103 protein-coding genes, 4 tRNA genes, 2 pseudogenes and 1 riboswitch are annotated in these 112059 nt (G+C 34.9%); of the genes and pseudogenes, 75 read left to right on the top strand and 34 right to left on the bottom strand.

Annotated elements, in window-relative coordinates:
* Positions 1-565: 565 nt before the first annotated feature.
* From rpmH to spo0J, 10 genes are all read left to right on the top strand, one after another.
* Complete coding sequence (gene rpmH, locus NST14_RS27925; RefSeq protein ID WP_000831901.1) at positions 566-700, top strand: 50S ribosomal protein L34; 135 nt, start codon at positions 566-568, stop codon at positions 698-700.
* 76 nt (positions 701-776) lie between these two features.
* Complete coding sequence (rnpA, locus tag NST14_RS27920; protein WP_000726630.1) at positions 777-1124, top strand: ribonuclease P protein component; 348 nt, start codon at positions 777-779, stop codon at positions 1122-1124.
* Between the two features lie 52 nt (positions 1125-1176).
* Positions 1177-1944, top strand: a complete 768-nt coding sequence (gene spoIIIJ, locus NST14_RS27915; protein WP_000727751.1) for a YidC family membrane integrase SpoIIIJ — start codon at positions 1177-1179, stop codon at positions 1942-1944.
* Positions 1941-2558 (top strand): RNA-binding cell elongation regulator Jag/EloR, encoded by a 618-nt coding sequence (gene jag, locus NST14_RS27910; protein WP_000022804.1) that lies wholly within the window; start codon positions 1941-1943, stop codon positions 2556-2558. Before spoIIIJ ends, jag begins: the two co-directional genes overlap by 4 nt.
* Before the next feature lie 226 nt (positions 2559-2784).
* A complete protein-coding gene (mnmE, locus tag NST14_RS27905; protein ID WP_229143714.1) occupies positions 2785-4161 on the top strand; it encodes a tRNA uridine-5-carboxymethylaminomethyl(34) synthesis GTPase MnmE in 1377 nt (458 codons plus the stop codon).
* Positions 4162-4207: 46 nt separating this feature from the next.
* Positions 4208-6097: a tRNA uridine-5-carboxymethylaminomethyl(34) synthesis enzyme MnmG gene (gene mnmG / locus NST14_RS27900; protein WP_000541033.1), complete on the top strand. Its 1890-nt coding sequence runs from the start codon at positions 4208-4210 to the stop codon at positions 6095-6097.
* Positions 6098-6118: 21 nt separating this feature from the next.
* Positions 6119-6838 carry a 16S rRNA (guanine(527)-N(7))-methyltransferase RsmG gene (rsmG, locus tag NST14_RS27895; protein ID WP_001019621.1) on the top strand — a complete coding sequence of 240 codons (720 nt, stop codon included), beginning with the start codon at positions 6119-6121 and terminating at the stop codon, positions 6836-6838.
* A 104-nt stretch (positions 6839-6942) separates the two neighbouring features.
* Positions 6943-7815: a nucleoid occlusion protein gene (gene noc / locus NST14_RS27890; RefSeq protein ID WP_000799029.1), complete on the top strand. Its 873-nt coding sequence runs from the start codon at positions 6943-6945 to the stop codon at positions 7813-7815.
* Positions 7816-8004: 189 nt separating this feature from the next.
* Positions 8005-8766, top strand: a complete 762-nt coding sequence (gene soj, locus NST14_RS27885) for a sporulation initiation inhibitor protein Soj (RefSeq protein WP_000516114.1) — start codon at positions 8005-8007, stop codon at positions 8764-8766.
* The gene (gene spo0J / locus NST14_RS27880) at positions 8759-9610 is read left to right on the top strand and encodes a stage 0 sporulation protein Spo0J (RefSeq protein WP_001051838.1); all 852 of its coding nucleotides are present in this window, start codon (positions 8759-8761) and stop codon (positions 9608-9610) included. The genes soj and spo0J overlap by 8 nt, the downstream gene beginning before the upstream one ends.
* A gap of 20 nt (positions 9611-9630) precedes the next feature.
* Here spo0J and yyaC read toward each other — a convergent pair whose 3' ends face one another.
* Positions 9631-10227: a spore protease YyaC gene (gene yyaC / locus NST14_RS27875; protein WP_001020729.1), complete on the bottom strand. Its 597-nt coding sequence runs from the start codon at positions 10225-10227 to the stop codon at positions 9631-9633.
* A 259-nt stretch (positions 10228-10486) separates the two neighbouring features.
* On the opposite strand from yyaC, the gene NST14_RS27870 reads away from it, so the two are divergent.
* The 24 genes from NST14_RS27870 to NST14_RS27755 all read left to right on the top strand — a co-directional run bounded on the left by NST14_RS27870 (position 10487) and on the right by NST14_RS27755 (position 29922).
* Positions 10487-11368: a mechanosensitive ion channel family protein gene (locus tag NST14_RS27870; RefSeq protein WP_000382911.1), complete on the top strand. Its 882-nt coding sequence runs from the start codon at positions 10487-10489 to the stop codon at positions 11366-11368.
* Between the two features lie 20 nt (positions 11369-11388).
* Entirely contained in the window at positions 11389-11586 is a 198-nt protein-coding gene (locus tag NST14_RS27865) for a DUF951 domain-containing protein (RefSeq protein WP_000436051.1), read from the top strand.
* A 115-nt stretch (positions 11587-11701) separates the two neighbouring features.
* A complete protein-coding gene (gene ychF, locus NST14_RS27860; RefSeq protein ID WP_000524669.1) occupies positions 11702-12802 on the top strand; it encodes a redox-regulated ATPase YchF in 1101 nt (366 codons plus the stop codon).
* A gap of 191 nt (positions 12803-12993) precedes the next feature.
* On the top strand, positions 12994-13284 hold the full coding sequence (rpsF, locus tag NST14_RS27855; RefSeq protein WP_001233779.1) for a 30S ribosomal protein S6: 291 nt from the start codon (positions 12994-12996) through the stop codon (positions 13282-13284).
* A 26-nt stretch (positions 13285-13310) separates the two neighbouring features.
* On the top strand, positions 13311-13823 hold the full coding sequence (gene ssb, locus NST14_RS27850) for a single-stranded DNA-binding protein (RefSeq protein ID WP_033682562.1): 513 nt from the start codon (positions 13311-13313) through the stop codon (positions 13821-13823).
* Positions 13824-13868: 45 nt separating this feature from the next.
* Positions 13869-14102, top strand: coding sequence for a 30S ribosomal protein S18 (gene rpsR, locus NST14_RS27845; RefSeq protein ID WP_000918873.1), 234 nt, complete (start codon positions 13869-13871; stop codon positions 14100-14102).
* An 80-nt stretch (positions 14103-14182) separates the two neighbouring features.
* Complete coding sequence (locus tag NST14_RS27840; protein ID WP_229143715.1) at positions 14183-15118, top strand: YybS family protein; 936 nt, start codon at positions 14183-14185, stop codon at positions 15116-15118.
* Between the two features lie 78 nt (positions 15119-15196).
* Positions 15197-17170, top strand: coding sequence for a DHH family phosphoesterase (locus tag NST14_RS27835; protein WP_001113897.1), 1974 nt, complete (start codon positions 15197-15199; stop codon positions 17168-17170).
* On the top strand, positions 17167-17613 hold the full coding sequence (gene rplI / locus NST14_RS27830) for a 50S ribosomal protein L9 (protein WP_000864231.1): 447 nt from the start codon (positions 17167-17169) through the stop codon (positions 17611-17613). Before NST14_RS27835 ends, rplI begins: the two co-directional genes overlap by 4 nt.
* Positions 17614-17640: 27 nt before the next feature.
* Positions 17641-19002 (top strand): replicative DNA helicase, encoded by a 1362-nt coding sequence (dnaB, locus tag NST14_RS27825; protein WP_001286244.1) that lies wholly within the window; start codon positions 17641-17643, stop codon positions 19000-19002.
* Positions 19003-19217: 215 nt separating this feature from the next.
* On the top strand, positions 19218-20507 hold the full coding sequence (locus tag NST14_RS27820) for an adenylosuccinate synthase (RefSeq protein ID WP_000100224.1): 1290 nt from the start codon (positions 19218-19220) through the stop codon (positions 20505-20507).
* Positions 20508-20647: 140 nt separating this feature from the next.
* A tRNA-Lys gene (locus NST14_RS27815) sits at positions 20648-20723 on the top strand.
* Positions 20724-20736: 13 nt separating this feature from the next.
* Positions 20737-20808, top strand: a tRNA-Glu gene (locus tag NST14_RS27810).
* 21 nt (positions 20809-20829) lie between these two features.
* A tRNA-Asp gene (locus tag NST14_RS27805) sits at positions 20830-20905 on the top strand.
* Between the two features lie 41 nt (positions 20906-20946).
* A tRNA-Phe gene (locus tag NST14_RS27800) sits at positions 20947-21019 on the top strand.
* Between the two features lie 404 nt (positions 21020-21423).
* Positions 21424-22131, top strand: a complete 708-nt coding sequence (gene walR / locus NST14_RS27795) for a cell wall metabolism DNA-binding response regulator WalR (protein ID WP_000971872.1) — start codon at positions 21424-21426, stop codon at positions 22129-22131.
* 3 nt (positions 22132-22134) lie between these two features.
* Positions 22135-23976 (top strand): cell wall metabolism sensor histidine kinase WalK, encoded by a 1842-nt coding sequence (gene walK, locus NST14_RS27790; RefSeq protein ID WP_000755380.1) that lies wholly within the window; start codon positions 22135-22137, stop codon positions 23974-23976.
* A complete protein-coding gene (locus NST14_RS27785; RefSeq protein WP_000061586.1) occupies positions 23973-25289 on the top strand; it encodes a YycH family regulatory protein in 1317 nt (438 codons plus the stop codon). Before walK ends, NST14_RS27785 begins: the two co-directional genes overlap by 4 nt.
* The gene (locus tag NST14_RS27780) at positions 25270-26112 is read left to right on the top strand and encodes a two-component system regulatory protein YycI (protein WP_000383723.1); all 843 of its coding nucleotides are present in this window, start codon (positions 25270-25272) and stop codon (positions 26110-26112) included. The genes NST14_RS27785 and NST14_RS27780 overlap by 20 nt, the downstream gene beginning before the upstream one ends.
* Positions 26096-26890 (top strand): MBL fold metallo-hydrolase, encoded by a 795-nt coding sequence (locus tag NST14_RS27775; protein WP_000522836.1) that lies wholly within the window; start codon positions 26096-26098, stop codon positions 26888-26890. The genes NST14_RS27780 and NST14_RS27775 overlap by 17 nt, the downstream gene beginning before the upstream one ends.
* 63 nt (positions 26891-26953) lie before the next feature.
* The gene (locus tag NST14_RS27770; RefSeq protein ID WP_000008039.1) at positions 26954-28129 is read left to right on the top strand and encodes a S1C family serine protease; all 1176 of its coding nucleotides are present in this window, start codon (positions 26954-26956) and stop codon (positions 28127-28129) included.
* 53 nt (positions 28130-28182) lie between these two features.
* Positions 28183-28368, top strand: coding sequence for a CxxH/CxxC protein (locus tag NST14_RS27765; protein ID WP_001052827.1), 186 nt, complete (start codon positions 28183-28185; stop codon positions 28366-28368).
* Between the two features lie 59 nt (positions 28369-28427).
* Positions 28428-28907: a 23S rRNA (pseudouridine(1915)-N(3))-methyltransferase RlmH gene (rlmH, locus tag NST14_RS27760; RefSeq protein WP_001027003.1), complete on the top strand. Its 480-nt coding sequence runs from the start codon at positions 28428-28430 to the stop codon at positions 28905-28907.
* A gap of 136 nt (positions 28908-29043) precedes the next feature.
* Entirely contained in the window at positions 29044-29922 is an 879-nt protein-coding gene (locus tag NST14_RS27755) for a radical SAM/SPASM domain-containing protein (RefSeq protein WP_000713636.1), read from the top strand.
* Between the two features lie 186 nt (positions 29923-30108).
* On the opposite strand, the gene pepF is transcribed toward NST14_RS27755, so the two are convergent.
* On the bottom strand, positions 30109-31926 hold the full coding sequence (gene pepF, locus NST14_RS27750; protein ID WP_000655850.1) for an oligoendopeptidase F: 1818 nt from the start codon (positions 31924-31926) through the stop codon (positions 30109-30111).
* Positions 31927-32060: 134 nt separating this feature from the next.
* Entirely contained in the window at positions 32061-33044 is a 984-nt protein-coding gene (guaC, locus tag NST14_RS27745) for a GMP reductase (protein WP_000432434.1), read from the bottom strand.
* Positions 33045-33520: 476 nt separating this feature from the next.
* On the opposite strand from guaC, the gene NST14_RS27740 reads away from it, so the two are divergent.
* Entirely contained in the window at positions 33521-34966 is a 1446-nt protein-coding gene (locus tag NST14_RS27740) for a DEAD/DEAH box helicase (protein WP_001290603.1), read from the top strand.
* Positions 34967-35004: 38 nt separating this feature from the next.
* Here the strand turns inward: NST14_RS27740 and NST14_RS27735 are convergent, their stop codons facing one another.
* Entirely contained in the window at positions 35005-35565 is a 561-nt protein-coding gene (locus tag NST14_RS27735; protein WP_000427879.1) for a DUF1836 domain-containing protein, read from the bottom strand.
* Positions 35566-35729: 164 nt separating this feature from the next.
* On the opposite strand from NST14_RS27735, the gene trhA reads away from it, so the two are divergent.
* Together trhA and galE are read left to right on the top strand one after the other, a co-directional pair.
* Positions 35730-36377, top strand: a complete 648-nt coding sequence (gene trhA / locus NST14_RS27730; protein WP_101169006.1) for a PAQR family membrane homeostasis protein TrhA — start codon at positions 35730-35732, stop codon at positions 36375-36377.
* Between the two features lie 186 nt (positions 36378-36563).
* Positions 36564-37580, top strand: coding sequence for a UDP-glucose 4-epimerase GalE (gene galE, locus NST14_RS27725; RefSeq protein ID WP_000996533.1), 1017 nt, complete (start codon positions 36564-36566; stop codon positions 37578-37580).
* Between the two features lie 50 nt (positions 37581-37630).
* On the opposite strand, the gene pelG is transcribed toward galE, so the two are convergent.
* The 5 genes from pelG to NST14_RS27700 are packed head-to-tail and all read right to left on the bottom strand — an operon-like array spanning position 37631 to position 44457.
* Positions 37631-39085, bottom strand: coding sequence for an exopolysaccharide Pel transporter PelG (pelG, locus tag NST14_RS27720; RefSeq protein ID WP_229143339.1), 1455 nt, complete (start codon positions 39083-39085; stop codon positions 37631-37633).
* The gene (pelF, locus tag NST14_RS27715; RefSeq protein ID WP_001219502.1) at positions 39073-40494 is read right to left on the bottom strand and encodes a GT4 family glycosyltransferase PelF; all 1422 of its coding nucleotides are present in this window, start codon (positions 40492-40494) and stop codon (positions 39073-39075) included. The genes pelG and pelF overlap by 13 nt, the downstream gene beginning before the upstream one ends.
* Positions 40495-40497: 3 nt before the next feature.
* Positions 40498-42330, bottom strand: coding sequence for a DUF2194 domain-containing protein (locus NST14_RS27710; protein WP_000715314.1), 1833 nt, complete (start codon positions 42328-42330; stop codon positions 40498-40500).
* Positions 42314-43234: a tetratricopeptide repeat protein gene (locus NST14_RS27705; protein WP_000601986.1), complete on the bottom strand. Its 921-nt coding sequence runs from the start codon at positions 43232-43234 to the stop codon at positions 42314-42316. The genes NST14_RS27710 and NST14_RS27705 overlap by 17 nt, the downstream gene beginning before the upstream one ends.
* Positions 43234-44457 carry a hypothetical protein gene (locus NST14_RS27700; RefSeq protein ID WP_000559346.1) on the bottom strand — a complete coding sequence of 408 codons (1224 nt, stop codon included), beginning with the start codon at positions 44455-44457 and terminating at the stop codon, positions 43234-43236. Before NST14_RS27700 ends, NST14_RS27705 begins: the two co-directional genes overlap by 1 nt.
* A gap of 290 nt (positions 44458-44747) precedes the next feature.
* Between NST14_RS27700 and NST14_RS27695 the strand changes: the two genes are divergently transcribed.
* From NST14_RS27695 to NST14_RS27685, 3 genes are all read left to right on the top strand, one after another.
* Positions 44748-45566: an endo alpha-1,4 polygalactosaminidase gene (locus NST14_RS27695; RefSeq protein WP_000454997.1), complete on the top strand. Its 819-nt coding sequence runs from the start codon at positions 44748-44750 to the stop codon at positions 45564-45566.
* Positions 45567-46001: 435 nt separating this feature from the next.
* Positions 46002-46592, top strand: a complete 591-nt coding sequence (locus tag NST14_RS27690) for an AmiS/UreI family transporter (protein ID WP_000542569.1) — start codon at positions 46002-46004, stop codon at positions 46590-46592.
* Between the two features lie 105 nt (positions 46593-46697).
* Complete coding sequence (locus NST14_RS27685) at positions 46698-47579, top strand: NAD-dependent epimerase/dehydratase family protein (protein WP_061535970.1); 882 nt, start codon at positions 46698-46700, stop codon at positions 47577-47579.
* A gap of 88 nt (positions 47580-47667) precedes the next feature.
* On the opposite strand, the gene sodA is transcribed toward NST14_RS27685, so the two are convergent.
* On the bottom strand, positions 47668-48294 hold the full coding sequence (gene sodA / locus NST14_RS27680) for a superoxide dismutase [Mn] (RefSeq protein WP_000094046.1): 627 nt from the start codon (positions 48292-48294) through the stop codon (positions 47668-47670).
* Positions 48295-48509: 215 nt separating this feature from the next.
* Here sodA and NST14_RS27675 point away from each other — a divergent pair, with 215 nt between their 5' ends.
* The gene (locus NST14_RS27675; protein ID WP_000047608.1) at positions 48510-49580 is read left to right on the top strand and encodes a nitric oxide synthase oxygenase; all 1071 of its coding nucleotides are present in this window, start codon (positions 48510-48512) and stop codon (positions 49578-49580) included.
* A 363-nt stretch (positions 49581-49943) separates the two neighbouring features.
* A pseudogene (locus NST14_RS27670) lies at positions 49944-51512 on the top strand (BCCT family transporter).
* Positions 51513-51624: 112 nt separating this feature from the next.
* Here NST14_RS27670 and NST14_RS27665 read toward each other — a convergent pair.
* Entirely contained in the window at positions 51625-52923 is a 1299-nt protein-coding gene (locus tag NST14_RS27665) for an MFS transporter (protein ID WP_001103440.1), read from the bottom strand.
* A gap of 328 nt (positions 52924-53251) precedes the next feature.
* Here NST14_RS27665 and lytS point away from each other — a divergent pair, with 328 nt between their 5' ends.
* The 5 genes from lytS (at position 53252) to NST14_RS27640 (ending at position 58390) form a co-directional block, all read left to right on the top strand.
* Complete coding sequence (gene lytS, locus NST14_RS27660) at positions 53252-55021, top strand: two-component system sensor histidine kinase LytS (RefSeq protein ID WP_109631237.1); 1770 nt, start codon at positions 53252-53254, stop codon at positions 55019-55021.
* Complete coding sequence (locus NST14_RS27655) at positions 54999-55739, top strand: LytR/AlgR family response regulator transcription factor (RefSeq protein WP_000921833.1); 741 nt, start codon at positions 54999-55001, stop codon at positions 55737-55739. The genes lytS and NST14_RS27655 overlap by 23 nt, the downstream gene beginning before the upstream one ends.
* 132 nt (positions 55740-55871) lie before the next feature.
* Positions 55872-56303, top strand: coding sequence for an antiholin-like murein hydrolase modulator LrgA (lrgA, locus tag NST14_RS27650; protein ID WP_000104902.1), 432 nt, complete (start codon positions 55872-55874; stop codon positions 56301-56303).
* 34 nt (positions 56304-56337) lie between these two features.
* Positions 56338-57030 (top strand): antiholin-like protein LrgB, encoded by a 693-nt coding sequence (lrgB, locus tag NST14_RS27645; RefSeq protein WP_000168869.1) that lies wholly within the window; start codon positions 56338-56340, stop codon positions 57028-57030.
* A gap of 325 nt (positions 57031-57355) precedes the next feature.
* Positions 57356-58390 carry an AI-2E family transporter gene (locus tag NST14_RS27640; protein WP_001166015.1) on the top strand — a complete coding sequence of 345 codons (1035 nt, stop codon included), beginning with the start codon at positions 57356-57358 and terminating at the stop codon, positions 58388-58390.
* Between the two features lie 278 nt (positions 58391-58668).
* On the opposite strand, the gene NST14_RS27635 is transcribed toward NST14_RS27640, so the two are convergent.
* Positions 58669-59142: a hypothetical protein gene (locus NST14_RS27635; protein ID WP_229143341.1), complete on the bottom strand. Its 474-nt coding sequence runs from the start codon at positions 59140-59142 to the stop codon at positions 58669-58671.
* A gap of 318 nt (positions 59143-59460) precedes the next feature.
* Here NST14_RS27635 and msrB point away from each other — a divergent pair, with 318 nt between their 5' ends.
* Positions 59461-60426, top strand: coding sequence for a peptide-methionine (R)-S-oxide reductase MsrB (gene msrB, locus NST14_RS27630; protein WP_229143345.1), 966 nt, complete (start codon positions 59461-59463; stop codon positions 60424-60426).
* Between the two features lie 28 nt (positions 60427-60454).
* On the opposite strand, the gene NST14_RS27625 is transcribed toward msrB, so the two are convergent.
* Positions 60455-63574, bottom strand: a complete 3120-nt coding sequence (locus NST14_RS27625; protein WP_061535964.1) for an efflux RND transporter permease subunit — start codon at positions 63572-63574, stop codon at positions 60455-60457.
* A 142-nt stretch (positions 63575-63716) separates the two neighbouring features.
* Here NST14_RS27625 and NST14_RS27620 point away from each other — a divergent pair, with 142 nt between their 5' ends.
* The gene (locus NST14_RS27620) at positions 63717-64589 is read left to right on the top strand and encodes a TetR/AcrR family transcriptional regulator (protein WP_229143346.1); all 873 of its coding nucleotides are present in this window, start codon (positions 63717-63719) and stop codon (positions 64587-64589) included.
* Between the two features lie 29 nt (positions 64590-64618).
* Here NST14_RS27620 and NST14_RS27615 read toward each other — a convergent pair whose 3' ends face one another.
* The 3 genes from NST14_RS27615 to NST14_RS27605 form a co-directional block, all read right to left on the bottom strand.
* Positions 64619-65689: a hypothetical protein gene (locus tag NST14_RS27615; protein ID WP_000278073.1), complete on the bottom strand. Its 1071-nt coding sequence runs from the start codon at positions 65687-65689 to the stop codon at positions 64619-64621.
* 18 nt (positions 65690-65707) lie between these two features.
* The gene (locus tag NST14_RS27610; protein ID WP_000898525.1) at positions 65708-67192 is read right to left on the bottom strand and encodes an MBOAT family O-acyltransferase; all 1485 of its coding nucleotides are present in this window, start codon (positions 67190-67192) and stop codon (positions 65708-65710) included.
* Between the two features lie 115 nt (positions 67193-67307).
* Positions 67308-68861, bottom strand: coding sequence for an ABC-F family ATP-binding cassette domain-containing protein (locus NST14_RS27605; protein ID WP_000055411.1), 1554 nt, complete (start codon positions 68859-68861; stop codon positions 67308-67310).
* 452 nt (positions 68862-69313) lie between these two features.
* Between NST14_RS27605 and NST14_RS27600 the strand changes: the two genes are divergently transcribed.
* On the top strand, positions 69314-70279 hold the full coding sequence (locus tag NST14_RS27600) for a glycosyltransferase family 2 protein (protein WP_001124449.1): 966 nt from the start codon (positions 69314-69316) through the stop codon (positions 70277-70279).
* 114 nt (positions 70280-70393) lie between these two features.
* Here the strand turns inward: NST14_RS27600 and NST14_RS27595 are convergent, their stop codons facing one another.
* The 5 genes from NST14_RS27595 to NST14_RS27575 all read right to left on the bottom strand — a co-directional run bounded on the left by NST14_RS27595 (position 70394) and on the right by NST14_RS27575 (position 74116).
* Positions 70394-71848, bottom strand: coding sequence for an oligosaccharide flippase family protein (locus tag NST14_RS27595; RefSeq protein WP_001172390.1), 1455 nt, complete (start codon positions 71846-71848; stop codon positions 70394-70396).
* Between the two features lie 228 nt (positions 71849-72076).
* Positions 72077-72202: a hypothetical protein gene (locus NST14_RS27590; protein WP_000046732.1), complete on the bottom strand. Its 126-nt coding sequence runs from the start codon at positions 72200-72202 to the stop codon at positions 72077-72079.
* A gap of 103 nt (positions 72203-72305) precedes the next feature.
* The gene (locus NST14_RS27585; protein WP_001121772.1) at positions 72306-72656 is read right to left on the bottom strand and encodes a DUF2304 domain-containing protein; all 351 of its coding nucleotides are present in this window, start codon (positions 72654-72656) and stop codon (positions 72306-72308) included.
* Positions 72657-72662: 6 nt separating this feature from the next.
* Positions 72663-73391, bottom strand: a complete 729-nt coding sequence (locus tag NST14_RS27580) for a glycosyltransferase family 2 protein (protein ID WP_061131912.1) — start codon at positions 73389-73391, stop codon at positions 72663-72665.
* Between the two features lie 212 nt (positions 73392-73603).
* The gene (locus NST14_RS27575; protein WP_000412121.1) at positions 73604-74116 is read right to left on the bottom strand and encodes an acyl-CoA thioesterase; all 513 of its coding nucleotides are present in this window, start codon (positions 74114-74116) and stop codon (positions 73604-73606) included.
* A gap of 298 nt (positions 74117-74414) precedes the next feature.
* On the opposite strand from NST14_RS27575, the gene NST14_RS27570 reads away from it, so the two are divergent.
* Positions 74415-75728 (top strand): ArnT family glycosyltransferase, encoded by a 1314-nt coding sequence (locus NST14_RS27570; RefSeq protein ID WP_001015645.1) that lies wholly within the window; start codon positions 74415-74417, stop codon positions 75726-75728.
* Between the two features lie 92 nt (positions 75729-75820).
* Here the strand turns inward: NST14_RS27570 and NST14_RS31060 are convergent, their stop codons facing one another.
* From NST14_RS31060 to NST14_RS27560, 3 genes and pseudogenes are all read right to left on the bottom strand, one after another.
* The gene (locus tag NST14_RS31060; RefSeq protein WP_369805093.1) at positions 75821-76627 is read right to left on the bottom strand and encodes a methyl-accepting chemotaxis protein; all 807 of its coding nucleotides are present in this window, start codon (positions 76625-76627) and stop codon (positions 75821-75823) included.
* Positions 76625-77002: pseudogene (locus NST14_RS31055) on the bottom strand (protoglobin family protein); the annotation flags it as partial. The gene NST14_RS31060 and the pseudogene NST14_RS31055, both read right to left, overlap by 3 nt.
* 249 nt (positions 77003-77251) lie before the next feature.
* A complete protein-coding gene (locus NST14_RS27560) occupies positions 77252-77884 on the bottom strand; it encodes a trimeric intracellular cation channel family protein (RefSeq protein WP_000924376.1) in 633 nt (210 codons plus the stop codon).
* Between the two features lie 493 nt (positions 77885-78377).
* Between NST14_RS27560 and NST14_RS27555 the strand changes: the two genes are divergently transcribed.
* The 8 genes from NST14_RS27555 (at position 78378) to NST14_RS27520 (ending at position 87885) form a co-directional block, all read left to right on the top strand.
* Positions 78378-79850, top strand: a complete 1473-nt coding sequence (locus NST14_RS27555) for an O-antigen ligase family protein (protein WP_000880772.1) — start codon at positions 78378-78380, stop codon at positions 79848-79850.
* 95 nt (positions 79851-79945) lie between these two features.
* On the top strand, positions 79946-81055 hold the full coding sequence (locus NST14_RS27550) for a glycosyltransferase family 4 protein (RefSeq protein WP_001221233.1): 1110 nt from the start codon (positions 79946-79948) through the stop codon (positions 81053-81055).
* Between the two features lie 21 nt (positions 81056-81076).
* Entirely contained in the window at positions 81077-81817 is a 741-nt protein-coding gene (locus NST14_RS27545) for a WecB/TagA/CpsF family glycosyltransferase (protein ID WP_000290741.1), read from the top strand.
* A 292-nt stretch (positions 81818-82109) separates the two neighbouring features.
* Positions 82110-83309: an MFS transporter gene (locus tag NST14_RS27540; protein ID WP_000521096.1), complete on the top strand. Its 1200-nt coding sequence runs from the start codon at positions 82110-82112 to the stop codon at positions 83307-83309.
* A 265-nt stretch (positions 83310-83574) separates the two neighbouring features.
* Entirely contained in the window at positions 83575-84291 is a 717-nt protein-coding gene (locus NST14_RS27535) for a LytR/AlgR family response regulator transcription factor (protein ID WP_000698252.1), read from the top strand.
* A 121-nt stretch (positions 84292-84412) separates the two neighbouring features.
* Positions 84413-86488, top strand: a complete 2076-nt coding sequence (gene cstA / locus NST14_RS27530; RefSeq protein WP_001259567.1) for a carbon starvation protein CstA — start codon at positions 84413-84415, stop codon at positions 86486-86488.
* Positions 86481-86684, top strand: coding sequence for a YbdD/YjiX family protein (locus tag NST14_RS27525; RefSeq protein WP_000919826.1), 204 nt, complete (start codon positions 86481-86483; stop codon positions 86682-86684). Before cstA ends, NST14_RS27525 begins: the two co-directional genes overlap by 8 nt.
* Positions 86685-86829: 145 nt before the next feature.
* On the top strand, positions 86830-87885 hold the full coding sequence (locus NST14_RS27520) for a GGDEF domain-containing protein (protein WP_000942885.1): 1056 nt from the start codon (positions 86830-86832) through the stop codon (positions 87883-87885).
* An 84-nt stretch (positions 87886-87969) separates the two neighbouring features.
* Here NST14_RS27520 and pdxK read toward each other — a convergent pair whose 3' ends face one another.
* The gene (gene pdxK, locus NST14_RS27515; RefSeq protein ID WP_000174249.1) at positions 87970-88794 is read right to left on the bottom strand and encodes a pyridoxine/pyridoxal/pyridoxamine kinase; all 825 of its coding nucleotides are present in this window, start codon (positions 88792-88794) and stop codon (positions 87970-87972) included.
* Positions 88795-88929: 135 nt separating this feature from the next.
* Between pdxK and NST14_RS27510 the strand changes: the two genes are divergently transcribed.
* From NST14_RS27510 to NST14_RS27500, 3 genes are all read left to right on the top strand, one after another.
* Entirely contained in the window at positions 88930-90501 is a 1572-nt protein-coding gene (locus tag NST14_RS27510) for a GAF domain-containing sensor histidine kinase (RefSeq protein ID WP_000485091.1), read from the top strand.
* A gap of 20 nt (positions 90502-90521) precedes the next feature.
* Positions 90522-91169, top strand: a complete 648-nt coding sequence (locus NST14_RS27505; protein WP_000695784.1) for a response regulator — start codon at positions 90522-90524, stop codon at positions 91167-91169.
* A gap of 191 nt (positions 91170-91360) precedes the next feature.
* The gene (locus NST14_RS27500; RefSeq protein ID WP_000170050.1) at positions 91361-91987 is read left to right on the top strand and encodes an FMN-dependent NADH-azoreductase; all 627 of its coding nucleotides are present in this window, start codon (positions 91361-91363) and stop codon (positions 91985-91987) included.
* Between the two features lie 61 nt (positions 91988-92048).
* Here NST14_RS27500 and NST14_RS27495 read toward each other — a convergent pair whose 3' ends face one another.
* Entirely contained in the window at positions 92049-92720 is a 672-nt protein-coding gene (locus NST14_RS27495; protein WP_000868836.1) for a transcriptional regulator YeiL, read from the bottom strand.
* Positions 92721-92826: 106 nt separating this feature from the next.
* Between NST14_RS27495 and NST14_RS27490 the strand changes: the two genes are divergently transcribed.
* From NST14_RS27490 to NST14_RS27475, 4 genes are all read left to right on the top strand, one after another.
* Positions 92827-93522 (top strand): YjjG family noncanonical pyrimidine nucleotidase, encoded by a 696-nt coding sequence (locus tag NST14_RS27490; RefSeq protein ID WP_000760172.1) that lies wholly within the window; start codon positions 92827-92829, stop codon positions 93520-93522.
* Positions 93523-93794: 272 nt separating this feature from the next.
* A riboswitch (SAM riboswitch) is annotated at positions 93795-93899 on the top strand.
* A 92-nt stretch (positions 93900-93991) separates the two neighbouring features.
* Entirely contained in the window at positions 93992-95290 is a 1299-nt protein-coding gene (locus tag NST14_RS27485; RefSeq protein WP_061535961.1) for a bifunctional O-acetylhomoserine aminocarboxypropyltransferase/cysteine synthase, read from the top strand.
* The gene (gene metA, locus NST14_RS27480) at positions 95274-96179 is read left to right on the top strand and encodes a homoserine O-acetyltransferase MetA (protein ID WP_001121520.1); all 906 of its coding nucleotides are present in this window, start codon (positions 95274-95276) and stop codon (positions 96177-96179) included. Before NST14_RS27485 ends, metA begins: the two co-directional genes overlap by 17 nt.
* Positions 96180-96320: 141 nt before the next feature.
* A complete protein-coding gene (locus NST14_RS27475) occupies positions 96321-97616 on the top strand; it encodes a homoserine dehydrogenase (protein WP_229143354.1) in 1296 nt (431 codons plus the stop codon).
* A gap of 23 nt (positions 97617-97639) precedes the next feature.
* Here NST14_RS27475 and NST14_RS27470 read toward each other — a convergent pair whose 3' ends face one another.
* A complete protein-coding gene (locus tag NST14_RS27470) occupies positions 97640-98266 on the bottom strand; it encodes a YczE/YyaS/YitT family protein (RefSeq protein ID WP_000943413.1) in 627 nt (208 codons plus the stop codon).
* Between the two features lie 98 nt (positions 98267-98364).
* Between NST14_RS27470 and NST14_RS27465 the strand changes: the two genes are divergently transcribed.
* The 5 genes from NST14_RS27465 to NST14_RS27445 are packed head-to-tail and all read left to right on the top strand — an operon-like array spanning position 98365 to position 102830.
* Entirely contained in the window at positions 98365-99342 is a 978-nt protein-coding gene (locus NST14_RS27465; RefSeq protein ID WP_000181965.1) for a LacI family DNA-binding transcriptional regulator, read from the top strand.
* Positions 99343-99352: 10 nt separating this feature from the next.
* On the top strand, positions 99353-100234 hold the full coding sequence (locus NST14_RS27460; RefSeq protein WP_139120452.1) for an SGNH/GDSL hydrolase family protein: 882 nt from the start codon (positions 99353-99355) through the stop codon (positions 100232-100234).
* The gene (locus NST14_RS27455; protein WP_000207715.1) at positions 100231-101148 is read left to right on the top strand and encodes an ABC transporter ATP-binding protein; all 918 of its coding nucleotides are present in this window, start codon (positions 100231-100233) and stop codon (positions 101146-101148) included. The genes NST14_RS27460 and NST14_RS27455 overlap by 4 nt, the downstream gene beginning before the upstream one ends.
* Positions 101141-102133: an ABC transporter permease subunit gene (locus NST14_RS27450; RefSeq protein ID WP_001206493.1), complete on the top strand. Its 993-nt coding sequence runs from the start codon at positions 101141-101143 to the stop codon at positions 102131-102133. The genes NST14_RS27455 and NST14_RS27450 overlap by 8 nt, the downstream gene beginning before the upstream one ends.
* 19 nt (positions 102134-102152) lie before the next feature.
* On the top strand, positions 102153-102830 hold the full coding sequence (locus NST14_RS27445; RefSeq protein ID WP_000432522.1) for a uracil-DNA glycosylase: 678 nt from the start codon (positions 102153-102155) through the stop codon (positions 102828-102830).
* Between the two features lie 38 nt (positions 102831-102868).
* Here the strand turns inward: NST14_RS27445 and NST14_RS27440 are convergent, their stop codons facing one another.
* The 3 genes from NST14_RS27440 to NST14_RS27430 form a co-directional block, all read right to left on the bottom strand.
* Positions 102869-103162: a DUF3817 domain-containing protein gene (locus NST14_RS27440; protein ID WP_000953390.1), complete on the bottom strand. Its 294-nt coding sequence runs from the start codon at positions 103160-103162 to the stop codon at positions 102869-102871.
* Between the two features lie 211 nt (positions 103163-103373).
* Positions 103374-104195: a Cof-type HAD-IIB family hydrolase gene (locus NST14_RS27435; RefSeq protein ID WP_000221376.1), complete on the bottom strand. Its 822-nt coding sequence runs from the start codon at positions 104193-104195 to the stop codon at positions 103374-103376.
* Positions 104196-104420: 225 nt separating this feature from the next.
* Complete coding sequence (locus tag NST14_RS27430; protein WP_000847023.1) at positions 104421-105704, bottom strand: purine/pyrimidine permease; 1284 nt, start codon at positions 105702-105704, stop codon at positions 104421-104423.
* A 95-nt stretch (positions 105705-105799) separates the two neighbouring features.
* On the opposite strand from NST14_RS27430, the gene NST14_RS27425 reads away from it, so the two are divergent.
* The 3 genes from NST14_RS27425 to NST14_RS27415 all read left to right on the top strand — a co-directional run bounded on the left by NST14_RS27425 (position 105800) and on the right by NST14_RS27415 (position 107516).
* A complete protein-coding gene (locus NST14_RS27425) occupies positions 105800-106792 on the top strand; it encodes a potassium channel family protein (RefSeq protein ID WP_000993997.1) in 993 nt (330 codons plus the stop codon).
* 6 nt (positions 106793-106798) lie between these two features.
* Positions 106799-107083 (top strand): YwdI family protein, encoded by a 285-nt coding sequence (locus NST14_RS27420; RefSeq protein ID WP_001167357.1) that lies wholly within the window; start codon positions 106799-106801, stop codon positions 107081-107083.
* A 64-nt stretch (positions 107084-107147) separates the two neighbouring features.
* The gene (locus NST14_RS27415) at positions 107148-107516 is read left to right on the top strand and encodes a DUF423 domain-containing protein (protein WP_000688322.1); all 369 of its coding nucleotides are present in this window, start codon (positions 107148-107150) and stop codon (positions 107514-107516) included.
* 30 nt (positions 107517-107546) lie between these two features.
* On the opposite strand, the gene gerQ is transcribed toward NST14_RS27415, so the two are convergent.
* From gerQ to hemQ, 4 genes are all read right to left on the bottom strand, one after another.
* A complete protein-coding gene (gene gerQ / locus NST14_RS27410) occupies positions 107547-107981 on the bottom strand; it encodes a spore coat protein GerQ (RefSeq protein ID WP_061535958.1) in 435 nt (144 codons plus the stop codon).
* A 27-nt stretch (positions 107982-108008) separates the two neighbouring features.
* Positions 108009-108431: a cell wall hydrolase CwlJ gene (gene cwlJ, locus NST14_RS27405; RefSeq protein ID WP_000538165.1), complete on the bottom strand. Its 423-nt coding sequence runs from the start codon at positions 108429-108431 to the stop codon at positions 108009-108011.
* Between the two features lie 173 nt (positions 108432-108604).
* Positions 108605-109882 (bottom strand): serine hydrolase, encoded by a 1278-nt coding sequence (locus NST14_RS27400; protein WP_229143356.1) that lies wholly within the window; start codon positions 109880-109882, stop codon positions 108605-108607.
* 195 nt (positions 109883-110077) lie between these two features.
* Positions 110078-110821 carry a hydrogen peroxide-dependent heme synthase gene (gene hemQ, locus NST14_RS27395; protein WP_001287585.1) on the bottom strand — a complete coding sequence of 248 codons (744 nt, stop codon included), beginning with the start codon at positions 110819-110821 and terminating at the stop codon, positions 110078-110080.
* A 254-nt stretch (positions 110822-111075) separates the two neighbouring features.
* Between hemQ and pta the strand changes: the two genes are divergently transcribed.
* A complete protein-coding gene (pta, locus tag NST14_RS27390; RefSeq protein ID WP_000067214.1) occupies positions 111076-112047 on the top strand; it encodes a phosphate acetyltransferase in 972 nt (323 codons plus the stop codon).
* Positions 112048-112059: the final 12 nt, after the last annotated feature.

Below are 112059 nucleotides of genomic sequence, written 5' to 3'. Positions count from 1 at the left end.
AGGTGTCCCTCCTTTACTAAGATGGTAAAAGAATAAGGTTGCGCAACAAATGTACAACCTAAATAAATATAAAATGTATATTTATACGAAACGTATTTTAAAACCTAAAAACGTCGTTTGTATATGAGATAGGGTTTTCGACAAAAAAAGCAAATGTGGATAATCATTTACCCACATGTGATTAAAACTGTCCACATGTTATACACAAATTGTGGATAAGATAATGATGTGGAAAACTTATTCAAAGTGAAAACACAACTATAATATCAAAAAAAAGTAGCTATAGCAATGAAATTAAGAAAGTTATCCACAAAATCAATACCTTGTGGAATAAACTTGTCCACAACACGATATACTGTGTAAAAGTACGAAAAGAGTTTGTGGATATAAAAAACAGAAAAAAACATTTATCCACAAGGAAATATAGCGTCTGTGAAAAAGTATGTGAATAGGTTCAAAATGAATATTTGATGAAAATTTCTAGAACCATTGACATTTTCCTAGTTGATTAACTATAATTTATAAGACTGTCTTTAACAGATATTCCTCAGGGAGGTGTCATATAATGAAAAGAACTTACCAACCAAATAAACGTAAGCGCAGCAAAGTACATGGTTTCCGCAGCCGTATGAGCACAGCGAACGGACGTAAAGTGCTAGCAGCTCGTCGTCGTAAAGGAAGAAAAGTATTATCTGCGTAGACCACTGATCGTTCAGTGGTCTTTTTTTCTAATAATAGTGAATTTCCGCTGATGAACTACAGGAGTGTCAATTGATATGAAGAAAAAACATCGTATAAAAAAGAATGATGAATTCCAGACGGTTTTTCAAAAAGGAAAATCGACTGCGAATCGTCAATTTGTTGTGTATCAACTAGATAAAGAAGAGCAGCCAAACTTTCGTATTGGCCTTTCTGTCAGCAAGAAAATAGGAAATGCAGTAGTGCGTAACCGAATTAAACGTATGATTCGCCAGTCGATCACAGAATTAAAAGATGAGATAGATTCTGGAAAAGATTTTGTTATAATAGCAAGGAAGCCTTGTGCAGAGATGACATATGAAGAAGTAAAGAAAAGCTTAATTCATGTCTTTAAACGCTCTGGTATGAAAAGAATAAAAAAGTAGCGTAAGGAAATGAATTACACTATATACATACCGATACAAGGAGGAGTAGGCTTTGAAAAAGAAATTAGGTTTACTAGCCATGGTTGTTGTATTAATGGCGATTACTGCTGGCTGTAGTGAAGTAAATCAGCCAATTACACCAAAAAGCACTGGAATTTGGAATGAATACTTCGTATACCCGCTTTCTCAGTTAATTACGTATTTTGCCAACTTATTTGGTAGTAATTACGGTTTAGCGATTGTTGTTACAACTCTTATCATTCGTTTTGCATTATTACCATTAATGATTAAACAAACGAAGAGTACGAAAGCAATGCAAGCGTTACAACCAGAAATGGTGAAGTTAAAAGAGAAATATAGCTCTAAAGATCAAGCAACGCAGCAAAAACTACAACAAGAAATGATGCAGTTGTATCAAAAAAATGGTGTAAATCCATTAGCAGGATGTTTACCAATCTTTGTTCAGATGCCTATTTTATTCGCGTTTTACCATGCGATTATGAGAACATCAGAAATTAGTAAGCATACATTCTTATGGTTCGACTTAGGACAAGCAGATCCGTTCTATATCTTACCGGTTGTTGCGGCAATTACGACATTTATTCAGCAAAAACTTGCAATGGCAGGAACTGCTGGTCAAAATCCGCAAATGGCAATGATGATTTGGTTAATGCCAATCATGATTTTAATCTTTGCAATTAACTTCCCAGCTGCATTATCACTTTACTGGGTTGTTGGTAATATCTTTGGTATCGCTCAAATGTACTTGATCAAAGGGCCGGAAATTAAGGCTAGTAAGGCAGGAGGATCAAGCAAGTGAGTATAATTACTGCTAAAGGACAAACAGTCGAGCTGGCAGTACAGGATGCTTTAAGACAATTAAATGTTTCAAAAGACCGAGTAGATATAAATATTATCGATGAGGGTAAGAGAGGGTTCTTAGGTTTATTTGGGAACCGACCTGCAGTAGTAGAAGTTGTATTGAAGAAAGATCCAATTCAAGAATGTGAAGAATATTTAAAAAATGTTATTCACGATATGGGTGTGGAAGCTGAGATTAGTAAAATTGTAAAAGGACGCGAAGTTGAATTTACAATTTACGGCGAAAATGTGGGTGTTTTGATTGGAAAAAGAGGGAATACCTTGAATTCTTTACAGTATTTAACAAAACTTGTGGCGAATCGTAATACGAAGCAGTACATTGGTATCACATTAGATGCTGAAAATTATCGTAGTAAAAGAAAAGCTACGCTAGAAGCACTTTCTTATCGATTAGCCAAACAAGTAGTAAGTACGAAAAAAAGAGTTGTATTGGAGCCTATGCCATCTTTTGAACGAAAGATTATCCACCAAGCATTATCTAATCATCAAAATATCATTACAACTTCTGAAGGAAAAGAACCACATCGACATGTTGTAATATCTTCCAAGTGACCGGTTACTCAATTGAGTGCCGGTTTTTTTGAGGGAAAAATAGGTGTGGATAACTAAAAAACACTAAACTTATCCACTGTGAATAAGTTTAGTGTTTTTTACATGAGGACATAATAAAATGAGTTATTATTCTTTTGTAGATAGGTTCGTTATGGTATTCTAATAATTTAGTGAAGAAAATAATCATGTTGAAATAGAGATAAATAAGCAAGTGAGGTGAAAGGACATGGAATTTGATACAATTGCCGCGATTTCCACAGCGCTTGGAGAGGGTGCAATTGCCATTGTTCGAGTAAGTGGGGATGATGCGGTTGAAAAGGTTAATCGTATTTTTAAAGGGAAGGATTTAACAGGGGTTCCTTCTCACACAATTCATTATGGTCATATTGTTGATTTAGATACAAATCAGGTTATTGAAGAAGTAATGGTGTCTATTATGCGTGCACCGAGGACTTTTACACGTGAAAATATAGTAGAAATTAACTGTCACGGTGGGCTTGTTTCGGTAAATAAAGTATTGCAGCTTATTTTAGCGCAAGGAGTACGATTAGCGGAGCCTGGTGAATTTACAAAACGTGCTTTTTTAAATGGTCGTATTGATTTATCACAAGCAGAAGCTGTTATGGACTTAATCCGTGCAAAAACAGATCGAGCAATGAACGTAGCGATTAATCAAATGGAAGGACGATTATCTAAATTAATCGGCCGTCTGCGTCAGGATATATTAGAAACGTTAGCTCATGTTGAGGTAAACATAGATTACCCGGAATATGATGATGTGGAAGAAATGACACATAATATTTTAATTGAGAAAGCTACACATGTTCGTGCTGAAATTGCAAAAATATTAGAAACATCAAAGCAAGGAAAGATTTTACGTGAAGGTATTGCTACTGCAATCATTGGTAGACCTAATGTTGGGAAATCATCGCTATTAAATAGTCTCGTTCAGGAGAAAAAGGCAATTGTAACTGATATTGCAGGAACAACTCGTGATGTTATTGAAGAGTACGTTAATGTGCGTGGTGTACCACTTAAACTTATAGATACGGCCGGAATTCGTGAAACAGAAGATGTTGTTGAACGAATTGGTGTAGAGCGTTCAAAAGAAATGATGAGTCAAGCTGATTTAGTGTTAGTTGTCGTTAATTATAGCGAAGCTTTAACGAATGAGGATGAAGATCTATTCCGTGCCGTACAAGGAAAAGATTTCATTGTTATTGTAAATAAGACAGATTTACCGCAAGCAATTGATATGGAACGTGTTATAGAATTAGCAGCGGGGAATCGTGTTATTACAACGTCGTTAATTGAGGAACAGGGAATAGATGAGCTTGAAACGGCAATCGCTGATTTATTCTTTGAAGGAACAATTGATTCTGCAGATGTAACATATGTTTCTAACGCGAGACATATTGGATTATTAACACAAGCAGGAAAAACAATTGGAGATGCAATTGAGGCGATAGAAAATGGTGTTCCAATTGATATGGTGCAGATTGATTTAACAAGAACGTGGGAAATACTTGGTGAAATTACTGGTGACACCGTTCATGAGAGCTTAATTGACCAGTTGTTCTCTCAATTTTGTTTAGGAAAATAATATAGTGATGTTTCAGAAAGATAGAGATTATTAGGAGGAATAAACAATGGGATACAATGCCGGTTCATACGATGTCATAGTAATCGGTGCAGGTCATGCAGGATGTGAAGCTGGTCTTGCGGCAGCACGAATGGGCTCCAAAACATTAATGTTAACAATTAACTTAGATATGGTAGCGTTTATGCCATGTAACCCTTCTGTTGGTGGACCAGCAAAAGGGATTGTTGTTCGTGAAATTGATGCATTAGGCGGAGAAATGGGACGCAACATTGATAAAACGCATATTCAAATGCGTATGTTAAATACAGGTAAAGGGCCAGCTGTACGTGCACTTCGAGCACAAGCAGATAAGTTCTCTTACCAGCATGAATTAAAGAAAACAATTGAAGAAACACCAAACTTAACGTTGTTCCAAGGAATGGTAGAGCGTTTGATCGTTGAAGATGGCGAATGTAAAGGGGTAATTACGCAAGCTGGTGCTGAATATACAGCAAAAACAGTCGTAATTACGACTGGTACGTTTTTACGTGGTGAGATTATTATGGGAGATTTAAAATATTCGAGTGGTCCAAATAATCAACAACCATCTATTACTTTATCGGAACATTTAGAGGAGCTTGGATTTGATCTTGTTAGATTTAAAACAGGTACACCTCCGCGCGTAAATAGTAATACGATTGATTACAGTAAAACAGAAATTCAGCCAGGTGACGATAAGCCACGCGCTTTCTCTTTTGAAACGACAAAGTTTATTATGGATCAAATTCCATGTTGGTTAACGTATACAAGTACGGAAACACATCGTTTAATAGATGAAAACCTACATCGCTCAGCTATGTATTCTGGTATGATTAAGGGAACAGGTCCTAGATATTGTCCTTCAATTGAAGACAAAGTAGTAAGGTTTAATGATAAACCACGTCATCAAATTTTCTTAGAGCCAGAGGGACGTAACACACAAGAAGTGTACGTACAAGGTTTATCCACAAGCTTACCAGAAGACGTACAGCGTGATATGCTTAGAACAATCCCTGGTCTAGAAAATGTTGAAATGATGCGTACAGGTTATGCAATTGAATATGATGCAATTGTGCCAACGCAACTATGGCCAACACTTGAAACGAAAAAAATTAAAAATTTATATACAGCAGGACAAATTAACGGAACCTCTGGTTACGAAGAGGCAGCAGGACAAGGGCTTATGGCCGGAATTAATGCAGCATGTCGTTCTTTAGGTAAAAAAGAAGTTATTTTAGGTCGTGAGGATGCTTATATTGGTGTCTTAATTGATGATCTTGTAACGAAAGGGACGAATGAACCATATCGTTTATTAACGTCTCGTGCAGAGTATCGTCTATTATTACGCCATGATAATGCGGATCTTCGTTTAACTGAAATTGGTCATGAAATTGGATTAATTAAAGAAGAACGCTATGAGCGATTTACAAATAAAAAATTACAAATTGAACAGGAAAAGGAACGTTTAAGTAGCATTATTATTAAACCACGTCCTGAAGTTCAAGAATTAATTCGCAATATTGGTGGAAGTGAATTGAAAGATGGAATACGTGCAAGTGACTTATTACGTCGTCCAGAGATGACATATGAGCATATCCATCTTTTAGTACCAAGTGAAGTAGAATTAAGTGATGAAGTTACAGAACAAGTTGAAATTCAGATTAAGTACGAAGGATATATCGAAAAATCTTTACAGCAAGTAGAGCGTATGAAGAAGATGGAAAGTAAAAAAATTCCTGTCGATATTGATTATGATGCGATTTCTAGCCTTGCATCAGAAGCTAGACAGAAATTGAAAGATGTTCGTCCACTTTCAGTGGGGCAGGCTTCACGTATATCGGGCGTAAATCCAGCAGACATTTCCATTTTACTTGTGTATATTGAACAAGGAAAAATTGCGCGAGTATCGAACCAATAAATAGTAAGGAGATATTGTTAGATGAACATAGAACAATTTCAATCTATGCTAGAAGAGAAGGGTATCACCCTCTCTTCTAGACAGTTAGAGCAGTTCGAAATCTACTTCGAAACATTAGTAGAATGGAATGAAAAAATGAATTTAACGGCTATTACGGAAAAAGAGGAAGTATATTTAAAACACTTTTTTGATTCCATTACAGCTGCTTTTTATTACGATTTTTCTAAACCATTCTCAATTTGTGATGTTGGCGCGGGAGCTGGATTCCCAAGTATTCCTTTAAAAATCTGTTTCCCGCATTTAAAAGTGACGATTGTAGACTCATTACAAAAACGTATTAATTTCTTAAATCATTTAGCACAAAAGTTGGAATTGAGTGACGTCGCGTTTTGTCATGATCGTGCTGAAACATTTGGAAAAAAAGAAGGTGTACGTGAAGCGTACGACATTGTAATGGCACGTGCAGTCGCACGTCTTTCAGTATTAAGTGAGCTGTGTTTACCACTTGTAAAAGTTGGGGGAACATTCATTGCAATGAAAGGTGCTGCAGCAAACGAAGAAATTGAAAATGGCAAGTATGCTTTAGAGGTGCTAGGCGGGGATTTAAAAGAAATGTCTACGTTCCAATTACCGTTTGAAGAAAGTGAACGTAATATTTTATTAATCGAGAAAAAGCGCAAGACACCAAAGAAATATCCACGCAAACCGGGAACACCCAATAAATTACCTATTGAAAAATAAATCTTATTAGACGTAAGATTAAATTATATAAATGAAAACGTAAATGTTTCATAGGAAACATTTTATGGAGAATAGTCAATAGGCCTAAAGGTGGTGGAATATGTATGAAAAATACGTTTTCTCGTTTATTTGGCTTTGGAGATAAAGAGAGCGAATTCGAATTACAAGACGAAAGCCATGAAGAAATAGATAAAAAGGTATATGAAGAAATACAAGAAATTCCGATAGTAAATATTACCCCTAACCGTTATCAACCACGAACAGTTTTTGATGACGCGCGTATTGAGGAACTAGCATTAACGATTCGTACACACGGACTTATTCAGCCAATTGTTGTGAGGCAATATGAGGATGAGAAGTACGAGATTATTGCTGGAGAAAGGCGTTTCCGTGCAGCAACAAAGTTAGGGTGGGAAAAGGTTCCTGCAATTATAAAAAACTTAAATGATACAGAAACAGCTTCTGTGGCTTTAATTGAAAACTTGCAACGTGAGGAACTAACAGCAATCGAGGAAGCTGTGGCATATCAAAAGCTAATTGAGTTACATAATTTAACGCAAGAAGCATTGGCACAAAGACTCGGAAAAGGACAATCCACAATCGCAAATAAGTTGCGATTGTTAAAGTTGCCTGAAGAAATAAAAAATGCGTTATTAGAAAAAAGTATTACAGAACGCCATGCCCGTGCGCTCATCCCTTTAAAGAATGAGGAATTACAACTGAAGGTTTTACAGGAAATTGTGGAGAAACAACTGAATGTAAAGCAAACAGAGGAACGAATTGCGAAATTACTAGAGGAAGCAAAACCGAAGCGTAAGGCAAAGCAAAAAGCAGTAAGTCGAGATACGAGAATTGCCATGAATACAATTAGGCAGTCATTACAAATGGTTGCTGACAGTGGTTTAAATGTTAATTCTGAGGAAGAAGAGTTTGACGAGTACTATCAAATTACAATTCAAATTCCGAAGAAAAAATAATAATGGTGTGTTAGAGACCTGATCCTATTGGATAGGTCTCTTTTACTATATTTTCTTGTTAGATGAAGAAGGAGTTTACAAATAAATTTTGAAGTTTAATAAGGACGTAAAAGAAAAACTTTTATTTCATGTTACAATAAACGTAATTGTTACTAGAATAAGATAGAAAGGTTGAAAGTAGGTGACATCATGGGAAAAATCATTGCTATAGCCAATCAAAAGGGTGGCGTTGGAAAAACAACAACATCTGTTAATTTAGGGGCTGGATTGGCACAAGTAGGTAAAAAGGTCCTTCTTGTAGATATTGATGCTCAAGGAAATGCAACGACGGGTGTGGGAATTGAAAAATCCGAATTAGATCAATGTATTTACAATGTTCTTGTGGAAGATGCAGATGTTCAAGGGGTTATACAGAAAACCGCAACTGAAAACTTAGATGTTCTACCCGCTACAATTCAATTAGCAGGTGCTGAAATTGAATTGGTACCGACTATTTCCCGGGAAGTACGTTTGCAAAGGGCATTACAGCCAGTTCGAGATGAATATGATTATATTATTATCGACTGTCCCCCGTCCTTAGGGTTATTAACGATTAATGCATTAACTGCAGCAGATTCTGTTATTATTCCTGTTCAATGCGAATATTACGCACTAGAAGGGTTAAGTCAGCTATTAAATACAGTTCGACTTGTGCAAAAGCACTTAAATAAAAATCTAGCAATTCAAGGCGTATTGCTAACAATGTTAGATGCCCGTACAAATTTAGGGATTCAGGTTATAGATGAAGTGAAAAAATACTTTAGAGATAAAGTATACCGTTCGATTATCCCTCGTAATGTTCGTTTGAGTGAAGCACCAAGTCATGGGAAACCAATTATGCAGTATGACGCTAAATCAAGAGGGGCAGAAGTATATATAGATTTAGCAGAGGAAGTGATTGCAGGTGGCTAAAGGATTAGGAAGAGGAATCAATGTGTTTTTTCCTGATTTAGATGTGAAAGAAGAAGAGACAATTCAGGAGATTACGATAACTGAATTAAGACCGAATCCATATCAACCACGTAAACACTTTAATAAAGAGGCGATTCAGGAATTATCGGCCTCTATTAAAGAGCACGGCATATTACAACCATTAATTGCTAGAAAGAGTATTAAAGGATATGAAATTGTTGCAGGTGAAAGAAGATATCGTGCTGCTAAAGAAGCGGGACTCGAAAAAGTACCTGCCGTTGTAAGACAATTAAATGAGCAGCAAATGATGGAGTTTGCATTGCTTGAAAACTTACAACGAGAAGATTTAAATCCAATGGAAGAAGCAATGGCATATCAAATGTTAATGAATGAGCTAAATGTGACGCAAGAACAATTAGCAAAACGTCTTGGTAAGAGTAGACCTTACATTGCAAACTATACGCGATTATTAAGCCTCCCTTCTTTTGTGCAAGATATGATTGCAAACGGTCAACTTTCAATGGCTCATGGGAGAACTTTACTTACGATAAAAGATGAAGAGCAGTTGAAATCTTTACTGAAACGAATTGAAAAAGAAGGATTAAATGTTCGTCAATTAGAGAAAATTGTTCAGGAGATTAATCAACGCGTTTCACGTGAAACAAAACAAGTAAAAAAAGAGAGAAACATATTTTTCGTAGAACGCGAAACGTTCTTAAGGGAAAAGTTTGGCACAGAGGTAAAAATTAAAGAAACAAAAAAGGAAAAAGGTAAAATCGAAATTGAATTTTTCAATAAAGAAGATTTAAATCGTATTTTAGAATTATTAGCGCAGCAAAACTAAAAAGCAAACCATCTTATTATTTATAGATGGTTTGCTTTTTTTAATACAGATAATTTTTGGTCTGTTTCTTTTATGCTTTGTGCAATTACATCAGCCATTTTCATAACTAAACTTAATCTTGTATTTTGCAGGACGAAAAACTCCATAAAACCATTTAGATTTACGATGCCATGAATATGTAAATCACCAACTGCTGGTAATTTCTTGTTCATCGCAGCTCCGGGTTTACTAGGCCCCATTCCGGTAGTGATGGAACCGATACTTTGAGATTTTCCTAAACAAGCATCAACCGCAATGATAAATGAAGTAGGATTATCTTTCTGTATATTCTGAATTTTTTCTTCTAAATTTAGCGCATGTACTGGTTCATCTAGTGTGCCGAAAACTTGGAAGTTTGTAATTCCTACTTGTTCTAGTTTCGTACCGACTAACGGACCGAGTGCATCTCCTGTGGAACGATCTGTTCCGATACAAACGAGAATGATTGGTATATGAGTTTTAATAGGGATATGGGAAAGTAAGAAGTTACTAATTGTCTCGGAGGCTTCTAAATCTTGGTGCATAACATTTTGAGTTTCTTTTTCGAAAAAAGGTAAGCGAAAACTTCCAATATTCATGAAGCACCCATCCTTTTAATAAATTTTCAAAATATGTTATATGGTGAGTAAAATGGAAAACTATAAGTGCGTACTTGCTGTAAAACTTAAGTGAGAACGGAAATAATAGTACTAGTATATATATATTCGTTCCATTTTATACCTGCATGGCGGTTAACAAATGGAATTAAAGACATAAAATTTTTTCAGCAATTAGGAGACTTCTGATACAATAAGAAGGATAACTAAAAAGAAATTTTGGCTGGAGAGGTAGAGGTACATGGATGTATTAACGAAGTGGTTTAATGCTACGAAACAGTATTTATTAGATGCTGATCGTTGGGCTCATATTGGAATTGCGACATTAAAAATATGTATCATTTTAACAATTGGTGCAATTGTAGTGCGAATTGCAAGAGCGGTTGTACGAAATGCGTTTCGTATGGGAAGTCGTTCTCCAATTCAAATTTCAGAACGTCGTACAGTTACAGTAGCGAAGTTACTTGAAAATATTGTGGCATACGTTGTTATGTTCATTATGTTAATTGCGATTTTAGGTGTGTTTAATATTAATGCATCAGGTTTATTAGCCGGTGCTGGGGTAATTGGTTTAGCAGTCGGATTTGGTGCTCAAAGTTTAGTGAAAGATGTTATTACAGGGTTATTTATCTTGTTAGAAGATCAATTTTCAGTTGGTGACTATGTGAAAATTGGTCAGTTTGAAGGTGTCGTTTTAGAAATTGGACTTCGTACAACGAAAGTGAAAAGTTGGACAGGTGAAATTCATACTTTACCAAACGGAAGTATTGTTCAGGTTACCAACTATTCAGTTAGTAATAGTGTAGCATTTGTTGACGTATCTATTTCGTATGAGGCTGATATAGCAAAAGCAGAGCAAGTCATTGAAGAATTATTAGAAGAATTACCTGCACAATATGAGCAAATGGTAACAACGCCTCAGTTATTAGGCGTGCAAACATTAGCTGCATCAGAAGTTATATTACGTGTTATTGCAGAAGTAGAGCCGATGCAACATGCAGTTATTGCAAGGGCACTTCGTAAAGAAATTAAAAATCGTCTAGATTTACATGGTATTGAAATTCCATATCCACGTATGGTTTTATATAATCGTGAAGAGTTAGTGAGTGGAAAAGCAATTTAATATGGAGAGGGGTTTGGAGAATGGAGCAAAAGCAGTATAACTTGTACGATGTTGTGGAAATGAAGAAAGCCCACCCATGTGGGGAGAATCGTTGGAAGATTATTCGTATGGGAATGGATATCCGCATTAAGTGCGAGGGATGTGACCATTCAGTAATGATTCCTCGAAGAGAGTTTGATCGTAAGGTGAAAAAAATACTTGTGAAGCACGAAGAATAGAGAGAAAGTAACAGTTACAGTGGGTAGCTGTTACTTTTTTTCGTTTGGAGGAAACTTGTCATTTTTTTCGTTACTATCTATAATGATGAAAGATTGAGACATAGGAGTGAAAAATATGGGATTAACGGCTGGGATTGTTGGATTACCTAACGTAGGAAAGTCCACTTTATTTAATGCAATTACACAAGCAGGAGCAGAATCTGCAAACTATCCATTCTGTACAATTGATCCAAACGTAGGAATTGTAGAAGTACCAGATGAGCGTTTAAATAAATTAACGGAATTAGTAGAACCGAAAAAAACTGTTCCGACTGTATTTGAGTTTACTGATATTGCAGGTATCGTAAAAGGTGCGAGTAAAGGTGAAGGTTTAGGAAATAAATTCTTATCTCACATTCGCCAAGTAGATGCAATTTGCCAAGTTGTTCGTTGTTTTGAAGACGAAAATATTACGCATGTTTCAGGTAAAGTAGACCCAATTGATGATATTGAAACAATCAACTTAGAGCTAATCTTAGCAGACTTAGAATCTGTTGATAAACGTATCGAACGTGTTGCGAAATTAGCAAGACAAAAGGATAAAGAAGCAGTATATGAGCATGAAATTTTAGTACGTTTAAAAGAAGCTTTTGAAGAGGGTAAACCAGCTCGTACTGTTGAATTTACAGAAGAGCAAATGAAGATTGTTAAAGGTCTTCATTTACTGACAACGAAAGAAATGTTATACGTAGCAAACGTAAGCGAGGACGATGTTATCGATCCTTCTGAAAACAAATACGTACAAATGGTAAAAGAATTTGCTGCAAATGAAAATTCTCAAGTAATCGTTGTATGTGCAAAAATCGAATCAGAAATTGCTGAGCTAGACGAGGAAGAGAAAAAAGTCTTCCTTGAAGAACTGGGCATTGAGGAATCTGGTTTAGATCAATTAATTCGTGCTGCATATGATTTATTAGGACTTGCTACTTACTTCACAGCAGGTGTGCAAGAAGTACGTGCATGGACGTTCAAACAAGGTATGAAAGCACCACAATGTGCCGGCGTAATTCATACAGACTTTGAGCGTGGATTTATTCGTGCAGAAACAGTTTCTTACGAAGACTTAATGACAAACGGTTCTATGACAGCTGCAAAAGAAGCTGGTAAAGTTCGTTTAGAAGGAAAAGAGTATATCGTAAAAGACGGAGACGTTATGCATTTCCGTTTCAACGTTTAATTTAATATTTCCTAGGAAAAATAAAGATATGAACTTGGCAAATATATTATGTGTTTGCCAAGTTTTTTATGTATGGGTGAGTTGATTCATCTAACTTACTATGATATAATCTAAACTCGTGAGTAATTACTATAAATTAATTGCTCCTTGCCCATTACGGGCCGTTTAGACCAAAAGGAGGTGAAAGTGTAATGAGAAAGTACGAAATTATGTACATCATTCGTCCTGGCGTTGAAGAAGAAGCTCAAAAAGCTTTAGTTGAACGTTTTGCAGGTGTTTTAACAAACAATGGTGCAGAAATCATTAACACGAAAGAGTGGGGTAAGCGTCGTTTAGCTTACGAAATCAACGACTTACGTGAAGGTTTCTACATGATCTTAAACGTAAATGCTAACGCAGAAGCGATTAACGAATTCGATCGTTTAGCTAAGATCAACGAAGATATCCTTCGTCATATCGTTGTTAAAGAAGAAGAAAAATAATTGATATATAAGGGAGAGTGGTTCGATTGATGAATCGTGTTATCCTCGTTGGTCGTTTAACTAAGGACCCTGACTTACGTTACACGCCCAATGGTGTTGCAGTAGCTACTTTTACGTTAGCTGTGAATCGCGCATTTGCGAATCAACAAGGTGAGCGTGAAGCTGACTTTATTAATTGTGTAATATGGCGTAAACAAGCAGAAAACGTAGCAAATTATTTGAAAAAAGGTAGCTTAGCAGGCGTAGATGGGCGTCTTCAAACTCGTAATTACGAGGGACAAGATGGTAAACGTGTATATGTAACAGAAGTTCTTGCGGAAAGCGTACAATTTTTAGAGCCGCGTAATGGCGGTGGGGAGCAACGTGGTTCATTTAATCAGCAACCATCAGGAGCTGGTTTCGGTAACCAAAGCTCTAACCCATTTGGTCAATCTAGTAATTCAGGTAACCAAGGAAACTCTGGATTTACGAAGAATGACGATCCATTTTCAAATGTAGGTCAACCGATCGACATTTCCGACGACGATTTACCGTTCTAATACAGTAAATTTGTTAGTTTTAACAAAGAATGGAGGGAAATAGACATGGCAGGACGCAAAGGTGGACGTGCGAAACGTCGTAAGGTGTGTTTCTTCACAGCTAACGGCATCACTCGCATCGATTATAAAGATGTTGATTTATTAAAACGTTTCGTTTCTGAGCGTGGTAAAATTTTACCTCGTCGTGTAACAGGAACAAGCGCAAAATACCAACGCAAACTTACAGTTGCAATTAAACGTGCTCGTCAAATGGCACTTTTACCATATGTTGGTGAATAATAGCGTATGAAATGCACAGTAGAGTCGGACTCTACTGTGCATTTTGCTATGCTTTTCTTTTTTGAAAGAGAGGTTAGATGATGAGGAATACGAAATTTATTACTGAAGGTGCGGCGTTGTTAGCAATATATGCAATGTTATTGCTTATATCTATGTATGTTCCAATTTTAGGCACATTTGTAACGTTTGCGTTGCCGTTGCCATTTATATTGCTAACGATAAGATATAAAATATCTAATGCTTTTGTAATTTTTACGGCAGCGCTTTTTATTACTGTTATTGTTAGTCAACCGATGAACCTAGTAAAGACAACTATGTTTGGATTAATAGGTATCGTTTTAGGACATATGTATAAAAAACAAAAGAAGCCAGTAGAAATTTTGATGGCAGGGACGCTTGCTTACTTAATTGGTATTATGCTCATTTATGTTGCGAGTATAAAGTTTTTTAACATAGATTTAATGAAGCAAATGCAAAATATGTTTAATGAAAGTATGGCGCAAAGCGAAAAGATAGTTACAGCTGCGGGCATGCCTATTAGTAAAGAGCAAAAAGAGCTATTTGCACAATTTAATGATGTGTTACAAACGTTATTCCCAAGTTTACTTGTCATGGTCTCAGTATGTTTTTCTTGGATTACAGTTATGATATCAGGTAGTGTTTTGAGAAAGTTAAAACACGATGTCATACCTTGGCCTAAATTTAAGGATATACAATTACCAAAGAGTATTGTTTGGTATTACGTTGTATTTATTTTGCTATCAACTTTTATAAAAGTAGAACCGACATCATATTTACATATGGTATTTTCTAACCTATATGTCATATTTGCTTTACTACTCGTGCTGCAAGGTTTGACGTTTATCGCTTTTCTGGCGCATAGCAAAGGTTTTACGAAAGGGGTTCCTATTATTAGTTTTATCGCCTGCATGTTTATCCCGATGCTGTTTCCTCTTGTGACAATCTTAGGTATAATTGATTTAGGGATTTCATTGCGTTCTAAAATAGGAGGATAAAATAATATTCCTTATACTATTTTAATCTGTATTACTAACTGGAAGATAAGTTAGTTTTACTTTATAGGAGTTGTATACATGCCTGAATTTTATAAGAAACAGTGGTTTTTATATCCTGTTTACGTATTGGCATTTTTTGTGTTTGTGCTCATTTCAATCCTCTGTTATTTTCATTTACTAATGGGGATAGTCTCCTTCTTTATTTTTTGTATCGTCCTTTTTGTTGTTGTACGATTTGAACTTACTTTCCAAAAGAATTTTGAAAAACATACGACAGATATGATTACAAGGGTAAAGAAAGTGAGTAATGAGGCATTTAACCAGATGCCGATTGGTATTTTGTTATACAATAAGGATTATGGGATTGATTGGGCAAATCCTTATTTATCTTCATGTCTGGGGCAGCATGCATTAGCTGGATGGCACCTTTATGATGTATCAGAAACGTTACTTCTTTTTATTAAGGGAGAAACATCCGATGATATAGTCTCTTTAAATAATCGAAAGTTTCGTGTCTTTGTAAGGAAAGAAGAAAAGTTAATTTATTTCTTTGATGTAACAGAACAAACAGAGATTGAAAAGATGTACGAGGATCAACGTACTGTTTTAGCTGTCATTTATTTAGATAATTATGATGAAGTTACACAAGGATTAGATGATCAATTACGTACGAATATAACAAGTCTTGTGACATCCCGTCTAAATGAATGGGCCGTTAAGTATGGGGCATATTTAAAACGTGCATCTTCGGAAAGATTCTTCGTTGTACTAAATGAAAGTATTTTAGCGCAGATGGAGAAAGGGAAATTTAGTATTCTAGACCAAGTACGTGAAGAAACATCCAAAAGGAATATACCACTTACATTAAGTGTAGGTGTTGGATCAGGTGATTTACCTTTATCCGAGCTTGGGGCGATGGCTCAATCAGGTCTAGACCTTGCGCTTGGGCGTGGTGGAGATCAAGTAGCTATTAAACAAGCGACAGGTAAAGTTAAGTTTTATGGTGGTAAGACAAATCCGGTGGAAAAACGTACTCGTGTACGTGCCAGAGTGATTTCGCATGCATTAAAGGATTTAGTATTAGAAAGTAGCAATGTCATTATAATGGGGCATAGGGCTCCTGATATGGACGCAATTGGTGCTGCGATTGGTATTTTAAAGGTAGCGCAATTAAATGAGCGCAAAGGATATATTGTGCTCGATGAAAATGATTCTGATAAGGGAATTAAGCGTTTAATGGATAAAGTGAAACAAAATGAAGAGTTATGGTCTCACTTTATTACACCAGAACAAGCGATGGAATTTGCAAATGATGATTCATTACTTGTTGTTGTTGATACGCATAAGCCTTCAATGGTGATGGAAGAAAAGCTGTTACGCAAAATTGAAAATGTAGTTGTTATTGACCATCATCGCCGAGGAGAAGATTTTATTGAAGATCCATTGCTTGTTTACATGGAGCCATACGCTTCTTCCACGGCGGAACTTGTTACGGAATTACTTGAATACCAACCGAAAAATTTAAAAATGACAATGTTAGAAGCAACAGCATTATTAGCAGGTATTATTGTTGATACGAAAAGCTTTACATTCCGGACAGGTGCTCGTACGTTTGATGCTGCTTCTTATTTACGCTCACACGGTGCAGATACTGTACTTGTACAAGAGCTTTTAAAAGAAGATATGGATCAGTATTTACGGGTTGCAAAAGCTATTAAAAATGCGTACATTTATAAAAATGGAATTGCGATTGCAAAAGTTGATAGCGATGATTACTACGATCAAGTGCTTATTGCGCAATCAGCGGACACATTATTAACAATGACAGGAATTATTGCATCATTTGTTATTGCAAAACGTGGCGAGAATTTCATTGGAATTAGCGGCAGGTCTTTAGGTGAAGTGAATGTGCAGCTAATTATGGAAAACTTAGGTGGTGGCGGGCATTTAACGAATGCAGCCACACAAATGAAAAATGTTACAGTAGATGAAGCTGAGGAGAAGCTTCGATTTGTTATTGATGACTATTTACAGGGAGGCACACAATCATGAAAGTAATTTTTCTAAAAGACGTAAAAGGTAAAGGGAAAAAAGGGGAAGTAAAAAACGTACCAGATGGTTATGCAAATAACTTCTTACTAAAACAAGGATTAGCTGCTGAAGCGACGAATAGCAGTATGAAAACTTTAGAAGCTCAAAAGCGCAAAGAAGAAAAAGATGCAGCAGCAGAGCTTGAAAATGCAAAACAATTAAAAGAAACGTTAGAGAAATTAACTGTAGAATTAAAGGCTAAATCTGGAGAAGGTGGCCGTCTATTCGGTTCAATCACAAGTAAACAAATCGTAGATGCAATGCAAAAATCTCACAATATTAAACTTGATAAGCGTAAATTTGAAATGGATGATGCAATTCGTGCATTAGGCTATACAAACGTTACTGTGAAATTGCATCCGCAAGTAACAGCAACAGTAAAAGTTCATGTTAGTGAACAATAAAACTAAGTTAAGCAAGGAGGATTGCGTATGAGTGATGTAATGGCTGATCGTACCCCTCCGCATAATATAGAAGCTGAGCAGGCAGTCTTAGGTGCTATATTGATTGATCAGGATGCGTTAACATCGGCATCGGAACTATTAGTACCTGACTCATTTTATCGAACGAAACATCAAAAGATTTTTGAAGTCATGCTTGGTTTATCTGATAAGGGGGAGCCAATTGACTTAGTAATGATGACGTCAGCAATGGCTGATCAAGGATTACTAGAAGAAGTTGGTGGGGTTTCTTACTTAGCAGAATTAGCAGAAGTTGTTCCGACTGCTGCTAACGTAGAGTATTATGCAAGAATCATCGCTGAAAAAGCACTGTTACGTCGTTTAATTCGAACGGCGACTCATATTGTGTCTGATGGATATGAGAGAGAAGATGATGTGGATGGTCTTTTAAATGAGGCTGAGAAAAAAATATTAGAAGTATCTCATCAGACGAATGCGAAAGCATTCCAAAATATTAAAGACGTTCTTGTAGATGCTTACGATAAAATCGAACTTTTGCATAATCAAAAAGGTGAAGTGACCGGGATACCGACTGGATTTACTGAATTAGATAAGATGACGGCAGGGTTCCAGCGAAATGATTTAATCATCGTAGCGGCACGTCCGTCGGTAGGTAAAACGGCATTTTCATTAAATATCGCACAAAACGTAGCGACGAAAACGGATGAAAATGTAGCGATTTTTAGTCTAGAGATGGGTGCTGATCAGCTTGTTATGCGTATGCTTTGTGCAGAAGGGAATATTGATGCACAAAGACTTCGTACCGGATCGTTAACTTCTGATGATTGGGCGAAATTAACGATGGCAATGGGTAGCCTTTCTAATGCTGGTATTTATATTGATGATACGCCGGGGATTAAAGTAAATGAGATTCGAGCAAAATGTCGTAGATTAAAACAAGAACAGGGTCTTGGTATGATCTTGATTGACTACTTACAGCTTATTCAAGGAAGTGGGAAATCAGGAGAGAACCGTCAGCAGGAAGTATCTGAGATTTCTCGTACACTAAAAGGGATTGCGCGTGAATTACAAGTTCCTGTTATTGCCTTGTCACAGTTATCTCGTGGTGTAGAATCTCGTCAAGATAAACGTCCGATGATGTCTGATATTCGTGAATCGGGAAGTATCGAGCAGGATGCCGATATCGTAGCCTTCCTATATCGTGAAGATTACTATGATCGAGAAACGGAAAATAAAAATACGATTGAAATTATTATTGCAAAGCAGCGTAATGGTCCAGTAGGCTCAGTAGAGCTCGCATTCGTTAAAGAGTTCAATAAGTTCGTTAACTTAGAACGTCGTTTCGAAGATGGACATGCGCCGCCGGCATAACGATAGTATAAAAAAGAAACGCATTTCTTATAATAAGATGTGTTTCTTTTTTTTTATAGAAAAGATAAGGCTTTCATAGTGTGAAAATATAATTCTTACGAACGAAAAAGTTTTTTGATAAAAAAATGTTCGCTTTTTGGTTGACTTCTTTTTCGGTTTTGGTACAATTATATTGTTTGAATAGATCGTTTGAAAATTGCGGAGGTGCTTTAATAATGTCTTCAGTAGTAGTTGTAGGAACACAATGGGGCGACGAAGGAAAAGGTAAAATCACTGATTTTCTTTCTGAGCATGCGGAAGTAGTTGCAAGATATCAAGGTGGAAATAACGCAGGACATACAATTGTTTTTGGCGGAGTTAAATATAAATTACACTTAATTCCATCTGGTATTTTCTATAAAGAGAAAATTTGTGTAATCGGAAACGGCTTAGTAGTAGATCCGAAAGCATTACTTGAAGAGTTAAAATACTTACACGATCGTGGTGTAAGTACTGATAATTTACGCGTAAGTAACCGTGCGCACGTTATTTTGCCTTATCACTTAAAACAAGATGAGTTAGAAGAAGCAAGTAAAGGTGATAACAAAATCGGTACAACGAAAAAAGGTATCGGTCCTGCATACATGGACAAAGCTGCTCGTATTGGTATTCGTATGGCTGATCTTTTAGACCGTGAAGCATTTAAAGAGAAGCTTGAGCGCAATTTAGCACAAAAAAATCGTTTGTTTGAAAAAATGTACGATACAGAAGGTTTCAGTGTAGAAGAAATCTTCGAAGAGTACTTCGAGTACGGACAACAAATCGCGCAATATGTGTGTGATACGTCTGTTGTATTAAATGATGCATTAGATAATAATCACCGTGTATTATTTGAAGGTGCACAAGGTGTTATGCTTGATATCGACCACGGTACGTATCCGTTCGTTACATCTTCTAACCCAATTGCTGGTGGTGTAACAGTTGGAACTGGAGTTGGCCCTGCAAAAGTTACTCGCGTTGTAGGTGTATGTAAAGCATATACAAGCCGCGTAGGTGATGGTCCATTCCCTACTGAGCTTCATGATGAAATTGGTCATCAAATTCGTGAAGTTGGTCGTGAGTATGGAACGACAACTGGTCGTCCACGCCGCGTAGGTTGGTTTGATAGCGTTGTTGTAAGACATGCGCGTCGTGTTAGTGGTTTAACAGATTTATCATTAAACTCTATCGACGTTCTAACTGGTATTCCAACTCTTAAAATTTGTGTTGCTTACAAATACAATGGCGAAGTTATCGATGAAGTTCCAGCAAACTTAAACATTTTAGCGAAATGTGAGCCTGTATACGAAGAGCTTCCAGGTTGGACAGAAGATATTACTGGTGTAAGATCATTAGACGAACTTCCTGAGAATGCAAGAAAATACGTAGAACGTGTTTCTGAGTTAACAGGAATTCAATTATCTATGTTCTCAGTTGGACCAGATCGTAATCAAACGAATATCGTTCGTAACGTATACGAAGCTTAATTGATATTTTTAAGGAAAAACTCATGTCCGCATGAGTTTTTTCTTGTTTTTTATAAAAAATAAAAAAAGGTATTGCAAAAAATAAATAAAACATGTTATGATACATCTTGTCGTCACGAAAATATGACGTTGGTGAGTATGAGCCATTAGCTCAGTTGGTAGAGCATCTGACTTTTAATCAGAGGGTCGAAGGTTCGAGTCCTTCATGGCTCACCATTTTATTTTTCGTGGCCCGTTGGTCAAGTGGTTAAGACACCGCCCTTTCACGGCGGTAACACGGGTTCGAATCCCGTACGGGTCATGTTTTTTTATGTTCATTTTTGGTCCCGTGGTGTAGTGGTTAACATGCCTGCCTGTCACGCAGGAGATCGCCGGTTCGACCCCGGTCGGGACCGCCACTTTTGTTTATACCACCATTAGTGGTTTTATATATAGTTTTGGCTCGGTAGCTCAGTCGGTAGAGCAGAGGACTGAAAATCCTCGTGTCGGCGGTTCGATTCCGTCCCGAGCCACTCTCAGGATATTAAGTGGGCCCACTTAATATCCTTTTTATTTGTGTAATTTTACAAAATTGAGTAGTTATTTTAAAATAGAATGAGGAGCCTCTAGCAGTTGAAGCTAGAGGTTTTTCTATAGATCGTATAGGATTCCGTGTAAAAGTGGATCATACATGAGTCTGTGAGAATAGAGGAGAAAGTACTTAAGCAAAAGATGCGGTCATATAGGGACATACTATGTAGACATCAATGTGTTTAGGGATATTGACCATATTTTTACCCCCGCTATTTAATGGGCAGTAAGGCCTCCACCTTAAAATTCAGCGAAAGCAAAGAAGCTAGGTGGAGGGAGGGCTGCCCGTGAAAGCCCAATTGGTGAGGGTTGATTAAAGCTTCACTTTATAAGGAGGAAATAAACGATGATGGGAAAGAAAATTTTAGTAGTTGATGATGAAAAGCCGATTGCAGATATTTTGAAGTTCAACCTAGAAAAAGAAGGTTTTGAAATTGTAATGGCGCACGATGGTGATGAAGCAATTGAAAAAGCGACTGAAGAACAGCCAGATATGGTTTTATTAGATATTATGCTACCAGGTAAGGATGGCTTAGAGGTTTGCCGTGAAATACGTAAAAGCTCAGAAATGCCGATTATTATGCTTACAGCGAAGGATTCTGAAATTGATAAAGTATTAGGACTTGAGCTTGGCGCAGATGATTATGTAACGAAGCCATTTAGTACGAGGGAATTACTTGCTCGCGTGAAGGCGAATTTACGTCGTCATCAGCAAGGTGGTGCGGCAGAAAAAGAAGAAAATACGGAAATGGTTATTGGACCAATTGTTATCAATCCAAATGCGTATAGTGTAACGAAACGTGAGGAAAATATTGAGCTTACACACCGTGAATTTGAGCTATTACATTATTTAGCAAAACATTTAGGACAAGTTATGACACGCGAACATTTATTGCAAACAGTTTGGGGTTATGACTATTTTGGAGATGTACGTACAGTGGATGTAACAGTACGTCGTCTGCGTGAAAAAATTGAAGATAATCCAAGTCATCCTACATTAATTGTCACTAGACGTGGAGTAGGGTATTACTTGCGTGACCCAGAGCAGGAATAGTATATGAAGAAAGTCGGTTTTTTTCAATCTATTCATTTAAAATTTGTACTCATATATATGCTATTAATATTGATAGCTATGCAAGTTATTGGGGTATATTTCGTAAGAGAGTTAGAAAAGAGTCTTGTACAAGGTTTTAGAGATTCTTTAACGCAACAAACGAACTTATTATCGTATAACTTGAAACAAGAGTTTAAAAAAAGTTATACAAAAGCAGAGACAGAATCAACAGGTGAAACGATTAAAACTTCCATTCGAAAATTTGCCTCTGATCGAAAGAAGGATATTCAAGAGGTAAGTGTATTTGATGCGAATAGAAAGCTGCTCGCTATTTCAGATGAGTCAAAGCAAAACAAGGTAAATAGAACGTCAACTGATATAGCTGTTCAGCGGGTATTGGTACAAAAAAAACCAGAAGTAAAAATTGAGAAGGATGGTCGTACAGGTCATCGTGTACAAGTTATGATTACTCCTATTATGGATGATAATAACAAAGATGCACTTGGTGCTATTTACGTTGTTGCATCCATGGAAGATGTTTATAAGCAGATGAAGGATATTAATCAAATCTTTGCGACCGGAACCGTTATTGCATTACTCGTAACAGCTGTACTTGGAATTTTGTTAGCTCAAACGATTACGAGACCAATCTCTGATATGCGAAGACAAGCAATTGAAATGGCAAAAGGAAACTATTCAAGAAAAGTAAAAGTGCATAGCCATGATGAAATTGGACAATTAGCATTATCTTTCAATAATTTATCAAAAAAATTACAACAAGCTCGTTCTTCAACAGAAAGTGAAAGACGTAAATTGTCATCCGTATTATCACATATGACAGATGGAGTAATTGCTACTGACCGAAAAGGGGACATTATTTTATTAAATGATCCTGCGGAAAAGATGCTAAATGTTTCGCGTGAAACGGCGCTCGATCAATCTGTTTTAGAAGTATTGGGAATACAAGAAGAATTTACGCTCGATCATTTATACGAAGAGCCGGATTCTGTTTTATTAGATTTTAGTACGAGAAATGAGCCATATATTTTACGCGCTAGTTTCTCTGTTATTCAAAAAGAGACAGGGAAAGCAAATGGTTTAATTGCCGTATTATATGATGTGACTGAGCAGGAGCGTATAGAAAGAGAACGCCGCGAGTTTGTAGCAAACGTCTCTCATGAATTAAGAACGCCATTAACGACAATGCGCAGTTACTTAGAGGCACTTACAGACGGTGCGTGGCAAGATCCAAATATTGCACCACAGTTTTTAACAGTTACACAAGAAGAAACAGAAAGAATGATTAGGCTTGTAAATGCGTTATTGCAACTATCTAAACTCGATAGTACAGAACATCGTTTAATGAAAGAATGGGTCGACTTTACTGACTTCTTTAATAACATTATTGATCGTTTTGAAATGTCTAAAGAGCAAAACGTAAGCTTCAAACGATCTTTCTCTAAAAAATCTCGATTTATTGATATGGATACGGATAAAATTACGCAAGTATTGTATAACATTATTTCGAATGCATTAAAGTATTCACCAGAAGGTGGAACAGTAACATATCGTTTACGTGATCGCGGAGAATTATTGGAGATTAGTGTAAGTGATCAAGGAATGGGTATTCCGAAAGAAAACGTCGATAAAATCTTTGAACGTTTTTATCGCGTAGATAAAGCACGTTCAAGACAAATGGGCGGTACAGGACTTGGATTAGCAATTGCGAAAGAAATGATTGAGGCACATGGTGGCTCGATTTGGGCAAAGAGTGAGGAAGGAAAAGGGACAACGATTTATTTCACATTGCCTATGGCAGCAGATGAAGAGGACGAATGGGAATGAGTATGGAGAATGTTAAAACGATAGTTTTAATTAATTTAGTTGTAATTAGTCTATTTCTTACTTTTAACTTATGGACGTATGTGCCAGATTCCACATCTATGCAAAACGCAAAATTTGTACAGGGGAATGAGGGAAATACTCAAACGAAAATCGCTGATGTTGTCCGCCCTACTTCTATCATTGTGCATAAAGATAAAAATCATTACGGGAGCAAAAGAGAGGGAGATATAGAATCAATCTATAGAACTTTGGAAGCAGGGGAATTACATGAGTTCAAAGAGATATCGATTGCTAAGGCTGACTTTCTTTCTTATGTGCATGGTGAAGGGAAAATTGAACTTATTTTCCCTACCAACATCCCATTTGATGCAGTTAAATCTATGTTTAGTATGAAAGAAAAGAGTATAGATAAGCCTAAACACTTTAATCGAATTATTCTTGACCCTTCTAGAAGTAGGGATCAAGAAATTAAAATTAATTTTGTTTCCGATGGTGATAACTCTAGAATATATGAAGCAAAATTAAGTGGTGTGTATTTAAAAGATATTGTAAATGCACAAAATCAATTTATAGTATCAGCGAAACCTTATTTTGACTATCAAATTAATGATATGAAAAAGCTATTTTTACCAGATGGAACGACAGAATTAAGTAATATAACATATATTTCATCTAATTTGGCGGTTGATACATTTAAGAATGCTCTTTTTAGTGACCCACGTTATTTAAGCCCTATTATCGAGGGATCGAAAGAAATATTTACAGATGGTATTAGGTCTATGGAGATTGAAAATGATCAGCATATGCTAAAGTATAAAAATTCTTCTGTTTTAAGTGAGAAAAAGCCAGATAATTTAATGCTTTTACAAAAAAGTTTTGATTTTGTAAATGGTCACAGTGGGAGTTTGGATTCATATCGTTTGGACTATATGAATAAAGGACAGACAGTATTCCGCTTACAGGAAGATGGATATCCCGTATTCAATACTGATGGATTAGCTGAATTGAGACAAGTATGGGGATCAGAAGAAGTAATGGAATATGAAAGACCGTTGCTTTCTTTAAATACGAAAGGTATAGAGCAGAAGGTTACTCTTCCGTCAGGTCATGTTGTAATAGCATCCTTAGAAAATAATGCCGCGGTAGATAAAAGATCCATTAAAGACATTGGGATTGGATACAAATTATCACTAGATGGGCAAGTAGCGCGACTACAGCCAATTTGGTATGTAAAGTTTGTTGAAGATGAAGCTGGCAAACAAAAAATATATGAGTGGAATGAGGGGGGACTAAATGGATTGGGATCGGATTAAAACCATATTTATTGTGACCTTTTTTGTTTTGGACCTCTTTCTCATTTTTCAATTCATTCAAAAGCAAGATAGTAATCAATTGGAGCTTATTGCAGAAACAAAGATAGATCAAGAATTAAAAGCAAACAAAATTACTATGGGTAATTTCCCTAAAGAACCGAAAAAAGAGTCATTTATTAGGGCTGAAAACAAGGCATTTAAAGAAGAAGACATACAGTCTTTAAAAAATCAAACGGCGCATATACAAAATATGTACAAGATAGAAAGTAAGCTAAAAGAGCCCTTTTTAAATACAAAATCGTTATCAAAAGATAAGTATAATGATTTTTTGAAGAACTATGTATTGGATGGACAAAAGTATGAGTTTGGAGCGATGAAAGATTCTAAAATTTACTTCTTCCAAAAATATAAAGATAAGCCTATTTTCTATAACGATCAGGCGATGATTGTTGTGGAATTAAATGAAAAAAATGAACTTGTGTCGTACACGCAGACGATGTTAACAGATTTAAAAGAAATGGGCGAAAGTGAAAAAACGAAACAGCAAGAAATTATTACTGCCCAAACCGCTTTAGAAAATCTGTATTTAAAAAATAAAATTCATGGGAATACACATGTAAAAGAAGCGCAAATTGGTTATGCCAACCTTACCGCATCTACTTCTAATAACCAAGTACTTGCTCCAACGTGGAACTTAAAGACGGAGCAGAAGCAGGACTTCTTTGTAAATGCAATTGAAGGACAAGTTATGGAATTAGGGGAAAAGGAAAATCAAGTGGTTGATGAACATACTGGAGTGAGAAAGAATGGGTTTGCATTTTAGCGTACTTGCAAGTGGAAGTACAGGGAATATGCTATATGTAGGAACAGATGAAAAGAAGTTACTTGTCGATGCAGGTTTAAGTGGTAAAGCAACAGAGGCTTTATTTAAACAGGCAGAATTAAATATAAATGATGTATCGGGTATTCTTGTAACACATGAACATAGTGACCATATTAAAGGCTTAGGTGTATTGGCACGTAAATATGATTTACCTGTTTATGCAAATGAGAAAACATGGAATGCAATGGAACACTTAATAGGAAATATCCCAACTGAGCAAAAGTTTATTTTCTCAGTTGGGGATGTGAAAACATTTGGTGATATTGAGGTCGAGTCATTTGGGGTGTCTCATGATGCGGCAGAGCCGATGTTCTATGCTTTTCATAACAATAATAGAAAATTAGCCCTTATTACAGATACAGGGTACGTGAGTGACCGTATGAAAGGTGTTATTAAGGGAGCTAATGCTTTCGTATTTGAAAGTAATCATGACGTAGAAATGCTTCGTATGGGACGTTATCCATGGAGTATTAAACGACGTATTTTAAGTGATGTGGGGCACGTTTGTAATGAAGATGCTGCATTAGCAATGGCGGATGTAATTACAGATGAGACAAAACATATTTATTTAGCCCATTTAAGTTTAGATAATAACATGAAAGAACTAGCGCGTATGTCAGTATCACAAGTATTAGAGGAAAAGGGATTTGGAGTGGGCGAAGCCTTTGAAATTCACGATACAGATCCAAAAATGCCGACAAAAATTCAATACGTATAATTCTTCATTTTAGTAAACAATAAAGGTGAATATAGTTGTTTTCAGGAAGATAGGTGAACAAATATGTCCTTTATTGATGAAGAAAATTATCGTATGAAACGTGCAAGAAAAAAGAAGCATAAAGGTATTGTTATTTCTAGCATAGCAGGAACAATTGTAGGAGCTTCTTTATTTGCATTTGGAGCTCCTTTATTTTCAAATGATACGGACGCGTTTCCGCAAGCTGAAGCAAGTGGAAGTAATATGGCGGAAGCTCAAGGCATTAAACAAATTAGTTTTGTGGATGCTGTTGATCGTGCGTCTGAAGCTGTTGTTGGAGTTATTAATATTCAACGAGATAATTTTTCAGAGGCAGATTCAGAAGCAGGTACGGGATCAGGTGTAATTTATAAGAAGACAGATGGTCAAGCTTACATTGTAACGAATAATCATGTTGTTGCTGGAGCAAATCGTATTGAAGTAAGTTTAAGTGATGGTAAGAAGGTTCCTGGAAAGGTATTAGGAACCGATGTGGTCACAGATTTGGCTGTACTAGAAATAGATGCAAAGCATGTGAAAAAAGTAATTGAGATTGGCGATTCTAATACTGTTCGTAGAGGAGAACCAGTCATTGCGATTGGAAACCCGCTCGGGCTCCAATTTTCTGGAACCGTCACACAAGGTATTATCTCGGCTAATGAGCGTATTGTCCCTGTAGATTTAGATCAAGATGGACATTATGATTGGCAAGTAGAAGTATTGCAAACAGACGCAGCAATTAATCCGGGTAATAGTGGTGGTGCGCTTGTAAACGCAGCAGGTCAATTAATTGGTATTAACTCAATGAAAATTGCGGCAAAAGAAGTAGAAGGAATTGGGCTAGCTATTCCTGTTACTAGAGCTGTTCCAATTATGAATGAATTAGAGAAGTACGGAAAAGTAAGAAGACCGTATGTTGGAATTGAACTGAGATCATTAAATGAAATTCCAAACTACTATTGGTCAAAAACATTGCATTTACCAGGCAATGTAACAGAGGGAGTTTGCATTTTAGATGTGAAAAGCCCTTCGCCAGGTACAGATGCTGGTTTGCGAGAACACGATGTGATTGTAGCAGTAGATGGGAAACCAGTTCGCGATATTATCGGATTCCGTACGGCCTTATATGATAAAAAAATTAATGATAAAATGACTCTTACGTTTTATCGTGGTACAAAACGAGCAACAACAACGGTTAAACTAGGCATTCAAAAGTATTAAAAACAGGAGGGCCTACCTCCTGTTTTCTATTGTAGAAAAGTGAGGTGAAGAATATGAACTTACCTTGTTGTTTAGAACATGTTGAATTAGCTTTAGATATTATTGTGGATGAGTGTGAAGTCGCGCCAGTTATTAACAATGTGGATAACTCAGAAAAAGAGAAAAAAACATGTGAATTTTGTCAAAATGAGGCGACATATGTTGTATCGAACACAGATTCTCACACAATATGTGGGTAACGATTGTGGATATGTGGATAAGTTATGTGGATAACATGTTTGTAAGGTGGGGAATACGTGTGAATATCTCGATTATTTCAATTGGGAAATTAAAAGAAAAATATTTAAAACAAGGTATAGCAGAATACTTAAAACGATTATCTGCATACGCAAAAGTAGAAGTAATTGAATTGCCAGATGAAAAGGCACCAGAAAATTTAAGTGAAGCAGAAATGTTAATTGTAAAAGAAAAAGAAGGTATACGTATACTAGATAAAATTTCTGATGATACGCATGTCATTGCGTTAGCGATAGAAGGAAAGCAAAAATCATCAGAAGAATTTGCAGTAAGCTTAGATCGTCTTGCTACATATGGGAAGAGTAAAGTTGCCTTTGTAATTGGCGGATCACTTGGACTAAGTTCAGAAGTAATGAAGCGTTCAAATGAATCTCTTTCTTTTTCAAAGATGACGTTACCACATCAATTAATGCGATTAGTATTGCTTGAGCAAGTGTATAGGGCGTTTCGAATTAATCGTGGAGAACCGTATCATAAATAGTAATAGTACATTCAAACGGCTACAGATGTGGCCGTTTTCTATATTTCCTAAAATAAGTATGTTTCTATTTCTAAAAAAGTATGCTGTAATATGAAGAGGAAAAAGTATAAGTAGTCATAGAAGTGAGGAGTTAAAGGTGAAGAAGTTTAAGAAATTTTACTTGGAGATTACGAGTGTATGTAATCTTGCGTGCAGCTTTTGTCCGCCGACGGAAAGACAGAAGCAATTCATTTCTGTGGAGGATTTTGCGAAAAGGTTAGACCAAATTAAACCACACACAGACTACATTTATTTGCACGTGAAGGGTGAGCCGTTGCTGCATCCAAAAATAGATCAATTGTTAGATTTAAGCCATGAAAAAGGGTTTAAAGTTAATATTACAACGAACGGAACGTTAATTAATAAGAGAAGGCATAGATTGTTAAATAAGCCTGCTTTAAGACAAATGAATTTTTCACTGCATAGTTTTGATGGGCACCCAGGTTCACAAGACAAAGAGGGGTATGTAAGAAGTATACTTTCCTTCATTAGAGAGGCGACAAGTCAATCGGATTTAATCGTTTCACTTAGATTATGGAACTTAACGCAGGATAATAAAACAAATGCTGAAATCCAGAAGAATAGAGAGTTATTATCTATCATTGAAAATGAGTTTAATTTATCTTATCAAATTGAAGAGAAGCTTACACCAGGAAAAGGTATAAAAATTGCGGAACGTGTCTTTATTAATCAAGACTATGAATTCCAGTGGCCAGCATTGCATGAAGAAGAGGATGATGGAAAAGGATTCTGTCATGGGCTTCGAAATCAAGCTGGTATTTTAGCGAACGGAACGGTTATTCCTTGTTGTTTAGATGGTGAAGGGATTATTAACCTTGGAAATATTAATAATGATTCATTCTCTAACATTATAGAAGGCGAAAGAGCAACAAACATTGTTGATGGATTTTCCAGAAGAGTTGCAGTTGAAGAGCTATGTAGAAAATGTGGATACCGTAAAAGATTTGGAAAGTAAACATGAAATAAGCCCTCATAAAGCGAGGGCTTATTTTTTATCCCGCTATTTGCCGGGCAGTAAGATTCCTACCTCAAAATTCAGCGGAAGCAAAGAAGTTAGGTAGGGAATCAACTGTCCGTAAAAGCCCGATTGGTGAGGGCTAATAATCAGTGGGGGATGGCCCCCACTGATTAAAGTTTCACTTTATTCTTGATAAGAGCGCTCTAATTCATCAATTAAGGAACCAACGTAAGAAACAGCTCTGCGGATTGTATCTGGTTTTGACATATCGACTCCAGCATGTTTCATTAATTCCAGTGGTTTCATCGTACCACCAGCGCGAAGTACATCTAACCAGCGATCAACAGCAGGTTGTCCTTCTTCTTTAATCATTTGAGCCACCGCAGTAGATGCAGTGAGGCCTGCGGAATACGTGTAAGAATATAAGCCCATATAATAATGAGGTTGACGCATCCAAGTTAATCCAGCACCTTCATCAATTTTTACGGAATCTCCCCAGAATGTTGAAAGTACATTTGCTTTTATTTCAGTTAAAGTTGTAGCTGTAAGTGCTCCACCTTCTTCTGCTAGGCTGTATACTCTTCTTTGATATTCTCCCTCAAGTAAGTGAGTAACAAAGTTATGATAATATGTGCCGAGTAGTTGCAGGATCACCCATCTACGCATTCTCTTATCGTCATTCGTCGCTAATAAATGCTGGGCTAATAGTAATTCATTCATTGTAGATGGTGCTTCAACGAAGTACATAGATGGACGTACATTCATAATACGCTGGTTTTTATTTGCTAAATAAAAATGACCAGCATGCCCAAATTCATGAGCCAATGTGAAACAGCCGCGCATCGTATTTTGCCATGTAATTAAAATGTACGGATGAGAACCATATGGACTTGAACAAAATGCTCCAGTTGACTTGCCTACATTATCTGCAAGATCGACCCATCTTTCTTTGAATCCTTTTTCGATAATGGAACTATATTCATCCCCGAGTACTTGTAAAGAGTCTTGAATAAGTTTTCCAGCTTCTTCGTAAGTAATTGTCGGATTAAATTCGGGATCTAAAGGTGCGTGTAAGTCGCAGAACAGCATTTCATCGAGTCCTAATACTTTCTTTTTTAAATCTGCAAAACGGCGCATATGAGGCGCCAATTCTTTATAAATAATATCGAGTTGATTGTTATACATTTCAAGTGGAACTTTTTGAGGTTCCAAAAGCATATGAGTAACAGATTCAAATTTGCGTAAGCGAGAGAGTGTTACTTGTTTTTTTACTTCAGTCGCATATGTTGTTGCCACTGTATTCTTATATCGTTTCAAGGTGGAAACAAATGATGAGTATGCTTTCCTACGTATGTCTGCGCTTGGAGAAAACTCATATTTGCTTTCAAATAATGCAAACGACACAGGGAGTTCATTTCCTTGTTCATCTTGTATGGAGTTAAAATCCATATCGGCTAATTTAGTCATACCGTAAATTTTGTATGGAGAACTATGTACTTCGCCAAGTGCAGCAAGTGCTTCTTCAGTTTCAGGAGAGAGCGTGTGCGGCCTTTTTTGTAATATGTCTAGTAATGATTTACGGAAAGGTTCAAGTTTTGTTTCTTCCGTTAAATATTTTTCAATTGTGCCTTCTTCTAATGAGAGAATTTCATTATGAATAAAGGATAGCGCCGTATGTACTTTCGTCCATAAAGCGGCAATTTTGGAAGAGTTCGCTTGAATAACTGGATTTGTACGATCAGTAGATTCTTTTAAATTTGCATATGAATATAGTTTTGTTAACTTCATTAAAAGCTCTTCTTCTAAAAGTAGGCAATGTAATAAGGTGGTAGGGCTATTGTGTAATTGTCCTTTAAACGCATCAAGTTTTTTTATATCATCTGTTAATACACGTAATGCAGTTTCCCACTCTTTATCAGATTCGTATAAATCAGAGAGGTCCCATGTTAATTCAGTAGGAACTTCTGCACGAATATAGCGTTTCTCAATTACATCTTTCATATATTATATCCCCCTTATTATAAGTATCTAAAAATATGATACTAGAAAATTCAGTAAAATGAAAATATTTTACATTTCTATATATGAAAAAGGACAAGCATAAAACTGCTTGTCCTTCGAGTTAAGTTTAAAAATTAATATACTTTATCACCGTTGAAAATAGAGTTTTTTACGACTACATAATCTACAGTACGAATGGAGTCTAATTTTGTTCCACCAGCGTAAGAGATAGAAGATTGAAGATCTTGTTCCATTTCGATTAAAGTGTCTTCTAAAGAACCTTTATGCTCAACGAACATTTTCTTACCTTCAACGTTTTTCTTCTCACCTTTTTGGAATTCAGAAGCTGAACCGAAGTACTCTTTATAAAGTTTGCCGTCTTTTTCGATTGTTTCCCCTGGAGACTCTTCATGACCAGCGAATAGAGAACCGATCATAACCATAGTCGCCCCAAATCGAATAGATTTAGCTACGTCGCCATGTGTACGAATACCACCGTCAGCGATAATTGGTTTACTTGCAGCTTTTGCACACCAGCGAAGTGCAGCTAGTTGCCAACCACCAGTTCCAAAGCCTGTTTTAATTTTAGTAATACAAACTTTACCAGGTCCAATACCAACTTTTGTTGCGTCAGCACCAGCGTTTTCTAATTCTCTTACCGCTTCTGGAGTTCCAACGTTTCCAGCGATAACGAAGCTTTCTGGTAAATGCTTTTTAATATGTTGAATCATGTTGATTACAGCATTAGAATGTCCATGCGCGATATCAATCGTGATGTATTCAGGCGTAAGGTGCTCAGCAGCTAATTGTTGTACGAATTCATACTCGTCTTCTTTTACACCAACGCTAATAGAAGCGATTAATCCACGTGATTGCATATCTCTGATGAATGAGATTCGTTTCTCTGGTTGGAAACGATGCATGATATAGAAGTAATTATTTTCAGCTAAATACGTTGCAATTCTTTCATCAATAATCGTTTGCATATTTGCAGGTACGACAGGTAATTTAAATTTATGTTTTCCTAAAGTGACAGTTGTATCACATTCAGAGCGGCTATTTACAATACATTTTGCAGGAATTAATTGAATATCTTCATAGTCGAATACGTTTTCCATCATTTACACCCCTAAAATACGAATATTTTATTTTTATTAATTAAAAATGTTCGTCTATATGATAATTTACATTGTTTTCATTAAAAAGTCAAAGGATTTCTTAACGTTTTTTTAAAAAGTAGATTTTATATGTAAAAAACAACGTTAAAAACGAATTTAAAATGTTTTTTGTTTTATATTGTTCGTCTATAAAAAGGTTGAAAAATTAAGATAATTATACAAGGATGTATGTATTCTTTTTATTTTTTTTGAGTGGATGTAGGATTCTATGAAAAGGTTAATGCTAATAATACGAGCAAAAGATGTTATCAAGTAGTTGAACAATATATGAAATGATAAGGTTTATTTCTATGTAAAAAGATGAATCTGGCATAATCCATCTTTTTATGTGAGGTTTCAAGTATAATAAGTAGGGCGATAGTAACGTATACAAAAGATAAAAAAGAAAATAATACAGAATAAAATGAGGTTAATATATGAGTGAAAAAGGGTTTTTTGAGTATAAATTAAGTAAAGAAATTGTAAGGGCACTTACTGGGTTAGGGTATGATCATCCAACAGAAGTACAAGGTAAGGTTATTCCAGTCGCATTACAAAAGAAGGATCTTGTTGTGAAGTCCCAGACGGGAAGTGGAAAAACAGCTTCATTTGGTATTCCACTTTGTGAAATGGTGGAGTGGGCAGAGAATAAACCACAAGCATTAGTTTTAACACCAACGAGAGAGCTTGCGGTACAGGTGAAAGAAGATATTACAAACATAGGGCGATTCAAAAGAATTAAAGCCGCCGCAATTTATGGTAAATCCCCATTTGCACGTCAAAAATTAGAGTTAAAGCAAAAGACGCATATTGTAGTAGGGACTCCAGGGCGTGTATTGGATCATATTGAAAAAGGGACCCTTTCTTTAGAGCGATTAAAATATTTAGTGATTGATGAAGCGGATGAAATGCTAAACATGGGCTTTATCGATCAAGTAGAGGCAATTATTGATGAATTACCTACAAATAGAATGACAATGCTATTTTCAGCAACTTTACCGGAAGATGTTGAAAGGTTATCACGTACATATATGAATGCACCAACTCATATTGAAATTAAAGCGGCTGGGATTACGACGGATAAAATTGAACATACTCTTTTTGAAGCGATAGAAGACGAGAAGCTTTCACTACTTAAAGATGTAACAACGATTGAGAATCCTGATAGCTGTATTATTTTCTGCCGTACACAAGAAAATGTAGATCATGTATATAGACAATTAAAACGAGCTAACTATCCTTGTGACAAAATACATGGTGGTATGGTACAAGAAGATCGTTTTGAAGTCATGGATGATTTTAGAAAAGGAAAATTTCGTTATTTAGTAGCAACAGACGTGGCTGCGAGGGGAATTGATATTGATAATATTACACATGTTATTAATTATGATATTCCACTTGAAAAAGAAAGCTATGTACATCGTACTGGAAGAACGGGACGAGCTGGAAATAGTGGAAAAGCTATTACATTTATAACACCATATGAAAATAGATTTTTAGAAGAGATTGAGGAGTATATTGGCTTTGAAATTCCAAAGGCAATTGGACCTTCAAAAGAAGAAGTTATGAAAGGGAAAGCTGCATTTGAAGAAAAGATACATGCTAAACCAATTATAAAGAAAGATAAAAATGCAGACATCAACAAAGGCATTATGAAGCTTTACTTTAATGGCGGGAAGAAAAAGAAAATTAGGGCGGTAGATTTCGTCGGTACAATCGCTAAAATTAAAGGTATTACAGCAGAAGATATAGGCATTATTACGATACAAGATAATGTTTCTTACGTTGAAATATTAAATGGAAAAGGACCACTTGTCTTGAAAGTCATGAAGACTACAACGATTAAAGGGAAACAACTAAAAGTTCATGAAGCAATTAAGTAAATAAAAACTATCCACTTTAATAGGTGGATAGTTTTTATTTATGATTCTTTTAAATCATCCACTAGTTGCTCCGCTAAACGTCTATACATATTACTCATAGTCACGAAGGATGTTAGTAGTAGAAATTTTTCTAGCTTTGTGTCTTCTAAGGAAGAAATCTCATTTACTTCTGTAACACGGTTATTTACGTCTTGTTTAAAGCTTTCGACATTGCTTTCAGTAAGAGCAAGATAATTTTTGTATAACGTATTTAATTCGAATGAATCATCATTTAATAAGGAGTCATTTATAGTTTCTAATGAACTTTTTATGTCGTTAATGGAAAGAGCACCTTTTAATTGATAAATTAAGCTAATTAAAATCATATGCTCTTTTGAATACTTTTTATTTTTGATAGGGATGAATAGTTTCCCTTTTGCGTAATTATTAATCATCGTTTTTGTTAATACTTTTTCATCATCCGTTCTCGTTGTATCTGCATAAGTATTCTCAAATAGTTGGACAACTTGATCTACATATAAGTCGACATTTGGAATATCCTCAAGTTTAATATTTTTTTCTAAATGCAATGTCTCAAGTAATTCATTTATATTTTCCACGTAGAATCCCTCACTTTTATAACTTAGTGGAACTTAATGTCTAATACATCCTTAAATATGGTATTACGAAACAAATAAATTGTAAATGTTGACCTTAAAAAGAAATGTGTATATAATTACACGTAGTTATTAAAACTACATGTAATTATATGAGGGGTGTTATTATGAATGCTTACGTAAGGGAACCAGTTAATGCATTTACTCACTTAGGTGGAGCGATATTATCATTTATTGCCTTATTAGCTATGCTTGTGAAAGTTTCTATCAAGATGCCATCATTTGCTGCAATTACAGCTGTTATTTTGTTTGGGATTGGAATGATGGTCCTTTATATGGCATCAGCTGTATATCATAGTGTTGTGGCCAATGAACGTGTTATTTACTTCTTTAGGAAGCTAGATCATTCTATGATTTTTATATTAATTGCAGGTACATATGCACCCTTTTGCTTAATTACATTAAATTCAGCAAGTGGTTTGCTATTATTTTGTTTAGTCTATGCAACTGCGATTTGTGGCATTGTGTTTAAAATGTTTTGGTTTAATTGTCCAAGATGGTTATCGACAGCAATTTATATTACGATGGGTTGGTTAATTGTTTTATTCTTTGCACCGTTAGCTGAGAATTTAAGTACAGGGGGCATTGTTTTCTTAGTACTTGGGGGCATTTTTTATACAATTGGTGGATTTATTTATGGAACAAAGCCAAAATGGCTAGAGTTTAAATATATGGGACATCATGAGATTTTTCACGTTTTTGTATTATTAGGTAGTCTTGCACATTTTCTAAGTGTATATTGTTACGTAATTTAATAAGAAAAACGCCACATAACAAAAATTATGTGGCGTTTTTCTTATTACTTGATTGGAATCGTATATGTTATAAAATTATTATGGGATAAAATGTAAGTTTCTGTGTTCGCATATTAAACATAGGATAAGAAATATGTGATATACTTTGAGAAGTTTATAATGAATGAAATATGGAGGACTATAATTATGGCAATACTTGTAACAGGTGGAGCAGGGTATATTGGTAGTCATACATGTGTAGAATTACTAAATAGCGGTTACGAAATTATAGTAGTTGATAATCTTTCGAATAGCTCGGTAGAATCTATAAATCGAGTGAAAGAAATAACAGGAAAGCAATTTAAGTTTTATAAAGAAGATGTTTTAAATCAAGAAGCACTTGACGCGATTTTTGAAGAAAATGCAATCGAAGCAGTTATTCACTTTGCAGGGTTTAAAGCTGTAGGGGAATCAGTAGCAATTCCATTAACATATTATCATAACAACATTACGAGCACTTTAGTGCTATGTGAAGTAATGCAGAAACATAATGTAAAGAAGATGATTTTTAGTTCATCCGCAACTGTATATGGTATCCCGGAAACGTCACCGATTACAGAGGAGTTTCCATTAAGTGCAACAAATCCATATGGTCAAACGAAATTAATGATTGAGCAAATTATGCGTGATGTAGCATTTGCAGATAGAGAATGGAGTATCGCATTACTTCGCTATTTCAACCCATTTGGTGCACATGAAAGTGGACGTATTGGAGAGGATCCAAATGGAATTCCAAATAACTTAATGCCATATGTCACACAAGTGGCAGTAGGTAAGCTAAAAGAATTAAGTGTATTTGGAAATGACTACCCAACGAAAGATGGAACAGGCATCCGTGACTACATACATGTTGTAGACTTAGCAAAAGGTCACGTAAAAGCGCTAGAGAAAGTACTGAATACAACAGGAGTAGATGCTTATAATTTGGGCACAGGTACAGGGTATAGTGTACTTGAGATGGTTGAAGCATTTGAAAGGGTTTCAGGAAAAAAAGTTCCTTATAAAATTACAGAGCGTCGTCCTGGCGATGTGGCAATATGTTTTGCAGATGCATCAAAGGCAAAACGTGAACTAGGATGGGAAGCAAAACGTGGATTAGAAGAAATGTGTGCAGATTCTTGGAGATGGCAATCAAATAATAAAAATGGCTATTTGGAAGTTTAATATGTAGATACAAAAAATGACCTTTGCATGAGCAAAGGTCATTTTTGTATTTATTTCCCGTTAAGTTTATTAGCTAATTTGGTAAAAAAGGTCCGCTGTTTTATAGGAATATTTGACTGGCAAAATGTATAATAATCAATATCTTTAATGTAAGTAAAGAGCCTAGAAATAGCATATAGGAATGTAGTAGAAGATCCAACTGCGAAACTAATGCCGTAACCATTGAATCCAAATGGAAGCAGGATAAGGCTTAATAACAAGTTTGCAAAAAAGAAAATAGCTGATGTTCGAAATGCCCCTTTACGATCCTCAAAGTATAGGAGTAGTAATGTAATAACGAGCACCATTCCATTTGCATAAGCACCAACTATAGTTAGTTGCAGAATAGAGTAATTAAGTGTTGTGTTTCCAGATTGCGAACTAAACATCCATATTATAAAAATAATAAGTAAGGAAAAAATACCTTGATTACGAAGTATACGTTCCATTTCCTGCTTTAAGACAAAGTTCATGGAATCTTTTAATTGTAAAAGCGTATGTAATGTTCCGCCATTGTTTACCGAACCGAAGAACTTTTTATATCTTTCATAAAACCTGGTTTCAATGGATACTACAAAGAAAATATAGGTTGGGATAATACTTAAATACGCCCAGAAAACAGCAGTATCATAAATTTGATGATAAATAAATGTGTTTTCAATATTTCCCCGACCGTCTCCAAACCAAATAACAAAATTACATACCCAAATACCCACATTGTAAAATAGGCTTGACCAAAATAACTCTGGATATTTATCTAAATAAGAAAGAAAGGTAAATTGTTCAGTAGCATCGCTATTTGGAAACATTCGTACAATAACGATACTTAACCATACTAGTGTAATGAAAGTACCAATTGTAAAAGAAATTAAAAGCAATAGGGCAGATCCATGTTCTAACCCAAGTGTAGGGTGCCAGTAAGCTACTAGGATAATTCCTAATAGGGAAAAAATGGATCCGATTAAAAATGCCAGTGCAATTGATTGATAATCTTTAGCTGCTGTTAAATAAATGGACTGAATCCAGATGATATTTAAAGCTAAAAATAAAAATAGCATCACGATTTTATAATATAAAGCTAACGGTGTGAAAAATGCAAACAAAAGCCATAACATAATAGCTAAAAAAAGTGTGATCTTCGTCATTCCTAAAAATGAAGAAAATACTTTATCAGCTTTTTGTTCGTATAAAAGGTCAGCTACATATCTAGTTACAATGAGCTGCAATGCTCCGTAAATAATTTGAGAAAAAATAAAGCAGTATGAAATTGAAATAGTGAAAAGACGCTGTTCTTCAATTGAAATAGAATGAAATAAACTCAAAATGAATCTAATAGTTGTTACTGCTAAAATAACGACTAACCAAGGACCAGCTGTAACAAATAACGAAAATCCATAAGCTTTTACCCTTGAAGAATAGTAGTCTTCCTGAAATAATTTTTGTAATCGAAATCCTATACCTGCCATGTTTTCGCACCCCTTTCTAAATAAAGCTTACGATAACTATCAACAACACCTGATAATTGATAATATGCTTCAATACGATTACGCCCATTGTTTCCGAATTGTTGAATGGATTCAGGGTGGCGATAATACCATTCTAAGTGGGTGGCAACTTGTTCAGGAGATACAGGTGGTACAACAAAGCCACATTGGCCGTAAGGATCTTCATCTTGTCCATAAATTAACTCCTTACAAGAACCAACGTCTGTAACAACCCATGGTAATCCCGATGCCATTCCTTCTAACATAGCTAGTGGTTGCCCTTCAGATATGCTAGTTAATACGAGAATATCCGTTTGTTTTAAGTAATCTTTAATGTTTACTCTGCCAGTCATTATTACATGTTCTTTTAATCCAAGTTGCTGAATTAAATCACGACATTCTTGGGCATACTCTGGTTCTTCTGTATCAGGACCTAATAAGTAGAAGATAAACGGAATATCTTTTTCTAATAATAATTTAGCTGCATAAATCATTGTTTTTACGTCTTTAATTGGCACAACTCGTATAATAGCAGAAATAATGAGTTTATCTGAATTATGTTTTGGCTTACGTAGCCCTTTATAATCAGATAAAGTAACACCATTTGGAACAATTTTTAGTTTATGGGCCGGAGCTCCTAGTTCTTTTTGATATGTACTATTCCGTCCGAATAATGTAATCACATCAGCAGCTTGTTCATATGCTTGGTGAGATAAATGATGGAAGAAAGAAACCCATCTTTTTTTGTATTCGATTGGTATCCAAGTTGATTGGAGTATTTCCTCTTCACGTTCCCGAGAATAAATACCATGCTCTGTTAGAATAAATGGTATGTCAGATTTGGCACTAATTGCAGCTCCAAGAAGCCCACCATAGCCTGTAGATACAGAATGGATAAGATCTAATTCAGGAAAATCAATTTGTAAAATTTGAATGATTGGTGTGAACATAGATCTCCACATCCAAAAGTAATTTAAGAAAGAACCACTACTTTCTTCATACAAATAGCTTTCTTTCACTATTTCATAAAATTCACGACTTTCGAAGAAGGAATGTAGTGTTCCTAGCTTTTGCTTGTTCCCTAATATTTGTAATGCTTCTGTGTCGTTAGCTTGGAATGTAAACCATTTTTGAAGTGTTTGTACTTCATCAGTCGTTAAATTGGTTTTTATATGGTTTGAGTCACTTTCTGATTGTAAGGGAATCATAATGATATCTTTTACATTGTTAGGAATTTCATATTGATATTCCTCTTCTGTTTTTATTTGCGGTACGATCGCAAAGATGGTGAATTCATGTTCTTTAAATTGTTGGATAATCATTTGTACCCAACTTGCTACTCCGCCACTGACAAAAGGATAACTTCCTTCAACGACTAAACCTATTCTCATCTGCTATACCCCTTTAATTGGAATTGTAGCGTTAGCTTGTTTTAATATAACGCTATAAATTTGTGAATCTAGCTTTGTAACTGTGCCGTATGGGAATGAACCGGTTTTTAATTTTTTCCCTTCTTCCACACGTATAATCGTTGCAGTGTGGTTTGGTAATCCTTTATATGCAATGTGAACAGCATCATCTTCATAAGAAACAGCTAAATCACCGGTTTGATAAATTTTCATGGAAGCAGTTGCTTCACTTTGTGTCATACTTTTTATATAAGGATATCTTTCTCGTATTTCTTTAATTGTCGTTTTATAAGCTTTAAATAATTCTTCCCACGTTAAATTACCCGAACGTTTTTCATCAAGGATATCATCTGGATGGACGAAATGTGAGATAACCCCTAAATTTGCAGTAACATCAGCTAAAATAAATTGTTCTTCATCTGAAATGGCATAGCCACTCGTAATACGTGGGAAGTGATAAATATTTTTGTTGTGCTCGTCTGGTCCAAATTCTTGAATTAAACTGCCGTTACTTTTACTTCCCACATATAGAGAAGCAACTGTTTCCATAGTTGGGACCGCGTCGTTTAATGCACTTAATCCAGTCGTATTTATAATATTGGATGGTGGTACATAGGTCTTCAGTTTTTCGTTTGGAAAGAAGTTATACACGAGTCTTTGTAAAGCATCTAAGGATCTCTCCATGTCCTCTTTTGAATTCCATGGAACATATTCAAGTGCTTTATCTACTGGGTCTGGTGGTAATAATAAAGGTTGATGGTTATAGCCATGAATACCGATTTCTCCACCGTGACTTAATAATTCTCTCCCAAATAATAAATAGGTATTTCTATTTTTACCTGTAAAATTTTCAAAGGGTGGCGTTACTTTATTTTGATATGTCCCAATTGCAACCCCTGTATATTTAATATCAAGCTCTTCAGAGATATCCTTCATATTTTTCCACCAATGTTTTTTATAAAATTCTTCAACAGAAATTTTTTCTGTTGTTAAGTTTTTTAGTTCTCCACTTGGAATTGGAGATGGGAAGTCATCGATATACATAATCTCCGCTCCAAGTTGTACTGTAGCGAAAGTCGGGAAAATAGTACCCAGTGATTGAACGAACATACCTCTACCTAATTTATCGTTCAATGCTGTTGTATTCCAATATAAGACTTTTCCTTCACCGTAGTCATTGGTCCAAAGGATGGGAGTATCTTCTGCAGTAATCCAAGTATTAGTTGTATTCTCATCTAGCGTAATATTCATTGAGCTATGAGTGAACAATGGAGAAGAACTTGAGAGATCAGGATAACCAGGGAATAAAACTTCTTCAAAGGTTAATCCCTTCACATCTTTGAAGCCTTCTTTTTTTGTAATACCAAATAATGTGTTCCAGGAAGAATCTGAATCAAGTCGGTTTGCGATAATAATTCTTCCGCCCATTTGTACAAAATTTTGAATATCGGCTTGTGGAAGTTGCGCCATTATTTCACCTGTAATAATAATTCCTGTATAGGGGGAGGGAGTAAGTCCCTTAATTTCATTAGCTGTAATATTTTTATAGTGTAGGTGTGCGTAATCCATTGCCTTTTTCGTATTAAATTCGACTTGTTGCCCTAATGTATTATCCGTTTTTAAAACGTATAATTGCATTTTTTGTCCATTTTGGGCTACATCTTTTGCTTTGAGTGTTTTAACAGTATCTGTTTCTTTAGTTTTAGGAACAGAAAACTTTTGATAGAAATTTTCTGTTCGATATATAAGGATGGATATAATTAAGAGAAATAAAATGATACTAACAATTCCGATATATATATTAATCCCCTTTTTCAATGTGTGCGCCTCCAAACTGCCTTACAAATAATTGATATTTACGCGGTAGTATATGAACTCTTTTTGCAGCTGCTAGATTATTGATTAAGTTATAGAGCTCGTCCCATAACTTTTGCTCATAATATATTTCAAGTAACCCAACGTAACCGTAATATGATTCAGGATAGAAATGAATAAGATTTAAAAATTGTTCTTCAGACTTTGCATATTGTTTTGTATGTAGAAACAGATTTCCAAGGTGGAAAGGATAAAGAGGTTCGGTAGGGAATAGTTCTACACTTTGTGTAATAAAATTCATAAATTCGGCGATTATTTTTTCCTTTTGCTGATTAGAAAGAAGACCACTGTCTACATATCTTAAATAGTTAGAAACCAATTCTTTTGCAATTTCATTTTGTGGATTTTGTAGGAATTGCTTATTTAAGTATTCGATCTGTTTTTCGTACCGTTCATTTAGTAAATTAATAGTAGTTGCTGCGTAATGTACAGTTTCAGGATCTTTATGGTGAATGGCTTCTTTCAATAAGCCTCCTTCATTGGAGATAGGGGAGGAGCTTAACTGTACAATGAGTTGTTTATGTAATTCAGGCTTATCTAGTTCTAATCCAGAAGAAAATGAAATTAGGTCCATATCTTGTTTTGCTGATGCCAAAATATCTTCATAATGATCAACTTGAAAGGAAACATACTCAGAGTATTGCTGTAACCACTCGGTCTTGGAGCGTCTTATATTCAGTAATAACATGATTGCTGATACAATAAGTCCGACAAGCGGGAAAAGGAGAGAGATAATCAAGCAAAACTCAATAATTCCTTTCTTATCTTCAGTAATCAAACCTTTCGTAAATCGAAATAAAAGAAAAACCAAAATAGCATAAATAAAGTAAAGAAGGAGTAAAATCATTAGAATACCACTCCTTTAGAAGAAAGAGCGTTTTGTATACGAGTTTTGACTGGTAATAAAAATTTTTCTTCAGTGCCAGGTAATAGAATCATAACTTTTTGTTCGGTCGTGCTATAACCGAATATATCAATATCACGCAAATGATCTTTTAAAATAGAATTTATCATTTCTAAGGAATCTTGTGGAACAGTAAATTCAAAATAGGAATATGGATAAGATAATGTTTCGTAACGTTTCTTTTCTATTTTTAGTAAATGTTCAAATTCATCTTCATAATAAATGCTCGTTTTAGGGAATGTACGATCCTCTTGACTTGATAGCCAAAGATTAGAAGCGTTTTGTAAACGATCACCCATCCAGCGTAAATACCATGTGAAAAGTTCGAATTGCTCAGAAGTTACTTTTGAAAATTCAATTTCGTCTAATATAATGACATATTGTACATCATCTTGGAATAGGACGGGACCAACTAAAAGTGGAGCGTCTTGAAAATCCTCTTCTGTACGGAAAAAAGGTCGATTATGTGCTAGAGCATTTTTGATGACTAGCGAAGCATTTTTAACAAAAATGGATTGAGGTAAGGTATTTTTACCAGTTTCTGCTCTTAATTTAATACGAAGTGATTGTTTATTGTTATCGACGTGATAGATACCAATTTTTTTTGCTCCGAAATACATTTTTAATACATTTATCCCCTCATCGAGTACAATTTCAGGATGTGTATGATTTAAAGCTTTAAACATATGATACATTTTAGATAAGTGATTATTTGATTCAAGTACACGAGAACGTAGTGTAATACGTGTTTCATCCAATTGTTTCACAACATATTTTAATTCTTTATTTTCGGCTTTTAGCTCATTATTTATCATATGTACATCTTCATACCGTTCCTTTTGTGCAGTACTCATTAGTCCACAACATAAACTAATAACAAGTAAGAAAATCCAATTAATCCAGTAATCTAATGAATAAAAGTACAGTAATATATCATCTTCCTTATATATACCGCTTACAAAAATATAAATCATTGCTTCTAGAAAGGTGAAAAGGGCGATAGATATGCCATACCGGCTAGAAATAATTAATGTAATAAATAAGAGTAAGAAGTATTCATACGTTGGTGTTAGAAAATCAGTTAGTATTGAGAGAAAAAATAGAGCAATAAAGAGAATCGTAGGTTCAATCATTTTTTGTAATAAATTAGATTGTCTATAGTGCATAAAAAATCCCTTCTTTCGTTTGCAAATTTAATTTTGAGGAATAGTACACTGAAATAAAATACATAATTTAAAAGAATTATTTTAAAATATATAAAGCCCAAATCATTTTATCAACAGAGATGTAGTAAATTCAAGTGAAATAAATTCTAATTTTTGTTAATGTATTGTATTTATTGGGATTTTTATTAAATATCGAGCTTGAAAAAATGTAAAATGTTATTGTATTACTATACTTGTATTAATATTTAAAATGATAAAAAATTACAGTTTTATAGGGGGGGAATATTATTATGGAGTGGAAACGTTCCATATGCTTTTTAGCTATATTTTCTTTTATTTTTTCCTCAAGTACATCCACCCAAGCAAATGTCGTGGAACCAGTTTTAAAAAATGTACGAAGTTATAAAATCTATTATGGTGAAGCAAATGAGCAAGTAATTGAGGGACTTTCAAAGTATGACATGGTCATTATAGAGCCATATGCATTTTCGAAAGAGCAAGTTCAGCAATTAAAAAAATCAGGAACAGTAGTCCTTGGGTATGTTAGTGTTTTAGAATTAGAATCGTGGCATAAATCGCAAGTAGTTGAATCAGACTATTATTATCGAGACGGTAAGAAAATGAAGATTGAGCAGTGGGATACATATATTATGAATTTAGCTGATGAACATTACCGACGGATTGTTGTAAATAAGGTGAAACAGCAAATTATTGGAAAAGGAATAGACGGTGTGTTTTTAGATACCGCTGGTGATATTGACGACTATTTTTATGATCAGCCAGTTACACAAGGGAAATTTCGCGAAGCATATGTAAATTTATTAAAAGAAATAAAAGGTGTTAATTCTGATTTGCTTCTTATACAGAATTGGGGATTTGACACAATCAAAAATACATCCTTGAATTTTATACATGGTGTATTGTGGGAGGACTTCAATAAACAAGTTATTACGAAAGATGAATGGAGTCAAAATTGGATGCACTATTTTAAACAACAAAGTAATAAGATTGTAACGTTTACCGTTACTCCAAATACCGTATCTAAAAAATATAGTTCTATAAATGGATTTATTCCTACAATTAATCCGAATGATATTTATGATAAATAGCAATTATTAGGGATGAGAAACTATCAATATTGAATATGAAAGTTTAGGTCAGTATACGATTATCTTATAAAGATGAATGTATTACTGACTAGCTCATTTTATAATATTCCATGTTAGAAATTAGTAGAATAAGATAGAAAAAGTGCATTATCCTATTAACTTTTATAGAAATAAAAAACGTAATATTTAAAATAACATCAATACTTGTGTCATGGTTAGAGTACGTTTATAATCAAGGAATCCTATTAATGTTCTGATAGGGTTATTTATGATTGAAAGCGTTTTAAATTTGGTGTTCTTCAAGATAGGAAGTCTGACCTATTTGGATTAAAAATTATGTATGTAGTTTTAAATAGGAAGAAAAATAATAAAGTATTACTTTATATTGTGGGGAGGTTAAAAGTGTGAAAGGGAAAGACTTTCACACGAATACATATGGGTTACGTAGGATTATTACTTTCGGGTGCAGCTTTATTTTTAAATAGTCTCGTTATATTAGGAAAAGCAGAGATGAAAAGTGCAGGTGTTTTTAATTTATTTGTGGGTGCACTACAAATTATTATTCCGTTCTATTTAATCATGATTTCTGATCAAAGTAATTGGACGGTATATTCATATGCAGCTACTTTCTTATTCGGATTAACCTATTTATATGTAGGTGTTACTTTTATAAAAGGAATGGATAGTAGCGGTTTAGGTTGGTTCTGCATTTGGGTAGCAATTATTGCTTTATTCTATATGGTTGTTTCATTTGTTCAATTCCACGATGTTGTGAATGCGTTAACGTGGTTTATGTGGGCATTACTTTGGTATTTATTCTTTGTATTAAATACACAAAAAAAGAACATCAATCAATATCTTGGAAGGATTGCCTTCGTACAATCATGGGTAACATTGACGTTACCTTCACTCTTTTATTTTATGGGAGTATGGGGAGAGGGATTCGTATATGAATTATGGGTTTATGTATCTGTAATTTCTATTTTATACTTCTGTTATTGTATTTATAAATATCGAGTACGTTAATATATTTTTTGTAGAAAAGCATGGAATCGTTAAACGAATTCCATGCTTTTTATATGTTAGCATTTATAATAGAGAGGTAGTATTTTACAATTTTCTAAAATGGGGATGATAAAGTTGAAAAAAGTATTGGTGCTAGGGGGAACTAGATTTTTTGGTAAACATTTAGTAGAAACACTTTTGCAAGATGGGCACGATGTAACGATTGCGACGAGAGGAATTACGGAAGATTTTTTTGGGAGTAGAGTAAAAAGACTTATTGTAGATAGAGAAGATGAAAAACAACTAACAGAGCGTCTAACAGATAAAAGTTATGATATTGTATACGATAATTTATGCTATAGCTCGAATGCAGCGAAGATAATATGTGAAGTGTTACGAGGGAAAACGAAGAAGTATGTTATGACATCTTCAATGGCTGTCTATGAACCTGCACTAAGCTTATCAGAAGAAGACTTTAATCCGTACGAGTATGCAATTGCGTATGGAGATAGGAATGACTTCAATTATGGTGAAGGAAAGAGATTAGCCGAAGCCGTTGTATTTCAACAAGCAACATTCCCAGTTGTTGCAGCTCGTTTTCCGGTTGTTATTGGAGAAAACGATTATACGAAAAGGTTACAATTTTACGTTGAACATATTGTGAGAGAAGAACCTGTCGCAGTGAATGATCTAGATGGAAAATTGTCGTTTATACATGAAGAAGAAGCCGGGGAATTTTTAGCTTGGTGTGGGATGAAAGATATAGAAGGGCCAATTAATGCTTGTAGCAACGGGGTAGTTTCTACTCGGGAAATTATTCATTTTATAGAAGAAAATACGGGAATAAAATCACTCATTCAAGAAGTAGGAGATCATGTAGCACCTTATAATGAATTGACTAATTGTACATTACATAATGGAAAAGCTAATGAATTAGGATTCCCGTTCCGAGGGTTGAAAATAGAAATAGAAAAAGTATTACGTTATTACATACATGCAATGAAATGATCATAAATCCCCCGGTGGCAATCCGGGGGATTCTGGAGGATTTCGACAATACTAATTTTACATTACCAAACTTACCTTATACGCACGACTAATGTTTTTGTGATTGAATTGCTTGTAAATATTTTTCATTTACCCGGTCCCAGTTCACTGTATGCCACCAGTTGGTAACAAATTCTGGGCGACGATTTTGGTACTTTAAATAATAGGCATGTTCCCATACATCAATGACAAGTAATGGAATTTTGCCTTCTTGCAAAGGTGTATCTTGATTAGGTGTACTCATTACAGTAAGTTCTTCACCATCAAGGACAAGCCATCCATAACCACTTCCAAAACGGCTAATTGCTGCTTTAGACAGTTGATCTTTTAAGTTGTCAAAGGTATTGAAATAATAATCAATTACTTTTGCAACGTCTCCATTAGGCTCGCCGCCACCCCGTGGGCTCATTACTTCCCAAAAAAGACTATGACAATAATGTCCACCACCGTTATTTCTGACAGCTGTAACAATTTCCTTTGGTAAAGCTTCTAAATTACATAGTAACTCTTCTAAAGATTTATTATGTAATTCCGAATAGTTTTCTAATGCGGCATTCAAATTATTTACGTATGTCGCATGGTGCTTTCCATGATGAATAGAAAGTGTATTGCTATCGATATATGGCTCTAGTTCATCATAGTCATATGAAAGCTTTGGCAATTGAAATGAAGACATGACATTTCCTCCTTTCTCTCTAAAAGTTGGTCTAGGTAAAAATAATTTACCTGAGTAAAAAATACACCTATTTTTCATGAAAGTCAATAGTAATCTCTTAATTTTCTGAAAGATAGTACAATAAAAGTAACACTTCGACTTTCGTTTGTGACTCTTATTCTTTTTGCTTATACTGTAAAGTAATAACGTTTTGTTGAAATAGAAGGAGATCGCTTATGAGTAAAACGAAGCAATTAATAGAGGAAGCGAGTCATTTTATTACGATTTGCTATAAAGAGCTTAATAAAGAACAATTCATAGAAGAACGCATGAAAGAAATTCGAGTTGAAATAGAGAAGACGGGGACGTATGAACATACATTTGAAGAACTTGTTCACGGATCGCGAATGGCATGGCGCAATAGTAATCGATGTATCGGAAGACTATTTTGGAGTAAGATGCACATATTAGATGCACGTGAAGTAAATGATGAGGAAGGTGTATATAATGCATTAATTCATCATATTCAATATGCAACGAACGACGGAAAAGTGAAACCGACCATTACAATTTTTAAGCAATATCAAGGTGAAGAAAATAATATACGAATTTATAATCACCAATTGATTCGGTATGCAGGATATAAAACAGAAATGGGAGTGATTGGTGACTCTCATTCCGCTGTGTTTACAGATTTTTGTCAAGAACTTGGCTGGCAAGGAGAAGGTACGAATTTCGATGTATTGCCACTTGTGTTTTCTATAGATGGAAAAGCGCCGATATATAAAGAAATTCCGAAAGAAGAAGTAAAAGAGGTGCCAATTGAACACCCAGAATACCCAATTTCGTCACTTGGAGTAAAATGGTACGGGGTTCCAATGATTTCAGATATGCGCTTAGAAATTGGCGGTATTTCCTATACAGCAGCTCCGTTTAATGGATGGTATATGGGAACAGAGATTGGGGCACGTAACTTAGCGGATCATGATCGCTATAATTTACTTCCAGCAGTTGCGGAAATGATGGATTTGGATACATCAAGAAACGGTACGTTATGGAAAGATAAGGCATTAGTTGAATTAAACGTGGCTGTTTTACATTCCTTTAAAAAACAAGGAGTCAGTATTGTTGACCATCATACTGCGGCGCAACAATTTCAGCAATTTGAGAAGCAAGAAGCTGCTTCCGGTCGTGTTGTAACGGGCAATTGGGTGTGGCTCATTCCGCCATTATCTCCAGCTACCACTCATATTTATCATAAACCGTATCCGAATGAAATTTTGAAGCCGAATTTTTTTCATAAATAGTTTGTAGTATAGGGCATTTTCTGTAAAAATATAATTTTTTTTAACTACTGTTACGTAGCAAATGGAAGCCTTTACCCTCGGTTATTTTTGGAAGGAGCTTTTTGAACCAAGGAGTTCCTTATGTTATAATCAAATTTCTGTTTCGAAGACCTTATAGAAATATAAGGTCTTTTATTTTGCTTTTTTATGTAAGAGGAATAGAAATTTTCTTTTAAATAAGGGATTTAGCATATTTTTAGGGACAACATAAGTGTGTAGTAAATAGATAAATTATTATGCTTATATAATCATTGTGTTTTGGGTGTAAACAATAAAACATAATAAAGTTGTTTTTTTAGATTGCTGAGGAAGGAGGAAGTGTAAATGAGGATGAAGAGTCGAAAAACGGATTGGCCTGTATTTCTTATTAGTGGTGGTTCGCTTTTATTATTTGTAATTGCGGTTTTTTTAAATAAAAATTATGTAGAGGGAGTCATTAATAGCAGTTTTGCAGCTTCAATTAAATATTTTGGTGCCTTCTGGCAAGTTTTATTAATTGGTACATTTATTGTTGCAATGTGTATGGCGTTCTCAAAATATGGAAGAGTTAAACTTGGGGGATTAGAAAAACCTGAGATTAGTACGGCAAAGTGGCTTGCTATTATTATGTCGACATTACTTGCCGGAGGTGGCGTTTTTTGGGCAGCTGCAGAGCCAATGTACCACTTGATGACGGTGCCGCCGATACATGAAGGTATATCTGCTGGAACGAAAGAAGCAGTAATGCCTGCTTTAGCACAAAGTTATATGCACTGGGGTTTCCTGGCGTGGACGATTTTAGGTACAATCAGTGCGGTAGTTATGATGTATGGGCATTATCATAAAGGTATGCCGTTAAAACCTCGAACGCTTTTATATCCTATTTTTGGTGAGAAATTGCGAAAGAGTTTGCTTGGAACAATGATTGATGCATTTGCCATTATTGCGGTAGCTGCAGGGACGATTGGACCAATCGGATTTTTAGGCTTACAAGCAAGTTATGGCCTACAAGCATTGTTTAATATTCCTGATGTTTTTACTACTCAATTAGCAATTATTATTTGTGTAGTTGCGGTTTCTACTATATCTGCAGTAACAGGAATTAATAAAGGGATTCAAATTATAAGCGATTTAAATGTTAAATTAGCGATTTTATTAATGGTATTTGTATTATTATGTGGACCAGGTGGATTTATTATTGATTCGTTTGTATCTTCGTTTGGATTTTATATAAATGAATTTATTCCAATGAGCACATACCGCGGTGATACAGGTTGGTTAGGATCGTGGACAATCTTTTTCTGGGGATGGTTTATTGGATATGGACCGATGATGGCAATTTTAGTGAGCCGCATTTCAAGAGGAAGAACAATTCGAGAAATCATCGTTGCAATTGGAATTATTGCACCTATTATTACAACGTTTTGATTTACTATACTAGGGGGATCAGGTGTGTTTTATGAGTTAATGAATCCTGGTTCTATATCGACCGCATTAAGTGCATCTGGTATGCCAGCTGCTATGATTGCAATTACAGAGCAACTGCCGCTCTCTCATATTATTGGACCGGCATTTCTTTTATTAACAATTTTATTTGTAGTGACAACAGGAGATTCAATGGCTTATTCGATTTCGATGGCAGTGACTGGAGACGGGGATCCTAGAATTAGCTTACGAATTTTTTGGTCGCTTATTATGGGAGCAGTTGCGGCAATTCTTTTATACATGGGTGAGGGAAGTATTAATGCATTGCAATCATTCATCGTAGTAACAGCTGTCCCAGTATCTGTTCTGTTGTTCCCAATGCTATGGCTAGCCCCTAAAGTGGCAGGGGAACTAGCATTAAAACAAGGTATTGTAAAAGAAGAAGAGCAAACTTCTTTCTTGTTCCAAAAAGCTAGTAGATCAAAATAAATAATTGTATATTTTATATCAAAAGAGGAAGCATTTCATTAGAGATGCTTCCTCTTTGCTATTTATATAACTATCTTTCTTGAAGGAAGATCGTACACTGTGTAGTTTCAATCTATTCTAATACTTTATCCTTCGTCTCTGGGACAAATAATAGCATTGTAACTAAACCGATTGGATAGATAATGAAGATAAGAGATAATGCTCCCATTACATTACCACCTGCAGCAAGTAATCCGATAATAACAGGTCCAAAGCCAGCTAAACCACGTCCAGTACCGAAAATAAAGTTTTCTGCTGTAGAACGAGCTTCAGCGGGATAGTTTTCAGCTAAAATTGCTCCGAATCCTCCCATCATGCCATTTGCAAAGAATCCAAGCAATGCACTTCCCCATAGCAATAATGTTGAATCTGTGAATAAGAAGAAGTAAATGAGACAGTATATAGTACCACCAACATAATAGATTGTAAAAGTTTTACGGCGACCAATTTTATCGGCTAGAATACCAAAAGTTGCAATTCCAATGAGCATGCCAATCGTAGAGATGAACATCCAACCGCTCGCTTTTGCTAATGTGTAGTTATATTTATTCGCCAAAATAGTTGGCATCCATGTAAAGATTCCATAGTATCCGAAGTTCTGGATGAATGACATAATAATAAGACCAATTGTTGTTAGCGTTACTTTTTTATTTGCAAATAGCTTTCGAAGTGGGAACTTTTTCATTTGCTTTAATTGCTCTGCCTCAGTAGTTGTTAAATTACCTTCAGCTTCTTTTTGTAACAATTCTTTTTTGTATCGTTGTTTTTGTTCCCATATTTTCGGTTCACTTAAACTTTTTCGGACATAGACAGCTAGTAGTGCGGGAATGAGTCCAAATAAGAAAACGGCTCTCCATCCAAAGTGTGGAACGATAAATGCTGGTAGGAGTGAAGCGACTAGTACGCCGAATTGCCATCCAAGTGCCACAACAGATGTTGCCTTTGCGCGCATTTCTTTCGACCATGTTTCAGTTACGATGGCCATCCCAATTCCGAATTCACCACCAACTCCCATTCCTACTAAAAAGCGAAGAATTAATAATTGCCAATAATCTGTTGCGAAATAAATAAGTGCTGTCGCGAGTGAAAATAGTAAGATTGTGAAGGCCATCGTACGGATACGCCCAAATAAGTCAGCAATAAATCCAAATAAATAAGACCCAATTAGCATTCCTATTGTAGTAGCTAAAGTTAAGTTCCCACCTTCAACAGGGCTTAAATGAAATTCTTTTAAAATGTAGACGAGTACGAAAGATAAGAGCAACATATCTAAGCCTTCTGCTGCATATCCTAGCGCAGACCCAAATAATGTTTTATATCTTTTCCCTTTCGTCTCCTCTGTTGTTGATTGTACATCAGTAGTGACGTTCATCATTATTCCTCCTTATTTTCTTCTACAGTCGCTATGGAAGAATAACAAAAGGCCTTCTCACCTGATATGATGAGAAGGCCAAAAAAGCATACGTATTCCTAGAAAAGAACATACGTATATTGTATTCCGACTTCCTTCTCAACCTCACGGGGTTGGGTTAAAGGACTGTATTATATTACTTTATTTTTAGCACTCTTCTATTAGATTGTCAAATAAAGAGGGAATTGTTATGTGTAAAATATTGCAAAAGGTATTTCATTCTTCTTGACGCCCACTTCACTATTTTCCGATAATAAAACTAACTACTATAAAAAGGAATGAATCACAGATGCTAAATTTAGTACTTATGATGATTGAACGCGTCGGACTTATTGTTATTTTAGGATTTTTACTTTCGCATATTAAAACATTTAGGCGCCTCCTTCATAAGCAAGATGGTTATGTAGATAAGCTTAAGCTTATTTGTATTTTTTCGGTGTTTACAATTGTAAGCAATTACACTGGGATTGAAATAGCGGGTAATACGATTATGAATGAAAATTGGCTACAGGGTGTTTCTTCATCGAGCACAATCGCGAATACACGTATTATGGGTGTTGGAATTAGTGGATTGCTTGGCGGACCTATCGTTGGAATTGGAGTAGGATCGATTGCTGGTATTCACCGTTATATGCTTGGCGGGACGACTGCACTAAGTTGTGCAATCTCTTCAATTTTAGCGGGGGTTATAACAGGTTATATTGGATACATTTTCAAAAAGTATAATCGTACAATTACGCCTAAATTTTCAGCGGTTTTAAGTGTGTTTATCGTTTCTTTAGAAATGATTATGATCTTATTGATTGTAGAGGATGGAATGAGTATTGTGAAGACAATTGCGATACCAATGATCCTTGTAAATAGCTTTGGAAGTTTTATTTTACTTTCTATGATACAAGCTATTTTGCGCCAGGAAGAGAATGCAAAGGCACTTCAGACTCATAAGGTATTACGTATTGCAGATAAAACGTTACCGTATTTTCGCCAAGGGTTAACAGAAGAATCGTGTAAGCATGTGGCACAAATTATTCACCGCTTTACAGGAACTGATGCGGTATCCTTAACAGATACAGAGAAAATATTAGCTCATGTTGGATTAGCATCAGATCACCATATTCCTTCACATAGTTTAATAACTGGTTTGTCGAAAGAAGTGTTACACACAGGAAAAATAATGAAAGCAAAATCACATGAGGTCATTAATTGTCAACATGAAGGATGCCCTTTGCAAGCGGCGATTGTTATTCCACTAACTTCACATGGAAATACGATAGGGACATTAAAACTGTATTTCAAAAATCCTAACCAGTTAAGTCGTGTGGAAGAGGAATTAGCAGAAGGGTTAGCAAAAATATTCTCTACACAACTTGAATTAGGGGAAGCTGAGTTGCAAAGTAAATTATTGCAAGATGCGGAAATAAAGGCATTACAAGCACAAATTAACCCACACTTTTTATTTAATGCGATTAATACAGTATCAGCTTTATGCCGAACAGATGTAGAAAAAGCAAGGAAGTTATTATTACAGCTTAGTGTGTATTTCCGTTGTAATTTACAAGGGGCACGTCAGTTATTGATTCCACTAGAACAAGAATTAAACCATGTACAAGCATACTTATCGCTAGAACAAGCAAGGTTTCCAAATAAGTATGAAGTAAAGGTGTATATTGAGGATGAGCTAAAGACAACTTTAGTACCACCATTTGTTCTTCAACTATTGGTTGAAAATGCGTTGCGACACGCCTTTCCGAAGAAGCAACCAGTATGCGAAGTGGAAGTGCATGTTTTTGAAAAAGAGGGTATGGTTCATTTTGAAGTAAAAGATAATGGGCAGGGAATTGAGGAAGAACGTTTAGAACAATTAGGAAAGATGGTAGTTTCGTCAAAGAAAGGGACTGGAACAGCTTTATATAATATTAATGAACGTCTTATTGGGTTATTTGGGAAAGAAACGATGCTTCATATTGAAAGTGAATTAAATGAGGGGACAGAGGTTACTTTTGTTATTCCGAAAAAAGTAGGGGAGGAAGAGCAGATTGTTAAAAGTACTAGTAGTTGATGATGAAATGTTAGCACGTGATGAACTAAAGTATTTATTAGAGAGAACGAAGGAAGTTGAGATAATTGGTGAGGCTGATTGTGTAGAGGACGCATTAGAAGAGTTAATGAAAAACAAACCAGATATTGTTTTCCTAGACATTCAGTTATCTGATGATAACGGATTTGAAATCGCGAATATATTAAAGAAGATGAAAAATCCACCTGCCATTGTATTTGCGACTGCCTATGATCAATACGCGTTGCAAGCATTTGAAGTAGATGCGTTAGACTATATTTTAAAGCCATTTGATGAAGAACGTATTGTACAAACATTAAAGAAGTATAAAAAACAAAAGCAGTCGCAAATAGAAACGAAGCAAGAAATAAAAGGGGCAGATGTAACGGCAGATATGCATAAATTAGCATTACCAATTGAAGAATCAATCGTACTTGTGAATATTGAAGATATTATATATGTAGGACTTGTGGATGGAAAAGTAACAGTAAAAACAATGAGGGACACATATATAACACACGATACACTTGTGATTTTGGAAAAGAAGTTGCCACAAGCAAGTTTTATGCGTGTTCATCGTAGTTTTATTGCAAATATTAATCACATTACTGAAATTCAGCCATGGTTCAATTCTACTTATAATTTAATTATGAAAGAAGGATCAAAAGTACCTGTTAGTCGTACATATGCAAAAGAACTCAAGAAGCTGCTTCGTATTTAAGAAGCAGCTTTTGTATTTCATCCTTTTATATTTGTAACTGATTCTGTATATTTGACGTTCTGTTATGTAAACGCTTACTAAGGCGGTTATATCCTATACAATAAAGGTACCAAATCGAAAGAGGTGGCAAAAATGAGTACGAAAAAAGTATATAGTTTCTTATCACAAGCCTTCATATTCTCAGCTATTATGTTAATTTCTAATATTATTGCAACACATTTACCAATTCCGATGCCTTCATCGGTAATCGGGTTAGTCATTTTATTTAGTCTATTATGTTTAAAGGTTATTAAATTGGAACAAGTTGAATCACTTGGAACAGCTTTAACAGGTATTATCGGATTCCTTTTCGTCCCATCAGGTATTTCGGTTATTAATTCTCTTGGTGTAATGGGACAATATTTTGTACAAATTTTAACTGTAATTGTTGTTGCAACAGTTATTTTACTCGCTGTAACAGGATTATTTGCACAATTTATTTTAGGAAAAGATAAAAAAGAAACAGAAGATACAAAAGAATTGAAAGTAGTAAATAAAGGACGCAAGCACGGAAAAGTTGCGTAACCATTTTAGTATATATTGTTAGGAGGGAATGAACATGGCAAGCACAATGACTCCATATTTCGGAATCGTCGTTTCATTAATCGCATACGGAATCGGAACATTATTATTCAAGCATTCAAAAGGGTTCTTCTTATTCACACCATTATTCGTAGCGATGGTATTAGGGATTGTCTTTTTAAAAGTAGGTAACTTTACTTTCGAAGAATATAATACTGGTGGAAAAATGATTAGCTTTTTCTTAGAGCCAGCAACAATCGCGTTTGCAATTCCATTATATAAACAAGTGGATAAGTTGAAAAAATATTGGTGGCAAATTTTATCAGCTATCGTGGTTGGATCTATTTGTTCAGTAATTGTCGTGTTCATTGTTGCAAAAGCAATTGGCCTAGATACAGCAGTAATGAATTCAATGTTACCACAAGCGGCAACAACAGCAATTGCATTACCAATCTCTGAAAGTATTGGTGGTATACCAGCAATTACATCATTTGCAGTAATCTTTAACGCAGTCATCGTATACGCATTAGGAGCGTTATTCTTAAAAACATTTAGAGTGAAACATCCAATTGCAAAAGGTTTAGCACTTGGAACAGCAGGTCATGCATTAGGAGTGGCAGTAGGAATTGAAATGGGTGAAGTAGAGGCAGCTATGGCAAGTATTGCTGTAACAGTAGTTGGAGTTGTAACGGTAGTTGTCATACCGATGTTCATGCCATTCATTGGATAGTAAAACTTACTTAAAAAATGAGAAAAGCAAGCTATTTGTAGGACAGATTTCTACTGATAGCTTGCTTTTTATGTTACAGTAGTGGTAAGACCTATTGTGACAAAATGTAAGTTTCCTTAAATCTTCATTAATACTGTGTAGAATGCGTTTTGAATTAGGTCATTGTATTGTAAAATAAGAAGTAAGCTACTATAGATCTGCTAAGGTAGGCGTATAATGAGCTTATAAAAATCTTAATATGAATGAATAATTAAAAGTAGAAAAGAGAGAAAAATCTACTTATTAACGTTTTACTTTATAGGACAGGAGAGAGTACTCGTCGATTATGCAAATAAAAAACCTGTTTCAAAGCAAAGGATTTCAGAGGTTACTCGTATTAGTAATACTTGCTCTCGTGTTATACGGGCTGCAAAGTATGTTGAATTTAATTTTAATTACGTTTATTCTTACGTATTTAATGGATCGATTCCAAAAGTTTATTTCCCGCAAATTAGATCATTTCATGCCCATTAATCGAAAACTCATTATAGCATTTCTATATGTCATGTTAATTGGTGGAATTGCTATTACGCTATTTAAATATTTACCAGTATTAACGATACAAATTTCACAATTGATTTATCAATTTAACGTATTTTTAAGAAACCCACCGGACAGTGAATTAATTAAGTATGCAGTTAATGCTGTTAATCATATGGAACTTTCGAAGTATGTAGGGCAAGGCGTTGACATTTTGTATAAATCGATTACGAATGTTGGGAAATTTGGCCTTCAAGTGTTACTTTCTTTAATTTTAAGTTTATTTTTCTTATTGGAGAAAGCTCGTATCGTTGCTTTTACTGCAAAATTTAAAGAGAGCAGACTTGCAATTTTCTATACTGAAATCGAGTACTTCGGTAAGAAATTTGCACGTTCATTCGGAAAAGTAATTGAGGCACAATTTTTAATTGCAGTTGTTAACTGCGTTTTATCCGTTATTGCATTATGGATATTAGGATTCCCACAATTATTAGGTTTAGCGTTAATGATCTTCTTACTTGGTTTAATTCCAGTAGCTGGGGTTATCATTTCGTTATTCCCGCTTTGTATGATTGCTTACAATATCGGCGGTATTATGTACGTTGTTTATATTTTAGTTATCGTAACAGTCATTCATGCGCTTGAAAGTTACGTGTTAAATCCGAAGTTTATGTCGCAAAAAACAAACTTACCAATTTTCTATACGTTTATGGTATTAATCTTCTCGGAACACTTCTTAGGTGTATGGGGATTAATTATCGGTATTCCAATCTTCATTTTCTTATTAGATGTCTTAGATGTGACAAGTGATGAAATGGAGAAGGACGCTGGGAAAAAATAAAGTGAAGTAAGAAATGAACTGTACCCTATAAAGTGGATAATTTAACAAAAGAATTCTCCTTTGTATTTCATTAAAAATAATTTTGCTCATTTCCTGTATCTCACTTTTATCATCGTTTCCATTATTAATGAGGAATGAGCGTGAAAATGCACCAAAACCCCAAATCATAGACTTTTTTAGTGTCCATGATTTGGGGTTTTATTTATTATTAACGTAAAGACAATTTAATTAATAATTATATATATTTATATATAATTAAATAAATATATTTTGTGATCTTAAAACCCTTCTGGAAATGCCCTTGCCGCAAATTTAAATGAACCAACACCGCCATCATCAGTATATGCAGAGATGGTATATTTTCCACTTGATACCCAATCTGACCAACTAGTACTAAAGTAAAGAGTTTTTTGCGCCCCTGGACTTATACTTTCTTGATAAAGCGTATGGCCTGCTGAATTTATAAGTTTATAGCGTAAAGTACTTGGCCCTGTGTTTTGAATCCAAAATTTAAGGTCATCGCCAGATTTATTCCAAAAATAACCGGACCCAGAGCCATGATCAAAGGAGACTGTTTGACTCCCTAGTAATATTGATGATGAATACATGATGATTGAATCATCGCCATTTCCTAGCTGAATTTCTGTTACTTCAGGAGTTTTATTCATGTGCGTTTCTGGTACTGATGCTGCAGCTGTCCCTGTTCCAATTAAAGATAAAGCGATTGCTGGTAATACTAGTAACTTTTTCATTTCACAAATTCTCCTTTTAAAGTAAATTAATACACTTTATGATTTTATTTTCAACAAATGTATTTGCAATTCCATATTATTAGAATTAGATTTTAAGGCAAATATATAAATATTTATTTTGCTACTAATAAATAATACTTTTCATTTTCAAGATTCCTTAAAACCTCGTAAATAAAGTCAAACTTTAATCATTGGAGGTTTTACTGTCCGTTACAAAGGGGACAGATTAAAAAAGCATCGATGTTCGATGCTTTTTCTTTTATAACATGATGTTTCTTATGCCATACTGTAAGGAGAAGATAGAATAGGGGTGAAAGAATGGTTGTAAATGAAAAGGTAGAATTAGCTACATTTGCTGGAGGGTGCTTCTGGTGTATGGTTTCGCCATTTGAAGAGATGGAAGGAATTATAAAGGTTGTTTCTGGCTATACAGGTGGTCATAAAGAGAATCCAACATATAAAGAAGTATGTTCAGAAACGACGGGACATTATGAGGCAGTACAAATTACATTTGATGCAAATAAAATACCGTATGAGGAGTTATTAAATATATATTGGAGACAAATTGATCCGACTGATGTAGGCGGGCAATTCCACGATCGCGGACAGTCTTACGAAACAGTGATTTTTTATCATAATGAAGAACAACATAAAAAAGCAGAGGCTTCAAAAGAAGAGCTTGCAAGGAGTGGGCGCTTTTCAAAGCCGATTGCGACAAAAATATTGCCAGCTGCTACGTTTTATCCCGCAGAGGAATATCACCAAGGATATCATAAGAAAAATGAATTCCGCTACGAGTTATACCGTAAGGGCTCAGGGCGAGATGCGTTTATTAAGCAACATTGGCCAAAGGATAATGCTCATTTAAAGGAAAAACTCAGTGAGATGCAATTTTATGTAACACAGGAAAATGGTACAGAACCACCATTTCGAAATGAGTATTGGAATCATAAAGAAGAAGGTCTTTATGTAGATATCGTTTCAGGTGAACCTTTGTTTACTTCTCTAGATAAATTTGATAGTGGATGTGGATGGCCTAGTTTTACGAAGCCAGTTATGTCAGCTAGTGTGAAGGAAAAAATGGATGTGAGTCATAATATGACGCGTACAGAAGTGAGAAGTAAGGAAGGAGATTCACATCTCGGCCACGTATTTCCAGATGGTCCAGGACCAAATGGACTTCGCTATTGTATAAATTCAGCAGCTCTTCGATTTATTCCAACAGAGGAATTAGAAAAAGAAGGCTATGGTGATTTCCTAATCTTGTTTGGAAATAAAAAATAACCTCGCAGTTAGCGAGGTTATTTTTTTGTTACTTTACTTTTTTCTTTTTAAACTTGCTTAATACTTCATAAACGATTGGAACAATAAGAAGTGTTAATAATGTTGAACTTGTTAATCCACCAATTACTGTTACACCAAGTCCTTTAGAAATTAAGCCGCTACCTTCAAATCCTAATGCGAGCGGGATAAGAGCACCGATTGTTGCAATTGCAGTCATTAAAATCGGGCGAAGGCGTGTTGCACCAGCTTCTAATAAAGCTTCACGTGTTGATAGACCTTCATTTTCTTTATGAATAACGCGGTCGATAAGCACGATTGCGTTTGTTACAACGATACCGATTAACATAAGGGCACCGATCATTGCAGAGACACTTAACGTTTCACCAGAGATTAATAAGGCAACAAGGGCTCCAATGATTGTAAATGGTAGCGAGAATAAAATTGCGAATGGTGCAAGAGCACCGCCAAATGTCACGACAAGAACGAAGTATACAATAGCAATCGCAGCTAACATCGCTAAGCCAAGTTGCTTGAATGATTCTTCAATATCTTTTGTAACGCCTCCCATAGAAACATCTACGCCAGAAGGAAGATCCATTTTATCTACTTCTTTTTGAACCGCGGCGGATGCTTTTGAAACGTCATCAGATGTTAGTTTTGCACTTACTTCCGCATAAACACGGCCATCGCGGTGTTTCACTGTATTCGAAGTTTCTCCTTCTTTTACAGTCATCACATCTTTTACAGCCACTTCACTACCAAGCGGCGTTGTAATTTTACGATTTGTTAAGTCATCGATTGTTTCATAATTTTGTTTTTCAGCTTCTACATATACATTGATATCTTTACCGTCTTTTTTAATTGTTGTCAGAACAGGGCGATCATGTTGATTAGAAAGTCCCATTCCAATTTGTGCAGCCGTTAGACCCATTTTACTTAGCTTTTCCTGATCTGCGACTAAAGTGTATTCTGCGTATGTTTTTGCAATACTAGAGTCTATATCTTTTAAGTCTTTGTTTTTCTTCATTATGTTTTGAATATCTTTTACGACAGGCTTAATGTCTTCTGAGCTATCTCCGTAAACGTATAACTTGATTTCGTTACTACCGCCACTTGCTCCGAAGTCTTGGTTTTTCCATTCGCCTTTTCCAGACATTTTCTGTAAATCTTTAACGACTTGTTCTTTCTCTTTTTCGAAGTTTTTCGTGTCGTTATCATATTGTACGAAGAACATTGCCTGATTTGATTGACCAGGACTCATTGGGTTTTCGCCACCTAATGAGAATTGAATTGTTTTGACGTCTTTATTATCTTGGAAGTGCTTCTCAGCTTTCGTTGCAATTTTTTCAACGTCTTCTAACGTTTGACCTGGTTCAGGGTTGTACGTTGCAATAATCATTTTTTCTTCTTCAGATGGTAAGAAACTTACACCGATAATTGGAACAAGTGCAAGACTACCAACTAATAGAAGGATAGCGATACTTGATGTAATAATTTTGTGATTTAAAGCCCATGTAAGTATGCGTTTATAAATATTTGCTAATTTACTTGGTTTTTCTTCATGATGTACTTCTTTTTCTCTCATGCTCTCTTTCTTAAATAAAGAGTGAGCTAGCATCGGTACGATTGTAACTGCTACTAGCAACGATGCTAATAAAGCGAAGACGATAGTTAAAGCGAATGGTAAGAACATTTCACCAATCATACCTTTTACTAGTCCAAGCGGTAAAAATACAGCAATTGTTACAATGGTAGAAGACATAATCGGAATAAACATTTCTTTTGTAGCTTCACGAATTAAATCTTTCCCGCGTAGTTTCTCTCCTGATAACGACATACGTCGGTAAATATTTTCGATAACAACAATGGAGTCATCCACAACGCGCCCGATAGCGACTGTCATTGCTCCAAGCGTCATAATGTTAAGTGTAATATCCATTTGCTTTATGACTAATACAGCAATTAATAAAGAAAGTGGTATGGAAACGACAGAGATTAATGTTGTTCGGATATTTCGTAGGAACAGCATAATAATAACAATCGCAAAAATAGCACCAAAAATGGCTTTGCTCAGCATTGTTTCTACTGATTTCTCAATAGGTGCACCTTGGTCGAATGTTGAAATAATCTCTAAGTCTTTATATTTTTTCTCAAGTTCTTTTACTTTATCTTTAACAGCATTTACAACATCAACTGTGTTCGCGTCAGCCGCTTTTACAATTTGAATTCCAATTGCTTCTTTTCCATTTGTTCGAGAAATAGATTCCGCTTTTCCGACTTCTTTAATATCAGCAATTTCGTCTAATGTAACTGTCGGAATCCCGTTGTTCATAGCGGCTGGATTCATTTGCGGCACTTGTGTACCAGCTCCGGCATTTTGACTACCTTGACCGCTTGCTGATGAAGGAACAGCAGGGATTTTTAATTCTTTTAATGCTTTCATTGTTGTAATATTTCCATCTACAACAACTGACTTTTCTGTGTCTTTAAATGTATATAAACCAAGTGGTAAAGATACGTCCGATCCTTTAATTACATTTTTTACAGTGTCTTCACTTAAACCTAATTCTTTCATCTTATCTTTTTTGAAGACAAGTTGTACTTCATCTACTTGTTGACCTGAAATTTGAACAGATGCGACCCCATCAAGTCCTTTTAATCCTGGAACAACATTTTTTTCTACATTTTCAGTTAAGGTAGCTAAAGATTCATTTTTACTTGCTACGCTTAATGAAATTACAGGAAAGGCATTGAAGTTCACACGTGAAACTTTCGGGTCCTTTACGCCTTCTGGCAGTTTCACATTTGCGAGAGCTTCTTTTATTTCTGTTTCAGCCTTTTCCATATTTTTATCAAAATCATATTCTACCTGAATGGAAGATGCATTTTGAAAAGATGATGAACTAACAACGTTTACACCACTTAAATTTTGCAGTTGCTCTTCCATCGGTTTTGAAACTTTATCAGCTACTTCTTCTGGTGTAGCACCAGGATAAACCGTGGTTACTGTTACAACAGGTGTTGTAATATCAGGAATTGTTTCCAGCTTCATATTCAGCCCAGAATAAATACCTGCAATGGTAACGATAATGGTTAGTAGCCAAACTGCGAACTTATTTTTTAACGAAAAATTAATAATTTTGTTCATGTTTGCGCTCCCTTTGTATTATATTGACCAACTGGTCAGTCTAATACATAATATAACTGACTGATTGGTCAGCCGTCAATGAAAAGGGATGGTATAATACATTCATAATAAGATGCGAGATTAAATTTAGGAGAGACATGATATGAAAGAAAAAGAGCGCTTAATTATAGAGATGGCTATGAAGTTATTTGCGACTAAGGGTGTAAATGCGACATCAGTGCAGGAAATTGTGACAGCTTGTGGCATATCTAAGGGAGCCTTTTATTTATACTTTAAATCAAAAGAGGAACTTTTATTAGCGACACTTCGATATTACTATGACAAGATTCAAAACAAAATGATGGATATTGAAAAAGAGTCGTTATTGCCACGTGAAAAATTTGCAAAACAATTGCATTGCCAGTTTAATGACATACAAAAGCATAAAGAATTTATTATTATGCATGCAAGGGAAAATGCGATTCCTTTTAATAAAGAAGTAGAAGAATTTATGATGCGGATGAAGTTAGAGTCTCACGCATTTTATCGGAATAGTTTACTGTCTATTTATGGTGATAAGGTTATGCCATATTTATTAGATTTAGTCATTATGGTAGAAGGCATATGCCGGGGATATTTAGAACTAATTATTTTACAAGCGCCAGAAATAGACTTATCTTACGTCTCGGCTTTTATTTTGAAAAGAGTGGATCATTTAGTAGATGGATTGGTAAAATCTTCAGAAGAACCTGTGTTACATGAAGAAAAGCTTGGAGAATTTCTTTGTAAATCAGAGCTTATTAAGGAGCAGGTTAAGGAACATTTTTTAAAAGAAATTATTGTGTTTAAACGTACTTTAGCGGATCAATTAGAAGATGAGGAATTGCTTGTTACATTAGATGTTTTGGAGGCAGAAATGAGGATGCAAAATCCAAGAATTCCGGTTATCCAAGGGATGTTGTTCAATTTAGAGGCATATCCAACTTTAAAAGAATTCCGTTTGAGGCTTATGGGCTATTACAATATAAAAAGGTAACAATGATAGTTTTCATTGTTACCTTTTTATTATTTAGGTCTTTCATCTGAATTCACTAGCTTAGAAGTATCGAAATTCCGTATTTCATTAGAGAAGTTAGTTAATCTTTGTTCGTAATCTCGTTTATTAGTAATCGGTTCAGTTGTAGCTAATTGTTTTACAATCCAATCATTTATATATCTGTAATAATGCGTTTGGTCAGACATATAATTAGAAAGATTATACGTAACTTCTTTTTGATCTTGGAAATCATAGAGTTTTACATTTTTTAGTTGTGCTAATTTAGTGTATACTTCTTTTTTAAATAACATATTTTCCTTTGTATGCTTTGAGTCGTTTTTATCCATAACTACGTGATATGTTACTGGATATGGCGCATAGAAAAATGTAAACTGTACTTCCGGGTTTTGTTTTACAAATTCAATAATATTAGAATCAAAAGATTTAAGCATTTGTTCATGATACCAACCATCGCTGATTGATTGATGAGGTGTTCCGTCAACAACCCTTTTAGCTATATCTACTGAGAAATTTGGCTCGTCATCTCCAAATTTGTATAGCCAGTGGGGATCCTGTGGAGACTTTGTTGGATCTAGTTTTAACTTCATATTCTGCAATGCTATTTTTCGAGAATACGGGCTAATTAAATATTGGATATCATTCAACTTATTTGTATCATACATGTAAGTTGGAAATGGTGAAGCACCTTCTGATACCCATTCAGGTTTTCCAGAGAATGAATATAAATTAAGCTCCCAAATAATATTTTTAACAGTTTTTGAATGCGTAGCTAACTGGGCTGTCATATTTTGTTCCCTAGCTGTTGAACCTGGAAGAGAGCCATTAAAGCTGGTAGTATGAAGTAATTTATTAGCGTCAGGTTCAAGGAAGTTTCTTCCCATAGAAGTTCCTACAAATAAGGTATCATAATCCATATGTTTAATAAGTCCAGGCATTTGATAGCGTTCAGTAGCATAAAAATAATCGTTCTTCTTAAATTTATATACATACAATGGGTCAAGCTTATAAACAATAGAGCAAACTATTCCAGATAAAATGAAAAGGAATATAATAAACCAACATATAAAACGTTTATACATATTTTTCACCTACGGTTATTAGAAATTAAAGTATAAGAATGAACTTACACGATTTAAATACATCAAAGAAAGTATAAACATGCTAGCTAATGCAAGAGCATAAATCGGTTTTGGACGGAAAGATTCTAATTTTTCTATAGAATTTTTTGTAAATAATACAATAGCGATTCCAATTGCTAGGTATAAAATAGTTTGGAAGTTAAAATGATCACCAGTCACTTGGAACGGGAATAAATTACAAATTGAATAAATTAAATTATCCATTATAGACACACCAGTTAATGTTTCTGGACGGAATTGAATAAGTGCTGTTTGGATGTGTAAGTAATTTACGTTGAACATGCGATTTAACATAGTTAATGCATCTTCTACAGAAGTAGCTCTGAAGAACACCCATGTTACATGTACAAATCCCATTGTTAAAATCCAAGCAATAAATTTAGGCATTTTTCCACCTAAGTTTTTAAATAATCGATGTATTACAATAGCTAATCCGTGTAAAACGCCCCAAATGACAAACGTCCATCCAGCGCCATGCCAAATTCCACTTATAAGAAAAATTGTAAATAAATTTAAATAAGTACGAATTTGCCCTTTTCGACTCCCACCCAATGGAATATATACATATTGGGTGAAAAATCGTCCTAATGTCATATGCCAACGTCTCCAAAAATCTTGAATACTTAAAGATTTATAAGGAGAGAAGAAGTTAATTGGTAGTATAATGTTGAATAACAACGCTGCACCTATTGCCATATCACAATATCCACTAAAATCAAAATACAGTTGTAATGTATACGCAAGTGATGAAACCCATGCATCGGTCGTAGATAGTTGATTTACATTGCTAAAGCCAAAATCAGCCCATTGTGCTAGTGAATCAGCAATTACTACTTTTTTAGTAAGACCAATTCCGAATATGTAAAGTCCTTTTGTAATGTTTTCAATATTCGGCCTTCTTTTAGATTCATCTTGAAATTGAGGGAGGACCTTACTATGATGGACAATGGGTCCTGCAATAAGTTGCGGGAAAAACGTTACGAACAAGCAAAAATCAATAAAATTAAACTTTGTTAATTCCCTCTTATAACAATCTACTAAAAAACCTATCTTTTGGAAGGTAATAAAACTAATGCCTAAAGGCAGTAATAACTTTAATAAAGGTACATCAGTTCCAAATAGGGTATTTATATTATCTAAGAAGAAATCAGAGTATTTAAAGTATCCCAGTAATGAGATGTTAAATACTAAACCAACTATTAAAAATACTTTTCGGGTTTTTTGATTGATTTTTTGTATAATTTGTTGGCCTATAAATGCGTTTGTAAATAATGAAACTCCTATTAGCAATAGGTATTTCACCTCAAAATATGCATAAAAGTAAAGGGACATACCTACTAAAAAAAGTTTCGCGAAATTTTTGTTAACTTTTTGCAATAGGAAATATCCAATTACTGCTATAGGCAAGAATAAAAGCATAAATTCAAAAGAATTAAAAAGCATAATATAGCCCCCAGCATTAATAAAATCTTACTCTATAAAAAACGTGACAACAGAGCAAGATGTTGTCACGCAAAGTATAGTATAGCATAAAATATGGATGAAAATCTTATATCTATTAATTTTTATTTTGAGACCATTCTTCTACATTCCAAACTTTTGTAATCCAATCTTCATAGAAGTCTGGTTCGTGACATACAAGGAGGATTGTTCCTTTATATGCTTTCATAGCCTTCTTAAGTTCTGCTTTTGCTGTCACATCAAGATGGTTTGTCGGCTCATCAAATAGTAGCCAGTTACTTTCTTCACCCATTAGTTTACATAAACGAACTTTTGCTTGTTCTCCACCACTTAATTGACTTAACGGGCGAGAAATATGTTCATTTTTTAATCCGCATTTTGCTAACATCGCACGAATTTGATGCTGGTCTAAGCCAGGGAATGTATTCCATACATCATCAATTGGTGTTATATTGTCAGCTTTAACCTCTTGCTCAAAGTATGCAGGCTCTAAGAAGTCCCCAAGGCTTGTTTTACCGCTTAGAGGTTTAATTTTACCTAAGATTGTTTTTAGTAACGTTGATTTACCAACACCATTACATCCAACGATAGCAATTTTTTCACCGCGTTCAATTGTCATTGATAGCTTTGGTAGTAGTGGATGTGTATATCCAATTTCTACATTTTCACCTTCAAAGACGAAGCGACTACTTGCACGACTTTCTTTAAATGAGAATTCAGGTTTAATTGCTGTTTCTGGGCGATCAATAAGTTCCATGCGATCAAGTTGTTTTTGACGACTCTTTGCACGACCTGTTGTTGAATAACGGGCTTTGTTCTTTGCAATGAAATCTTCTTGCTTTTTGATAAACTCGCGCTGTTTTTCATAAGCGTTTATATGTTGATTTTTATTGATTTCTGCTAGTTCTAGGAATTTTTCATATGTCGCTGTATAGCGTGTCATTTTTGTGAATTCTAGATGGAAAATAACATCAACACATTTGTTCATAAATTCCGTATCATGAGAAATTAATAAGAATGCATGTGGGTATTCTTTTAAATAATTTGTTAACCAATGAATATGTTCAACGTCTAAATAGTTAGTAGGTTCATCAAGTAATAACACTTCTGGTTGTTCAAGTAATAGCTTTGCAAGCAATACTTTTGTACGTTGTCCACCGCTTAGTGCTGAAACATCACGATCTAAACCAATTGCATCAATTCCAAGACCACGTGCAGCCTCTTCAATTTTCATATCTAGTAAATAGAAACCACCTGCTTCAAGTGCATCTTGTATTTCTGCCATTTGCTCAAGAAGTTCTTCTAGCTCTTCTGGTGTAGCAGTTCCCATTTTTTCTGTAACTTCATTTAAAGCTTTTTCCTTTTCGAATAACGGTAAAAATGCATCCGCTAGTACGTCACGAATTGTACGTCCAGGCGTTAAAACAGTATGCTGATCTAAGTAACCGTAATGTGTGCCCGGTGTCCATTCTACACGACCTTGGTCATGAATAAGCTGACCAGTAATGATATTCATGAATGTTGATTTACCAACACCGTTTGCACCAACTAATCCAACGTGCTCACCTGCTAGTAATCGCATAGATACATCTTTAAATAATGTACGATCGCCAAATGTATGTCCTAATTTTTCAACTGTTAATAAGCTCATAGTATCCTCCGTCCAACTTGAAATAGTACCTTGAATCATGATACTAAATTCTGTGATATAATGCTATTATTTCAAAAAGGTACATTATTCATTTTCCGGATTTTTATAGATGAAATACAGAAAATCGGATGGATTATTATGTTTTTATATGTATATTATTGGGTATTTTTTAATTTAAATGAACAAATGATAATTAAGGTATAAATATGTTGAAGTTAATTAGGTTACTGTATAATTTGTAGAGGTACTATATTTAATAGGGGAACCTGCTATACTAAGTGAAGAGAAATATGAAATATACACTAGAAAAAATAAAAAATTATATTAGTGCTTTACCGGATATCGTTATATATGTGGAAAATAGACATATCTGGTTTAAATGGAAAGGTGAGTCTAAAGTATATATTATATAATATGAAACAATTTTAAATTCTTTTTTATGGAGGTCAACAATGCCAAAAATTACGGTACTAATGCCTGTATATAATGGTGAAAAATATTTAAGAGAGTCTGTTGATAGTATTTTGAACCAAACTTTTACAGATTTTGAATTATTAATTATAAACGATGGATCAACAGATAGTAGTATGGAGATTTTGAATTCCTATAGTGATTCACGAATAAGAATAGTGACAAATGAAGTGAATTTAAGGTTGATTAAGACATTAAATAAGGGAATTGATTTAGCAACAGGGGAATATATTGCTAGGATGGATTGTGATGATATAGCAGATCCAAAACGTTTAGAAATTCAATTGCAGTATATGGAGAAGCATCCTGATGTTGCAGTTTGTGGAACGGGTGTTAAAGTTATAGGTCAGAATCGAAAACCGTGGCAAATTTCAGGTTCTTCGGAATTAATTAGAAATTGTTTATATGTTCGAAGCTGTATGATTCATCCATCTGTGATGATGCGCACGGAATTTTTAAAAGAACACAATATTTATTATGATTTGAATTACTTACATGCTGAAGATTATGAGTTGTTCCAGAGATTAAGTGAGAAGTATAAAGTAATTAACTTAGAGGAGCCACTATTGAATTATCGTTGGTCAGAAACAAGTGTAAGTAGTCTTAATGCCTCCGATCAAGAGGTTATGGCCGCAAAGATTTCTACAGAGGCTTTATCTCGTATTGGAATTGAATTTAATCGCGTACCATTTGCAAGGGGTACATTAACGAAAGAAGAATTATTAGAAGTAAAACGCCAATTAGAAGAACAATATCATAAGGCTAACAAAGAGGATGAAAATATTAAGCAAATATTCCAATTTCTATGGCTTGATATGATTCTTAAAGGAACGAAGCATGGTTTATGGAATATAAAAATGTTATTTTCCCCTAAATTTTGTTCTATTTTATTGATGGATAAAGGTCTCCTGACACGTATAATTGCGAAGAGTTTACTGAAGAAGTAATTGGAATCAACTCAATGTTGAAATATTATAATGAGAACAGTTTTTATAAGTTTAAAAATAAGAAAAGAGACGTGCTATTCAAAAGTGAATGGTACGTCTCTTTTTATTACGTCTTTAAGATTTTTTAAATTTAGATGTTAACTTAGAAAGAGCCATGAATAAGATTTCATCTTTTGTCAGGAATAGCAATAGAGTATATGCAAGTCCATTTGTGACAACTAATGCTAGAAATAAAGGAATTGTTCCTGACACGTATAGTTGAACTACATAAGAAATTGGAAAGAATGTAAGGGAATAGAATAAATATTTAAAGTTGGCCATCGTAAATAGGTGATAGTTTACCTTTAAAGATTTTTTGATATAAAAATATATATACACAACAAGTAATAGCGTTGCAATTGTTGTTGTCAAAGTTGCTGTCGTTGGTGTAAATAAATTGATCTTTAGCAGTATTACTTTAAGTATAATATTTATAACCCCAAATACTAATAGCGCACGTACCAATATATGTTCTTTACGTTTAATGTACATAATTTGATTTCCAAGAATGGATTGGATACCTAATATAACCATGTAAACAGAAAAAATAGCCAATGTAGGTCCAGCAGCAGCATATTGTGCGCCGCCATAGATTACAACAATTAAATTCGAGACAATGATAATTCCTATAGCTGCTGGGAATAAGGTGATGAAATAAAGTTGAGATATTGTATTTAATAATTTATCATATGCTGTTTCATCATCACCTTCGGATAAGTAAGAAAGCCTTGGTAAGGTTACTTGTATAACGCTTAACATGAGTAAGTTAATAATAGACATAATTTGAAAAGCCATTACATAGAAAGAAACATATTTTTCGCCTACGTATTCTCCAAGGAAGAAGCGATCCAAGTGAGTATAAAGTATATGCGCATTTGAGAAGATGGCGATTAATAATAATGGTTTTAAATGTTTTTTGATAGTAATATTTGAAAAATCGAATTTTACAGTGCGTCTTATATATATATAACTAATAATATTATTTAAGAAATTAGAAAGTACTAATAGTCCTGTAAATTGATAAAAATCTTGAGCAGTTTGTACAAAGATAAAAAGCATTACGACATAAATTAATTTTACAATGATGGTCTTTAATGTAATAAAGTCGAAATTTTCGTAGGCTTCATTTAGCCACTCTACATAAAAAATATTTGCAATAAAGTTAAATCCAAATATGAGGAGGATATAAAATAAACCTTTTTCCGCATATCCGAAGTAACTAAATAGTAAATATGCTCCAAATGTTAATAAATTCGTGAAGATACTTAATATAAATAAACTAGTAAATAATTGTTCAGATTTCTTTTTATTATCCTTAATGGCACTAATTTCTCTTAATCCATATTGATGGATGCCAAATACAGCAAAAATGAAGAAGTAAGTAAAAATTGTTTCAGAGAAGTTCACTTTCCCCATCGAAGAGGCACCTAGTGTACGATAAGCATAGGGGCCAACAAGAATTGGAAGTATGACATTGAAAATGTTTAATAAAATTTTGTATATAATATTTTTAGCAATTGATTTTTGCATAATAGAACCCTTCTAAATATATTTTTAATTTTGTAATGAACCAAAATATTTATTCTAAAATTTTAAAAGTAAGAACAAGAACATCTGTATAAGTTTACCGCATATAAACTTTGTAAATCAACTTTTTATATTATTTATAATGTGTATAAAAGGTAGTTATTCTGTTTGGAGCTGTATACTTGGAATAATAGGTAGTCTATTATGGGAGGTTTTGATTAAGAAATATAATTATTGATTATTTATATCGCTATATGGAGTAACTCCTATAGATTTAACAATTATTTTTTCGCTTTCTGTATCATCCAAATATTGTTTCACTACTTGGATTTTTTCTGTTGAAGAAAATTGAGCCATAAAAAATGCACTCCACTTGTTAGAATATGTCTAACAAGTGGAGTGCCCTTCAATTCTTAATATGAAAGTAAGAGGCTTTTGTATTAAGAATTGAAATGATAGGTTAATCTTTGTCTGGCTCAGTTGCATGTAGTTTTTGCTTTAGTAACGCATAATCTTGCGTTAATGTTACAAGTTGATGATGTTGTTTAGAAATTTTTCTTGTTAGATCAAAAATTAAGATGAAACAGAATAATAATCCAAATAAAAATAAAATGGAAGGGGGATATTCTACTTTTAGTAGTTTTCCAATCCAGTTTATAATTTTATCGGTAGAACTTAAAATAGCCATTGCAATACAAACAAAAATCCACAAAACAGCATATTTCGTTTCTAAAGTTCCGCGACGAATAGAATTAATAATTAATAATAATAATAATAAAATAAAGATGAATGAAAAGGTAATTATAGGCATTTATTATCAACCTTTCACGATTTTTTGCATCAATATAGCAAGACTTACCTTAATCATGTAATATGCAGATTTAAAAGGTGTGATAGAAGATTGTCCACCTTGTCGCTCTTGCATATTTACAGATATTTCATTAATGCGAAGTTTTTTCTTTTTTAAATGAATAAGAACTTCTGGTTCTGGATAATCTTTTGGATAATTGTGTGCAAAAATTGTAATTACTTCTCGATTGATAGCACGATATCCAGAAGTTGGATCCATAAATGTTTGTTTTGTTAGTACTTTCAATAGGGCAGTAAAATAAAAAATACCGATTCTTCTGGAAATACTACCTTTATATGCTGTTTTTTCTGTAAAACGTGACCCTAGTACCATATCGCATTCATCTTCAGCGATAGGCTTTATAATTTTATATAAATCATCTGGGTTATGTTGTCCATCAGCATCGAACTGAATCGCAATATCATATCCATTCTCATATGCGTATTTATATCCAGTTTGTACAGCTGAGCCAATACCTAGATTATACGGTAAATTCACAAGGTGAACAGGAAATTCTTTTACGATTTGAGCTGTTTTATCGTGTGATCCATCATTAATAACGCAAATGCTTAATCCAATAAAATGCTGTTTTAGTTTTAATAATCTTGTTAATGTATCTGCAATTGCCTCTTCCTCGTTATACGCTGGAATAATAATTAACGTTTTTGGTATTGAAATTGGTACTTCAATAGTCATTACCGCACCATCCCTTATATACTTAATCATATTATGGTTATTTTTAAACGAACTTTCTTTAATATACCATTAACAGTATAACAAAATAAAGGAAAAGCTGGTGCATGATTTAAGAGGACAGATTGAGAATAAAAGGATAAGGGGGAATATTTTGCATAAAAAATACATGCAAGGAAGAAAGAACCTATGCATGTATATGGAAGAGTATCGTATTAAATATTCCAAGGTTTATTTAAAGTTAAAACCTCAGCCATTTCTTTACTTTTTAAACGTCCTTTTTTTCTATTTTCCGCGCGTTCTGAACCGGTTGTGTGTAACCAATGTTCTTCTTCAGTTTCAGGAAGTACTTGTGGTACGGACGAAGGTTTTCCATCTTTTATTGCCACAAATGTAATGAAGCAAGTGGCAGCAATTCTACGCTCGCCTGCTAATAAATTTTCTGCGATTACCTTTACGAAAACTTCCATTGAAGATTTCCCTGTATAACATACAAATGCTTCATAACAAACAGAATCAGCTTGGTGAATTGGAGTTAAAAAATCAACTGAATCAATAGATGCTGTTACGCAATGTTTACGACTATGTCTTGCAGCCGCAATTGAAGCAATACTATCAATTTCTGCTAATAATTTCCCTCCAAAAAGTGTTTGGTGATTATTTAAATCGTTAGGAAAAACACGTGTTGTTTTAATTGCTTTTGATTCTCGCATGAATTTCTTTTCCATATATTCAGCCCCTATAGTCTGTTTTCAATCAGAATAATATGTGTAAGTGGATTACTCATATTAGATATTTAATAAAGTAAAGCGTATTCCAAAAGAGGATTATTTAAACTTCTGTATTTGTATTCATGTAACTGAAAGAAAATTTATTTTATCTAAAATGTAGTGTAAAAGAGGATTCGCTTACATTGCAAGTAAAAAGTAATGACTATGTATTTGTCATAGAAATTCCCTATCAGCCGTGTACCCATTCATGATAGAATCGTTTTGTTATGAATGGAAATAGAGGTGCAATGGACATATGAATCATATACAAACAAATTTTTCATCTTTCTTCAATAAAATTACGATTGGTGCGATGCTCGCATTTTTTGTTTATAGTTGTTGGACAGCATTTGAGACAAGTAAGCAATTTTTTGGAGGAAGTACAACAAGTGTAACAATCATATTGGCAATTTTCGTCATACTCATTTTGTTAGTGGCAACAATTCTACAATATCGTTTTACAGACAAACAATTTCTTATTTTTCTTATAAGTATATCTATAGTTGTGAGGCTTAGTATGCTGTTATTTGTAGACGCTCCAATAATTGGTGATATGAAAATGATGTATGAGTCTGCAAAGGAGATTGCAATTGGTAATAATATAGGGACTATAACTCATTTGCCGTTTATTATATATGAGTCAGTAATTATTCGTATATTTGGTGATACATTATTTGCTTTACAACTATTTAATGTGTTATTTTGCGCAGGAACTGCATTTTTTATTTATCGTATTGCGGCAATGGTTTTTGGAGAAGAATGCGGTCGTATTGCTTCCACATTTTATGCTCTGTATATTCCAAATATATTCATGAGTTCCGTATTAACTCCTGAGTCACTTGCAATATTTTTATTTTATTTTGCTTGTTACATACTTTTATATAAAGGATTAGATCATCCTTATATGTGGGTGTTTTCAGCGATTTTATTTGCATGTAGTAATATGATTTTCCCAATGGGATTATTTCTTCCTATTTTTATCACGATATATGTATTATTAATTGAAGCGCTTCAATCAGCAACGAAACAAAAAGTGTTACTAAAGACGATAGGGATACTTATTCTGTTTTATAGTGCTCATTTTAGTGTGAATTATGGAATTAAGACAATGGGACTGTCACAATATACGATCTCGAATGAGACGTATGTTCAATCTGTCTTAATTGGAAAAGCGCAACGTGAGGAAAAAGTATCGAAAAATCAAAGTGTAACAGAGCATATTGATCAGAAGTTAAAAGAGATTGAGGGAGAAAGATTTAAACTTTTAGAACCGGTGATAAATCAGTTTTCAGATGAGGGGATAAATTCTACTCTTTTCAAATGTGAAAAACTGATATATATAGCGGTAACATTGTTTATGACTATAGCTCTATTACACTTTCTTATTAAGAAACAACAAAATGAGGGATATATGTTGTTCTTATTGTTAATTAGCGGATACGTATTGTTAAAGCTCTTCCAAGTCGATATGGCATATTATAATCTTATTGTGCCAGCATTGTTTATTTTGCAAAGCTTTGGTGTTTATATGAGTTATGTGTATTGTCAAAAAATATTTTTCAGAAAATAAAAAGAATCCAGTTTGGATTCTTTTTTTATGGATAGAAGATGAAAGCTAAGAGTCAGCAGGGATAAAATATCTCTACTGACATAAACTTCACTCTATCGATTTAATTCCAGTTGTAAACTATCGGCTGTTAGAGCCATTTTTGAGGAATCGTCTTGAATTCCTTTCATTACTTGTGAAATGGTTTCTAACTCATTCTCAATTTTTTTATTCTGTTCTTTCGAGTTAGACATGTCTTTTACGATTTCTTGGAAGTATTGATCCGTTGCAGACATACTATCAGTTCCTTCAGATACGAGAGAGCTAATTTGTTTCACGGAAGAAGAGACACGAACAATCTGTTCATTTGTTTTTTCAACGAGCTTTGTAACGTTAAATATAGATTCTTTCGTTTGCTCTGATAACTTTCTAATTTCTCCAGCTACAACAGAAAAGCCTTTGCCAAATTCCCCAGCACGCGCAGATTCAATTGCAGCGTTTAGTGCGAGTAAATTTGTTTGCTCGGCAATTGATTTTACAATATCTATAATTTCGTTAATTTTGTTAGAAATATCGAGAAGTTCATGTGTATCTGTAATAATCGTTTCCATGTTCGTTTGAATGTATTCCATTCGTTTATTTTGCTCATTTAATTGTTCTTTACCTTTATTTGCTTTTTCTTCTGATGTTGTAGCTAATGACGTACCTGTTTTAGCAATTTCTACAATCGTTTCAGATTTAGCGGTTAACTGCTGAATAGAAGCGCTTGTTTTTTCAGATACAGATGCTAGTTCTGTTGCAATGTGCGTAATGGTCATAGCTGTTATTTCTTTTTCTTTTTCAAGTTCTTTTTGCATTCTTTCATATTCAGATTCATAAGACGCAATAACGAGTTCTTGTTCAAGAGTAAGTAATTTGTTTATTACGTTTATAGAATAAGAAAAATCGTCAATTGTTGTAATTTTCGTTTTTAAAATCTTCATGATAGAGCGGAATAATTCTTGATAAGCGGCAGTATACCATTTTCTATGTAACCCAATTTGTACATGTCTTTTTGCAATTCTAACACGTTGTTCAATAAAGTCTTCATGCATATCTCCACTAAATAATTCTTTTATATGTGTTTTTAAAGTTTGCTTTAGTTTTGGAATAGAGCTATAACGTTCGATAATCGTAATTAAATTAGGCTGTTTTGTAATATTGGAATAGAATTTTTCAGTAATCCAATCAATTTCTTCATAAATAAAAGGCTGTAGTACCTTTACGATTTGTAAATCTTCTTTTGAAATATGTAGCATATCCATTTGAATTTTCAGTTCAGAATTAGTAGGAACGTTAAAAGTGATTTGTTGATTCTTACTTAATTCAAGTATACTTACGTTTGTTTTATTGTTATGTTTTTTAAAAACCCCAAGCATCGTTCTTCCCCCTGTTTGTAAAGCGTTTTCATTTTTGGTTCTAATATAATTATATATTTTTATATACAATTACTCTATGTTAGTGTGTAGAATAGTATATAAATTAAGAGAATTCCATATAGAATTCTCTTAATGACCTTTATTAATTTTAGCATGTGTTTTAAAGAAAACTGGGAAATGTACATTATATATGACAGTGACAACACGAATAATGAATGTTACTAATAAACAAACATAGAAAGCCAATACGTGTGCCCCCATTGCATATGTGATTAGGAAACTAATTGCCCCTAAAATAGAAGCGATGGCGTAAATTTCTTTTCGGAAGACGTAGGGGATATCTTGAGCGCAAATGTCACGCAAAATACCGCCTCCAATACCTGTAATAACTCCCATTGAAACAACTAAAAATGAGGCGTCAACATGATGTGACATTGCCGCATTTGCACCAATAGCTGTAAAAACGCCTAAGCCAACAGCGTCAGAAAGCATAATAACAACTTGAAGTTTATTGATACGCTCAAAAAACATACAAGTAAATAATGCTGATAATACGCTTACGAAAAAGTAAATGGGTTTAACAAATGCGACGGGAGGCAGGTTACCGATCATAATATCACGAATAATACCGCCGCCGAGCGCAGTAGCTACAGCTAAACAAAGGACACCGAATAAATCTAAATCTTTTTTTAAACCAACTAATGTACCAGAAATGGCAGCGGCGATAATGCCAAGAAACGTAAATATATCGATTAATAACATGGCCTTAATCCCTTCCTCTTAAAGATGTTCCAGAGAAAAAATATACACTAAAGTATTGGAAATAACAATTACTTTTCGCTACATGTAGAAAAATGGATAAAATACATAAAGAAAGCGTTTGAAAATGTTTGGAAAATAGCTATAAAGTAATTTGAAAAAGATATGAAAAGATTGATTTTACATTTTTTGGTGTTACCTACTTGGTAAAATGTTACAATGGTAGGTATGTTGTTTACATCTGTATAAAATGATAAGAAAATATGTATATACTGACAAAAATAAGGGGATGGTTGTTAGATAGCTTTTGTAAAAATAAGGAGTATAGCGAAAGAACAGTAATTTCTATTACTGATTAATACTTGTCCTGGCTAGTTTTAGCTGGAAAAATAGTTCTCGATTTGAATATGAGTTATGTTATAATTGCTAGGTGTGTTTGAATGATAAAAAATTATGATTAAAAGATAATGTTAAGATTTTGTATGGAGGTCTTGGAATGTTAGCAAATCAAGCTAGGGTTAGATTTGAGCGTTTTTTGCTCTTTTTTATTATTTTACAGCCTGTTTTAGATTTATTAACGTCTCTTAGCATCACTTTATTAAAGTCAAGTGCTACCGTTGGAATTTTAGTAAGATTCCTTATTATGGCTGTTGGTAGCATTTATATTTTAATTCAGGCAAAAGAGAAGGGAAATAGAAAGTTTTTAATTTATCTGATATTATTAGCCGGAGTTTTAGGGGTAGGATTTATTAATAACAAACTAGTTAAGGATCCTATTGTACTTGGTGAAGAAGTTAAATTCGTTGCGAAAGCATTATATATATATATCATGCTGGGGTCATACATTTTAGCTTTAAAATCATTGAAAAAGAAAGTTAATATTAGTGATAAGGTTCGAAATAGTATTGTATATTCTACATTAATCATTAACGCAATTATGGTTATTTCTATTTCAACATCTACTGACTTTGGTAGTTATGAATGGATGAAGGTAGGTTCTCGAGGTTGGTTCTATGCAGGGAATGAACTAGGTTCAATCTTAGCTATTATTTTCCCTATTGTGGTACTATATTCTATTCAAAAAACAAAGAGCTGGAAACACGTTTTATATTGGATTCCATCGCTTTTAATGATTTACTCATTAATTCAGGTCGGTACGAAAGTAGGAATGGGCTCAATTGGTGCTACGTTAGCGGCAGCAATCGGGATCATTGTACTACAATTATTATTTGATAGAAAAAATCCGAACAAAAAATCCCTTGCGTTTAATGCAGTAATTGCTATTGTCCTATTAGCTGGTGTAGTTGGAACGTTTAAACAAACGCCATTAGCACAAAATATGGGCATTCACAATAACTATTTATCAGAGCAAAATGTGGCACAGCAAGGTCAAAAAGAAAAAGAAATTAAAGAGAAGCTGAAAAAAGAGCAAGAACTTAAAGCAAAAGAAGAAAACCATCATAAAGTTGAAAAGCCAGAAGAAAAGGCAAAGATAGAAGAGGAAGTTAAGAAAGAGCTTGAGAAAGAGCAAAAGAAAGAAAATCAAGAAAATCTTATTTTCAGCGGACGTCAAGTATATGAAGAAAGACATAAGCAGTTCTTTAAAGAAGCGCCAACGTCACAAAAGTTATTAGGAATGGGTTATGCAGGTAATTTTAAATATAATGAACAAAAGCAGCCAGATCCAAAGCTAATTGAAATGGACTTCCATGATTGGTTTTATGACTTTGGGATTATTGGTTTTGCATTACTAATGATTCCATTTATTTATTACGGCTTAAGAATCCTACTAGTATTTATTACAAGGTTTAAAGAGATATTTAATATAAAATATGGAATGATTGCAGCAAGCTTATTGTTAGCATTAGGTATTGCTTATATTGCAGGACATATTTTAACAGCACCAGGAGTTGGGATCTACTTTGTAGTGGTGTTAGCTTATCTAATTGTAGACTTAGAAATTGAATGATTAAAATAAAAGCTAACTTTTGTTAGCTTTTATTTTTTAGTACAGTAAAATAAAGATAGATGGAAATGTGGCGAGGATTTAAAGGAGGAAAAAATATGAGAATATTGCATATGAATGCAGGAGCAGAAGATGGGGGAGGGAAAACACATATTATTTCACTTCTCGATCAGTTTCCAACTGGTGAAGTAGAATTAGCGGTATTTGAAGATGGAATTGTTGCGAAAGAAGCAAGAGAGTTAGGGATAAAAGTCCATGTGTTTTCACAAAAATCCCGCTATGATTTATCTATTTTAAAGAATATAAGCGAATTCATTAATAATGAAAAATTTGATATAGTTCATACGCATGGTCCTAGGGCTAATTTCTATGTTTCTTTAATGAAAAAGAGAATAACGGCAAAATGGGTAACGACTATTCATAGTGATCCATTTGAAGACTTTACTAAACAAGGCTTAAAAGGTTGGATTTTTACGAAATTGAATTTGAAAGCCTTAAAAAATATAGATTTATTTTTTGTTGTAACAAATAGATTAAAGAAAAGTTTAGCTGCTTTAGGTATTTCTAATGAAAAGATGCATGTTATTTATAATGGAATTGAATACGATAAGGAAAAAGCAGAAGGTTATAATAAAAAAGAAATGTTCAATATTGATGAAGATGTATTTACGGCAATCCAAGTAGCACGATTGCATCCTGTGAAAGGACATGAAGTTCTATTCGATGCGTTACAACGAACAAAATTAGAGAAAATTAAAGTATTGTTAGTTGGCGATGGCCCGTTAGAAGAAAATCTAAAGTCATTGGCTACTGAAAAAGGGATTAATAATAAAGTCGAGTTTTTAGGGCATCGTCAAGATGTAAAACAATTATTTGCGTCGTCACATGTGAATTTATTAACCTCCCATAGTGAAGGATTTCCACTAGTTTTATTAGAAGCGGCAAATCAACGCGTACCATCAATTGTGACTAGGGCTGGAGAAATTGAACCATTAATTGTAGATGAAACGTATGGATGGATTGTGCCAACAGATGATGGAAGGGCATTAGCATTAGCTTTAGAAGAAGCGTATGATAAGTGGAAAACTGGAGAATTAGCAGCAATGGGGAAACATATTTATGAGCATGCTATTATGAACTTCTCACTTCAAAAACTATATGAAGATACAAAGGAAACATATAAGCAATTAATAGCGAAAAACTTGTAATGATAGAGAGGATAGTTAACTATGGCAGTACAAACAGTTGATATTCTAGGCGTTCCTTTTTCTACAATGACAATGGATGAAACGATCCAATATTTAAAAGAACAACTAGAAGTGGAGCGAACACATACTTTTCAGGTAGTAACAGCAAATCCTGAAATTGTTATGTGTGCAAAAAAGGATGAAGCATTCCATCAAACATTATTAAATGCAGATTTAATTACACCTGATGGTATTGGAGTCGTAAAAGCAAGTGGTATGTTAGGTACACCTGTAAAGGAACGTGTAGCAGGTTTTGATTTAATGTGTAATTTACTTGCGGCGTTATCAGAAGACAATAAACCAGTATCAGTTTTCTTATTAGGTGCAAAACCGCATGTTGTACAAGCTGCAGCAGATCATTTAACGAAGACGTATTCAGCTGTATCTATTGTGGGTATACAAGATGGGTATTTTAAACAAGAAGAAGAAGAGAATATTGTTTCTCGTATTCAAAAGGCAAAACCAGACTTATTGCTTGTTGCACTTGGCTTCCCGAGACAAGAGAACTTTATCCAAACGAATAAACATCGTTTAGAAACGAAAATGGCCGTTGGAGTAGGCGGAAGTTTAGATGTATGGGCTGGAGAGGTAAAACGTGCACCAAAATGGATTCAAGCGATCCATTTAGAGTGGTTTTATAGATTGTGTAGCAATCCAACGCGTTGGCGTCGTCAGTTAGTATTAGCGGAATTTTTAAAAGAAGTCATGCGTTCAAAAAAGTAGCGTTCTATCGCTACTTTTTTATTTGTCCATTTTTAATAAAGTGCGTTTTTATTCATCTACTACCGATTGCGGACACTTACTAATCGGGTGTTTAATGGCCATGGTTTTTTTATCTATCTCTCTTTGCTTCAGCTGAATTTTGAGGTGAGGGGTCTTACTGCCCTCAAATAGTCGGATAAGTATTTTACTTTTTGGGAATGATGAAGGAGAATTTTTTACCAAAAGTATTTTACTTATACAATTCACACATGTAAAATGATGTGTAAAGACAGCTGTGTAAGGAGGACTTCTTGTGGGCAAGGTGAAAGAAATTTCGAAGCGAAAGCTACTTGGTATAGCGGGGCTTGGATGGTTATTTGATGCAATGGATGTTGGAATGCTTTCATTTGTAATGGTAGCGCTGCAAAAAGATTGGGGATTAAGTACCCAAGAAATGGGCTGGATAGGCAGTATTAATTCAATTGGTATGGCGGTCGGGGCGCTCGTTTTTGGAATACTATCAGATAAAATAGGGCGGAAATCAGTCTTTATTATTACATTATTATTATTTTCTATCGGTAGTGGTTTAACGGCTTTAACGACGACACTTGCTATGTTCCTTGTTTTACGATTTTTAATTGGTATGGGGCTTGGTGGAGAACTTCCAGTTGCTTCTACATTAGTATCGGAGAGTGTTGAAGCACATGAACGTGGCAAAATAGTTGTGCTATTAGAAAGTTTTTGGGCAGGTGGATGGCTAATCGCAGCTCTTATCTCGTATTTTGTTATACCGAAATATGGTTGGGAAGTTGCGATGATATTGAGTGCGGTTCCGGCACTATATGCTTTATATTTAAGGTGGAATTTACCGGATTCTCCAAGATTCCAAAAGGTTGAAAAAAGGCCATCCGTTATCGAAAATATAAAGTCAGTTTGGTCTGGAGAATATCGTAAGGCAACAATTATGTTATGGATTTTATGGTTTTCTGTTGTCTTCTCCTATTATGGCATGTTCCTTTGGTTACCTAGTGTAATGGTATTAAAAGGATTTAGTTTAATAAAAAGTTTCCAATACGTACTTATTATGACGTTAGCTCAATTACCAGGTTATTTCACAGCTGCTTGGTTTATTGAACGTCTTGGTCGTAAGTTTGTTTTAGTTACGTATTTAATTGGTACAGCTTGCAGTGCTTACTTATTTGGAGTGGCAGAGTCATTAACGGTATTAATCGTAGCAGGCATGTTACTATCATTCTTTAATTTAGGTGCTTGGGGTGCATTATATGCTTATACACCTGAACAATACCCAACAGTTATTCGTGGTACAGGTGCAGGGATGGCGGCAGCATTCGGTCGTATTGGTGGTATTCTTGGACCGTTATTAGTAGGATATTTAGTTGCTTTACAGGCTTCACTATCACTAATATTTACGATTTTCTGTGGATCAATTTTAATAGGCGTATTTGCTGTAATTATACTTGGGCAAGAAACGAAACAACGAGAATTAGTATAAGGTAAAACTTTAATCGGTAAGTGATCTCAATTATTAGTCCGTACCAATTATGTTTTAGAGTAGTAAAACTAAGAGCCCATGTTTTCTCATTCAGTGGGTTTTACTGCCTACAAATAACGGAAAAAAGGGCAGGGGGAACCATGATGGTTCCCTTTTTTCTGTTTTTTTAGATAAATAATGGTATAGTAAGAAAAAGGGAATGTTCCTTATAAAAGCGAATGTATACAACAGGACATACGGACAAAAGAATTAGGTGGTTGAAGAAATGAAAATTTTACTGATCATGGAAGATGCAGAAGAGCGAAGAAGTTTAGTTGAAAAATTTACTGAAAATATAAGGAATGTAGAATGTTTTGAAGCAAATACAGGAACAGAATCATTATTTATGATGAAGAAGCATACACCAGATTTTGTTTTTTTAAATTCAAAATTACTAGATGGAACGGGTTTTGAATATGCAAGTTTATTACGGGAAGTAAATTGTTATACGAAATTTATTTTTATGGGTGAAGATATAGAAGAGTCCATTACAGCATTTCGTTTTCAAGCAGTTTATTATTTACTACGCCCATTTCGCGAGGAAGATTTGCAATTCCTTTTATATAGAATGGCTAAAGAGCAAGGTGAGAAAGCAAAGAGCTATTTGCGTAAACTACCGATAGAAGGTCAAGAGGGGATTCGGTATATTTTCCCTGAAGATATTGTATATGTAAGCAAAAATAAGGAAAACAAAACAGTTTCAATTTATACAACAAATAATCAGTATATTTCAACATATACACTCCAGGAGCTAGAAAATAAGCTAAATGCATATGATTTTTTACGTGTGCATAAAAGTTATTTAATTAATATGTCATATGTACAAGAGTTAAAGCCTTACTATAATGGCACATATAATCTGTATTTAGATAAATATGATGAGCAACCGATTCCAGTAAGTCGTAATTATGTGAAACGACTTCGAAATAAAATTGAATTATAGCAGATAATGCGAATTTTTTAACATGATAAACTAAAAATCCTTCATGATAGGGAGGATTCAAGTTAAATATTCAGAAAATTTAGTACAATCCCACTAAGAAATAGTATTGGGGGGATTGTATGTGAGAACATTGAAGTCGATTTTACTTTGGGGAGTTATTGCAGCAGTAGGAGCCGGGGCTTTTGGTGTAATAGCTTTATCACAAGGTGAAACTATTAATGCTGTATGGCTCTTAGTAGCTGCGGTATGTGTGTATGCAGTTGCTTATCGCTTTTATAGTAGATTTATAGCGAGAAAGGTATTCGGTTTAGATAATAATCGACAAACGCCAGCTCATACATTAAATGATGGAAAAGATTATGTTCCGACAAATAAATGGGTATTATTTGGGCATCATTTTGCAGCAATCGCTGGGGCTGGTCCTTTAGTAGGACCGATTTTGGCAGCACAAATGGGATATTTGCCAGGGACAATATGGATTATTGTAGGGGTAGTTGTCGCTGGAGCTGTGCAGGATTTTGTCATTTTATTTGCTTCGATGAGACGTAATGGTAAATCTCTCGGTGAAATGATTAAAGATGAGATTGGTCCTGTTACAGGACTTATTGCAATGATTGGTATTTTAGGCATTATGATTATTTTATTAGCAGTATTAGCATTAGTAGTAGTAAAGGCGCTTGTCGGAAGCCCTTGGGGAATGTTTACGATAGCAGCAACGATTCCTATTGCTATTTTAATGGGAGTATATATGCGCTACATTAGGCCTGGACGGGTTGGTGAAGGGTCAGTAATTGGAATTATCCTACTTATACTTTCTCTTATTGGAGGGCAGTATGTAGCGGAAAATCCAGCGCTTGCAAGCATGTTCACGTTTAGCGGAGAAACAATTGCTATAATGCTTATTGTATATGGATTTATCGCATCGGCATTACCAGTTTGGATGCTTTTAGCACCACGTGATTATTTAAGTACATTTTTAAAAGTCGGAACAATTGTAGGATTAGCAATCGGTATTTTAATTGTAGCACCAGATTTACAAATGCCAGCAGTTTCGAAATTTATTGATGGAACTGGTCCTGTGTTCTCTGGAAATTTATTCCCGTTCTTATTTATTACTATTGCCTGTGGTGCAGTGTCTGGATTCCATGCTCTTGTTTCATCAGGTACGACGCCGAAGATGATTGAGCAAGAGGGACACGCACAGCCAATCGGTTATGGAGCAATGTTAATGGAGTCGTTTGTAGCAGCCATGGCGATGATTGCAGCTTGTGTATTAACACCGGGAACGTACTTTGCAATTAATAGTCCTGCAGCACTTATCGGTACAGATGTCTCGCAGGCAGCTCAAGTTATTTCCTCATGGGGATTTGCTATTACACCAAATGAACTAAAAGATCTCGCTGTAAACGTTGGAGAGCAAACGATTTTATCACGTACAGGTGGTGCACCAACGTTAGCGATAGGTATGGCATATATTTTCTCAAAAGTAATAGGTGGAACGGCCATGATGGCATTTTGGTATCATTTTGCGATTCTCTTTGAAGCGTTATTCATTTTAACAACGATTGATGCTGGAACGCGCGTAGGTCGATTTATGATTCAAGATATTTTAGGGCATGTATATAAGCCATTTGGGAAAACGGATTCTACATTAGCGAATGTAATAGCTACAACGTTATGTGTGTTAGGATGGGGCTATTTCTTATATCAAGGGGTAGTTGATCCACTTGGTGGAATTAATACATTATGGCCACTTTTCGGTATTGCAAATCAAATGTTAGCAGGTATTGCGTTATTACTTGGAACGACAATTTTGTTCAAAATGGGAAAAAAGGCATATGTTTGGGTGACGCTTATTCCAACTGTCGGATTGCTTATTGTAACGATGACGGCGGGTTATCAAAAGCTATTTCATGAAAACCCTAAAATAGGATTTCTATCCCACGCAAAGGTGTTTCAAGGAGCATTAGATGAGGGGAAAGTGTTAGCGCCAGCTAAAAATGTGGCTCAAATGAAGCAAATTATTTTCAATGATTATATTGATGCGGCACTTTGTGGAATTTTTATGATAGTTGTAATCGCTGTATTAATTTCTGCAATTCGAATTTGGATTCAAGTATTAAGAAATAAGCCGATGCCGCTAAAAGAGGCACCATATATCCCTAAAGATGAAAGTGAGTCGAGGAACTATGCTTAAAAGACTACGGCAAGTATGGGGACAAAGGAAACACTTTATTAGCTTACTTGTTGGGGTACCAAGCTATGAAACATATGTAGAGCATATGAAAAAGCATCATCCAGAAAAAGAAGTTGTATGTCAAAAACAATTTTTTGCAGAAGCGCAAGAAGCAAGATTTAATGCAAAGGGCGGAAAAATCTCGCGCTGTTGTTAGTGAAAAGGACGAATTTTCGTCCTTTTTATTTTTTGCTGTTTCACGTGGAACAGCAAAAAATAAATAAAAATCTTTGGGAATTATAGGGATTTCGTATACAATAAAATAAGGAAAGGGATAGATAGAAAAGTAGGGAGATTATTTTATGTTAAGGGACTTATTTGTAAACACAACCATTATTCTTTCCTTTATTTTTATTGGAGGTCAGCTTTTAAGAGATAAACCGTTAAAAGAAGAGTTCTCTTTTTGGCAGAAATGTGTAGTAGGTATTTTTACTGGAATATTAAGTGTACTGTTGATGTACTTTGGCGTACATATTGGGGATATTATGTTAGATCTACGCTATTTAGCTGTTATTTTGGCAATTATAATTGGAGGTCCGATAGCTAGTAGTATAACAGTTACGATTATTTTAATTACCCGATTATTTTTAACCGAGTACTCTTTAGCCTCTGAATTGGCTTGTTATACTATTGTATTGATAGGTATTGGGGTTACTTTCATTTGGCGGATGAAAGTTTCTATGTTTACAAGATGGATCTGGTTTAATGTATATAGTTTATTTATTTTAGCGGTGCCACTTTCTATGCTGTTTAAGGATATGTCTATAGTAGCATTATATTTAGCTTGTAGTAGTGTTGCAGCATATATCACATTTATAAGCGCGAATTATGTATTGCAATCCAATGAGTTATTTCAAAAGATGAAGCAATATGCAACGATAGATGCATTGACAGGGTTAGGAAACGTAAGGCAGTTTGATTTAGAAATGAATCATCATATTGGTAATAAGCGCATGAAAAATGATTCACTTTGTTTACTACTTATAGATATTGATCATTTTAAGTCTGTAAACGATACGTACGGGCATCCTGCAGGAGATGAAGTATTAAAACAAATAGGGCGTATTTTACGAGAAGTTTCAACGTTTCCAGATTTGGTTTTTCGAAAGGGCGGAGAGGAGTTCGCGCTTCTTATACCACAGAAGGGATTAGCTTACGGAATGCGTAAGGGGGAACAAGTTCGCGCAGCTGTTGAAAAACATTCATTCCAATTGTTAGATGGAACAAAAATAAAAATTACAGTTTCAGTAGGAATTTCAGTATATGAACAATCACCAGAGCAATTTATTCAAGCTGCTGATGATGCATTATATTACTCCAAAAGAAATGGTAGAAATCAGGTCAGTTCTGCATCTTAAAGATAAGATGACCAGAAGAGCTTATAAATAAAAACACCCACAGAGAGGGGAAATACACACTCTGTGGGTGTTTTTATTTATAGGTTAGACAAGCTCTTTTGATACAACGAATTTACGATATGCACCGTGATGTGTTGGGCCTACGTATTCGTTGATCTTGAATGAATAACGGATAGCAGCTGTGATAAATTCTTTAGCAGTTTTTACTGCTTCTTTCACAGGTTTTCCTTTTGCAAGTTCTGCTGTAATTGCAGCAGAATATGTGCAACCTGCGCCGTGTGTATTTGTCGTATCAATTTTTTCTGATTCTAGAATGTCGAATGTCTCTCCATCATATAGGACGTCGATTGCAGTTTCGGTACCAAGCTTGCTACCGCCTTTAATTAGGACATATTTCGCACCTAAAGCATGGATTTTTTTCGCTGCTTCTTTCATGTCTTCAAGAGAATTAATCTTTACGCCACTTAATTGGTAAGCTTCAAATAAGTTTGGTGTGACAACTAATGCCTTTGGAACAAGAACGTCACGTAAGCAATCATTCGTTTCAGGATGTAATGCTTCATCAGCACCTTTACATACCATAACAGGGTCAACTACTACATTTTTGAAATTATGTTTTTCGATTGTTTCAGCAACCATTTCAATAATTTCTACCGATCCAAGCATACCTGTTTTTAAAGCATCTACGCCAACGCCCTCAATTGTCGTTTCTAATTGTGGTTTTAATGTAGAAGCTGGGATTGGGAATACGTTATGTGCCCAACCGTTATGTGGATCCATCGTTACGATTGTCGTAAGAGATGTCATTCCGTACACACCAAGTTCTTGGAATGTTTTTAAATCTGCTTGTATACCAGCACCGCCACTTGTGTCAGAACCAGCGATAGTAAGTGCTTTATTTAATGTCATTATGAAAAGCCCCCTCAGGTGATATAATGAAAACTATGTTTTCACCATTATATCAATGTTACGAATAAGTACAAAGTGAAAAGTAGATGATTTATGTTAGGAACTATGTAAAATCTTGTATGTAGGAGACGAATTATGTTTCAAGAGAATCGTACAAATGAATTAGTTATATTAAAAGAGATTGCAGAAACACTAAATACATCAAATGATACATATCATGTATTGCAAGCAGTACTAGAAAAATTGCTGAGTGTAACAGGTTTAACGACAGGATGGATATTTCTTGCGGATGAAAATGGTAGGTATACAAAATTAATTGATTATCAATTACCAGAGGCACTTACATATGAAAACAAACGTCCGATGTGTGAAGGAGAATGTTGGTGTTTACGTGGCTTTGTGGATGGAAAATTAGAACGAGCTGTTAATATTATTGAATGTAAAAGAATTAATAATGCAATTGAATATAATTGGGGAGATACAGAAGGAATTCTTCATCATGCTACGGTTCCTTTAAAGGCTGGAGGAGAAAAATTTGGTTTGTTAAATGTGGCAAGCCCAGGTAAAACACATTTTTCAGAAGAAGAATTAGTATTGCTTCAATCAGTTGCTTTCCAAATTGGAACGGCTTTAAAACGAGCAAAGTTATATGAAAATGAAAAGCGAAGAGCACATTATTATGTGAAATTAGAACGGTTCATTCAAGTTTTAAGAACGATTCATCAATTTAATATATTGCCTGAAAAAGTTGTAGGTCAATTAGGTGAAGTGTTTCAGTGGAATCAAGTCGCATTCTTTATTAGGGAAGAGAAAGAATTATCCTTGCGGGCATCTTATTGCCAGGAAGAATGGCAGGAGGATATAAAAGAAGCAGCGAAAGAAGCGTTAGAAAAAGGTGAACCTATTTTATTAAACGATCAAATCAGTCATAAGATTGCCTCTAATAGGACGGTTATCGCCACCCCAATACAGATTCAAACTCACATATTTGGTGTTTTATGTGTTAGTTCAAATAATGGTGAATTTGATGTAAATACGTTAGATGTACTTCAAGCAATAACAACTCATATTTCTTTCGTGATAGAAAATTTAAGGTTAAATGAGCAACGACGTGAACTCGTACGAATGGAAGAAAGAAATCGATTAGCAAGGGACTTACATGACTCTGTTTCACAAAAGCTATTTTCGTTAACCTTTATGACAAAAGGCGCTGAGGCGGTTTTAAAAGGTCAAAACGAAAAAGTGGATCGATCTTTGCATGATATGCGTGAACTAGCGCAAGGAGCTTTAAAAGAAATGAGGACGTTAATTTGGCAATTACGTCCAGCGGGTTTGGAGAAAGGATTATTACCAGCTTTAAAGCAATATGGTGAAAGTTTGGGATTGAAAATTCGAGAACAAGTTACAGGTGTCCGTGATTTGCCACGCGTAGTAGAGGAAGCGCTATGGAGAATTGGACAAGAAGCTTTAAATAATGTAAGTAAGCATGCAAATGTTAGAGAAGCGACGATTTATTTCAAAGTGACGGAGAAGAATGTATCATTAGAAATAGTCGATCAAGGAACCGGCTTCGTAGAAAAGGATATAAAAGAGAAGAAATCACTTGGCATGACTACGATGCGAGAAAGAGTAGAATTAGTCGGTGGAACAATTAAAATTGTAAGTGATAAGAAAAGGACAAGTGTAAAAATAAACGTACCATTATGATGTGAAAATGAGGGAAGTTTGTGAAAATAAAAGTATTGTTAGTTGATGATCATACAGTCGTTTTAAAAGGATTAGCATTTTTCTTAAGTACACAGGAAGATATAGAGTTAGTTGGAGAAGCAAGTAATGGGAAAGAGGCACTAATGAAAGTAGGGGAGACGAATCCTGATGTTGTACTAATGGATTTATATATGCCCGAAATGGATGGTGTTGAGGCGACAGCGTGTATTAAAAAAGAATATCCGGATGTGAAAGTAATTGTATTAACTAGCTTTTCTGATCAGGCGCATGTGTTACCAGCATTAAGGGCTGGAGCAAGCGGGTATATTTTAAAAGATGTAGAACCGGATCAGCTTGTTGAGGCTATTCGAAGTGCATATAAAGGTAATATTCAATTACATCCTGATATAGCAAATGCTCTTCTCTCTCAAACATTACCTGTAGAAGAAAAGGAAGAAGAGCCTTCTATTCAAGTGGATGTGTTAACAGCGAGAGAAAATGAAGTATTGCAGCTATTAGCGAAAGGGATGAGTAATAAAGAAATCGCTTCTGTTTTAGTTATTACGGAAAAAACGGTAAAAGCTCATGTAAGTAGTATTTTGAGTAAGTTGAATTTATCTGATCGTACGCAAGCAGCATTATATGCAGTAAAAAATGGAATTGTATAAGACGAAAGTCGTAAGACCTAGTTCGCCTTTAGAAGGTGGACTTTTTTTATGGAAAAATACGTCTATGTGAGGACGAAATTGTCTTGATATAAAGATAAAATATGTTTGTAAGCAACAAAACAACAATTACAAGGGATACCTTTTTTGAAAGCATATAACAACAGAAGAGTTAGTACTAGGAGGAAAACATAATGACAAAAGTTTTATTCGTAAAAGCAAACAACCGTCCAGCGGAACAAGCAGTTAGTGTAAAATTATATGAAGCGTTTTTAGCAAGTTACAAAGAAGCGCATCCAAACGATACAGTAGTAGAACTTGATTTATATAAAGAAGAATTACCATATGTAGGCGTAGATATGATTAATGGTACATTCAAAGCTGGTAAAGGGTTTGATTTAACTGAAGAGGAAGCAAAAGCAGTAGCAGTTGCTGATAAGTATTTAAATCAATTCCTAGAAGCTGATAAAGTCGTTTTCGGTTTCCCATTATGGAACTTAACGATTCCAGCAGTGTTACACACATATATTGATTATTTAAACCGTGCTGGTAAAACGTTTAAATATACGCCAGAAGGTCCAGTTGGTCTAATTGGAGATAAGAAGATTGCATTATTAAACGCGCGCGGCGGTGTATACTCTGAAGGTCCCGCAGCAGAAGTAGAAATGGCTGTTAAATATGTAGCAAGCATGATGGGCTTCTTCGGCGCAACAAACATGGAAACAGTAGTTATTGAAGGACATAACCAATTCCCAGATAAAGCAGAAGAAATCATTACAGCTGGTCTTGAAGAAGCAGCTAAAGTAGCAAGTAAATTTTAATTGAAAATAGAATCGTCACTCAAAAAAGTAGCATTAACAGATAAACGTTAATGCTACTTTTTTATATTTTAAGTTCGTCAGCTAGTTTTTCTAACTGAATTCGATCTTGTATGTAATAGGTTCTTCCATCTTTCTTTAAGTAATTTTGTTGGCAAAATTGGTTTAATACATATAAAAGGTGACGGTAGCTAACATTTAAGTATTCCGAAACCTCAGTATGTTTTTCTATATAACTGTTATTTTGTTCTGTTAATAGAATAAACGCCGCTAATCGATTTTCGAACGGATAACTATTATTTTTAGCATAACTTTCTGTTCGGGTAATGGTTTTCTCACCGATAAATTTGCATAGTTTCTGTAGAAAGGTAGCATCTTGTAACAAAAGATGCTGACAATCTTTAAGAGGAAGCGCTAAGCATATACAATCTTCCATTACTTCCACCGTTTTCGTAACAGATTCTACGCCAATTAATCCTAATTCCCCAATGAACGAAGGTGCCTGAATAAAGTTAATCAAGGAGACCTTTCCGTTTTTGTGACTCATATATATTTTTGCTTTCCCAGAAATTAAGTAATAAAGATAAGGAACATCGACCCCTTCATTACATATCTTTTCTCTCTTCTGAAAGGAATGTAGTTCAGCATACGGTAAGATATCAAAAGAAAAAAGAGTATGGAAATTGTAAGTTTGTATGTAATGAGAGATTTCTTCGCTATTTCTGCTGACTTTCATGTTTTCACCTCATGTTTAGTATGAGATATCTCCTATTATTTTTACAAGAAAGAATGATACGATTTACGTAAATTTGTTTTTGTAGAAAAGAGAGTGTGAAGGGCTTATGAAAAAATATAAAACATTATTATTCGATGTAGATGATACATTGTTGGATTTTCAAAAGGCAGAAAAATCGGCATTACGTATGCTTTTTGAAGAGAAAGGAATGTCTCTCACTAGCGAGATTGAAGCGCAATATAAAAAAATTAATAAAAGTCTTTGGACTGCTTTTGAAGAAGGTGAAATAAATCGTGATGAAGTTGTAAATACACGATTTTCAATTTTGTTTAAAGAATACGGGGAAGAAGTAGATGGGATATTATTCGAAAATAATTATCGCAGTTACTTAGAAGAAGGAAATCAGCTCATGGAAGGTGCCTTACAATTTATAAATCAAATTCAAAGTGAGTACGATTTATATATAGTGACAAACGGTATTTCTAAGACGCAAGATAAACGATTACGTAATGCAGGGTTACATGCCTTGTTTCAAGATATTTTCGTTTCTGAAGATACAGGTTATCAAAAGCCGATGAAAGAGTATTTTGATTATGTTTTTGAAAGGATTCCTAACTTTGTGCCTGAAGAAGGGCTCATTATTGGGGATTCGTTAAGCGCTGATATGAAAGGTGGATATGTAGCGGGAATTGATACTTGTTGGTTTAATCCAGAAAGGAAATTAAATGATAGTGGGATTATACCGACATATGAAGTGCATAATTTTGAGGAGTTATATGCATTATTGAAGCAACATGTGTAATGAGAATAGGCAGTGGAACTTTTGTCCACACTGCCTATTTTTTTATTTGTAGTTTCGTTATGTTTTGGAAGTGGAAATGCATTTCCGATAGTAGCTGCCCCAAGCATTGGTAATAGTAAATTAAGCGGAGGTTTTAAAAGGTCTTTTTCAAATGGATATAGAATATATTTCTTTTGTTATGTACATTAAGTTCTTTGTATTTAATTTAGAACATTCAGAAAAACTAATTGACATGAGGAAATTATTGCTATAAAATCAACGGTAATTGCATAGTCTTATCAAGAAAAGGTGGAGGGACAGGCCCGATGAAACCTTGGCAACAGCCGTATAACGGAATTGTGCCAAATCCTGCAGGTAATAACCCTGAGAGATAAGAAAGAGCCTTTAGAGCGTGTTTTCAAACTGCTCCTTTCTTGTTTTCAGGAAAGGGGCAGTTTTTTATTTTGTATAAAAGAAAGGAGAATAAGAAATGGGAGAATCATGGGGGAAAGGAACGATTTGTGTGCAAGGTGGCTATACGCCAAAGAATGGTGAACCGCGTGTTTTACCGCTTTATCAAAGTACAACGTATAAATACGATACTTCAGATGATTTAGCAGCGCTATTTAATTTAGAGGCAGAAGGATATATCTACACGCGTATTGGAAATCCTACTTTAGCTGCATTTGAGCAAAAGTTAGCGGATTTAGAGGGTGGTGTAGGTGCTGTTGCAACAGCTTCTGGGCAAGCTGCTATTATGCTTGCTGTTTTAAATATTTGTAGTAGCGGAGACCACTTGCTTTGTTCTTCCACAGTTTATGGCGGGACGTTTAATTTATTTGGAGTGAGTTTGCGTAAACTTGGTATCGATGTTACATTCTTTAATCCGAATTTAACTGCTGATGAAATTGTGGCCCTTGCTAATGATAAGACGAAACTTGTTTATGCAGAATCGCTAGGAAATCCGGCGATGAACGTTTTAAATTTCAAAGAACTTTCAGATGCAGCGAAAGAGTTGGAAGTACCTTTTATCGTGGATAATACATTGGCAACTCCTTATTTATGCCAAGCATTTGAACATGGAGCAAATATTATCGTTCATTCTACGACGAAATATATTGATGGTCATGCAAGTTCGTTAGGTGGCATTGTAATTGACGGAGGGAACTTCGATTGGACAAACGGGAAATATCCTGAACTAGTTGAACCGGATCCAAGTTATCACGGCGTAAGTTACGTTCAAAATTTTGGTGCAGCAGCTTATATTGTGAAGGCACGTGTTCAATTATTAAGAGACTACGGAAACTGTATGAGCCCATTTAATGCGTATATTAGCAATATCGGCTTAGAAACATTGCATTTACGAATGGAGCGTCATAGTGAAAATGCTCTTGCAGTTGCTAAATGGCTTGCTGATCATGAACGTATTGAATGGGTGAATTATCCGGGATTAAATAGTAATGAAAATTATTCGTTAGCACAAAAGTATTTGAAAAAAGGTGCGAGTGGTGTTTTAACATTCGGCATTAAGGGAGGATTAGAAGCAGCAAAAGAATTTATCGCAAATGTAAAACTAGCAACTCTCGTAACGCATGTAGCTGATGCACGAACTTGCGTTATACATCCTGCTAGTACAACGCATAGACAATTAAGTGCCGAAAATCAGCGCTTAGCTGGCGTCACATCAGATTTAATTCGTTTATCAGTTGGTATAGAAGATGTTTCGGATATTATTGCAGATTTAGAAGCAGCGCTAGTCGGAGGCAAACAACATGCCGATCATAATTGATAAAGATTTGCCAGCTCGCAAAGTGTTGCAGGAGGAAAATATTTTTGTAATGACAAAAGAGCGAGCAGAAACACAAGATATTCGGGCATTGAAAATTGCTATATTAAATTTAATGCCTACAAAGCAAGAAACAGAAGCGCAATTACTTCGTTTAATTGGAAATACACCGTTGCAATTAGATGTTCATTTACTTCATATGGAATCGCATTTGTCTCGTAATGTTGCACAGGAACATTTAACGAGTTTCTATAAAACATTCCGTGATATTGAGAATGAGAAATTTGATGGACTCATTATTACAGGAGCACCAGTTGAAACCCTTTCTTTTGAAGAGGTAGATTATTGGGAAGAGCTTAAACGTATTATGGAGTATTCAAAAACGAATGTAACATCTACGCTTCATATTTGCTGGGGGGCACAGGCTGGTTTGTATCATCATTATGGCGTTCCAAAGTATCCTCTTAAGGAAAAAATGTTTGGTGTATTTGAACATGAAGTCCGTGAGCAACATGTGAAACTGTTACAAGGTTTTGATGAATTGTTTTTCGCCCCGCATTCGCGTCATACAGAAGTACGAGAGAGTGATATTAGAGAGGTGAAAGAATTAACATTATTAGCAAACTCTGAGGAAGCAGGTGTTCACCTTGTTATTGGGCAAGAAGGAAGACAAGTGTTTGCGCTCGGGCATAGTGAATATAGTTGTGATACGTTAAAGCAAGAATACGAACGGGACCGCCAAAAAGGGTTAAATATTGATGTGCCGAAAAACTATTTTAAGCATAATAATCCAAATGAGAAGCCGCTTGTAAGGTGGAGAAGCCATGGGAATCTATTATTCTCTAATTGGCTGAATTATTACGTGTATCAAGAAACCCCTTATGTATTATAAAAAAAGATTGTGTCACACGTGGCAACGTTTTCTTTGTAAAGATTAATCTATATTTTTCCGAATGTTCAAAAAACATTGTTTTTCAGATTTTTTATTCATATAATTTCATCTAAACACAATTTTTGAGGGGTGGACAGTATTATGAAAGAAATTCAAGTTGGCTTATTAGGTCTTGGGACAGTTGGTAGCGGAGTAGTTCGTATCATTACAGATCACCAAGAGCGACTTATACACCAAGTAGGTTGTCCTGTAAAAGTAACGAAAGTACTAGTACAAAATATTGAAAAAGAGAGAGAAGTAGAGGTACCTTCTACTCTATTAACACAAGATGCACATGAAATTTTAGACAATCCAAACATCCACGTTGTCATCGAAGTAATGGGTGGCATTGATGATGCAAAAGCATATATTTTGCAAGCTTTACAAAGCGGGAAGCATGTTGTGACTGCCAATAAAGATTTAATGGCGTTACATGGGGCGGAACTATTAGCGGTAGCAAAAGATAATAAAGCAGATTTGTTTTATGAAGCAAGTGTAGCCGGAGGGATTCCGATTTTACGAAGTATTGTAGAGGGACTTTCTTCAGATCTTATTACGAAAGTAATGGGAATTGTAAATGGAACGACAAATTTTATTTTGACGAAAATGTCAGATGAAGGGAGAGCATATAACGACGTGTTAAAAGAAGCCCAGCAACTTGGATTTGCAGAAGCGGATCCAACATCAGATGTAGAAGGTTTAGATGCAGCAAGAAAAATGACAATTTTGGCTACCCTTGGTTTCTCTACAAATGTAGAGCTTGGAGATGTGAAGGTAAAAGGGATTACTTCTATTACAGAGGAAGATATCGAATACAGTAAGAGTTTAGGTTACACGATTAAACTAATCGGTCTTGCGAAGCGAGATGGTGAAAAATTAGAGGTTACAGTTGAACCGACTTTACTTCCAAATACACATCCTCTTGCGGCCGTGCAAAATGAATATAACGCTGTATATGTGTATGGTGAAGCAGTTGGAGAAACGATGTTTTATGGACCAGGTGCAGGAAGTTTACCGACAGCAACAGCTGTTGTTTCCGATTTAGTAGCTGTAATGCAAAATATTAGATTAGGGGTAACAGGAAATAGTGCTGTAGTCCCGCAATATCAAAAAGTATTAAAAGAGCCAGACGAAATTGTTGTGAAGAAATTTTTAAGACTTCATGTGAAAGATGAAATTGGTGTATTTGCAAAAATTACTTCGTTATTCTCTGAGCGTGGCGTTAGCTTTGAAAAAATTATTCAAATGCCACTTGAAGAGAAAGGAAAAGCTGAAATTGTAATTGTAACGCATCGTGCTTCTCTTGCTGATTATGATTATATTCTACATACGTTGCAAGGGTATGAAGAAATAGATTGTTTGAAAGCAAACTATCGAATTGAAGGGGATGCAAAGTAGTATCTCCTCTAAGAAAAAACCTATTAAGCGGCTTGCTTAATAGGTTTTTTTCTATTTAAAATCTTCGTACCAACTTGAATAAATGCTTGGATAATCCAGCCTGTTGTAAAAGATAAGATGATTGTTCCAAAATAGATAGGTCCATCTAATAAAAAGCTTAATGTTAAAAATAAGAATGCTAACGAAATTTCTGTTCTTCTAAATGTCCATTTCTTTTTCTCAGCAACTGTTAAAACGAAAGCTTCTTGCGGTGCTGCACAAAGGTTTGTAGAGACATAAAGACCAATTCCGGCTCCAACGAATAGATTTCCGCAAATAAGTGTTATATATTTTGGAAGAGAACGGACAGCGTCCATAATAGTTGTAATGGAACCAATCCAATCAACAAAAAGAGAGATAAGAACCATTGTTACGATTGTACCGATTGTAATTTGTCTTTTATTCCAAAAGAGGACGATAAGGGTAAAGGCAAAATTAATCATGAAAATCCAAAAACCGATACTTATCCCGAAATTTTGATATAGTGCAATAAAGAAGGAATCATAAGGGCTAAGTCCAAAGGAAGTAATGGTCGTCATCATATTAATACCGATGGCGAGAATGAGTAGACCACCAATGAAAAATATATATTCTAATTTGAATCGAAGCATAGTTGTATATCCTTTCAAAATGTATTTGCTAGGAAAGGATATATTGTGGAAAGCTTACCAGGTCAAGGGAGAATTTTTGCAGGGAAGGGGAAAATGAGATGACGAATATAAGAAAGATTGCTGAACTTGCTGGGGTATCTGTTTCAACTGTTTCACGTGTACTAAATAATCATCCATATGTGAATGAACAGAAGCGAAAAGAAATTTTAGCAATTATAGAAGAATTAAACTATACGCAAAATGTGAATGCAATTCATTTAGTGAAAGGAAAAACGAATGTAATTGGCGTTTTATTACCGCACGTTAATGATCAATATTATAGTGCCATTATTGAGGGAATATCAAAGGAAACAGCAAAGAATAATTATAATATGATGCTTTGTCAGACGAATTATAGCGAGGAAAGAGAATTAGAAATTTTGAATATGTTAAAAATGAAAAAGCTTGATGGGGTTATTATATGTTCTCGGGCAAATAGTAAGGAGAAGCTCGAAGAATATACGAAATTCGGCCCGATTGTTATGTGTGAAGAAATAGATTCAAAATGCATTTCAAGTGTACATGTTGATTACTATAAAGTGTTTTCACAAGGGATGAAAAACTTAATAGATGCTGGTCATACACGTATTGGGTATTGCATTGGAAGAAGTAATAGCATTAATAGCCAGAGAAGAAAACAAGCATATGCGGATTCACTTCAACAGATTGCTGAAAAACCGATAGGAACTTGGAAGTTTGAAGGCTGTTTTACGGTGGAAGATGGGCGTAATGTAATTAGGGAGTGGGCCTCTATGTCAGTAAAGCCAACTGCGTTTCTTGTATCTTGTAACCATATTGCAGCGGGAATGGTAACGGAGGCGAAAAAACAAAGAATTCGTATTCCAGAAGATATTACGATTATTGGTTGTGATGATCAAGATGTAGCAGACATTTTAGGCATTACGACGATTTCATATTCTAGTAAAAATGTTGGTGTGAAGGCATTTGAATTATTATATGAAAAGATTAATGATGAGCAAATAGATGTAAAGCACGTAGAGTTATTGCCAGAATTCGTACAAAGGGAAACAACATAATAGATAAGGTATGAAAATCGCTTTTCAAAATTGCGTTTGGTATAATTATGGACAATCTATGAGGGCTAAAAGGGGTTTTGATATGAGATCAAAAGTGGTAAAAGTAATTCTACTCATTACAATTGCATCTTTCTGTTTATTTGCATATGGCTTTGTTTCAAGTGTAAATGATGTATTAAATCCGAAAGCTTCAAATGTAATTAAAAAGACCGATGTAGTGGCGAAGGAGAAAAAGAAAACGGGAACGTTACAAATCGTCAGTTTAGGTGATTCATTAACGCGTGGCGTTGGTGATAAAGAAGGAATTGGCTATGTTGGGCGAATGAAAGAGGATTTACAAAAAGATTATAAGCAAAAAATTGCATTAACAAATTTAGCAGTTAGTGGTGCAAAAATGCCCGATTTATTAAAACAAATTGAAAGTAATGGCGCTCAATATTCAATTAAACAAGCAGATGTAATCGTGTTAACCATTGGTGGGAATGATTTGTTCCCAGGCTGGGAATCGCTTGGGAAAATAGATTTAGAGACGTATCGTCCTGACACAGAAACATTTCAAAATGAAGCAAAGAAAATTATAGAAGAAATTCGTAAATTAAATACAGATAGTCCGATTTTTTGGCTTGGCTTATACAATCCTTTTGAAGATGTAGAAGATTTAAAAGGGTCTTCAAACATTGTTGTGGACTGGAATGCATCTTTAGAGAAGTTAGCGCTAAACGATAAAAATGTGTATATTACACCGACATTTGATTTATTCCAAAACCGTGGGAAAGATTTATTATACTCTGATCATTTTCATCCGAACGAAGTAGGTTATACGTATATGGCAGAACGTTTAGTTCAAAATGTTGTAAGTAAATTAAAACTAGAACAAGGAGGGGTAAAATGACGACGATACTTTCCGTACGAGACTTGAAGAAGGTAATTGGAAAGAAGACTCTTGTAGAGAATATTTCCTTTGATGTAAAGCAAGGAGAAGTGTTCGGGTTCTTAGGACCAAATGGTGCTGGAAAGACGACTACCATTCGAATGTTAGTTGGATTGATTAAGGCGACAGAAGGTACGATTTCTATCGGTGGTTATTCGATTAAGGAAAATTTTAGAGAAGCGATGCGTCAAATTGGGAGTATCGTTGAAAACCCAGAGTTGTATACATATTTAACGGGATGGGAAAATTTAAAGCAATTTGCTCGTATGTTAGGTGATATATCAGATGAACGTATTATTGAAATTGCTGAAATGGTTCATTTAGATGAAAGAATTCATGACAAGGTAAAAACGTACTCACTTGGTATGAAACAACGGCTTGGAATTGCGCAGGCGCTCCTTGGGAATCCAAAATTGCTCATATTAGATGAGCCAACGAATGGTTTAGATCCAGCAGGGATTAGAGAACTTAGGGAATTTATACATAAGCTTGTAAAAGAAGAAAATATGAGCGTGTTTATTTCAAGTCACTTGCTAAGTGAGGTGCAAATGATATGCGATCGCGTTGCTATTATTCATAAAGGAAAGATGATAACAGTTGCCAAAGTTGAAGAATTAATTAAAACAGCAAGTGACCGCGTAGAATGGATTGTTACGCCGATTGGGAAGGCAAAAGATATGCTAGAAGATGCTGAGGAAGTAAGAGAAGTGAGTATAGAAGGTGATCGATTACTATGCCGCATGAATATCGCATCTATAAGTAATTGGAATAAACATTTTGTAGAAAACGGGATAGATGTACATAGTGTTAAGGAACTTGTATTTACGCTAGAAGATTTATTTATTGAACTCACAAGGGGTGAGCAGCATGCGTGAATTTGCGAATCTAGTTTTAAACGAATCGGAGAAGATTTATCGTAAGAAGCGTATTTTTGTTGTTATGCTTATTTTAGCAATCTTGATCCCGCTTTTTGTGTATGCGCAGTATCGTGAAATAGAAACGACACAAAAAAGACTCGGTACAACTGATTGGAAGGTTTCATTGCAACAGCAAATTGTTGATTCCCAGAACCGGTTGAACAATTCTAGGTTGCCAGAAGAATGGCGTGATTGGTTAAAGGTAAGAGTTGAGCAGCAACAATATTATTTAGATCATGATATTAACCCGATGGCACCGGGCGCACCAACTTTTGTAAGGGCGTTTATTGAGCAAGGAATTACATTATTTATTCCACTTCTCGTAATGATTGTCGCCATTGATATTGTTTCAGGAGAACGAAGTGATGGAACGATGAAGATGTTACTTACGCGGCCGATTAGGCGCTGGAAAATACTCCTTAGTAAATACGTAACGATGTTATTTTTCATTTCGCTCATACTGCTCCTTGTAGGTGTGTTTGCATACATATTATCAGGGCTTGTATTTGGATACTCGGGATGGAATTTACCTGTGTTAACTGGATTTGTTATTGATAAGGAAACGTTAAATACGAATTTTGTACATCTTATTCCGCAATGGCAATATATCTTGATGGCGTATGGATTAGCTTGGTTTGTTGCTATCGTTGTTGGAACTATATCATTTATGGTCTCTGTTTTAATTCGTAATACACCAGCTGGTATGGGCGTTATGCTAGCTGCATTAATTGCAGGCGGTATTTTAAGCTCGTTCGCAACATCTTGGGAAGGTGCGAAATATATTTTTAGTGTGAATTTATCATTAACAGATTATCTATCAGGGAAACTACCTGCATTACAAGGTTTATCGATGGGGTTTTCTTTGATGAACTTAACTGTTTGGGGAGTTGTGTCTCTTATCATTTCATTTGTAGTATTTACAAAGCAGGATATGGTGAATTAATTGGACGGGAAGTGACAGTATGGAAAATGTTTTAAAGAATGATTGGGAGCCACTATTGGCACCAGAATTTGAGAAAGAATATTATCGTAAGCTAGCTGATTTTTTGAAAGAAGAGTACAGTACACATGTTGTTTACCCAAAGAAAGAAGATATTTTTAACGCTCTAGAGTATACAAGTTATGAAAATACAAAGGTCGTTATTTTAGGACAAGACCCATATCATGGGCCGAATCAAGCGCATGGTTTAAGCTTTTCTGTACAACCTGGTGTTAAAACGCCACCGTCATTGTTAAATATGTATAAAGAGCTTCGAGATGAATATGGGTATGACATTCCGAATAACGGTTATTTAGTGAAATGGGCAGAGCAAGGAGTATTACTACTAAATACTGTATTAACAGTTCGACAAGGCGAAGCAAATTCTCATAAGGGAAAAGGATGGGAGCATTTCACTGATCGTGTAATTGAGCTGTTGAATGAACGTGAAAAGCCAGTTATTTTCATATTGTGGGGACGCCATGCACAGGCGAAGAAGAAGTTAATTACAAATTCAAATCATCATATTATCGAATCTGTACATCCAAGCCCACTATCAGCAAGACGAGGTTTCTTTGGGAGTAAGCCATACTCTAAAGTAAATACGATTTTAGCTAATATGGGCGAGAGAGAAATTGATTGGGAAATTCCAAATTTATAAATAGAAAAGGTAGTTAACAGTCGTTAACTACCTTTTCATTATTGTTGCTCGTTCTTTAATTTTGCATCTAGTACAAACGTGCCAAATGGGATAACTGATGAAACGAATGCCCCAAGTGCCCATAAAATTGATTTACGGTGTACGATTGTTACTTGAATTACTGCGAAGATAAATAAAATAAATAAAACACCGTGAGCCATGCCTGTAATTTTAACAGCTGTTGCAAATCCTGCGAAATATTTTAATGGCATTGCTACAAATAATAGTAGTAGAAAAGAAATCCCCTCAATAAGTCCAATTGCTCTTAATCGTCCGATTGGTGTAGATAACATGTAAAATAGCCTCCCTTAACGTATGCTTGTTTATAGTAAATTTGTATTCTTTTTTAAAATAAAATAGTCTATTTTGTTTCATTATATACAAAAAGAAAGTTTACACTACGAGAATAGTGCAAAGTTCAAAATATAGTCACAAAAGCATGGTAATTTAAATAAAAACCTATTTGAAGTGTTTGACTTCAAATAGGTTTTATGAGTGGAAATATTAAACAAGTGCTTCTTTTTTTAGTACGAACTTCTCTACAACCTTTGCTACACCGTCATTCATATTTGTATCTGTTACATAATTTGCAATTTCCTTAATATCATCAGGTGCATTGCCCATTGCGACACCAAGACCGGCGAATTCAATCATCGCCTGATCGTTATAGCTATCGCCCATTGCGATAACTTCTTCGCGCTTAATGCCAAGTTTTTGGATTAATTGGTTTAAGCTCGTTCCTTTTGTAACACCGGCTTCAGTAAATTCTAAGAAGAATGGTTTAGAACGCATAACGCTTAATTGTCCTTCTAGTTGTTTTTGTAATTTCTTTTCTACTTCAACAAGGCGTTCAGCTTCTTTATTCATTAATACTTTTACTACAGGCTCTTTAACAGCAGCTTTAAAGTCATCTACTACAACGATAGGCATACCAGTAATATCGCCCTCAATTTCAGTATAAGGATTATTTTCTTCCGTTACGATATCATCGCCAATATAAGTATGAATCCATACATCTTCAGTTTTACTAATTTCAAATAAGTTGTGAACGATTTCAGGAGAAAGCGTACTACTAAAGATTTCTTCGTTTGTTTTACAGTTAATAATTTTTGCGCCATTAAAAGATAGAATGAAACTGCCGTATTCTTCTAAACGAAGTTCTTTCGCTACATTGCGCATACCAAACGTTGGACGTCCAGAAGCAAGTACAACTTTTACACCTTGTTCTTGTGCAGTCATTAGAGCTTCTTTCGTACGAGGTGAAATAGTATGGTCGTCACGTAATAAAGTATCATCTAAATCTAAAACAATCATTTTATAAGTCATATTGAAAATTCCCTTCTTTATTTAAATCAAATATATGTTCATGGAGATGTAAGAAATAATAGTAAGACATCGAACCTCTTTAAAAAGAAGTAGATTCATTTTTATGAGTGTTTTTCTCATCATATTAATTAATAATCATTGGGGATGGACAAAACCCCAATGATTAAATGTTTATTTTATCGTAACAACTCTAAAGGTAGAGTGCAATAATGGAAGTTTTCCAATTTACGATACTTGTTTTATTGTCGAACGAGAAAATAGTATTTCTAGTAAGATTGCCATTACAGCCCCAAGAACGAGACCATTACTTAGGAATGAAGCTAGAAATGGTGGAAGCGTGGAATATGCTCCTGCTGGAACGAACATAACCCCAATTCCTGTGAAGATTGACAGACCTGCTACTTTAAATAATCGTTCTTTATCCTGTACTGTTTCGTATTCTCGAAAGGCGAGACCGATCATGCTTGCAAATACAGGATAAATGGCAGCATAACCAACTGCAACTGGGATTGCCGCAAAGAATGAAGTGATCTTTGGGAATATACTAACGACAATAATAAAGCTTGACCCTAATATAAATGGGAGGCGTTTATAAATATTAGTCGTTGCAATAAAACCTGCTGATCCAGAAATAGCGACAGGTCCGATAGCCGAAAACAGGCCGCCTAGTAATTGATTGATTCCTGTTATAATACCGGCCTGTTTAAAACGATCTGATGCAGCATTTTCTTCATATTTAGAGACAACCTTTTGTACAACGCGAATACTTGCTAACATATTTGTTAGAAGTAAGAGTGTAACGAAAATGACCGTAATTACCATGTTCCATTCAACACGAGGCATTCCGAAAACAAATAAGGATGGAAAACGGATTATGTCTGTCACTGGTGTTATTGGATTGGATAATCCAAAGCATGCGAATAATATCCAGCCGCAAACGATACTGAAAAGAACAGAATATTGTCCGATAATAGGTAGCTTCATGATGAAAAAGGATAGTAAAATAACAATGAGTGAAAGAATAAATACATTAGGTTGTACTTCTGTATGTTTTCCATCCAGGCCAAACATTCCTTTTAAGAAGGAACCACTAAGTTGTGCAACAAGAAGAAATAAGTACGTTCCAATGACTGTCGGTGTAAAATAGCGAACGAGTTTATCAATAAGTCCAAAAACGCTAAGAATAATACAAATGATACCGCTTAATAAGAAAGCATATTGAAGAACTTTAAGTGTCTCATTGTTTGATCCAAATAATACGACACCTAAACTTGCATATAGGGAGAAAATTCCCCACCAAAGGCCAGCAGGACCTTCTTGAATAGGAAGTTTATGCCCAAATATAGCTTGTAAGAGACCAGCAAAGCCTAGAACAAATAATGTTCTTTGTACGAATGCGATAGCTTCAGCGCCATCAAGACCATAACTAGTTGCGACGCTAATTGGTACAATAAGACTCCCAGCTAAAATAAATAGTGCCCATTGTAAGGCGGAAAGAAATGTTTTCATTATATCAACCTCTTTCATAGATTCCGTATCTAGTATATATGTATTTCATTTCCACTGGCAAAGATTGTAGATAGAGAAAAGAGTTGAAACATGATATGAATGCACGTAAGCAATTATGGATAGCAGTTATATGTATGACTTTTGTTGTAATTCTAGGAACATTAGGATTTATGACAATTGAAGAGATTAGCTTATTTCAAGCATTTTGGATGACGATGATTACCGTATTAACGGTGGGATACGGAGACGCCATTCCTGTAACACATGCAGGAAAAGTTTTTGCGCTCCTTATCATACCGGTTGGAGTCGGTATTGTTACGTATGCAATTGGTGTAGTGGCAGCTATGATTATTGAAGGGAATTTATTTCATGCAGTACGGAGGAAGAAGATGGATAAACAAATAGCACAGTTACAAAATCATATTATCGTATGTGGTTGCGGTAGAGTAGGGCTACAAGTTGTACATGAATTGCAAGAAAAGAAGATCCCATTTGTCGTCGTGGATAAAGATGAAAGCATATTAGAGAAGGAAAAGCTTTTATATGTACATGGAGATGCAACAGAAGACAAAGTGTTACAACATGCTGGGATTTCAAAGGCAGCTGGTTTAGTTGCTATCGTAGCAAATGACGCTGAAAATGTATTTATTACGTTAACTGCAAGAGGATTAAACGATGCAATTAAAATTGTGGCAAGAGCAGAAAAACCAGAAACCGAAGACAAATTAAAGAGGGCTGGTGCAAATAAGGTGATTAATCCATCTAGTATGGCAGGGATTCATATTGCAAAAGGTATTGCGAATCCGTTAACAGTTCATTATATTGATACAGTACTGTATGGCGTGGAGCAGTCATTTGTAATTGAAGAAATTGCAGTAGGTAAGGGCTCTATTTTAGCTAATAAATCATTATTAGAGAGTGATGTTAGAAATCAATTTGATGTAACAATTTTAGCGATTTTGAGAAATGGGAATGTTATACATAATCCAACGGGGCAGGAAAAGTTGCAAGAACATGATATGATAATAGTATTTGGTTCAGTAGAGAAGCTGGGACAATTTGAGAAAGAACTACAAAGTACGAGGTGATAAGGGATGCAAATATCAAGCGATAAGATTTTAAATAAAATGGCGAATGAAATTGCAAAGGCAAAAAGTAGTGAAGGACAAAAATCAAAAGAACATGTATTAGTTGTGCGTGCTTTATGTGATTTATTATTAGATGAGCAAGTTGAATCTTCTACGTATAGAGAGCCACAAGTTCAATCACAAATAATTGGATCACAACCAATCACGATGCAACCAATTGCACCGGTTTCTAATGAGCCAGTATATATAAAAGAAAGTGATGCAAACGGTAATTCTTTATTTGATTTTTAGAGGATAAATCGTTTGGCTTATATGAAAAAATTGCTTATGATAAAAGTAAAAAAGGGGAATTAAGATGAAAATTTTCTTTTTACTAGGTTGTATTGCAGCGGGGCTATCTGTTGCGTTAGGGGCTTTCGGAGCACACGGTTTAGAAAATAAAGTTTCTGCAAAAATGTTAGAGGTTTGGAAAACAGGTGTTACATATCAAATGTTTCATGCAGGTGGACTATTTGTAGTTGCTTTATTGATGGATAAAATTCAATCATCACTCTTAACTACTGCTGGTTGGCTTATGGTAGCTGGGATCATTATGTTCTCGGGTAGTCTGTATGCATTAAGTACAACAGGTATTAAGTTCTTTGGTCCAATTACACCTCTTGGTGGTGTAGCGTTTATTGTGGCATGGATCTTAGTTGGAACTGCAGTTGTAAAAGGATTATAAAAAACAAAAGCTGGCATACGCCAGCTTTTTTTATGGTCTTGGAGCATAAGTTGCTTGTTGACTAGGCAAATACGTAATTTCTTCTGGGAATTCTACATAATCTAAGTAAATCATTAATAATAAATAACGTTTCCCTGATTGTGGCTCACTAATTACGATGTGATCACGACCAGCCGCTTCGATAATACCCGTATAGGATTGTGTACCGAGTGAACTACCACGCTCATAAGTCATTACAACTGTGGCTTGCTTGCCCTTGTTCAAGCGAAGAATATTTTCAATATATGACTGTTCTAGAGGTAACATGCCTTGAGAAACAGCATATTGAGCTTGCGCAACTTGTTGTTGCATTGCTTGCTGCTGTTGCTGTTGCTGTTGCTGTGGGGTCATTTGTTGCGGTTGTACGTAAGTTCCAGATGGTTGATAGAAACCTGTTCCGTAATACGGATTTTGTTGCTGTGCCATTCAAAAATCCCTCCTTGTTTTCATTCCTTAATATATGCTAGGGCAATCCCCAGCATTTGGCTGGAAGAAGCAGTGCTTTTTGAAGCGACCAGAGTTTTGCTGATTATACCAAGTTGGTGGACATGCACCTTCAGGCCTAAAAAACCATAAGGCAAAATTTGCAGGCCAAAAACGTTGTCCTTGAATCGTTCGCCTTGCTAATGCGATATCTTGTTCCCTTGCACGTTGATAAAAATAACCTTTTTGAGTTGCCTCAAAACCACCAGGATTTTGATACACCATTTGACGTAAATTACGAATATTTTTAAAGTCTAAACAATTCCCGCGGACACGATTTACTCCAACGTTTCCGACCATTAACATCCCCTGTTGTCCTTCACCTTCAGCTTCAGCACGCATCAGTCTAGCTAATAACTTTACATCTTCTTCGTTATACGCGATAACGCCCATTATGTGTCACCTCTCTTTTTGGAATACCTTGTGGAAAGAGGTTTATGTCTAGATGAAGTGTGTAACAATTACTAGTTCATACGTATGAGAAAAAGGACTCAGATATGACAACCAAACAAAGTTTTACATGGAGAGTGGAAAATAAAAAAAGCTAGCGTGAGCCAGCTTTTTTATTAAAAAACTTTAGACCATAAGTTTGAGAAGAAATCACCGATAGAGCGCATTGTTAATACAAACCAATTTGCTTTTTCAACTTCTTCTGTCGTTTTTGCAGTAACTTTCATACTTTTACTACCGTCTAAGAAACCATATTTATCGGTTGATTCTAAAGTAATCGATCCTACTTTTGCATCTTTCTTAATAGGAGCAATTAAATGACCATCTTCAGCAAGAGATTTATCTACTTCAGTTCCAATTTTATAAGGGTCTTTGCTACCTTTTTTTGCAATTACGGTTATTTCTTTTTCCGGTGCAACAGTTACTTGATCCTCTTTCCCTTGTACTACAGAGAGTGTATTGTTTTTATCGACCATTAGTTTTTGTTTTTCGAAGTTATTAAACCCGTATTCGATTAACTCACGAGATTCTGTGAAGCGCTCGTCCATTGATTTTGTTTTAATAATAACCGAAATAAGACGTACATCACCGCGTTTAGCAGTAATAGTAAATCCGTATCCAGCTGTATCAGAACTTCCGGTTTTTAAACCATCAGCACCTTCATAAGCGAAAGCAGCTCCTGGTAACATCCAGTTCCAGTTTTCCATACGAATTGGTTTCGGATGATTATCTGGGAAGTTTCTAAATCTTTGTTTTGTATCCTCTAGCATTTCTGGATACTTTGTAATCATTGCTTTTGAAAGTATACCCATATCGCGAGCTGACATAGAGTTTTCTGCATTTGGATCAGTACCCTCAGGATGTTTTCCTTTTAAGTCAGCGTTATTTAAACCAGTAGCGTTTACAAATTTATATTTCTTTAACCCTAGTTTTTTTGCATGTTCATTTGCAAGATTTAAGAAGTTTTTCTCACTTCCTGCAAGAAGTTCTGCTAAGGCAATACTAGATCCGTTTGCAGAGAAGATAACGATAGAATGATATAGTTCTCTTACAGTATATTGACGTCCTTTTTCGAACGGCACGTTAGAGAATTCATTATTACGTGAAACTTCATAAGCGTAATCAGAAATATTTACCTTTGTATCCCAAGTGATTTTTCCTTCTTTAATTGCTTCTAACACGGCATAAACAACAATTAATTTTGACATACTAGCGATAGCTAGTAATTCATCTGGATTTTGTTCATGCAGTATTTTTCCTGTATCTGCATCAAATAGAAGTGCAGCAGATGCCTCAATGTGTATTTTTTCTTCCGCATGGGATGTTGTTACTCCTAAGGAAGAAATTGACAATAGAAACACTAGTAAAATAGAAAAGATTTTCTTCATATACATTATCACCTTCGCATCGTTATTAGCATATAGCTCGTACCATTTTAGCATAAATTTGGATATAGAAAGGTTACAATTTTGTAAGGTATTTAAAAGGATTTGTCGATTTTTGTTCAAATTTGCGAAAAAAAGAAGTTTTTTGAGGAGAAATATAGAGGGGAATAAAAAAAGGAACGAATTTCGTTCCTTTTTCACGATTTATATGTGTAAAAATTTCTCTACCTTTTCGTCTGGTAAAATGTTTCCGACGAAAAATGTTCCGAATTCACCATAACGAGCACTTACTTCATCGAAGCGCATTTCATATATAAGCTTTTTAAATTGAAGAACATCGTCAGCGAATAATGTTACGCCCCACTCAAAATCGTCGAATCCAACAGATCCTGAAATAACTTGGCGTACTTTACCTGCATACTGGCGACCAATTTTACTATGACTGTACATCATTTTCTTACGTTCCTCCATTGGAAGCATGTACCAGTTGTCATCACCTTGGCGACGCTTGTCCATTGGATAGAAGCAAATATGATTTGCTTTCGGTAACTCAGGATATAAGCGAGCTAAGATTTGTGGATTTTGGTATGGATCTTCATCAGCTGGAAGGTAGTTGCTTAGTTCAACAACAGATACGTAAGAGTATGCAGGAACCATATATTCAGCTAAAGTTGTTTTATTCAATTCTGTTTCAATTTCATTTAACTCTTCCATTGTTGGACGTAAAATCATAAGCATAATATCAGCTTTTTGGCCAACAACTGTATACATTGCGTGACTGCCCTTTTTCGCAGCAGCTACGTCGTTCCATTTTTCAACGACATTTAAAAATTCAGACACAGCTTGTCCGCGTTCGTCGCTAGATAATGTTTTCCATGCAGCCCAATCAATAGAACGTAAATCATGTAAACAATACCAGCCATCTAACGTTGTTGTTGCTTCACTCATTCTATTCACCTCAGTTAATGATAGTTTTACACGTTAACTATAGCATATATAGTTTTAAAATCATCTATATAAAACCTTGGCGCATAAAATTGTCACATTTAAGTGTTTAAGCAAGGTGAATTTAACGGCTGAATTTTATGAAAATATAATCATTTTTATTTTATCTATTTTTTGGGAGCTATAAGTTTAAAATATAGAGGAAAAGAAGTATTCTTAAAGATAGAGTTTTTTAACATATGTAGGAGGGTTTATTCGTGAGCAACTTATTTACAACAGTAAAAGAAAAAGTTCAAGGAAAAGGCATTTCTATCGTACTTCCTGAAGGAACTGATGAAAGAATTTTAGGCGCTGCAGAGCGTTTAGCAAAAGAAGAGTTAGTAAAACCAATCTTAGTTGGTAATAAAGAAGAAATTAGCGCAAAAGCTGCTAGCATGAATTTAACATTAGCAGGCGTTGATATTTACGATCCAGCTACATACGAAGAAATGGATGCAATGGTAGCATCTTTCGTTGAACGCCGTAAAGGTAAAGCAACTGAAGAAGACGCTCGCAAAATCCTTAAAGACGAAAACTACTTCGGTACAATGCTTGTATACATGGGCAAAGCACACGGTTTAGTAAGTGGTGCAGCTCACTCTACAGCTGATACAGTTCGTCCAGCACTTCAAATCATTAAAACAAAACCAGGCGTTACAAAAACTTCTGGCGTATTCATCATGGTACGTGAAGAAGAGAAATATGTATTCGCTGATTGTGCAATTAACATTGCACCAAATAGCCAAGATTTAGCTGAAATTGGTATCGAAAGTGCGAAAACTGCTGAACTATTCGGCATTGATCCACGCGTTGCTATGTTAAGCTTCTCTACAAAAGGTTCTGCGAAATCTCCAGAAACAGAAAAAGTTGTAGAAGCAACTCGCATTGCAAAAGAAATGGCTCCAGAATTAGCTCTAGATGGAGAATTCCAATTCGATGCTGCATTCGTACCATCTGTAGCTGAGAAAAAAGCTCCAGGTTCTACAATTAAAGGTGATGCTAACGTATTCGTATTCCCAAGCTTAGAAGCTGGTAATATCGGCTACAAAATCGCTCAACGTTTAGGTAACTTCGAAGCAGTAGGACCAATCTTACAAGGTTTAAACATGCCTGTAAACGACCTATCTCGTGGATGTAACGAAGAAGAAGTGTACAAGTTAGCTTTAATTACAGCAGCTCAAGCACTTTAATTCTATAACGAA

It is taken from the genome of Bacillus sp. FSL W8-0519 (genome assembly GCF_038005585.1).
GTDB classification, from domain to species: Bacteria; Bacillota; Bacilli; order Bacillales; family Bacillaceae_G; genus Bacillus_A; species Bacillus_A paranthracis.
The sequence above is the reverse complement of the archived record's forward strand: the minus strand, read 5'-3'. Positions and strand labels throughout refer to the sequence as shown.

Excerpts from the sequence above, each read along its gene's own strand:
- rpmH (WP_000831901.1), top strand. The coding sequence starts at position 566 with ATGAAAAGAACTTACCAACCAAATAAACGTAAGCGCAGCAAAGTACAT.
- rnpA (WP_000726630.1), top strand. The coding sequence starts at position 777 with ATGAAGAAAAAACATCGTATAAAAAAGAATGATGAATTCCAGACGGTT.
- mnmE (WP_229143714.1), top strand. The coding sequence starts at position 2,785 with ATGGAATTTGATACAATTGCCGCGATTTCCACAGCGCTTGGAGAGGGT.
- mnmG (WP_000541033.1), top strand. The coding sequence starts at position 4,208 with ATGGGATACAATGCCGGTTCATACGATGTCATAGTAATCGGTGCAGGT.
- rsmG (WP_001019621.1), top strand. The coding sequence starts at position 6,119 with ATGAACATAGAACAATTTCAATCTATGCTAGAAGAGAAGGGTATCACC.
- noc (WP_000799029.1), top strand. The coding sequence starts at position 6,943 with ATGAAAAATACGTTTTCTCGTTTATTTGGCTTTGGAGATAAAGAGAGC.
- soj (WP_000516114.1), top strand. The coding sequence starts at position 8,005 with ATGGGAAAAATCATTGCTATAGCCAATCAAAAGGGTGGCGTTGGAAAA.
- yyaC (WP_001020729.1), bottom strand. The coding sequence starts at position 10,227 with ATGAATATTGGAAGTTTTCGCTTACCTTTTTTCGAAAAAGAAACTCAA.
- NST14_RS27870 (WP_000382911.1), top strand. The coding sequence starts at position 10,487 with ATGGATGTATTAACGAAGTGGTTTAATGCTACGAAACAGTATTTATTA.
- NST14_RS27865 (WP_000436051.1), top strand. The coding sequence starts at position 11,389 with ATGGAGCAAAAGCAGTATAACTTGTACGATGTTGTGGAAATGAAGAAA.
- ychF (WP_000524669.1), top strand. The coding sequence starts at position 11,702 with ATGGGATTAACGGCTGGGATTGTTGGATTACCTAACGTAGGAAAGTCC.
- rpsF (WP_001233779.1), top strand. The coding sequence starts at position 12,994 with ATGAGAAAGTACGAAATTATGTACATCATTCGTCCTGGCGTTGAAGAA.
- rpsR (WP_000918873.1), top strand. The coding sequence starts at position 13,869 with ATGGCAGGACGCAAAGGTGGACGTGCGAAACGTCGTAAGGTGTGTTTC.
- NST14_RS27840 (WP_229143715.1), top strand. The coding sequence starts at position 14,183 with ATGAGGAATACGAAATTTATTACTGAAGGTGCGGCGTTGTTAGCAATA.
- NST14_RS27835 (WP_001113897.1), top strand. The coding sequence starts at position 15,197 with ATGCCTGAATTTTATAAGAAACAGTGGTTTTTATATCCTGTTTACGTA.
- rplI (WP_000864231.1), top strand. The coding sequence starts at position 17,167 with ATGAAAGTAATTTTTCTAAAAGACGTAAAAGGTAAAGGGAAAAAAGGG.
- dnaB (WP_001286244.1), top strand. The coding sequence starts at position 17,641 with ATGAGTGATGTAATGGCTGATCGTACCCCTCCGCATAATATAGAAGCT.
- NST14_RS27820 (WP_000100224.1), top strand. The coding sequence starts at position 19,218 with ATGTCTTCAGTAGTAGTTGTAGGAACACAATGGGGCGACGAAGGAAAA.
- walR (WP_000971872.1), top strand. The coding sequence starts at position 21,424 with ATGATGGGAAAGAAAATTTTAGTAGTTGATGATGAAAAGCCGATTGCA.
- walK (WP_000755380.1), top strand. The coding sequence starts at position 22,135 with ATGAAGAAAGTCGGTTTTTTTCAATCTATTCATTTAAAATTTGTACTC.
- NST14_RS27785 (WP_000061586.1), top strand. The coding sequence starts at position 23,973 with ATGAGTATGGAGAATGTTAAAACGATAGTTTTAATTAATTTAGTTGTA.
- NST14_RS27780 (WP_000383723.1), top strand. The coding sequence starts at position 25,270 with ATGGATTGGGATCGGATTAAAACCATATTTATTGTGACCTTTTTTGTT.
- NST14_RS27775 (WP_000522836.1), top strand. The coding sequence starts at position 26,096 with ATGGGTTTGCATTTTAGCGTACTTGCAAGTGGAAGTACAGGGAATATG.
- NST14_RS27770 (WP_000008039.1), top strand. The coding sequence starts at position 26,954 with ATGTCCTTTATTGATGAAGAAAATTATCGTATGAAACGTGCAAGAAAA.
- NST14_RS27765 (WP_001052827.1), top strand. The coding sequence starts at position 28,183 with ATGAACTTACCTTGTTGTTTAGAACATGTTGAATTAGCTTTAGATATT.
- pepF (WP_000655850.1), bottom strand. The coding sequence starts at position 31,926 with ATGAAAGATGTAATTGAGAAACGCTATATTCGTGCAGAAGTTCCTACT.
- guaC (WP_000432434.1), bottom strand. The coding sequence starts at position 33,044 with ATGGAAAACGTATTCGACTATGAAGATATTCAATTAATTCCTGCAAAA.
- NST14_RS27740 (WP_001290603.1), top strand. The coding sequence starts at position 33,521 with ATGAGTGAAAAAGGGTTTTTTGAGTATAAATTAAGTAAAGAAATTGTA.
- trhA (WP_101169006.1), top strand. The coding sequence starts at position 35,730 with ATGAATGCTTACGTAAGGGAACCAGTTAATGCATTTACTCACTTAGGT.
- galE (WP_000996533.1), top strand. The coding sequence starts at position 36,564 with ATGGCAATACTTGTAACAGGTGGAGCAGGGTATATTGGTAGTCATACA.
- pelG (WP_229143339.1), bottom strand. The coding sequence starts at position 39,085 with ATGGCAGGTATAGGATTTCGATTACAAAAATTATTTCAGGAAGACTAC.
- pelF (WP_001219502.1), bottom strand. The coding sequence starts at position 40,494 with ATGAGAATAGGTTTAGTCGTTGAAGGAAGTTATCCTTTTGTCAGTGGC.
- NST14_RS27705 (WP_000601986.1), bottom strand. The coding sequence starts at position 43,234 with ATGATTTTACTCCTTCTTTACTTTATTTATGCTATTTTGGTTTTTCTT.
- NST14_RS27700 (WP_000559346.1), bottom strand. The coding sequence starts at position 44,457 with ATGCACTATAGACAATCTAATTTATTACAAAAAATGATTGAACCTACG.
- NST14_RS27695 (WP_000454997.1), top strand. The coding sequence starts at position 44,748 with ATGGAGTGGAAACGTTCCATATGCTTTTTAGCTATATTTTCTTTTATT.
- NST14_RS27690 (WP_000542569.1), top strand. The coding sequence starts at position 46,002 with ATGGGTTACGTAGGATTATTACTTTCGGGTGCAGCTTTATTTTTAAAT.
- NST14_RS27685 (WP_061535970.1), top strand. The coding sequence starts at position 46,698 with ATGATAAAGTTGAAAAAAGTATTGGTGCTAGGGGGAACTAGATTTTTT.
- sodA (WP_000094046.1), bottom strand. The coding sequence starts at position 48,294 with ATGTCTTCATTTCAATTGCCAAAGCTTTCATATGACTATGATGAACTA.
- NST14_RS27675 (WP_000047608.1), top strand. The coding sequence starts at position 48,510 with ATGAGTAAAACGAAGCAATTAATAGAGGAAGCGAGTCATTTTATTACG.
- NST14_RS27665 (WP_001103440.1), bottom strand. The coding sequence starts at position 52,923 with ATGAACGTCACTACTGATGTACAATCAACAACAGAGGAGACGAAAGGG.
- lytS (WP_109631237.1), top strand. The coding sequence starts at position 53,252 with ATGCTAAATTTAGTACTTATGATGATTGAACGCGTCGGACTTATTGTT.
- lrgA (WP_000104902.1), top strand. The coding sequence starts at position 55,872 with ATGAGTACGAAAAAAGTATATAGTTTCTTATCACAAGCCTTCATATTC.
- lrgB (WP_000168869.1), top strand. The coding sequence starts at position 56,338 with ATGGCAAGCACAATGACTCCATATTTCGGAATCGTCGTTTCATTAATC.
- NST14_RS27640 (WP_001166015.1), top strand. The coding sequence starts at position 57,356 with ATGCAAATAAAAAACCTGTTTCAAAGCAAAGGATTTCAGAGGTTACTC.
- NST14_RS27635 (WP_229143341.1), bottom strand. The coding sequence starts at position 59,142 with ATGAAAAAGTTACTAGTATTACCAGCAATCGCTTTATCTTTAATTGGA.
- msrB (WP_229143345.1), top strand. The coding sequence starts at position 59,461 with ATGGTTGTAAATGAAAAGGTAGAATTAGCTACATTTGCTGGAGGGTGC.
- NST14_RS27625 (WP_061535964.1), bottom strand. The coding sequence starts at position 63,574 with ATGAACAAAATTATTAATTTTTCGTTAAAAAATAAGTTCGCAGTTTGG.
- NST14_RS27620 (WP_229143346.1), top strand. The coding sequence starts at position 63,717 with ATGAAAGAAAAAGAGCGCTTAATTATAGAGATGGCTATGAAGTTATTT.
- NST14_RS27615 (WP_000278073.1), bottom strand. The coding sequence starts at position 65,689 with ATGTATAAACGTTTTATATGTTGGTTTATTATATTCCTTTTCATTTTA.
- NST14_RS27610 (WP_000898525.1), bottom strand. The coding sequence starts at position 67,192 with ATGCTTTTTAATTCTTTTGAATTTATGCTTTTATTCTTGCCTATAGCA.
- NST14_RS27605 (WP_000055411.1), bottom strand. The coding sequence starts at position 68,861 with ATGAGCTTATTAACAGTTGAAAAATTAGGACATACATTTGGCGATCGT.
- NST14_RS27600 (WP_001124449.1), top strand. The coding sequence starts at position 69,314 with ATGCCAAAAATTACGGTACTAATGCCTGTATATAATGGTGAAAAATAT.
- NST14_RS27595 (WP_001172390.1), bottom strand. The coding sequence starts at position 71,848 with ATGCAAAAATCAATTGCTAAAAATATTATATACAAAATTTTATTAAAC.
- NST14_RS27590 (WP_000046732.1), bottom strand. The coding sequence starts at position 72,202 with ATGGCTCAATTTTCTTCAACAGAAAAAATCCAAGTAGTGAAACAATAT.
- NST14_RS27585 (WP_001121772.1), bottom strand. The coding sequence starts at position 72,656 with ATGCCTATAATTACCTTTTCATTCATCTTTATTTTATTATTATTATTA.
- NST14_RS27580 (WP_061131912.1), bottom strand. The coding sequence starts at position 73,391 with ATGACTATTGAAGTACCAATTTCAATACCAAAAACGTTAATTATTATT.
- NST14_RS27575 (WP_000412121.1), bottom strand. The coding sequence starts at position 74,116 with ATGGAAAAGAAATTCATGCGAGAATCAAAAGCAATTAAAACAACACGT.
- NST14_RS27570 (WP_001015645.1), top strand. The coding sequence starts at position 74,415 with ATGAATCATATACAAACAAATTTTTCATCTTTCTTCAATAAAATTACG.
- NST14_RS27560 (WP_000924376.1), bottom strand. The coding sequence starts at position 77,884 with ATGTTATTAATCGATATATTTACGTTTCTTGGCATTATCGCCGCTGCC.
- NST14_RS27555 (WP_000880772.1), top strand. The coding sequence starts at position 78,378 with ATGTTAGCAAATCAAGCTAGGGTTAGATTTGAGCGTTTTTTGCTCTTT.
- NST14_RS27550 (WP_001221233.1), top strand. The coding sequence starts at position 79,946 with ATGAGAATATTGCATATGAATGCAGGAGCAGAAGATGGGGGAGGGAAA.
- NST14_RS27545 (WP_000290741.1), top strand. The coding sequence starts at position 81,077 with ATGGCAGTACAAACAGTTGATATTCTAGGCGTTCCTTTTTCTACAATG.
- NST14_RS27535 (WP_000698252.1), top strand. The coding sequence starts at position 83,575 with ATGAAAATTTTACTGATCATGGAAGATGCAGAAGAGCGAAGAAGTTTA.
- NST14_RS27525 (WP_000919826.1), top strand. The coding sequence starts at position 86,481 with ATGCTTAAAAGACTACGGCAAGTATGGGGACAAAGGAAACACTTTATT.
- NST14_RS27520 (WP_000942885.1), top strand. The coding sequence starts at position 86,830 with ATGTTAAGGGACTTATTTGTAAACACAACCATTATTCTTTCCTTTATT.
- pdxK (WP_000174249.1), bottom strand. The coding sequence starts at position 88,794 with ATGACATTAAATAAAGCACTTACTATCGCTGGTTCTGACACAAGTGGC.
- NST14_RS27510 (WP_000485091.1), top strand. The coding sequence starts at position 88,930 with ATGTTTCAAGAGAATCGTACAAATGAATTAGTTATATTAAAAGAGATT.
- NST14_RS27500 (WP_000170050.1), top strand. The coding sequence starts at position 91,361 with ATGACAAAAGTTTTATTCGTAAAAGCAAACAACCGTCCAGCGGAACAA.
- NST14_RS27495 (WP_000868836.1), bottom strand. The coding sequence starts at position 92,720 with ATGAAAGTCAGCAGAAATAGCGAAGAAATCTCTCATTACATACAAACT.
- NST14_RS27490 (WP_000760172.1), top strand. The coding sequence starts at position 92,827 with ATGAAAAAATATAAAACATTATTATTCGATGTAGATGATACATTGTTG.
- NST14_RS27485 (WP_061535961.1), top strand. The coding sequence starts at position 93,992 with ATGGGAGAATCATGGGGGAAAGGAACGATTTGTGTGCAAGGTGGCTAT.
- metA (WP_001121520.1), top strand. The coding sequence starts at position 95,274 with ATGCCGATCATAATTGATAAAGATTTGCCAGCTCGCAAAGTGTTGCAG.
- NST14_RS27475 (WP_229143354.1), top strand. The coding sequence starts at position 96,321 with ATGAAAGAAATTCAAGTTGGCTTATTAGGTCTTGGGACAGTTGGTAGC.
- NST14_RS27470 (WP_000943413.1), bottom strand. The coding sequence starts at position 98,266 with ATGCTTCGATTCAAATTAGAATATATATTTTTCATTGGTGGTCTACTC.
- NST14_RS27465 (WP_000181965.1), top strand. The coding sequence starts at position 98,365 with ATGACGAATATAAGAAAGATTGCTGAACTTGCTGGGGTATCTGTTTCA.
- NST14_RS27460 (WP_139120452.1), top strand. The coding sequence starts at position 99,353 with ATGAAAATCGCTTTTCAAAATTGCGTTTGGTATAATTATGGACAATCT.
- NST14_RS27455 (WP_000207715.1), top strand. The coding sequence starts at position 100,231 with ATGACGACGATACTTTCCGTACGAGACTTGAAGAAGGTAATTGGAAAG.
- NST14_RS27450 (WP_001206493.1), top strand. The coding sequence starts at position 101,141 with ATGCGTGAATTTGCGAATCTAGTTTTAAACGAATCGGAGAAGATTTAT.
- NST14_RS27445 (WP_000432522.1), top strand. The coding sequence starts at position 102,153 with ATGGAAAATGTTTTAAAGAATGATTGGGAGCCACTATTGGCACCAGAA.
- NST14_RS27440 (WP_000953390.1), bottom strand. The coding sequence starts at position 103,162 with ATGTTATCTACACCAATCGGACGATTAAGAGCAATTGGACTTATTGAG.
- NST14_RS27435 (WP_000221376.1), bottom strand. The coding sequence starts at position 104,195 with ATGACTTATAAAATGATTGTTTTAGATTTAGATGATACTTTATTACGT.
- NST14_RS27430 (WP_000847023.1), bottom strand. The coding sequence starts at position 105,704 with ATGAAAACATTTCTTTCCGCCTTACAATGGGCACTATTTATTTTAGCT.
- NST14_RS27425 (WP_000993997.1), top strand. The coding sequence starts at position 105,800 with ATGAATGCACGTAAGCAATTATGGATAGCAGTTATATGTATGACTTTT.
- NST14_RS27420 (WP_001167357.1), top strand. The coding sequence starts at position 106,799 with ATGCAAATATCAAGCGATAAGATTTTAAATAAAATGGCGAATGAAATT.
- NST14_RS27415 (WP_000688322.1), top strand. The coding sequence starts at position 107,148 with ATGAAAATTTTCTTTTTACTAGGTTGTATTGCAGCGGGGCTATCTGTT.
- gerQ (WP_061535958.1), bottom strand. The coding sequence starts at position 107,981 with ATGGCACAGCAACAAAATCCGTATTACGGAACAGGTTTCTATCAACCA.
- cwlJ (WP_000538165.1), bottom strand. The coding sequence starts at position 108,431 with ATGGGCGTTATCGCGTATAACGAAGAAGATGTAAAGTTATTAGCTAGA.
- NST14_RS27400 (WP_229143356.1), bottom strand. The coding sequence starts at position 109,882 with ATGTATATGAAGAAAATCTTTTCTATTTTACTAGTGTTTCTATTGTCA.
- hemQ (WP_001287585.1), bottom strand. The coding sequence starts at position 110,821 with ATGAGTGAAGCAACAACAACGTTAGATGGCTGGTATTGTTTACATGAT.